Here is a 115,343-nt window from a genome sequence, read left to right as displayed (position 1 = left end):
GTCCCTACGTGATGCGGTTCGAGTCGGGTGTTTCGATTGCGGTGTTCTTTTATGACGGGCCGACGTCGCGGGCGATTGCGTTTGAAGGATTGCTGAATTCGGGGGAGACTTTTGCGGCGCGGCTCAAGGCTGGATTCAAAGACAGTGCGCAGCCGCAGCTTGAGAGCGTGGCGACGGATGGCGAGTCGTACGGGCATCATCACCGGCACGGCGAGATGGCGCTTGCATATGCGGTGAAGCTGCTGGAGCAGGACAAGTCGGTCAAGCTGACGAATTACGCGAGCTATCTTGAGCAGTTCCCGCCGGAGTGGGAGTGCGAGGTTGTTGAGGATACTTCATGGAGCTGCGCGCATGGAGTTGAACGGTGGCGGTCGGATTGCGGGTGTAATGGCGGCAAGCCGGGGTTCAACCAGAAGTGGCGTGCTCCGCTGCGGAAGGCGTTGGACGATCTGCGGGATTCGATCGCTGAGCTGACCGAGGAAGAGGGTCCGAAGCTGTTCAGGGATGTGTGGGCGGCGCGGGACGCTTACATCGAAGTGATTCTGGACCGCAGCGATGAGGCTGCGGAACGATTTCTTGCTGCGCATCAGAAACACCCGCTGAATGCGACCGAGCGCGTGCGGGCGATGCAGCTGATGGAGATGCAGCGGCATGCGCAACTGATGTACACGAGCTGCGGTTGGTTCTTCGACGATATTTCGGGAATCGAAACGGTGCAGGTGATCGCGTATGCTGCGCGGGCGCTGCAGCTGGCGCGCGAGTTGTTTGGAGAGCAAGCGGCAGATCTGGAGCCGCAGTTTCTGGCGACGCTGGCGGAAGCGAAGTCTAATGTGGCGTGCGCGGGCGATGGAGCGCGTATCTACAAGGAAAAGGTGCTGCCGCTGCAACTCGGGCTGGAGCAGGTGGCAGCGCACTACGCGATCAGCAGCATTTTCTCATCCTTTGCGGAGGAGACGGAGCTGTTCTGCTATCGCGTGCGGCGGATTTCGTACGAGGTGTTTACGTCGGGGCGCGGGAGACTGGCTTTGGGGCGGGCGCACATTTCGAGCGTGATCACCGGGAAAGCGCAGAGCTTCAGTTTTGCGGTGCTGCACTTTGGGGATCAGAACATTACGGCGGCGGTGAAGCCTTATGTCGATGAGGACGCCGCGCAGTTTGAGGCATTTGTTCAGCAGGCATCGGAGCAGGTGGTGCGGGCTGATTTTCCAGATGTGATCCGGCTGATCGATCGCTACTACGGGCACGTGGACTATTCGCTGACTTCCCTTTTCAGCGACGAGCAGCGGCGGATCGTGCAGTTGATTTTGAATTCGACGCTGTGGGATATCGAGAGCTCGCTGACCAATATCTACGAAGATCATGCGAGCCTGCTGCATTTCCTTTCGCAGGCGGGGCTGCCGAAGCCTCCGGCGCTTACACTGGCGGCGGAGTTTGCGATCAATGCCGGGCTGAGGCGCGCGCTGGAGGGCGAGCCGGTTGACCAAGCAATGCTGCGGTCGTTTTTGCAGCTGGCGAAGTCGGACAAGGTGAAGCTGGATACGACGACACTGTCGTATATCGCGGACCAGCGCATGAAACGTGCAATGGTTGAGTTGCAGATGTCGGCGGGGTCGCTGGAGATGCTGGATCGCGCGCTTGCGCTTGCGCGTACCATTACGGAACTGCCGTTCGAGTTGAATCTGTGGCAGGCGCAGAACATCTGGTACGAGATTCTGCGGACGTCGAGCTATGCGCTTACATCGCAGGCGGCGGAAGACCGGCCGCAGTGGGACAAAGAATTCAATGAGCTGGGTAAGTGCTTGTCGATTGAGACAACGGCGATGATGGCTCCGGATCAGTTGGCGGAAGTGACGGGAGATTGAAAGAGGCAGGGACTAGGGACTCGAGGGACTAGGGACAAAGGCACGGCTCGGAAGGACATTTCCAGGTTGGATCTGATCGCCGGCTGCGATCTTCTCGCATCTCCTTTGCACGACAGAAGGCACCAGAACGAACGTACCGGAAGTGACAAAAGCAGATCTTCGCTTACCGCCCCAAACTGAAAAGCGTTAGGGGGCCCCGTGCGCTCAGAATGACAGCGACGACCTGACCAGGAGCTGACAGGACACTAGCTTCGCTGCGTGATTTTGAGGTGCAGTTCGCGGAGTTGTTGATCGCTGACGGTGGTGGGGGCGTCGGCCATGAGGTCGATTGCTTTGGCGGTCTTCGGGAAGGTGATGACCTCGCGAAGGCTGGACGCGCCGGCGAGGAGCATGACGATGCGGTCGAGGCCGAGGGCGATGCCGCCGTGCGGAGGCGTGCCGTACTCGAGCGCGTCGAGGAAGAAGCCGAAGCGCTGCTTTGCTTCGTCTTCTGAAATTCCGAGAGACGCGAAGATCTGCTGCTGGACATCTTTGCGATGGATTCGGATGGAGCCGGAGCCGAGCTCGAGGCCGTTCATCGCGAGGTCGTAGCAGTCGGCGCGAACCGAGGCGGGATCGGTGGTGAGATTCGCCATGTCGGCTTCGTAGGGCGCGGTGAAGGGGTGGTGTGCGGGGACCCACTTGCCGCTGGCGAGATCGTACTCGAACATCGGAAAGTCGACGATCCAGATGGGGTGGAACGCATTCGAACCGTCGAGCTTGTTGCCGCTGCGCGGGTCCGCGGTCTGGACGAGTTCGTCGGTGAGCTGGAAGGCTTTGTGGCGGTCGGCGTACTTCTTCGCTAGTTCGCTGCGGAAGTTTCCTGCAGCCATGTAGACATTGATCTCTCGCTCGCTGAGGCGGCCTTCAAACTTGGTGTCACTGGCCTTGATGTGGTGCGCGGGATCGCCGGCAACGACGATGAGGTAGTCGCCTTCTGCGGCGCCGCTTAGCTCGCGGATCTTGGTGACGGTGTCGGGAAATGACTTGGCGAGGCGCTTGAAGTCATCGATGAACTTGGCACCCTTCTTCTGGTCGAAGAGAGGGTGATTGTCCTCGCGTTCCTTGCGGCTCAGTTCGCCGACGGCGGGAATGCGGAAGGCGACGATGGGCAGGGCGGGATCGATCTGGAGCGTATCGAGGGAGCCATCGGGGAAGGCGGAGCGCACGTCGGTGAGACCGGGCAAACGGAGATCGGGCTTGTCGGAGCCGTACTGGCGGATGGCTTCGTCGTAGGTGATGCGCGGGAAGGGCGTGGGCAGAGTGATGCCGGCGGCGGCCCATGCGGCGGCGCAGAACTTCTCAACGACGCCGAAGACGTGGTCGCGACGCGGATAGCTCATTTCGAGATCGATCTGCGTGAACTCGAGCTGGCGATCGGCGCGCTGATCTTCGTCGCGGAAGCAGCGGGCTACCTGGAAGTAGCGGTCAAAGCCGGAGATCATAAGGATCTGTTTGAATATCTGCGGGGACTGCGGAAGCGCGTAGAACTCGCCTGCATGGATGCGGCTGGGTACGAGGAAGTCGCGGGCGCCCTCGGGGGTGGACTTGCAGAGGATGGGGGTCTCGATCTCGAGGAAGCCCTGGTTACTGAGGCTTTCGCGGATGGAGCGGGTGATTTCGTGGCGCAGCCAGAAGTTGCGCTGCATCTCGGCGCGGCGCAGGTCGATGTAGCGGTACTTGAGGCGAACCTCTTCGTTGGCGATGGCGTCTTCGGCGGGCGAGAACGGAGCGAGCTTGGTGTCGTTGAGGACGCGGAGTTCGGTGGCCTCGATCTCGATTTCGCCGGTGGGCATCTTGGGATTGATGGCGTCTTTGCCGCGCAGGCGGACCTTGCCGACTGCTGCGACAACGTACTCGGGCCGGACCTGTTCGCCTTTGAGATGGCCTTCGGGGGTGAGTTCCTTGTCGAGTACGACCTGGGCGATGCCGCTGCGGTCGCGGAGATCGAGGAAGATGAGATTGCCGTGGTCGCGGCGGCGGTTGACCCAGCCCATGAGGACGACGTGTTGGCCTGCGTTGGCGGCACGGAGTTCGCCGCACATGTGGGTGCGTTCAAGATTGCCTAGAAAGTCGAGCACAACGTCAATCCTTCGTGGTCTCTGAGGACACGATGTCGATCGCGTCTCAGGACTGATCAAAATGTGTTTAGGGCACTCGAAGCTGTTCCCTAACCTTGCAGAGGCTCCGAAACCAATCCCTCAGGGGCTAAAGCGCGCCGGTTTTCAGCTGCGTCGTTGCGGCACGGCTGAAGCCGTGCCCTTTCAAGACGATGGTTGTCGGTTGCGGCACAGCTAAAGCCGTGCCCTTTCAAAACAATGGTTATGAAACAGCTTCCAGCCCCGGAGGAAAAACCAGTTGACGCCTGATCATCGACCGCTGGGTGCTTTCAGGGCCGATGACAGTTCCGCGCGCGAAACCTTGGTCTGGGTTCCGGTTGAGAAGTCCTTCACGGTTAGGATACCGGATGCGAGTTCGTCCTCTCCCATGATGACGATGCGCCGGGCGGTCTTGTCGGCAGCGTCGAAGGATTTCTTGAGGCGGAAGGAGCCGTCGCCCAGCTCGACGGTGAGGCCGGCGCGGCGGAGTTCACGGGCGAGGGCGAGGGCTGCCGGGTTGACGGACTCTCCGAGGGGGGCGATGTATGCGTCCCCTTTCTCCGGTTTGGCTGCTTCGAGGGCCTGGAGTGTCAGGACCAAACGATCTTCGCCCATGGCGAAGCCAATGCCGGGGGCTTTGGGTCCGCCGATGGCTTCGCTGAGGCCATCGTAGCGCCCTCCGCCGAGGAGTGCGTTCTGGGCGCCGAGGCCGCCATGGGTGAACTCGAAGGTGGTGCGGGTGTAGTAGTCGAGACCGCGGACGAGGCGGTGATTGCGCGTGTAGGGGACACCGGCGGTGTCGAGCGCGGCGGTGACGGCTGCGAAATGGGCTCTGGAGGCGTCGTCGAGCGAGTCGGCGATTTTGGGCAGGGTGTCGATGATGGGCTGGTCTTCAGGGACTTTGCAGTCGAGGACGCGGAGGGGATTGGTGACGGCGCGGCGCTGGCAGTCTTCGCACATCGTCGGCGCGACGGGAATGAGGGCCTGGCGGAGGGTCTCGTTGTAGCGGGCGCGGTCTGCCGCGGAGCCGACGGAGTTCAGCTCGAGGGTCCAGCCGGTGATTCCGAGCTCGTCGAGGAGGGTGGCGAGCATTTCGAGGACCTCGGCGTCGCGGAGTGGGCTTTCGCTGCCGGCGGAAGGAGGTCCGATGACTTCGGCGCCGATTTGCGAGAACTGGCGGTAGCGACCTTTTTGCGGGCGTTCGCGGCGGAACTGTGGGCCTATGTAGTAGAGCTTCTGAAGCTGGCCGGTTTCGCCGAGCTTGTGTTCGATGTAGGCGCGGACGACTCCGGCGGTGTTCTCAGGGCGGAGGGTTAGGGACTGAGATTTCTCGGACTGAGCGCGGGACCGGTCCTCCCAGGTGTACATCTCCTTGGAGACGATGTCGGTTTCTTCGCCGACGCTGCGGGAGAAGAGGGAGGTATCTTCGAAGACGGGGGTGCGGATTTCGCCGAAATTGTAGCGGGCGAAGACGGCGCGCGCGGTCGCCTCGATGCGGTTCCAGAGCGCAGTTTCGGGCGGCAGAAGGTCGCGGGTGCCGCGCACGGCTTTCAGTGTGGCCATATCTTCTTCAGTTTAAATGGGTGCGAGCGGAGAGAGTCTGCAACCAGATGCTGGTTTCGGAGTCGAATAGCAAAGCAGGGTACTCTAGCCGAAGAGGTCTTCCCCTCTCAGGAGCTCGAATTGCGTAGGTCCCTTCCCCTTTTCTATGTTGCTGCACTCGGTGTTTGCTGCGCTCTGGCGGCGTCGGGCCAGAGCAGGCTCACGGCGCAGAATGTATCGTTGCCGGATTCCCCGCTCGTCGCGGCAGATGGAATGAACGCGGATCAGGCCCAGGTTGGAAGCGCACAGGAGCAGCAGAAAGATTCGTCTCAGAAAACAGACACCCTGCAGAGACCGATTCCGCAGAACCCAGTGCCGAGCGGTCAGCCTCCCCAGACGAAGCGGATTCTGGGGCTCATTCCGAACTTCCGATCAGTCAGTACCGACGTGAAGCTTCCGCCTATGACGGTGAAGGAGAAGTTTCTGACGGCGGTGGACGATTCGTTCGACTACTCTTCGGTGTTCATCCCGTCGATGCTTGCGGGCGTGAACATGGCGGCGAATTCGACGCCGGAGTTCGGGCACGGAGCAAAGGGGTATAGCCGGTACTGGTGGCATTCGGCGCTGGACCAGACGAGCGAGAACTTCATGGTTGAATTTATAGTTCCGGCTATTACCCATGAAGACAACCGGTACTACACGCTGGAGCGCGGCGGATTGCTGAAGCGCACAGGGTACGCATTGAGCCGGACGGTAATAACGCGATCCGATGCGGGGCACGACACGTTTAATTTTGGCGAAGTGGTGGGCTCGGGGGCGTCATCCGGAATCTCAAGCTTGTACTATCCGAGCCGGGAGCGCAGCTTTGGCAATGTAGCTACGGAGTGGGCTGTTGATATCGGGATCGATGCGGCGTCGTTTGTCGCGAAAGAATTCTGGCCGGACATCAACCAGAGGCTGTTCCGCAAGAAAACTGCGGCTCAGACGATGGATCGCTGATTTTCGGGCAAGGGAGGTTTCACAGGTGTGAAGACTTCAGCTTTGCAAGAGAACAAATGCATCTCTAACCAACTCTCTCCAATCCAAGGCGCATGGGAATACAGACTTCTGGGGGGCTCAGGCCTCAAAGTTCCGGTATTGAGTTTTGGCGCTGCTACGTTTGGCGGCGGCAATGAGTTTTTCAAGGCATGGGGCAGCACGGATGTTGCCGAAGCAAAGCAGCTGATCGACCTGTGCCTTAGGGCAGGCGTCAACCTTTTCGACACTGCCGATGGGTATTCGGACGGACGATCGGAAGAGATTCTGGGCGCGGCGCTCAAAGGGCGTCGCGAGCAGGTTCTGATCTCGACGAAGACGTACTTTCGGATCGGGGACGGGCCGAACGACGCGGGGACATCGCGGTGGCGGATGCGGCGGGCGATCGAGGCAAGCCTGAAACGGCTGCAGACAGACTATATCGACATCTACCACATGCATGCGTTCGACGCCTTGACGCCGATCGAAGAGGTGCAGGACACGCTGCAGTCGTTTGTGCGCGAGGGCAAGGTGCGGTATACGGCTGCGTCGAACTTCTCGGGATGGCACCTGATGAAGTCGCTGGATGTGGCGGATCGACATGGGTGGCCGAGGTTTGTGGGGCATCAGGTTTACTACTCGCTGGTAGGGCGCGACTACGAATGGGAGCTGATGCCGCTGGCGCAGCAGGAGAAGATTGGGGCGCTGGTGTGGAGTCCGCTGGGCTGGGGGCGGCTGACCGGGAAGATCCGGCGAGGCAAGCCGCTGCCTGAGGTGAGCCGGTTGCACAAGGCTTCGGACCCGGGGCCGCAGGTGCCGGATGAGTATCTGTACAAGGTGGTCGATGCACTGGATGATGTGGCGGAGGAGACGGGCAAGACAATTCCGCAGATCGCGCTGAACTGGCTGGTGCAGAGACCGACGGTTTCGACCATCATTCTCGGGGCGCGTAATGAGGAGCAGTTGAAGCAGAACTTAGGAGCGGTGGGCTGGAGTCTGACGGCGGAGCAGGTGGCGAAGCTGGATGCCGGGAGCGCGGTGCAGCCGGCGTATCCGTACTGGCACCAGAGGAATGCGACGGAGAGGAATCCGCTGCCGATCTAGTTGCCAGTTTCCAGTCACCAGTCTCCAGTTGCGATTCGGGAACCGGAGACCGATATCCAGGACCGCTCTCAGCGGTAGTTTTCGGGTTCCCAGTGGTGATGTTTTTTGTAGACGTAGTGGCCGATCATCCAGCCGAAGGCGCTGCCTACGAGCACGTCTGATGGGAAGTGCTGCTGGCCGAGGACCCGGGTGATGCTCACTCCGGTCGCTACTCCGTAAAAGGCAAGTGTGTGGAGGGTGGAGGGGTACTCGTCGGCAAGGACGGCGGCGCTGGACCACGCCAGCATGCTGTGGTTTGAAGGGAAAGAGCCGTCGACTCCGACACTGGTCTGGAAGAACTTGCCGCGTGCACCGTCTACGGTGGGCCGCTCGCGCATGAAGGCCAGTTTCATTGCCTGTTCGACGACGAGGCTGTCGACGAGCGCTTCGCCGCTGAGGATGCCGGTCTCGCGGGCGTGCTCGCTGTGGGCCAGGTGCCCGATCCCGTACATGACAACAGGGGCGGCAATGAAGGGGCTGACGAGGGCGTTGGAGGCCTGCGTGGCTTTGTCATTGAGGCTCTTGTCGCGCGAGACCTTCTCGCTCATCACCTGATGGTCGGTGGTCATGGCAAGGGCGGTGGCGAGCCCGAGTGGAACCAGGTAGTTGAGATCGTGTTCGCCGATACGTGCGGGACTGGACCAGATGGCGCCCTGATCCTTAAGGAGATTCATGGGGATCTCGCGGACGGTCACGGTGTTCTGCGGCTCAGGGGCGTTCGGAGTGGGGGGAATGGGGGCAGGAGGCCATGTCTGGGCGTAACAGGCAAGCGAGAGAAGTGCGGTCGAAACGAAAAGTACGGCGGAACGAAGGCGAGACGATTTCGAGATGCGGAGATTCACGTTAGCTCGATGGTAAATGGAGCGATGGTTCATAGGTGTTGCTTGAACATGTTTCAGAAACCTGGGACGTCATTCAGCTTACGCAGGGGCTAAAGTCCACGTTGTTTTTGGGGCTTTTTAGCACGATTAAAAGTCGTTCCCTGATACAGATGGTGCGCGATACACATCGTGCCTGATACGAAAGCCGTGCCCTATACAGAAGCTGTGCCCTGATATGAAAGCGTCCTGATACAGATCGTTACTGATCGGTTTCCGCGAGGTAGATCTTCGTATAGTCGAGATAGTTCTGGGCGTATTGGAGGATGAGCTTGCGGTCTTCGTCGCCGAGTTCGCGACGCTGCTTGCCCGGAACTCCGGCCCAGAGGGTTCTTGGCGGCACGACGGTGTGCTCGGGCAGGACGGCTCCGGCGGCGATGATGGACCCCTCGCCAATGCGGCAATCGTTGAGGATGGTGACTCCCATGCCGATAAGGACGGCGTCTTCAACGAGGCAGCCGTGGACTGTAGCGTTGTGGCCGATGGTGACCCAGTCTCCGACGGTGACGGAGTAGAGGTGGCGCTGACCGTGGAGGACGGCGCAGTCCTGTACGTTGGAATTTGAACCGACGCGGATGGCGTTTACGTCGCCGCGCAGCACGGCATTCATCCAGACGGAGGAGTTCTCGCCGAGAGAGACGTCGCCGATGACCTGGGCGGAGAGATCGATGTAGCAACTATCGGGAATGGTGGGGAGCTGGCCCCGGTACGGGCGGATCATGGCGGTGAAACCTCAGTGGCCAGTGTAAGCGAGGAGGAGGTGGAGACTTTTGAGTCAACTTTATCGACTCTATGTTTCCTATGGGGAGATTCTCTCGCGAAGTCAATTGCGGGCACGAAATCTAAGTGTCTGAAAATCCTAGGGTTTTTCCCAAGTTGAATGATTCCTTAGAGTTCCCTAGAATGATCTCTGGGCCTTTCTGGCAAGTTTGGAGGTGGGACCCTTTGGCCGAGGTTCGCTTGCAGGAAGGCGAACCGCTTGAAAATGCACTGCGCCGGTTTAAACGCAAGGTACAGCAGGAAGACATCATCAAGGAAGTGAAGCGTCATTCCTACTACCTGAAGCCGGGCGAAAAGCGTCGCGTCAAAGCAGCACTGGCGCGCAAGCGGAATCGCAAGAAAGCTCGTAAAGAGCAGGACTAGGTTTTTCAACAGTATCGTCGTGAGATGTGCCGTCCAAGGCTTTCCCTTCCCCTAAGTGGAAGCCTGAAAGAGTACGAAAAAGGTCGGCACATTACGATTTCCTTATTTGAGGTTGCGCTAGTCTGAGCGCAACTGAGCCTCCCGGTGTGGAGATGCTGATCGCCGCTCACTGTTAGGCGGCCCGGGCCCTTGTTGTTTTTTTTCAGGACTTTCAAAGACAGGGAAACGGGACCGGCGTGCTCTCAAGTTGATGGCCGAGCTACGTCCTTTCCTTCTTTGGGGAAGCCGGCCATGGAATTTGTCGACAGGATTCTGAAGTGTAGTGACTGCGGCGCTGAATTTGTGTTCACCGCGGGCGAGCAGCTTTTCTTCCACGATAAACAGTTCAAGAATGACCCGAAGCACTGCAAGCAGTGCAAGGCGAAACGTGCGAGCGGAGGGCGCGTGCGGGCTGAGACCCGTACGACGTGCTCGGCATGCGGCACGGAGACGACTGTTCCCTTCAAACCAACACAGGGCAGGCCAGTACTTTGCCGTGCGTGTTTTCAGAAGCAGATGAAGGCGCCGGCGACCGCCGCTATGCCGGTCAAATCGACCACCGTTGCAACGAACTAGATTTTCCCCGATTCCTTAGTTCCACAGCGGCGGGCACGAAATCCACATTGATTACAAGCCATGGCTATCGCTGCGTTTTTCTCAGCGCGCGATGACCTATGTCTCTGCGGAAGTAAATGCCGTCGAAGTGGATCTGCGCCATCGACTCGTAGGCTCGATTGAGAGCCTCTTCGAGCGTGTCTCCTGTGGCAGTGACGCCGAGGACGCGGCCGCCGCTGGTGACGATCTGGTCGTTCGACAGTGCGGTTCCGGAGTGGAAGACTTCTACGTCCGGAGTGCGTGAGGCAGCGTCGAGGCCGGAGATGGGCAAGCCGGTTTTGTAGCTTCCGGGATATCCTGCGGAGCTTGCGATGACGCAGGCTGAGGCTCCGGGGGCCCAGCGGAGTTGCGTTTCCGCGAGGCGGCCGTGGACGCAAGCCTCCAGAGCATAAACGAGGTCAGATTCGAGGCGAACGAGAATGGCCTGTGTCTCGGGATCGCCGAAGCGGGCGTTGTATTCGAGGACCTGAGGTCCACGCGCGGTCATCATGAGCCCGCAGTAGAGGACGCCGGTGAAGGGCGCGTTCTCCTCGGCCATGCCGCGGATGGTGGGTTCGGCGATGTGGTGCAGGATCCACTCGGTCATGGTGGGCTCGAGCATCTGGCTGGTGGAGTAGACTCCCATGCCGCCGGTGTTGGGGCCGGTGTCGCCCTCGCCGATGCGCTTGTGGTCCTGAGCGGGTACGAGCGGCGTGACATGCGTGCCGTCGCTGAGGCAAAGGAAGCTGAGTTCTTCGCCTTCCAGGAATTCTTCGATGACGATCTGGCGTTCGGTGGAGCCGAGGAGTTCGCCGCTGAAGAGGCCTTGCGCGGTTTCGTGCGCGAAGTGGAGTGTAGGGCAGATGATGACGCCTTTGCCGGCGGCGAGTCCGTCGGCCTTGACGACGACGGGAGCGTGGAAGTGTTTCAAGGCTTCTTCGACTTCTTTGGCGTTGGTGCAGACCGCGTAATGGGCAGTGGGGATCTGGTAGCGCTTCATGAACTGCTTGGCGAAGGCTTTGCTGGATTCAAGCTGCGCGGCGGCGCGGGTGGGGCCGAAGATGCGGAAGCCACGTTCGCGGAAGGCATCGACGACGCCGAGAGAGAGCGGCAGCTCGGGGCCGACGATAGTGAGCGAGGGCTGTTCGGCTTCGGCCAGGCGGACCATGGCGTCGACGTCTTTGAGGTCGACAGGAACGCAGCGGGCGATGTGCGCGATGCCGCCGTTTCCCGGGGCGCAGATGATTTCTGTGACGAGCGAACTACGTTTTGCTGCCCAGGCTAGCGCGTGTTCGCGACCGCCGGAACCAAGGATCAGGACTTTCATGGAGAGGACACCTTCTGAGTGAGCGGCTTTGATTCGGACCGAAAGACAATCGTCGGCAATGGAGGCAGGTTAAGTCAAACGCGGCAATTCGGCATGGTCGGATTCGCTGAACCTATACTGGTCGGTAGTTCGCGGTGGGCGCGCATCGATGGTTGAACGTCGCATCAAGCCGTACCAGCAGCAGATTGCCGAACAGGAACGGCGCGAGGAGCAGCGGCGTGAGTTCAGGCGGAATCAGGTGTTCGGCATGCTGATCATTGCGGCGACGATATTGGGCTGGTGGCTGCTTCATACGAACCCGGAGTGGATTTTTCCGACGGGCTGGTGGCGACCGTGAGAACACAGGGACGTAGGGACTAGGGACATAGGGACTAGAATCGCGGAATTTGATTGAGATCTCTATTGCAATCTGAACCGCTGGTGGTCGGGCTGCTTGGGCCCACCGGCAGTGGCAAGACGGCTTTGTCGCTTGCTCTGGCTGAGAGGTTTGGCGGCGAAATTGTGAGTTGTGATTCGGTCGCGGTGTATCGCGGGATGGATGTGGGCAGCGCAAAGCCGAGCCGTGAGGAACGGGGCCGCGTTCGGCATCACCTGATCGATGTTGCCGATCCGGATGAGCCGTTTACGGCGGGCGAGTACAGCCGGCTGGCGCGCGCGGCTATGCGAGAGATCGCAGGGCGAGGCAAGTTGCCAATTGTCACGGGGGGGACGGGGCTCTATCTGCGGGCGCTAACGGAGGGGCTGTTCGCTGGGCCGGCGCGGCAGCAAGAGCTGCGCGAACGGCTGCGTGAGAGCGCCTCGAGGCGAGGAGGCGGATGGCTGCATCGGATGCTCACGCGACTCGATCCTGCGTCTGCGGCACGCATTCATGCAAACGATGAGCCGAAGCTGATTCGGGCGATTGAGGTCTGCATGACAGGGCGGAGGCCAATGTCAGAAGTTCTCGGGCGAGATCCGCTCACGGGGTTCCGGCTGCTGCGAGTCGGGCTGAACCCGCCGCGTGCCGCACTTTATGAGAGGCTGAACCAGCGTTGCATGAAAATGTTCGCGGCTGGACTGGTTGAGGAGACGCGCGGTTTACTTGCGCAGTATGGTCCGGTGAAGGCGATGGATTCTCTTGGCTATCGACAGGCGCGCAGCGTTCTGGATGGAAGCGCAACGGAGCAGGAGGCTATTGCCGCGGCTCAACAGGGGCACCGCAATTACGCCAAGCGGCAGCTGACGTGGTTTCGGCGGGAACCGGATGTGCACTGGATTGAAGGGTTCGGCGATGAGCTGAGCAGTGCGCGAGTTGCGGCCGAACTGGTGCAGGCGAATTGGTAACCTTCTGCCGTAGAAGATCGCTCCAGATAAAAGAGGAAAGACAAAAGCAGATTCTTCGCTTACCACCCCCACGCTTGAGAAAGTGCGTGGGGCCTCGTGCGCTCAGAATGACAGCCGGTTTTGATGAGGCTCTTGCGGCACAGGAGACCAGTTCCTCTTGTACATCCAATCAGCAGTAGCCATTTAGACTGAACGGTGGCGTGCGTTCGCTGAAGACAACAGGCGCGCAGGATTGGAGCACTTGTGCCAGAGACCCTTTACGACGTGGCGATTATCGGAAGCGGGCCCGCGGGATACACGGCGGCGATTCGGGCCGGACAGTTAGGCCTGAAGGTAGCGCTGATAGAAGCCGCAAAGGTGTTAGGCGGAACGTGTCTTCATGTCGGGTGCATTCCTACGAAGGCGTTGCTGTTCAATGCGGAGCTTTGGGATCATCTGAAGCATGCCGCGGAGTACGGCATCGACAACGTGGATGGGCGGACGTTGAACTGGGAGGCGGTGCAGAAGCGCAAGACCGCGATCGTGAACAAGCACACGAAGGGCCTTGAGTTTCTGATGAAGAAGAACAAGGTCACGGTGATTCCTGGATACGGGCGGCTGACTGGCGGCGCGAAGGACGGCGTGCATACTGTGGAGCTGACCGGGGCGGATGGGGCGAAGTCTGATGTTAAGGCGAAGAATGTGATTCTCGCGACGGGCTCGGATGCAAAGACAATTTTCGGGATGCAGCCGGACGATCGCATCCTGACGAATATCGAGATTCTTTCGCTGACGCAGGTGCCGAAGTCGCTGATCGTGATCGGGGCAGGCGCGGTGGGCGTCGAGTTCAGCTCAATCTTTCGCAGCTTCGGAAGCGAAGTGACGCTAGTCGAATTTCTGCCACGGATTATGCCTCTGGAAGATGAAGATGTGTCGAAAGAACTCACGCGGGTGTACAAGAAGCGCGGGATCGACATCAACACGGGCGCGAAGGTGGAAAAGATCGAGAAGACCGATTCGGGCGTGAAGGTGACGTGGACGGGCGCGAACGGCAAGCAGGTGGAGCAAGAGGCCGAGAAGGTGCTGGTGGCCGTTGGCCGCGCGCCGCGCATTGCGGATGTGGGAATTGATAAGACGAAGATCGAGCTCGATCGCGGATTCGTGAAGGTGCACGAGGCTGGAGAGACGGCAGAGCCCGGTGTTTATGCGATCGGCGATATTGTTGCGGGGTTTCCGCAGCTGGCACATGTAGGCGCGATGAGCGGGATCGTGACGGTGACGAAGATTGCTGGCCGGCCCTATCGCGGAGTCAAGCGCGAGCGCATTCCGGCATGCACGTATTCAGACCCGCAGATCGGGTCGGCGGGGTTGACGGAGGCCCAGGCGAAGGAGCGGGGGCTTGAGGTGAAGGTCGGGAAGTTTCCGTTTGCCGGGAACTCAAAGGCGACAATCGTCGGAAGCCATGACGGGTTTATCAAGATCGTGGCGGACGCGAAGTATGGAGAGATTCTGGGAGTGCATATCATCGGCCCGCAGGCAACGGAGCTAATCGCGGAGGCGGTGGCGGTGATGGAGCTGGAGGGCACGGTGGATGAGCTGATGTTTACGATTCATGCGCACCCGACGATCAGCGAGGCGATGCTGGACGCGTATGCAGCGGTGGAGGGGATGGCGATCAACGCTTGACGTCGAGAGCTCCAAAAGGGGACGTGCATTTCGCATGGATGTTCGGACTGTCATTAACGCTGTGTGAATTGATTGCGAAGATTCTGTAAATAGAAGTACTATCTTCCATTCTGGTTTTCTGCGGAGTGGAACCAAATGAAGTGCCCTATATATAGCTTTGCCCTGGCTGCCTGGTTAGCAGGCAGCATTCTGCACGGACAGAAATCCGGATCTTCGGCGGAACTCCCGGGCGAGAGCCTGTCGCTACAGAAGTCTGCGCAGACGGCGGAGATCGCCGCGTGGAAAGTGTCTGCACAGGCAGGCGAACCGCGCGCCCAGAACGAGCTTGCGATGGCGTATGCCTTCGGGCGGGGTGTCGAGCAGAATTACGCTGAGGCGGCGAAGTGGCTGGAACCGGCCGCGGCTGCGGGGTTCGCTCCGGCGGAGTTCAATCTTGCGGCTCTGTATGAGAACGGGTTCGGGGTTCCGCAAAACTATGGGAAGGCGCTGGCACTGAATCGTGCTTCGGCGCTTCAGGGGTATGCCTTGGCTCAGACGCGGCTGGGGTACTTCTACGAGAAGGGCTGGGCCGTTCGCGAGGACATGCATGAGGCGGCCAAGTGGTACCGCACGGCCGCAGTGCAAGGGGATGCTGCCGCGCAATGCAAGCTCGGAAACTTGTACCACTCGGGGCGTGGAGTGCCGCATGACGATGCGGAATCGGCGAGGTGGTATCAGAAAGCTGCCGAACTGGGCAATGCGGTGGCGCAGAACAATCTTGGTGCTTTCTATCACCATGGGATTGGGGTGAAGCCCGATTTTGAGACGGCGCTTCTCTGGTATCGCAAAGCATCGGAGCAGGGTCTAGCGGAAGCGGATAACAATGTTGGCGTGATGTATGAAGATGGCCTGGGTACCGCCAGGGACTACAACCAGGCAGCCGCTTCCTACGACAGGGCCGCGAGGCACGGGATCGCCCGCGCGCAGTACAACCTGGCGACGATGTACTACTCGGGGCGCGGAGTTCCGCTGGATTATGTGACTGCGTTTCTGTGGTACAGCCGGGCGGCAGCGAGCGGGGATGACCGCGCCCCGCGCGTTCTGAAGCAACTCTCGACAGTGATGACACCGCGCCAGAAGCAGCTGGCGCAGGCTCGATTGGCGCAAGGGCAATCGGCCAGCGCGGGAGATGTACCCGCCTCTCCATCGATTGCGCGCGACTAGCACTTGGCGATCGGACCAGGCGGCGGCGGGAGCATGCGGCAGCTGCTCGTGCCGCACCGTGTGACTCTTTGTGACCCTGAGCCGTTAAACTTGCAACGGACTTGTTCCCGAGGAGGTCTTCCGGATGAAGGCGTTGGTGAAGGCGCGCGCGGAGCGCGGATTGTGGCTGGAGGACATTCCTGAACCCACGATGGGCATCAACGACGTGCTCATTCGGGTCAAGTACGCCGGGATTTGCGGAACCGACGTGCACATCTACAACTGGGACGAGTGGGCGCAGAAGACGATTCCGGTGCCAATGGCGATCGGCCATGAGTTTGTGGGCGAGATCGTTGCAGTGGGATCGAACGTGAATGACTTCTTTCCTGGCGATATTGTGAGCGGCGAGGGCCACGTGGTGTGCGGACGATGCCGCAACTGCCTGGCAGGGCGACGACACCTTTGCAAAGCGACTCAGGGTGTGGGAGTGAACCGGCCTGGCGCGTTCGCGGAATTGATTGTGCTGCCAATGACGAACATCTGGCGCCATCATGCAGGGATCAATCTGGAGGTGGCGGCGATCTTCGACCCGTTCGGGAATGCGGTGCATACGGCGTTGTCGTTTCCGGTGCTTGGGGAGGACGTGCTGATCACGGGGGCGGGGCCGATTGGGATCATGGCGATTCCGGTTGTGCGGCATGCGGGAGCACGTCACATCGTGATTACGGATTTGAATCCGTTCCGGCTGGAGCTTGCACGCAAGATGGGAGCGACGCACGCGATCAATCCGGCAGAGACGCCGCTGGCCGAGGTGCAGAAGCAGCTTGGGATGACGGAGGGGTTCGACGTGGGGCTCGAGATGTCGGGCAATCCGCAGGCGCTGAGCGACATGATCGCGAACATGAGCCACGGGGCGAAGATTGCGGTGCTGGGGATTCCGGCGAAGAGCGGGCCGCTGGATTTGCGGACGATCATCTTCAATATGCTGACGATCAAGGGCATCTACGGCCGGGAGATGTACGAGACGTGGTACAAGATGTCGGTGATGCTGGACTCAGGCCTGGATATCTCACCTGTGATTACACATCGATTCAAGTACGACGAGTACGAAAAGGGGTTTGCGGCGATGACGACGGGCGAGGCTGGGAAGGTCATTCTGGATTGGACGAGCCTGGGCTGAGGAGTTGCGGGTGAGACTGCCGTGAGCCGTTGGTGATCGATCGGAGGCGCTGCTGGCGTATACTCGGTTTCGCGTCCCCCGCTGACCCATGTTGCTGAACCTGCGTAGAATCTTTTCTCCCGGCTCCGTTCTTCGTGCTTCATTTTTGGCGTGCCTTGTTGCGGGGGCGATGTGTGCGTTCGCGCAAACGTCCGCATGCAAGCCGATTGGGCCTCATTCGCTGAGCCCGGCGGAGAAGGCGTATAGCGATGGGTATTACGCGCAGGCGCAGGAACTGTTTGCGCAGGCTCTTCAGCAAAATCCGACGGATGCCGTGCTTGCGGCGAAGGACATCGCAGCGCTGCTGCACCTGGATAAGATCGCGGACGCGATGCAGGCGTTGAACGCTGCTGTAGCTGCGAATCCGAATTCGGCGGCAGTGCTGACGGCGCAGGCTGAGGTGCAGATCCGGCGAGGACAGCCATGGCTGGCGGAGAAGTCTCTGAATGCGGCAGCAGCGGCAGACCCATGCTACGCACGCGTTCATCTGATTCGGAGCAGGCTGTTCAGGATTGAGTCGATGTATGCGTCGGAGAGAACGGAACTCGAGAAGGCCTACGCGTTGGATGTGACAGACCCGGACATTCTGATGGCGTGGAGCCACATCATTCCACCGGCGCTGGAGGTGGAGGGAACGGTGAAGGCGCTGGAGGGTCCGGACAAGATCGATGAGGAAACCCGCGCGAAGGCGGAGGCGACGGTTCACTCGATCTTGCCAGTGCTGCGCGAGGACTCGCAGACGTGTAAGGTGCTGCCGACGGCTCCATCGGCAACGCTTCCGCTGCTGCCGACGCGAGACGATGGCAAGCACATCGATGGCTTCCGGGTGGAGGTGAAATTTCCCAAGAGCACGGCGCGATTAACGCTCGATACGGGAGCATCAGGACTTTTCATTTCGAAGGCGATTGCCGATTTGAATGGGTTTGCGCGCGGGATGGGGGCGCCGATGGATACGGTGCGGGCAGAGAGCGTGCAGATTGGGCCGCTTGAGTTTCACGATTGCATCGTGGGGGTGAGTGAGCTGCCGTTTCCGGGAGGCTCGGATGGGTTTATTGGGACTGACATTCTGGCTTCGTACCTGATCACGATCGATCCGCGAGCACAGAAGCTGCAGCTCGATCCCCTGCCGAAGCAGAGTGGAGCGCTGCCCGGGGACAGGTCTGCGTCTGGAGAGCTAGCCGGGTATCAGCCTGTGTATCACCGAAGGCAGTACCTGCTGGTGCCGGTCACGCTCGACGGCAAGGTGGAGAAGCTGTTCGCGCTGGACACGGGAATGCGCATGAGCGCGATGAGTCCTGAAACGGCGCATGCAGCGTCCGATACGAAGATGAACTTTACGAACACGCTGCAGACGAAGTCAGGCGCGCCAGTACAGGTGTATCGTGACAACTTCGACCTGCAGTTTGCAGGTATGTCGATGGAGAGGCAGAGCAGGATTCTCTCGATGGAGCCTTCCGCGATCGCTCACAACACGGGCTTCGATGTGGGCGGGTTGCTGGGCTTCGATGTCCTTGGACAGTTGACGACGCATCTGGATTATCGCGACGGGCTCGTGAAGTTCGAATCACCGGAGGCTGCGGCTTCCAGCGGAAAGAACAAAGGGACTGAGAAGGCGCGAGAGGAGGCGGAGTGTCCGTCGTATGCTTCGGCGGAGATTCCGCTGGACCAGACACTGCAGCTCAAGGTGATGGGGACGCTGGACTCAGCACATCTGAAGCCAGGCAAGGAGATCTGGGCGAAAGTTGTGAACGGGCTGATGTACCCCGGCTGCACACTCGATCGCGATGCAATTGTTTATGCGCATGTGACGGCTGCGTCTGCAAGTACAGGTCCGGCCGAGCTTGGACTTGCGTTCGATCACGCGGATTGTGCGGGCAGGTCGAAGGCGCCGATGACGTTTCATCTGATTGCCCTGCTGCCGCCGCCGGATCAGTCGAAGAGCCTGCACAGTGCGCTGCCGACGCAGGTGGCGGGAGGCGCGGTGCAGATCAGCGACACAGCAGCGGCCACCGATGGCTACGACGCTTTGCTCAGCGATGGGGGCAAGCCGAACACTGTTCATCCGGGTGTAGTGGTGAAGATGCCGGGTGTGAAGCTGGAGCCTCTGGGCGGTCCGGGTTGTAGCGCGCGCATCACTAGCGCCAGCCGAAGCGTGCAGCTCGCGCCGGGCGCGGAATTCATTCTGGCACTGTCGTCGTCGGCGCAGAATGGGAAGCCTTGAGGCGGCGCGGCTTGAGGGTTCATATGGAGTTTTGAGCCGCGAGCCAGAGTTAATTGCCTGGAGTGACTGAAGACGGTGCTAGGTAAGGGGGAGTGGTCAGTATCCCAGGTCCGAAAACACGGACACTTCGGCTTCGCTCAGTGCAGGCTCTGGGGCACCCCCGGCGCCGGACGGCACGGCTGAAGCCGTGCCCCTTCAAAGCCGCATCTTTGAAACACTCTTTAGAGTTCGGTCGACTTGCTTGCGACAAGGCCTTTGGCTTTGGCGATGAAGTCGGCGAGGGGGATTGAACCCTGGTCGCCCTTGCCGCGGGTGCGTACTGAAACCGCTCCGGCGGCTTCTTCCTTGTCGCCGAAGACGAGGATGTAAGGGATCTTCTGATTGGCGAGGTCGCGGATTTTCGCGTTCATCTTCTCGTTGCGTGCGTCGGTTTCGACGCGGAAGCCCGCGGCTTTCAGTTCGGCTTCAACTTTTGCAGCGTAGGCGGTGTGGCGTTCGCTGATGGGTACGAGGCCGACCTGGACGGGAGCGAGCCAGAACGGGAATGCGCCGGCATAGTGCTCGATGAGCACGCCGAAGAAGCGCTCGATGGAGCCGAAGAGGGCGCGGTGCACCATGACGGGCTGGTGGCGGTTACCGTCTTCGCCAACGTACTCAAGCTCGAAGCGGGCCGGCAGCGTGAAGTCGAACTGGACGGTGGAGAGCTGCCACAAGCGGCCGAGGACGTCGACGAGTTTGATGTCGATCTTTGGGCCGTAGAAGGCGGCTTCGCCGGGGATCGTTTTGTAGGGGATGCCTTTCGCATTCAGCACGCGTTCGAGAGAGCCGATGGCGAGGTTCCAGTTCTCGTCGGAACCGGTGTAGCTTTTGCGGTCCTTGGGATCCCAGGTTGAGAGCTCGACCTTGAATTCGTTGAAGCCGAAGGTGTGGAGCACGGCTTCGGCAAAATCGATGCAGGCTTCGACTTCGCTTTCGATCTGGCTGGGCATGCAGAAAATGTGCGCGTCGTCCTGCGTGAAGCCGCGGACGCGGAGCAGGCCGTGCATGGTGCCGGAGCGCTCGTAGCGGTAGACATTGCCGAGCTCGGCATAGCGCTGGGGCAGGTCGCGGTAGCTCTTGGGCGAGTTTTTGTAGACGAGGATGTGCCCGGGGCAGTTCATCGGCTTGAGCCGGTAGTCGGCGTCGTCGAGCTCCATGGGCGTGTACATGTTGCCGGAGTAGTAACCCTCGTGGCCGCTGACCTTCCACAGCTCACGGCGCATGACATGCGGTGTGTAGACCATGAGGTAGCCGCGGCGGAGGCACTCCTCGCGCATCCAGTCTTCCATCACCTTGCGGACCATGGCTCCCTTGGGATGCCAGAAGATCAGGCCGGCGCCGGCCAGTTCCTGAATGGAGAAGAGGTCGAGCTGCTTGCCGAGGACGCGATGGTCGCGCTTGGCGGCTTCTTCGAGGCGCGCGAAGTGCGCGTCCATGTCCTTTTGCGAGAAAAAGGCGGTGCCGTAGATGCGCTGGAGCTGCGGGTTCTTCTCGTCGCCGAGCCAGTAGGCTCCGGCGAGATTGGTGACCTTGACGGCCTTGACGCGGCCGGTCGAAGGCACGTGGGGGCCGCGGCAGAAGTCGACGAATTTGCCATTGCGATAGAAGCTGACGTTCGAGCCGGGCTCGGTGAACTTCGTGACGAAGTGGGTCTTCATGAAGTCGCCGTCTTTGTCGAAGTCTTCCAGGCTCTTCTCTCTTGGAGCAAATTCATGCACGAAGGGCTCATCGCGGGCGACGACTTCGGCCATCTTCTTTTCGATGGCGGCCAGGTCATCGGGAGTGAAGGGCTTCTCGCGGTAGAAGTCGTAGAAGAAGCCGGAATCGGTGGCGGGGCCGTGGCCGAGTTTGGTTTCGGGGAAGAGCTCGAGGACGGCCGTGGCGAGGACGTGGGCGGCTGAGTGGCGGACCACTTTCAGGGATTCAGGGTCGGATTCCTTGAGCAGCTCCAGCTTTGCGTCGTCAGCGAGCGGAGTGGTGAGGTCGACGAGCCGGGGGGCCGCGGCGTCTTCGGCTGCGTACATCGACGCCTCTTCGGACTGACTTCCAGCCACGGGCGTCTCCTTCTGCGTCGCATTCACCGGAGTGAGCCGGGCCACGATCGAGGCTGCCGCCAGCCGTGGGGAGATGGAGTTGGCGATCTCCAGCGGCGTGGTGCCCGCCGGGACTTCTTTGACCGAGCCGTCGGGCAAATGAATGGCGATAGAAGACTTGCTCATGATGGAAAATCTGTCCCCCGGTTATGGGAATGCTGAAATGTGCGGTACGTAACCCTACAGGATAGTTGCCGTTGGCCTTTTGCGTCGAGCAACATAAGCTGAATCGTCGCGCGGGTGGAGGCGGAATCTGTCCCGGATCGGAGCGAATATGCGCTGGCTCATTCTTGTTGTCTGGATAGTCGGGTGCCTTGCGGTGGGCGGGCTGGGCGGATGGTGGACTGCGCCGGAGATACCCGGCTGGTACCGGAGCCTGGCCAAGCCTTCGTTCAATCCGCCGAGTTGGATCTTCGGGCCGGTCTGGACGACGCTTTACATCCTGATGGCGATTGCCGCATGGCGGGTGACGGAGTCGGCGGACTCGTCCGCGCGCACGATCGGGCTGGGACTGTTCGTGGTGCAGCTCGGGTTGAATCTGGCGTGGAGCTGGATCTTCTTTCACCGGCACGCGATCGGGTCGGCGGCGATTGAGGTAGCGGTGCTGTGGGTTGCCATCGGAGCGACTACGGTCGTGTTTGGCCGCGTGTCGGCGGGGGCGGCGTGGCTGATGGCGCCCTATTGGGCATGGGTGACGTTTGCGTCGATTCTGACGGCAACGATCTGGCGGTTGAATCCGAGAGTGGGGTGAGTTAGGCGGCGGCGCTTGCCGTAACCGGAGCCGCAGGAATAACCTAAATGCATGCATCGATGTCGCTAGCGCCGTCCTGGTGTCTGCTGCGACTTGTCGTGTGCGCTTCCCGCCCCGGCCTTCCTTTCTGAATCTGCTGCAAGCGGCACCACCACCTCACTTTGAATCTCATTTGCCTGCTGGGCCATGAGCCCACAATGAAGGAGCTATCGCAATGGCGCGTATCGCCGCAGACGTTACAGAACTTATCGGACATACACCGCTCGTCAGGTTGAACAAAGTCTCTGCCGGGCTTCCAGGTACGGTGGTCGCCAAGCTGGAGAGCCAGAATCCTGTATCGAGCGTGAAGGACCGCATCGGGTTTGCCATGATTGAAGACGCCGAGAAGGCGGGCAAGATTACACCAGGGAAGACCACGCTGATTGAGCCGACAAGCGGGAATACGGGGATTGCGCTGGCATTTGTTGCCGCGGTGAAGGGCTACAAGCTGATCATCACAATGCCGGAGACGGCCAGCACGGAGCGGCGCGTACTGCTGCTGGCGTTCGGCGCGGAGATTGTGCTCACACCCGGCGCAAACGGGATGAAGGGCGCGATCGCGAAGGCGAATGAGATTCTTGCGAAGACGTCGGGCGGGTACATCCTGCAGCAGTTCGATAATCCGGCGAATCCGGCTGTTCACGTGAAGACGACCGGCCCGGAGATATGGGACGACACGGACGGGAAGGTCGATTTCTTGGTGTCTGGCGTTGGCACTGGCGGAACGATTACGGGAGTTGCGCGGTACATCAAGGAGCGCAAGCCGGAGTTCAAGGCGATCGCTGTGGAACCGTCGGACAGCGCGGTGCTTTCGGGTGGGAAACCTGGGCCGCACAAGATTCAAGGGCTGGGAGCGGGATTCGTTCCGAGCATTGTGGATACGCACCTGATCGATGAGGTGATCCAGGTGTCGAACGATGAGTCGATTGCCATGGCGCGGCGGCTTCCTCTGGAGGAGGGTCTGTTTGTGGGGATCAGTTCCGGGGCCGCGGTGGTGGCGGCGCTGAAGGTGGCAGCGCGGCCTGAGAGTGCCGGGAAGCTGATCGTGGTGGTGCTGCCGAGCTTCGGTGAGCGGTACCTGTCGAGTATTCTTTTCGACTCGCTGCGGCAGGAGGCTTTGGCGTTGCCCACGCACCCGGTGACGCTGTAACGTCAGCAGAAAGGCCCGCCGATGCTCGACCGGATTCGCGAAGACGTTCGCTCAGTGCTGGAGCGTGACCCTGCGGCGCGTTCCAAGCTTGAGGTTCTGCTTTGCTACCCGGGATTGTGGGCAGTTTGGCTGCATCGAGTGGCGCACTGGCTGTGGGGTTTGAAACTTCGGCTTGCGGCGCGGGTACTCTCGCAGGTTGCGCGCTTTGTGACGGGGGTGGACATTCACCCCGGCGCGCTACTGGGCCGCAGACTCTTCATCGATCACGCGACGGGCGTGGTGATTGGAGAGACGGCGATCGTGGGCAGCGACGTGACGCTCTATCAGGGAGTGACGCTGGGCGGCACGGGCAAGGGGCATGGGAAGCGGCACCCGACCTTGTGCGATGGCGTTTTCGTCGGGAATAACGCGAACATCCTGGGCAACATTACGGTGGGACAGAACTCGCGGGTGGGTGCGGGTTCTGTGGTTCTTACCGATGTGCCGCCGAACTCGACCGTTGTCGGCGTACCCGCGCACATTGTGTACCGCAACGGGCAGAGAGTGTTGTTGACCGATCCGCATGAGATTAAGGATCCGCTGTCGGACGCACTGATCGCGCTGGCATCGCGCGTTGAGGAACTCGAGGAGAAGCTTGGGGCACATGTGCGGCAGTTGCAGCCATTCGCAACCGAAGAAGCGGAGCGGACGGCTTACCGCCAGGAGCTGAATCAGATTACGGAATACGTGTCCATGGGCGAAGGGATCTGAAGAATGAAGCGGGATCGCTCGGCTATTGGACGAGGTCCTAAAGTGTGGCGCACAAGTTGTAAACGTTCTGCCGCTGTTGCTCGGCGTCTCTTAAGGTTTGTTTAAGGTTGTGAACTCTAAAGTGGTGGAACGATCAGGGCGCAATCGATTGCCGAAAGTTCGATCCTGGGGGAGGGCCGAACCGTCGTGCTGTTGCGCCCTTTTCGTGTTTTCAGGGAGCATGATCGCTCGAAGCCCATGCTAAGTTGTCTTTGAAACTTCGCGGGCAGATAATGTTGGATACCAAAAGGCCCGCCGCGCTGGCGGGCCTTTTCTGTTTGGCAGAGGCAAGCCTCTACCAGCGGCTCACGGTCATGTTGTCAATGAACAGATGCGAGCCGCCGCTTCCGCTGCTGGATCCATCTACCTGCACATTGACGGTCAACGAGGGACCCCAGCCCAAGGCATAGGCGCTGTAGGTGGTGGTCCAGATGTTGAAGACCTTGCCGTCCAGCGTTACGGTCTTGTAGGTGACCCAGCCGGAATCGTTGCGTGAGTAAAGGATCTGCACGTGATGCCACTGGTTGGTTCCCCAGCTATGCGGGTTACATGGGGATGATGTGTTGACCCAATGAGGACTCGGGCTGGTTGCTGACCCTCTATTCGTCGAGAAGTCCCAAGTGTTCGACCATCCGTTGCATTGCAATCCGTAAAGGATGGTCTGACCGTTGGAGAGGACCTGGTTGAGGTCGAGTTCCAGAATCTGCACGCCGGTGGACGGATATTGCAGATATACCCATGTATCCATCTGGAAATTCTGGGCAGCCTCATCGTCACCGAAACTCACGCTGTACCGCTCTCCGCCATAGTTTGTGTAGCTGGTGGCAAACTGCCGCGCTGCGCCGCTCATCGAGGGCGAACTAACGATATTCATCCAGCCGCTGGATGAACCCGGCGTTCCGCTGTCGTGCACTCCGATCCAATTCCCCAGAGTTTGAATCGAGCTCACATTTGAGGAACTGGTCGGGACGGAAGCGGAAGCGGATGTCACGTTGATTGCGACGTCGGTTACGCAAACAGCTCCGGCGTTTCCCCATGCTTTGACGTGCAAGGTGTGGCCGCCCGTTGACGCGGATACGGAAGATTTGAGTGTCTGACTGTTGATGATGGTCGTGCTGCCACTGTCGATCGAGTAGCCGGTTGAAACGACGCTCTGCGATCCGCACCAGTTTGCCCAGGCTGAGAGGGCGAAGGGCGAACTCACGCTCGCTCCGTTTGAGGGACTGTAGACGATTACACCTGCCATGGCGGGTACTGCTGAAACTGCGGGTAGAAGAAGGATGGAAAGAGCGATTTTTCTCATCACGGGGCTTGTCCTCTGAGATCGGGATTTTGTTTTTTGCAGAGTTTACGGTCTGTTGCCGTTTTGCTTGCGGGCGCCTCGCTCGACGCCAGCACTCAGTTCACGCGATTTTGTCGAATTCGAGTTTCCGCGTGAATGCGGAGACTCTCGAGTGACACAGCTTTCCTCAGTTCCTTACGCAGAAGGAATGGCCGGACACTGGAATGACAGGGCTGCTTGCGAGCCAGAGACGCGGTGCGCCTAAGAGTACAGCTCAACAACCTCTTTTATCTGCAATCGCCCTCACCGCGACAATGGGATGTCGAGTGAAGTGCGTTCCGGAGAAGCTTCAGAGTCGAAGCCGGCGTGCATGTGCGGCTAGGTGTCTTTCTTGGGGCCCGCTCAACCTGCTTTGTGCTCGAAAACTTTGACCTGCAGGCAACCAGTTCAAAGAGTTTTTCGTTACGGTCGAACTTACACCCTGGCGGCGATGTGTGGCAATCCTCTTTTGAAGAGATTGCCGGCTTCGACGAGCAGTCGTATTTTGCCGTGCGACTGGCGCGGGCGGAGGGTGGAGGAGAGTAGAGGGCCCGCGCTTTCAGTTGCGCAGCAATCAATGGGGAGACGCGGCAGATCCTGCAACCTCAGCGTTGCTGATCGGAGTTGCGTGATGCGCAGGCGCGGAGGCAGCTGGTACCAGGGCTACTCCGCGGGGGGCATTAGTGGGGGAGCTGTGTTGCATCCCAGCCGCCGCCCAAGGCGCGAACGAGGCCAACGCTCGCTGCAAATTGCCTGGTCTTGAGGTCGGTGAGGGTCCGCTGATTACTGAGCAGAGCCGTCTCGGCGATGAGGACTTCGAGGTAATTGGTGACGCCGCCCTTGTAGCGCTGGTTCGAGAGATCGAGCGAGTGCTGCGCGGCATCGACGGCGCGGCGTTCCGTTGTGGTCTCCTGGTCGAGGACGCGCAGGTCGGAGAGGCGGTCTTCGACTTCATTGAAGGCGCTAAGAACCGTGGCACGGTACGTGGCGGCTTCGGCTTCATAGAGGTGGCGGGCCTGCTCTGTGACTGCATGACGCCGGCCGGCATCGAAGAGGATTTCGGTGGCCTGGGCGCCGAGGCTCCAGAGGGCGCTGGGACCCTGAATAAGCGTGCCGACGTTGGTGCTTTCGAAGCCGCCACCGCCGCCGAGCACGACGTTGGGATAGTAGGCGCTGATTGCGATGCCGATGCGCGCGTTGGCTTCTGCGGTGCGGCGCTCGGCAGCGGAGATGTCGGGACGGCGCTCGACGAGCTGCGACGGAACTCCTACCGGGATCTGCGGCAGTTCCTGATCCAGGGGCTCGGGTTGCAGGGTCACCTGCGCGGCCTCCTTGTTGATGAGCGTCGCAATGGCGTGCTCGTACTGGTTGCGCGCCTGGTTTACGTCGACGAGCTGGGTTCGGGTGGTTTCAAGCTGTGTGAGGGCCTGCGCGACGACGACCTCGCTTGCGAGGCCGCCCTGGAGAAGGTGCTGGTTCAGTTCGACCTGGCGCTGATAATCGGCAACTGCTTTTTCGAGGAGACGTGCGTCGGAATCGAGGCCGCGGAGTTCGAAGTAGTCGGTGGCGAGCTCTGCGTGGAGGACGAGGTAGAGGTTAGCGAGATCGGCGGCGTTGGCCTGAGCGTTGGCCCGCGAGGCCTCTACGTTCCGCCGCACGCGTCCCCACAGATCAGGCTCCCAGCTGGCCTGACCGCCGAGCTGAAGGTCTCCGTAGTTGGTGTGGGTGCCGGCAGGGGCGAGGGGGCGATGGGCTGAGACTTTTGCACGTTCCGCGCCGGCGTTGCCTGTGAGGGTGGGATAGAAGTCTGCACGGGCGATGCGCACCTGGTCGCGGGCTGCCTGGTAGTTCTCGAGGGCGGCGCGGAGATTTTGATTTTGCCCGGCGATCTGGTCTTCAAGGGCGTTCAGCTGCGGGTCGTTGTAGACTTCCCACCACTTTCCGCGAAGCATCCCGTCAGAGGGAGTGGCCTGCTTCCAAGTGCCTCCGTTTGGATTGGGGGGCGGTGTGGCGGCCGTGGGCGCGGTCTCCTTGTATGCGGGAGGCGGCGGGGTGGAGAGGTCCGGACGTTTGTAGTTTGGGCCCACGGAGCATCCCGCCAAGAGGCAGAGAGCCGGCAGCAAGATGCTCAGTCTGGGCTTTGAGGTCAACTGCTTCAATCTTTGCCCCCCTGGCCATGCTGCGCGTTCTGTTGCCCACTGCTTGGATGCTGCGGGTTTACTTTTTCGCCTTCGATCAGGGAGTCTGGCGGATCCTGAATGACCAGGTCGCCGGCCTTGAGGCCGCTCACAACCTGCACTGTGCGGCCGTCGTCTTCGCCGATGGTCACGGGCACGACGTGGGCGGTGTTGTCAGCGCCGAGCACGCCGACCTGGGTTCCCTCGCGGCGGAAGATGATGGCGGAGACAGGCACCACGAAGGTTTGCACAGAGGGAGCCTTGAAGTGAACTTGCGCGAGCGACCCCGGAAGAAGCTCTCCTTTGCGATTGTCGACATCGATTTCGACGAGCAACGTGCGGCTGGTTGGGTCGATTGCATTCGCGGTGCGCACGAGCGTGCCTTGATAGGTCTGGCCCGGACGCTCGGGGAAGGAGATTTCGATCTTCGTTCCGCGCTTCAGGTTAGCCGAGTACATCTGCGGAACGTTGGCGTAGACGCGGAGTGTATTGAGCGACTGCATGTGGAACAGCTCGTGGGCTGCTCCGGTGTCGATGAGCTGGCCGATGTCGATGGAGCGGGCGGTGACTACGCCGTCGAAGGGAGCGTAGATTTTTTCAAAGGACTGCAGCTGTTTGAGCCGTTCAACGTTGGCCTGGGCCGATTTCACGGACGATGCGGTGGCGCTTGCCTGGTTGGTGAAGTTCTCGGTGTCCTGCTGAGAGACGGCGTTGGTTGAGACCAGGCCCTGGTAGCGCTGGGCCTGAGCTTTGGCGTTCTTGGCGTTGGCTTCGGCGGTGCCGAGGTCAGCTTCGGCCTGGGCGAGTTGCTGATCGAGTTCGGGGGTGGCGATTTCGGCCAGCAGTTCGCCTTTTCTCACGTGAGAGCCGATGTCGTGATACCACTTCGTCAGGTAGCCGGAGGTGCGGGCATAGATCGGAGAGTCAGTGTAGGCGGTGACGTTGCCGGGCAGGCTGAAGGTGTCTGTTGCAGCGCCTTGCTTCGGTGCAAGCGCGATGACCACGGGTGCGGCAAGTTCCTGTGTGGACTTGGCGAGGACGTTGGTGTGGTGAATCCGGCTCAGGATTCCGAACGCTGCCAAAGCCGCAAAGACGAGCAAGACGATGACGAGCGTGGTGACCGCGAGGCCTGTCGCGACCGGTTTTGCGTCAGGCGCATGCTGGGTATCGTGCCCCTCGTGCGGCATTTGCTTGTGACTTTCCCTGCCCGCGTTGGGTGTGGATTCGTTACTCATTCCCTGCTCCAGAATTCATTGCTGCTTCCTCAGTTTTGCTCATCAGTCGAACTCATCGAATGTTGCGGCCTGTTTCTCGTGGCGCCTGGTGCGGCTCTTCTTTTCGAGCCATCCGTGCACGACTGAGAAGAACGCCGGCACGAAGAAGAGGGTGGCAAAGGTGGCGAGCAGCAATCCGCCGATCACGGCGCGACCGAGCGGTGCGTTCTGCTCGCCGCCTTCGCCGAGGCCGAGCGCCATCGGCATCATGCCAAGGATCATGGCCAGTGCGGTCATGAGCACCGGACGGAGGCGGACGAAGCCGGCATTGAGCGCGGCCTGGCGTGCATCGCCCACCAGTTCTTCAAGCTGCTCGCGCGCGAAGCTGACGACCAGGATTGAATTTGCGGTGGCGACTCCCATGCACATGATGGCTCCGGTGAGAGCGGGTACGCTGAGACGCGTTCCTGTCAAAAAGAGGAACCACGTGATGCCAGCGAGGGCTGCCGGTAGTGCCGAAATGATCAGGAACGGGTCGAGCCACGATTGGAAGTTCACCACGATGAGCAGATAGACGAGCAGAACAGAAATGATGAGGCCAAGCAGCAGGCCGGTGTACGACTTCTGCATGGTCTCGCTTTGGCCGCGGAGGGCGATGTGCGAGCCACGCGGAAGCTGCTTCTCGTATTTGTCCTTGATCTTCTCGACTTCGCGCGTGACGGTGCCGAGGTCAGTGCCGACGACGTTGGTGTAAATGTCGATGACGGGTTGAACGTCGAAGTGGCTGACCGTGCCGAGTTCGGCGCCGGGCTTGAACTGAGCCAAGTTGCCGAGAATCTGCACGGGTTGCGGCGCGCCCGGTGCGGCGATGGTTTGTGGCGCGGCGCCCGATCCCGTGTTGCCCGGAGGAGTGCCACCAGCGCTCGCTCCGGCGTTGCTCGATCTCGTCACAGGCAGGCTCTGCAGTCCTGAGATCGTGTCGAGGCGGTATTGCGGGGTCTGTACGGCGACGTTGTAGCTGACGCCGTTGCGAGGGTCGAGATAGAAGCTCGGTGTCGTCTGGAAGCTTCCGCTGAGGGCGACAAGCAGGCTTTGCGCTACGTCGCGCTGGGTAAAGCCGATGGCCTGCGCGCGGGTGCGGTCCACGTTTACGGTGAAATTCGGTTGGTCGAAGGGCTGCTGAATGCGCGCGTCGGAGGCGCCGGTCACATAGCGGACTTCGTTCAGCATCTTTTCTGCAACCGCCCGGTTGCCATAGAGATTGGGCCCGACGATCTGCACATCGATTGGGGCCGACAGGCCGAAATTGAGGATCTGGGTCACGATATCGACGGGAAGAACGTAGAAGGTCACGCCGGGGTAGTCGCGTGCGAGGACGCCTCTGAGTTCTTCGACATATTCGCTGGTAGGGCGGTGTTTCTCAGAGAGCTGAACCTGGATGTCGGCATCAGCTGGGCCGATGGGGGCGGAGGTGGAGTACGAGAGATTGAGGCCGGAGTAAGGCAGGCCGATGTTGTCTACGATGGTGATGACCTGATCCGGGGGGATGTTCTCGCGGATGGTGCGATCGATATGGTCGCAAAGGGCGGCGGTCTCTTCGATGCGGGTTCCGGTACGCGCGCGGACGTGAATCTTGAACTGGCCGGCGTCGACAGAGGGAAAGAAGTCCTGACCGAGCCAGGGGGCGAGCAGTGCCACCGATGCGACGGCGAAGAGGATGAAGATGATGAGGAAGGCTCCGGCAAAGTTGACGCAGAGCGTGAGCAGGCGCAGGTAGCCATTGCGGAAAGAGGCGAAGACTTTCTCGAATCCGCTCTGGAATCTGACAAAGGGATTGCGGCTGGCCTGCTTGCGCGCTTCTTGTGCGTCGTCGTGCTCGTGGAGCAGGTATTTGGCCATGGTTGGCACGAGTGTTCGCGAGAGCAGGTAACTGGCAAGCATGGCGAAGATAACGGCTTCGGCCATGGGTACGAACAGGTATCGTGCCACGCCGCTGAGGAGGAACATGGGCACGAAGACGATGCAAATGGCCAGGGTGGAGACAAAGGCGGGAATGGCAATCTGCGCGGAGCCGTCGAGGATTGCCTGCTCCAGTTCCTTGCCTTGTTCCAGATAGCGGTTGATGTTCTCGATGGCGACGGTGGCGTCGTCTACGAGGATGCCGACGGCGAGAGCGAGACCGCCGAGAGTCATGATGTTGATGGTTTCGCCGAGAGCGGAAAGGACGATGAGGGAGCAAAGGATGGAGAGGGGGATGGAGACGGCGATGATGATGGTTGAGCGCCAGCTGCCGAGGAAAATGAGGATCATCACGGCCGTGAGGCAGGCGGCGATCAAGGCTTCGCGCACCACGCCGTTGATTGCGCCGCGGACGAATATCGACTGATCTGCAAGTGAGTCGATCTTCGTCTGAGGCGGCACCTGACCCTTCACATAGTCGAGCTTCTCGCGGACCTGCTTGATGATGTTCAGAGTCGAGGCGGAGCCCGTCTTCATGATCGACATCATGACGGAGCGTTGGCCGTTGACGCGGACGATGTTGGTCTGCGGCGGGTTGCCGTCTCGTACGTGGGCCACGTCGCGAACGTAGATCATTGCGCCGTTCACGACTCGAATTGGCAGGTTGTTGAGCTGATCGATGACGGATGGTGCAGAGTTGGTTTCGATGGAGTACTCAAACCGGTCCATCTTCATGGTCCCTGAGGGGACGATGAGGTTCTGGGCGGAGACGGCATTGACGACGTCGGCTGGGGAAAGCTGGTGGGCCTGGAGCGCCCTTGGGTCGATATCGACCTGGACCTGGCGCTGTTTGCCACCGTAGGGAAAGGGTGTCTGCGCGCCTTCCACCGTAGCGAGCTGTGTACGAATCGTGTTCTGGCCCATGTCGAACAGTTGCTGCTCGCTGAGGCCCTCTCCGGAGAGCCCAAGCATGAGGACCGGCACGCTGGAGGCGTTGTACTGGATGATGAAGGGCGGATTTGTACCGGGAGGAAGCTGGCGTAACTGGACCTGGGAGATGGAGGTGACCTGGGCGACGGCGCTGGCGACGTTAGCGTGAGGCTGGAAGAAGATTTTGATGACGGCGACTCCGGCCAGAGTCTGTGACTCGATGTGCTCGATGTCGCTGACCGTAGTTGTCATGCCGCGTTCGCTGTTGCTGACGATGCGGTTTGCCATCTCCTCAGCTGACAAGCCGGAGTAGTTCCAGACCACCGTAATGACGGGGATGTCGATGTTCGGAAAGATATCCGTCGGCATCGACATGATGCTGTAGACGCCCAGGATGAGGATCAGGAGCGCAAAGACGACAAATGTATACGGCCGCCTAAGCGCAAGCCGGACAATCCACATACGGTGGTACCCGCTCCTATGGCAGGACCAGCCGGAGCCTGGTCTGCCTGATTCTTTTCAAGGTCGATGCTCTCTGCTGGTCGCGCCGACTTTGGTGCCGTGGGCGGGGAGCTTGTCCCCGATTATGTGAGGCGATTTGCCAGTTAGCGATCGGGAGAGGAACGCCTCGCGAACCGTGGCGGACCGTTCAAGGCAAAAGCGGCTCAAAAAAGTTGAATTCCGGAGTGGCGGCAAGCAGGCGGTCACTCCGAAGAGGGTTACAGTTGAACAAACAATCTTATTCGATTACGCACGATCGAGCGAAAGTGGCGTCTGCTGATGCGCAGCGTCTTGCCACCTAACGAGCCCTGTCTAATAGGACGTCATTTTGACCGTCGAGGCTTCATTTTCCGGATGCAAGGTATCAGGATGCGAGTTGGTTGGAGTGCACCAGGTTCGAGTCAGGTGCAATTTTCTTCCCATGGAACTTTCCGCTGTTGGGGTAGGCGGCGACGCAACGAAAGGGCTTCCAGTTTCATCAGAACCAATCACTCTGCGGAGACACTCGTTTCAGTCGTATTCGTGATCGAGAATGAAAGAGTCGCCGAGGTCTTCGACTGGCGATTTGCGAGGCTTGGCGGAGGGCTTGATGCACTTTCCGCGCGAAACCTTTCAAGGTTCAAACCCGTCCCTATGAGGGGGTGCGGCGGCAGGATAGAACCTCTCTGATTGCTCCCTTTTTCAGCTGGAGAGCTGCATTTTCTTTGAAGATTTGTGAATGACTGGAAGCGATAAACATGCCGATTCAAAACGCCACTGAGCCTGATGTTGCAAAGACCGGTGAGTCGCATCCCCGCAGGAGCCCCTGGGTTCGCGTCTTTATCTATCTGGTGCTGATTGCCGCCGGAGCGTTCATCGGGTGGCGCGTGTACCAGAACAAGCAGAAGGCTAATGCCAATACCGCCCACCAAGCTGCGGCCCTGGCGAACCGCCCCGTGCCGGTCCAGGTCGTTCCGGCTGAACAGAAGCCGATGCCTATTTACCTCACGGGCCTCGGGACCGTGACGCCCAACTTCACGGTTACGGTGAAGGCGCGCGTGAGCGGCGAGTTGCTGCCGGTCAAGTTCACCGAAGGGCAGGAGGTTAAAGAGGGCGAGACGATCATGGTCATCGATCCGAAGCCCTACCAGGCGTCGCTGGACCAGGCCAAGGGTACGCTGGCTCACGATCAGGCGCTGCTCAAGAACGCTCAGGCTGAAGTGAATCGGTACAAGGCGCTATTTGCCGCGGGGGTGGTTTCAAGGGAGTCGATGGAGGCAAACGAGGCGCAGTTGGGCCAATATCAGGGCGCGATTCAGTCTGATAACGCGGCGGTTGAGAATGCGCAGCTGCAGCTGAGCTGGTGCACGATCAAGGCGCCGATCAGTGGCAAGATTGGGCTGCGACTGGTCGACCCGGGCAATGTGATTTCCGCGAACTCGACCAACCTGGTGGTGATCAATCAACTCAAGCCGATTGCGGTGTACTTCACGCTGCCGGAGAATCAGCTTCCGCAGGTGTTGAAGCGCCTGGCCGCGGACAAGCACATGCCTGTGGACGCGTACGACCGCAGCGACACGCAGCTGCTGACCAAGGGAAATCTGCTCACGGCAGACAATCAGATCGATCCCACAACGGGTACAGGGAAGCTGAAGGCCGTCTTCAACAATCAGGACTCTGTCCTTTTTCCGAATCAGTTCGTCAATATCCACCTTGTGCTGGAAAACCGGCCTAATGCGCTTGTGGTTCCCTCTGCTGCCATCCAGACCGGGCTGAACGGATCGCTCTTTGTTTGGACCGTGAACAGCGATGGCAAGGGGGGCCAGGTCTCGCAGATGCAGCCGGTAACGGTAGCTCTCGCGGAGGGCCAGACGACGATTCTGGACAGTGGACCGGCGCCCGGGACTCAGGTTGTGGTCGACGGAGCTGAGAGGCTCCGTCCTGGGCAGCCTGTGACCACGTCGGCTGGCCATCCAAGGCAGGGCGGTCGACCGGGTTCGGAACCTGGGATGACCGATAGCGCACCGGGAGGGGGACAACCCTCACCCGGGCAGCCGGCGCCTGGGGCACGGCCTGACGGCGCCCAGGGGCAGCCGGGTGCCAACCGACGGTCGGGCCAGTACCGGAGCGATCAGAGCCCGAGTTCAAACCAGAGGCAGCAGCAGTGAGTCTCAGCCCATCCCGTCCGTTTATTCTTCGCCCCATTGCCACTTCTTTGCTGATGGCGGCGATCATGCTCGCGGGCGGGGTCGCGTTTCTGCAGCTGCCGGTCTCGGCGTTGCCTGAGGTGGACTATCCGATCATCCAGGTACTGACTTTTTACCCTGGGGCTGGGCCGGACGTCATGGCGTCGTCCGTGACGGCTCCCCTGGAGCGCCAGTTCGGGCAGATGCCGGGGTTAAAGCAGATGACCTCAACGAGCTCCGGCGGCGGGTCGGTGATCACGCTGGAGTTCAACCTCGACGAAAACATCGATGTCGCCGAGCAGGAGGTGCAGGCGGCGATTAACGCGGCGAACAGCTTTTTGCCGAACGATCTGCCCAACCCGCCGGTTTACAGCAAGGTGAACCCCGCCGATGCGCCGATTCTTACCCTGGCCTTGACTTCGGACTCGCTGCCTCTGGACAAGGTAGAGGACGCAGCGGACACAAATCTGGCGCAAAAGATCTCGCAGGTGACGGGAGTTGGTCTGGTTTCGATTGCCGGCGGACAAAAGCCGGCGGTCCGGGTGCAGGCCAATCCTGCGCAGCTCGCGGCCTATAACCTGAGCCTGGAGGATCTGCGCACAGCGCTCGCGGCGGCCAATGTCGACCAAGCCAAGGGTACGCTGAACGGCAGCAGGCAGTCGTACACGATTAACGCGAACGACCAGCTGCTGTCGAGCGCGGATTATCTGCCCGTGATCGTGGCATATCGGAACGGCGCGCCAGTCCGGACATCGGATGTGGCGAGCGTGATCGACGCGCCGGAGAACACGCAGCAGGCGGCGTGGATGAATCGGCAGCCGGCGGTAATCGTGAACGTGCAGCGCCAGCCGGGAGCAAACATCATCGCGGTGGTTGACCGTATCCACAAGCTGCTTCCCACACTGCAGGCCAGCCTTCCGGCCAACGTCCAGGTTCATATCCTCACGGACCGGACCAGTACGATCCGGGCGTCGGTGAAAGACGTCGAGTTTGAGCTAATGCTCACCGTGGCGCTGGTCGTGATGGTGATCTTCCTGTTTCTGCGCAACCTGGCGGCCACAATCATTCCGTCTGTTGCGGTGCCGCTTTCGATTGTGGGCACCTTCGGCGTGATGTACCTGCTGGGGTACAGCCTCAATAACCTGACGCTGATGGCACTGACGATCTCGACTGGGTTCGTAGTCGATGACGCCATCGTGATGATCGAGAACATTTCTCGATTCATCGAAGAGGGCGAATCGCCGATGAGGGCGGCTCTCAAGGGCAGCGCTCAGATCGGCTTCACGATCATGTCGCTGACCGTTTCACTGATTGCGGTGCTGATCCCGCTGTTGTTCATGAGCGATGTAGTGGGCCGGCTATTCCGCGAATTTGCGATCACGCTTGCGGTGACGATTCTTGTTTCGGCAGTGGTTTCGCTGACGCTGACGCCGATGATGTGCTCGCGCATTCTCAAAGACAAGTCAGAAAAGCAGACCCGTTTCTACTACTGGTCTGAGTCCGTGTTCAACAACATCATCGATTCGTATGGGCGCGCACTGAAGAAGGTTCTGAATCATCGGTTCCTGACTCTGCTGGTGACTATCTCGACCTTTGTGGCCACTGTGCTGCTCTTCCTCGCCATTCCGAAGGGCTTCTTCCCTGTCCAAGACACGGGTGTGATTCTCGGGATCAGCGAAGCGCCGCAGACGGTGAGCTTCCCCGACATGGCGCGCCGCCAGCAGCAGCTTGTCGCTATCGTTCTGCAGGATCCAGCAGTCGACAACGTGTCTTCGTTTATCGGGATCGACAATGTGAACCCAACGCTGAACTCGGGTCGAATTCAGATCACGCTCAAGGCGCTTGAGGATCGCAAGATCTCGGCCAGCGATGTGATCCAGCGACTGCAGCCTAAGGTTGCGGACGTAAATGGGATTCAGCTGTTCCTTCAGCCGCTGCAGGACTTGTCTGTTGAAGATCGGGTCAGCCGTACGCAATTTCAGTATTCACTCGAAGATCCGAACTCGGCGGAACTCGCAACATACACGCGGAAGATGGTCCAGGAGCTCAGCAGGGATCCCGCTTTGACGGACGTTGCCAGCGACCTGCAGGATCAGGGACTCGGCGCTCAACTCGTGATTAACCGGGATACGGCGTCGCGGCTGGGCGTCGCAATGGCGGACATTGATAACACACTGTATGACGCGTTCGGCCAGCGCCAGATCTCGACGATCTTCACGCAGTTGAATCAGTATCACGTGGTGATGGAAGTCGGTCACAACTTCCAGACGAACCCGACGACGCTGAATAACCTGTACGTCAAATCGAGCAACGGGACGCAGGTGCCGCTAAGCATGCTGGCGCACTGGGAGCAGACGCGTGCGCAGCTATCGATCGGGCACCAGGGGCAGTTCCCTTCGACGATTGTCAGCTTCAACCTCGCACCGGGCAGAGCGCTTGGAGATGCGGTCAAGGCTGTGAACAATGTCGAGAAGAATATCGGTCTGCCGAACAGCATCAACGCGAGCTTTCAAGGCACGGCGGCGGCTTTCCAGACATCTCTGTCGAATGAACCCATCTTGATTCTGGCTGCGCTCATCACCGTCTACATTGTTCTGGGTGTGCTTTACGAGAGCTACATTCACCCCATCACGATCATCTCGACGCTGCCGTCGGCCGGAGTGGGAGCGCTGCTTGCGCTGATGCTGTTCCGCGTGGAGTTCAGTGTTATCGCGCTGATTGGAATCATTCTGCTTATCGGCATCGTGCAGAAGAACGCCATTATGATGATCGATTTCGCGCTTCAGGCGGAGCGCGAGGAGGGCAAGTCGTCAGAGGAAGCGATCTTCCAGGCGTGCCTGCTGCGTTTTCGACCGATCATCATGACGACGATGGCTGCGCTGCTCGGTGGTTTGCCGCTGGCTCTGGGCGGCGGCACCGGCGCTGAGCTTCGCATGCCGCTCGGTGTCAGCATCGTGGGAGGTTTGATCTTCTCGCAGATGCTGACGCTGTTTACCACGCCGGTGGTCTATCTCTACTTCGACAGGCTCGCGAAGCGGTTGCAGCCGAAGGATCTGACCACGCCGGAACGGCAGATGGCTACGGCGGACTGAGGCGGAGCGAACGATGCACTTATCCGCGCCATTCATTAAGCGACCTGTAGCTACTTCACTGCTGAGCATCGCGCTGCTCCTCGCAGGATCGGTGGCATACTCGGTGCTGCCAGTCGCTTCGCTGCCGGATGTCGACTTCCCCGTTATCGGAGTGGGCGCAGGGCTGCCTGGAGCGAGCCCTGAGACAGTGGCATCCGCGGTTGCTACACCACTCGAGCGGCAGTTCGGCCGGATTGCGGGCGTGAACCAGATGACGTCGACCAGTTCGCTGGGATCGGCGAATGTCACACTGCAGTTCGATCTGAATCGCGATATTGATGCCGCATCGCGCGATGTTCAGGCTGCTATCAACGGAGCCCGAAGCCAGTTGCCTGCGTACATGCCGCAGAACCCGGGCTACCGCAAGGCTAACCCAGCGGACGCGCCGATTCTTATTTTGACGCTGACCTCGGATGTCGTTCCGAAGCCGCAGATCTACGATATGGCCGACTCGATGCTTGCGCAAAAGATCGCGCAGATCACGGGTGTGGGACAGGTGTTTGTCGGTGGAAGCGCGCAGCCCGCGGTACGCGTCGAGCTCAATCCCATGCAGCTTGCGAATAACGGGATCGGGATCGAGGCCGTTCGCACGGCGCTCAGCAACGCGAACGCGAACCGGCCGAAGGGCAGCTTCAACGACGCGCAGCATCGCTGGCAGATTGACGACAACGACCAGATCTTCAAGGCGTCGGAATACAAGCCGATTATCGTAGGGTACAACAAGCAGACCGGAGCCACGGTTCGGCTGGGCGATATTGGCGATGTGGTCGATTCGGTTTCGGATATTCGCACAGCAGGATTCGCCGGCAACAACGACACCGGGAAGAGCGGCACTCTTAAAGACGCCATCCTGATCATCATCTTCAAAATCCCGGGCGCCAACGTGATTGACACCGTGGACGCTGTGCTGAAGGAGATGCCGAGGCTTCAGGCGGAGATTCCGCCAACGATTCAGATGAACGTAGCGCTGGATCGCACAACGACGATTCGCGCCAGCGTTCGCGATGTGGAGATTACGCTTCTCATCAGCGTGCTGCTCGTGGTGCTCGTTGTGTTTGTGTTTCTGCGCGAGATATGGGCCACAATCATTCCCTCGATTGCCGTGCCGTTGTCCCTTGTCGGAACGTTCGGCGTCATGTATCTGCTGGGCTACACGATCGACAATCTCTCGCTGATGGCGCTTACCATCTCGACGGGCTTCGTTGTCGATGACGCCATTGTCGTGATCGAGAACATCACCCGGTACCTCGAAGAGGGCATGAGACCCTACGAAGCCGCGATGCGAGGCTCGAAGGAGATCGGATTCACCGTTCTCTCGATGAGCACGTCGCTTGTCGCAGTATTCCTGCCCATTCTTCTGATGGGGGGGATCATCGGCAAGCTGTTCCGCGAATTTGCCGTGACGCTCAGCGTTGCGATTGCGGTGTCGATGCTTGTCTCTCTTACGACAACGCCGATGCTTTGTGCACGCTTTCTCAAGCAGCGCGATGAGAGCCGCCACGGTCGGCTGTATCGGATGTTCGAGAATGCCTTCCAGTGGCTGCACTATGAGTACAACGTCGCGCTGCGATGGGTGCTGCGTCATCAGTGGCCGACTCTGGCGATCGCCATTGGCTGCGCGTTCCTTAATGTCTATCTTTTCAAGATCGTTCCGAAGGGATTTTTCCCGCAGCAGGACACAGGAAGACTGGGCGGACAAACGATCGGCGAGCAGGACATCAGCTTCCCGGCGATGCGCGACAAACAACAGAAGCTGGCTCAATTTGTGCTGAACGATCCCGCAGTAGCGACCGTGACGGCGTTTGCCGGGGGCGGCCGCGGCAGCAATAACACTGGGTTCATGTTTGTGGCGCTGAAGGATCCCGATAAGCGTCCGGGACATGTTTCGGCCGATCAGGTGGTGAATCGACTTCGCGGCAAGCTGCTCAGCGTGCCGGGGGCGCGTACTTTCCTGCAGGCTCAGCAGGATATTCAGGTGGGCGGCCGCGGAAGCGCCGCGCAGTATCAGTACACGCTTTCGGATCCCGATGTGGACGAACTGAATACCTGGGCGCCGCGTCTCGAAGCTAAAGCGCGAACAATGCCGGAGCTTCGCGATGTATCGACGGACGAGCAGAATCACGGATTGTCAGAGACGCTCGTGATCGATCGAGATACGGCGGCCCGCCTTGGGATCACGACGTCCGCTATCGATCAGGTGCTCTACGACGCATTTGGGCAGCGCCAGGTTTCTACGATGTACACGGGGCTGAATCAGTATTTTGTGGTGATGGAGGTCGCACCGGACTTTCAGCTCAGTCCCGACTCGCTTAAGAACATCTACATCAAGACGGGGTCGACCGGCGCCTCCGCTTCTGTCCCTCTCCTTGGATCGACGGTAACCGCCGCGTCGAGTGCGGCCGCTACCAATGCTTCGAGCGGCGCCGGTGCGGGCTCTTCCCCAGCCGCGAGTTCGGGCTCATCGGGCGCCTCCGCTGTGTTTCCGACCGCGGCAGGACAACTGGTCAGCTCAAACGGAAGTGCCGGCAGCAGCAGTTCGCTTGCTGCGGCTTCGAGTGGATCAAATACGAGCCCGGGTTCCTCGATCAGTTCGAGCACTCCAGCGGCCTCGAACGGGGGCGGCGCGAGCAGCGGCACTAACTCGGTTGCAGCGAATATTGCAGCCATCGCAGCCTCGAACAATGAATCGATGACCGCCGCGGCGATCGGCTCGGGCACTCTGACCGGAATGCCCGCCGGGGTGCAATCGCTGCCGTTTGCAATTCAAAGCACGTCGTCAGCATCCGCTGGGGTGGGACCGGCTCCTGCTGCGAGTACTGCGCCTGCGATGGGGGCGATGGTGCCGCTTTCGGCGATCGCTCACTGGGAGGAGAAGCGAACCTCCTTGACGGTCAACCACCAGGGGCAGTATCCGGCAGTCACGCTTACGTTCAACCTGGCACCGAACGTGGCGTTGGGAGATGCCGTAACGGCGTTGCAGAATGCCCAGGCTCAGATCAGTATGCCCTCGACGGTTCACGCGACTTTTCAGGGAACGGCGCAAGCCTTCCAGGAATCGCTTGCGAACGAACCCTATTTGATCCTGGCCGCACTGGTGGCGGTCTACATCGTGCTTGGCATTCTGTACGAGAGTCTCATCCACCCGCTGACGATTTTGTCGACGTTGCCCCCGGCGGGGGTTGGCGCGATTCTTGCATTGTTGATTACGGGCACGGACCTGAGCATCATGGCTCTGATCGGAATTCTTCTGCTGATCGGGATCGTGAAGAAGAACGCGATCATGATGATCGACTTTGCCCTGCAAGCCGAGCGGGAAGAGGGGTTGCCGCCTGTTGAAGCGATCTATCAGGCTTGTCTGCTGCGTTTTCGTCCCATCATGATGACGACGCTTGCCGCCATGTTCGGGGGCCTGCCTCTGGCGATCGGGATGGGTGTGGGTTCGGAGCTGCGGCAGCCTCTCGGAATTACGATCGTGGGTGGTTTGCTGGTTTCGCAGATGCTGACGCTATTCACTACACCTGTCGTTTACTTGTTCTTCGACAAGTTACAGTGGCGAGTGATGAAGCTGCACCGGATCGGGTCAGAGCTGGAACAGCCAAGCGGGGATTAGACTTCCGGGGGATGCCACTTTCGAGCGGCTTCGAGGATTTCCTGATGAGTGGTAGTTACCTTCGTTCGGAGCGCACGTAATATATATTTCAGCAACTTAGATGAATGAGTTGGCCCAAAAGTCTGCGCGGATACATCCTTTGGGTAATGTCTCGCATGGTGACCTCCGGCTATTCTTCCGTGCATAGCAGTTCCGATTCTGCTAAGTCATATCCGCCAATCCCCAAGCCCTTCTCGTTGATGAGAAATTAGCGGAGCAGATGCAAGCGGATTCCCACGAAGACTGCTGTAAGGAGATCCGATGGGCAACCAGGGCTACCGGGCAAACTACCTAGCCGCCTTTGAAGGCGCTAATCATCAGCTGGAGTACATCTACTCCGAGTACCATGAGCTTCAGCGGCGCAAGGAGAAGTTGGAAAGCGTGTTGTCAGCGCTTGAGCCGTTTCTACAGTCGGCATCTGGCTACCAACAGGAGAGCCAAATCCCAGAGCCGGTTCACTACGAGCCACAGCCGGTCCGCACAGAGCCCGCTTATGTGGAGCAGTATTCCGCTCCGGAGCCGGTGGCCGAGCCAGTGCACGCTGAGATCTTCGCAGAACCTGTCCCAGTACCTGTCTATGCCGAGGCTGAGTCGACCCTGGATCCCCTGCAGCTTCGGATCAACCGTGCTCTCGGTCTCGCGGTAGCGTAGCTTTTCGTTGATTCAGAAGAAGCCGGGCTATCGCAGCCCGGCTTCTCTGCTGGTTGCAACAAGAAGGGCGGCTTCGATGGAAGCCGCCCTGCGCTTTTGAGGTTGTTGGGTAATCTTAAGCCCTCACGTATGCCGGCTCCTCGACGCCCGGCCTGGTCAATTCAAGGAGCCGAACGGGATAGTAGGCGTTGCGGGTGTACTGCTTCACCATACGGTTGGTATTGAAGTAGGACCCGTTGAAGGCGAGGGTAGTGCGCATCATCTTCGCCCACTTCTCCGGCTCATTGCGATACATGGGAACGACGGCGTTCTCAAGTTTCAAGTAGAGGTTGACCGCTTCTTCGGCGTCGTTCGCGCCGTCTTCGATAGCCCAGCCGGTTACGCCCTCGATGCATCCCTCGATCCACCAGCCGTCGAGAATCGAGAGGCTAGGCACACCGTTCAGCGCAGCCTTCATTCCGCTGGTTCCGGAAGCTTCGTAGGGACGGCGCGGCGTGTTCACCCACACGTCTACGCCGGCGGTGAGCAATGCACCGAGATCCCATGCGTAGTTCTCGAGATAGACAATGCGGAGCATGTCGTTCGACAGCTTGCCAGCGGTCTCGATGACGTTGTGGATAAGAGCCTTGCCTGGCTCGTCGGCAGGGTGCGCCTTGCCCGCATACAGAATCTGCAATCCGCCGGCCTGGGTGGCGATCTTCAGGAGGCGCTCCGGGTCCGTGAACATGAGGCTTGCGCGTTTGTAGGTGGCAGCACGGCGGGCAAAGCCCAGCGTCAGCACATTGGGGTTCAGTACGAGTCCGGTTCGCGATGCGACCTCGGTCAGGAGTGCTTCCTTGGCGCGATGGTGGGCGCTTAGAATTTCCTGCTCGGGGAGATCGATGGCGTTGCGCAGGCAGAGGTTGTCGCGACGCCAGGCGGGGATGTGGGTGTCGAGCATCTGCTGGACGGGCTCGGAGATCCACGTCGGAGCATGGACGCCGTTTGTGATCGCATCGATCTGGTATTGCGGGAACATCTCTCGCGAAACCTTGCCGTGCTGCATGGCCACGCCGTTTGCATACCGCGAGAAGCGGAGCGCCAGCATGGTCATGTTGAGAAGCCCGTCCTCGAAGACGCCGAGCTTCTCGAGCCGGGAGGTCCTGTCGCCCCCGAGGATGCGGATCGCTTGTTCAGTCGAGAACCGGTCGTGTCCTGCCGGAACCGGCGTGTGCGTGGTGAACACGCATTTGTTGCGCACCTGCTGGATGTCAGCTTCGGTCGGGGAGTTCAGTGGACCGCCGCCCATTTCGCTCTCGAGCAGAGCCAGGGTGAGCAGCGCTGCGTGCCCTTCGTTCATGTGGTAGACGTTCACCTTGAGACCCATGGCATTGGCCATACGAACGCCGCCGAGTCCAAGCACGATTTCCTGCTGCAGGCGGTAGTTAGTGTCCCCGCCGTAGAGGTGATCCGTCAGACCTCGGTCCCAGCCCGAATTGCCGTCGAGATCCGTATCCAGCAGATAGATAGGCACGATATGGCCGTAGCGCCCCACCATGTCGTAGCGCCATGCGCGCACGGTGACGTCGCGGCCTTCGACGGAGACCCGAATGCGCGCCGGCTCCTCGGTGCAGAGGTCAGCGGGATTCCAAGGCTGCACTTCTTCTGTCTGATCGCCGGACTGGTTCAGGTGCTGCTGGAAGTACCCCTTGCGGTGCGCCAGAGAGAACGCGACCAGCGGAATGCCCAAGTCGGCTGCCGAGCGGAGTGTATCGCCGGCGAGCATGCCGAGGCCTCCCGAGTAGGTGGGAATTCTGCGGTCGATCGCGATCTCCATGGAGAAATAGGCGACCAAACCAGATGCTGGGGTGATTTCGTAGGAAAAGGGCTTATTCAAGTTCTGTTGCATCCTTTATGTCTCTCTGCGAGCTCAAAAATGCCGATCGGCATGAAGTTTCAGAAACTCAGGTCCCGCTATCTATTTGCGGTTGTTGTTCCCGAGAGCTACCCCTTGGGAGATGTTTCTCTCCTCATCTTGTGTGTACCAACTCTGGGGAAACCTGTGAAAGATTCTAGCAAGGAAAAACGCTTTTGTTGTTCGTAGACAGAGTGCCGGCGGTGACTTCAGAGGACCGCGTTTTCCACCTTATGGTAATGAGATGCACTCTCCGGTGCTCTGGAAGATACAGGTCTTTCAATGCGAGAGGCTGGCAGTAACCTTGTGCGCGCCACTGGAGGCGTGGCAGATGTGGATCTGGGGCTTGATTCCCGTTGCATCCGCGTAACTTCCGGCCAGAGCCTCTGCAAACTTGGGCGCCTGTTCCTGCTCGACAAGGTTGATTGTGCAGCCGCCGAATCCACCTCCAGTCAACCGTGCACCGATGAGTCCGGGAAGCTTGTTGGCCAACATGACCATCGTGTCGGCTTCTGCACAGCTGGCTTCGAAATCTTTGCTGTAGCTCTCATGCGCCTCTGCCATGAGCCTGCCAAGTTCCTTCAGATCGTGATGGATGAGCGCATCGGCTGCAGCGACTGTGCGGGAGTTCTCAGTGATGACGTGACGAGCTCGCTTGAGGGCGTTTGGGCTCATCTCAGAGCCCCACTTTTTCAGATCGTCGACATTTGCATCACGCAGGAAACGGACCTCATGCCTGTGGCGAGCAATGACGCTTGCAGCTTCTTCAACCTCGGCACGGCGCGACGTGTATTCACCGCCGGCGACGGAGTGCTTGACCATGGTGTTGGCGATGACCAGCGCCACGTTTGCAGGAATGGGCGCAAGCCTGAAGCTCAGATCGCGGCAGTCTAAGAGCAGGGCATGGTTTGCTTCGCCGTTCACGGAGATGAACTGGTCCATGATGCCGCAGCTGGAGCGTACGAACTCGTTCTCAGAGCGCTGGCAGAGCCGGGCAAGCTGAGGGCCCGGATAATGGACGTTCAGCAATGAGGTTACGGCGAGAGCCGTGGCGACCTCGATGGCGGCAGAACTCGAGAGGCCCGAGCCGAGCGGTACGTCCCCGTAGAGACTCAGGCTGAACCCGGTCGTACGGTGACCCTCGCCGGCGAGAATCGCGATGACGCCAAGCGGGTAATCGCTCCAGTGCTGGGTCGCTTCCGTGGGAAGAGCCGCCGCTTCGACAATGTGTTCTTCCCTGAAGTTTTCGGAGTAGATGACGATCTTGCCGTCTGTCCGAGGAGAGATAGCAGCAAGCGTGGCAAAGTCGATGGCTGCGGGCATGACGAAGCCCTCGGCGTAGTCGGTGTGTTCGCCGATAAGATTCACTCGGCCTGGAGCGGCGAAGATTTCCGGCTCGGCTTTGAAGCGGCTCAAATGTAAGGAACGCAGTGCTTCAGGATCATGCATCAGTTTTTCTCTCGATTCGTTCGATCTCAACCTGCATAGGCCACGAGTAGGACTCGCCGGGCGCGAGTTGGCGGGACCACGGTCCGGAAATGGCAAGCGAGTCTACCGGAGCGGTGGAAGGCTCCATTGCTACGCAAACCTGTTTGGGGCCCGGCTTCTCGGGCCATCCTCCATAACAGAGCCAAAGTCCCAGGTACGGGGTTGCCGCTGTATCAAATTGCACGCGGACATGAATACCTGCGGATTGACGCTCCAGCACGCACCAGTTTTCGCCCGACGTGAGCGGCCCGGCAAAGAGCTTGTCGCCGACTCCTGAGTCGCTTCGATTCACGGTGCTCAAGTTGGCGGTGCTGCCGTTCGCGAGTTTCGCAACGGGCCAATCGACCGACGCGCCTGATTGTCCCAGCCGCTTGCCGCCCGATCCCTCTACCCGCAATGTGTGGACCGACTCGGGCAACAGGATGCGGTCGCCTTCGTCGCAGACAAAAAGCGGATGCGCTGCCCACGACCATGGGACCGAGTATTTGCCGCAATTGCGAACCCGGTAGCTCAGATCCAGCCGCCAACCACGCTCGATCTCATGCAGATGAATCGTCCGCTCGACCTCGAGGGGGAGGGAGAAGCACTTGCCGAAAAGGGTGATGGAGCTGCCATCGCCGGATTTGCTCTCAGGTCCGTGCTTTTGCCAATCGACTCGCCATAGGTCGCCGTGATCAGGGATGTTGGCAATTCCGGCGGCAGTTTCCACCTGGCATGCGGCGACCGACGGCAAGCATTCATCCCACCCGCTCGCGTCGCCTTCGTCGAAGGCCATTGTTTGCGTCCGTGTTTTGACGGGAGCCAGGGGAGCCTGGAGAAGCTCGCGCGAAGCGATGCGAATGGAAGAGATTTTGGCGCCGAAGTGAGGAAGTACGGTGACATGACAATCGCCCGCTCGGATGAGAACGTTTTCACTTTTGGCGATCGATGTCCTTGCTTCTGCCAAGTCAGCCATTCTCCATTTCAGAGCAGGCGCCGCACAATTCATCCCAGATCCGGTCCAGCCATACCTCATGCTCCGGCTTCATCAGTACCGATCGCAGGCAGGTGCCCAGCTCTCTGCTGCTGCCGGCAGATCCAAACCAGAATTGCGGCAATTGTACTAGCGCCAAGTGCAGGTTGCGGCGGGCGCACGCTGAAAAAACCGATTGCGCTAAAGCTGATGATCCCTGAGTGCTTTCGGCCTTCATCTTCCAGACGACGATGTCGAGCTCCGGGACGCATCCAGCGAGCGCTTCGAACCTTGAGTCGGTCCGCAACCGACGGTCGAGGTCCAGGGCAGCGCGCCGGCTTTTGGCGAGCGCGTCTGCAAACTCGCCATCCGGCTGGAGGGGCAGAAGCTTCTGGGTAGCCCACAGGGCGACTGCGGCTGCCCCGGCCCGCGAGCACTCCAGGCTGATCTCGCCCAGGTGGAGATCCTTCGAGGAGAAATAGGTGTAGGGGGAATCGTGTTTGTAGAAAAGTCCTACAGCGGGATCACGGAAAAGCACGCATCCACATCCATAGGGCTGCAAACCGTGCTTGTGTGGATCGATGACAATGGAATCGGCCTGTGCAATTGCTTTGTAGGCGGCTTGGGCCGGTTCGTCCAAAACGTCTTCGATCAGCTTGAAGTAGCCTCCGTAGGCTGCGTCTACGTGCACCCTAAAGTCGTACTTCTCCCGTAGCTTGAGGATTTCGGGCAGGGGGTCGACCGCGCCGATGGCGGTGGTGCCGAGCGTGACCACCACGGTGCCGACATCACCCTTGCGCAGCTCGTCTTCGAGTGAATCGAGCCGCATTCGGCCGCAGGCGTCGGCCTGGACGGAGCTGTATTGCAGCTTGAGGACGCTTGAGATGCGGTTATGGGTGTAGTGGGCCTGTTCGGAGCCGACGATTCGGCGATGGGTGGCGGTGCCCTGTGTCTGGCTGGCGACCCAGAGGGCTTCAAGGTTCGCCATGGTTCCGCCGGATGTGAGGTGTCCGAGGTATTCTGTCCAGCCGAACATGCCGGCGATCTCACGGACAGCCTCGATCTCCATCTCGGAACTGGCTCGGCCTCCGTCCCGGGCATGGTTATTGGGATTGATGGTCATCGCGAGGGCATAAGCCGCGCGGGCGACAGGATGCGGCGGTTTCAGCATCTGCCCGGCATAGAGCGGGTGGAAGTAGGGGTAATTGTCGCCGAGCCGGCGCGCCGTCTCGTCGAGAACTGCCTGGAGGGAGCTCGCATCTGAAGCGGTTGCACGCTCTGACTCGAAGCCAGGGAGGTGACCGAACTCGCGGTCCAGTACAGCAGCGGCGCGAGACAGCAACTCAAGTGTCCGGTCTCGAGTCATAACGATGTTTCACCCTATCACAAGCGGTATGCTTCGGTAAGTCGTGCGGTTTGAGACGCATCGCGCATTCGCGACTTTCGTCATGGGGCAGAATGGGCGATGAAATCAGGAGTACGATGCTACACTGATGCCAGCGTTAGAGTCGAACCGGGCGTGAGCAGTAACTCGCCCCATGCATTTCAGGGTTACCCTGGGGTGCCGATCCAGCAAGATTCTGCCAGTGGTCGCTCCGATTCATCCAGCGCAATTCAATACCAGGAAACACGGAAAAAATGGAACAAGGTACTGTGAAGTGGTTCAATGACGCGAAGGGCTTCGGCTTCATCTCGCGCCAGAACGGTGAAGACGTATTTGTGCACTACTCGGCGATCTCCTCCAGCGGGTTCAAGAGCCTGCAGGAAGGCCAGGCTGTGCAGTTCAACGTAGTGAAGGGACCCAAGGGCTGGCAAGCCGCGGACGTTCAGCCGCTGTAAACACAGTTCAGGCAGAATCTTCAGCAATTCAGTAGCAGACAGAAGCAAGGGCTGGGAGCGATCCCGGCCCTTGGCTTTCTGGGGCCGAAGAGAGCTGCGGCTAGCTGAGGACTCGCAGTGAGGCCAAGTCGGGCCACCAGTAGGCGACCTCCATCAGACGTGCGCCGCCGATCTCGATGACCTTGGAGGCTGAGAGACGGCCTCCGCAGTTTTCGTAAAAGCCGCGAGACCGGTTCCGCTCCAGAACCCAGAGCCCGAGGCTGCTGAAGCCCTGGCTGTCGAGGCTGGTGGAGAGCTCCGTCAGCAGCGCTCGTCCTATGCCGCGCCCCTGGGCATCGCGCAGCAGGTACAGAGAATAGATTTCGGCATCCGCAGTTTCGATCGGCTCGCGGATCTTGCCGGCGTGCACGAAGCCGACGATCTCGGATTTGCGCTCGGCAACGAGCACAACGGCTCCACTGCCGAGCCACTCCTGCCACAGCTTTACGCGAAGCGATTCGTCGAGCCCGGCCAGATACTCATCCGGAACGATGCCAGCGTAGGTGGAGCGCCAACTCTCGACGTGAACGTGCGCGATCGCGACGGCATCACCCGGCCTGGCTGCTCGAATCGAGATCATGAGGGAACACTAACCCAATCCCGGGCAGGTCTTACACTTTCGTTGCTTCGGAGCGGTTACCACTGATTGCACAGCCCGTTACAAAGTGAGGATTGTTCGGCCCATGCTGCCGATAACACAATAGCCGGACAGTTCAAAGGGTTTCTCAGGAGCTTCGAATGCACGTTATTCAGACAGCTTTAACTCTGTTTCGCAGACTGCTCATCCGCGAGTCCGGTCAGGACCTGGTTGAATACTCCCTTGTTCTTGCGATGGTCGCCTTAGGTTCGATCTCCGGAATGGGCACTCTGGCTGCCGGTCTCAACGACGTGTTCTCCAGCGTGGGCTCCACCCTCACCGCGAATGTCTGAAGCGCCCCGGTTTTAAGTTGGCCTGTTCTCCTGTTGAGCTAGCGAAGTGTTGGGAGTGCCGGAAGGTTGTGCGGAGCCGCGCTTCGGGTTCGGGACACTTCGGTCACGTTGTATCGCAAGTTGTATTTCATTTCGAAGCAGACTCGCGATAGTATCGATTCAACAACGCACCTGAAACGAGTTTATAGAGCGTCTAGCCTGTACGACCTCGTACGGAACGACTGGGGGGGTGGCTAGCGATCACGGGCCGAGGTGCGACGACTACCACCTCCGGCCCGTGACCCATACCCCGCAATCTTCCCCGCGCGGCGCGATCACAAGCTCGCTGCACTTCTCGTAAAAGTCCATTACTTTAGGGTGCTAGTCGGCGAAGACTTTCGATATTTGAGTTGTTACCGATGCTAGACTTCGCCCAGTAACAACAGCAGAAGTGAGGAGAATATGGACCCCTATCGCGTAGCCTACGAACAAGCCATGACCGAGCTGAACGAGATCACCCGGAAGTTCGATCTCCTCCGGCTGCAGAAGGCTCAGGTCGAGAACCTGATCAATGCTTTCCGTCCCCTGATCGACAGCGCCGATCAAACCGCCAACGCCATCGCAGGATAAGTTTCCACGGTTTTGAGCTATGTGCCGGCTTACGAGCCGGCATTCCTGCCTCTGCGCGAAAGTGAATGGCTTGCTACAGAGCCCGCCCTCAAATATTCATTTCAGTGGGGCGTGGAGTTCTGCCTTGTGTTCGATGTACCGTCGCGAAAGCCATACGATCACATCGGCAGGCAGTTCCAGATCTTCCGGTGGTGCAGGCATAGTGGCGCCGCATAGAGAGCATTTCGCGGCGACAGGCTGACCCTGCCGGTCATACGTGAACTCAAGATCAGGACGCAACGACATCGGAAATGTCCTCCGCGGATGCGCTGAGCGACGCAGATTCGGTCTGGCTCGGAACGCCCGCTTGCTTTGTAGTGACGCTCAGAACACGGCAAGCAGAGTCAGCACCAGCGCTCCATAGCATCGGCAAGTCGCTGCTCACGACAATTGTGTCTCCTTGCTCAAGGGTTTCCAGCGAGCCGCCAAAGCTCATGTGAAGTGTGCCCTGGATGACGAACGCAGTTACCTCACTCGGCTTGCCAAATTCTCCGATCTTCGAGGAATGCCCCGCAGGAAGCTCGATGATTTGGGACAGGAGCTGTCCCTGTGCCGTGGGGATGTGCAGCGGCATCGGGGGTGGGATCAACGCTCCTTTGCGGTCTTCATAATGCGCTTTGCGGGTTATGGAAACGGAGAGGTTCCGGGGCTTGCAGAAGAAGTGTCCGAGGTCGACGCCGTACGCGCGGGCGATCCGATCGAGGGTCTGCAGCGTTGGAACCATACGGTCAGTCTCGATTTTCGAGAGCAGGCCAGTCGACAGGCCGGTAGCCATTGCAAGACGCGCGAGCGTGAAGTTCTTCGCGGTTCTAAGAGCGCGCAGCTTGAGGCCGATGGCGTAGTCAGCCAGACGGTCGGAAGTTATGGATACTTCGCAGTCGATTGGGATCACGCCATCACCTCCGATGTTCCGGATTCGCGCATGGGGACAATGCCGGAGATTGTCTTCTCTCTCGACTCACGTTTTCGAAGCTCTCTGAGAGAACGAGAGACGCTCTCGCGGGTAGTTCCGATCATTGTGGCGATCTCCGATTGCGTAAGGAGAAACGGAATGCGAAGGCCCGCTTCTTCAGAGTCGGAATCCAATGAGCCGGCCATATCCACAAGGAGTTGGTTGAGCCTGTCGTCCACATTTGCTGAAAGAACCGCACGACAGAACTGCTGGTGGGCGAAGAAGTAATCCTGGCAGATGCTCTGCAAAGCTCTTCGCTGAATCTCTGGCCACTTGCTCATGAGGGAGAGAAACGCATCCCTGCTTAGAGATCGAAGGTGCACAGGAGTGAGCGTGTGCGCGGACAACTCGTACTCGCAATCCGACAGGGCGGCGAACAAACCGAGCGCCGCCCCGGGGCTGGCGACGCGCACAACCGCACTATGCCTCGATCCGCGCTTTACCGTCAGCTTTACAAAGCCGCGGCAAAGGATGTGGAGATGTGTGGGGAGGGTCCCCTGGGAGAAGATGTGGCTTTTAGCGTCCAAGCTCTGCGCGGACGAAATCCGTTCGAGGTCTGCAAGCGCATCACTGCCGAGCGAGCAAAACCAGCCCGAGCGCCGTTCATGACACGTTGAGCATGTGGGTGTACCAGAGTGGCAAGGTCCATCTGCTTTCAAAGAGAACGCTCCCAGCTAGCACTTCAAGCGGGTTCGCTGTCGCCGGAACAACTTGCAGGCGGCCTCGAGGGGTGCGCAACATCGGCAGAGGATCTACTGCAATGAACTGGACAGCTGCACTGGGCCGAGAACGTTTCTAAGCGGCGCCATCGATCTAACCCTGGATCGGCCCTTGCTGCACATCCGACAGCGCCCACTGGAGCGAAGTATACGGAAATGCACTACTAAGGACGTTACAAACCTAGGGTTTCCCCTTATGTAGGTGTCTCAAAGGTAATATGAATTGCGCCGGTTTTCCAGGAAGGAAAATTGGAGCGGGTATAGATGTGAACCTGCTCAAAACTTAAAGCTCGCCGGTGTCATCAATCAGCACTGCGGCGTGGCATCAGCCCGTGTTTCGCAGTCCCGCGGAGATACCGCTGATGGTGGCAGCGATTGCGCGGTTGACTTCGGGGGTGTCCTCGCCGGCACGTTTTCTGCGCAGCATGTCGACCTGGATGAGGTGCATTGGATCGACGTAGGGGTTGCGGAGCTTGATGGAATGAGCGAGTACGCGATTTGTCTGCAGAAGTTCTTTCTGGCCGGTGACTGCGAGGACTGCGTTTACGGAACGGTGGAACTCAGCCTCGAACATGTCGTAGATGCGCTCGCGGAGGTTGGCGTCGGCGACCAACTCGGAGTAGAGCCTTGCGGTGGACAGATCAACCTTACCGAGGGCCATCTCTACATTACGGATCAGATCAATGAACAGCGGAAACTCCCGCGCCATCAGCCGTAGAAGGTCGACCGAGCCAGGTGTCCTGGTGAACTGCTCGATCGCATAGCCTACGCCGAACCACGCGGGCACAAGGAGGCGCGATTGCGTCCATCCGAACACCCAGGGAATAGCGCGGAGATCAGAAAGTTTCGGTGATTTATTGCGCCGCGCGGGGCGGGAGCCGATTTTGGCGTGCTCGAGCTCTCCGACCGGGGTCGACTGCTCGAAGTAGGTGACTACCTCGGAGTTCTCAAGGACATTGTTGCGATAGAACGCGAATGCGATGGCGGAAAGCTCGTTAAGGGCGACCTCCCATTCCGGTTTCAGGACGCCGGTGAAGTGTCCCTGCGGATCGCGAGCATTGGGACGAGCCAGCGCGTCGAGCGACGCCGCAATCATCAGCTCCAGGTTCCGCTCTGCGAGGATCTCGTCGGCGTATTTGAAGTTGAGGACTTCGCCTTGTTCTGTAATGCGGAGCTGCCCCTCAAAGGAGTCCATGGGCTGAGCGAAGATGGCGCGATGGGTGGGTCCACCGCCTCGCCCCACGGTTCCGCCGCGCCCGTGGAAGAGCCGCAGCTTCACGCCGCAATCGCGGGCCACTTCGTGCAGTCCTCGATGAGCGCGGAAGATCTCCCAGGTGCTGGTCAACATTCCTCCGTCTTTGTTGGAGTCGGAGTACCCCAGCATGACCTCCTGCCAGTTTCCCCACGATGCGAGCAGCTTTTTGTAGTCAGCGCGGGTCCAAAGCTCACGGCAGACTTCCGGAGCCTGGCGCAGATCTTCGATGGATTCGAACAGGGGGACAGGCATGAGGCCGGGATCGCGCTTAGATCCTTCCACGGTGACGCCGCCGAGACGAGCGAGGCGTACTACGGCCAGAACGTCTTCAACGCTTGAAGCGCCGCTGATCACGTATTGACGAATGACCTCTGGCGAGCAGCCTTCTTTCATTTCGGCGACGACGCGAAAGGTCTCCAGAACAGAGGTTGTTTCGGCCGACATTTCGGCCGGCAGCACGGGCGCTATGGTGTCGCTAATGGCTTCCTGCAGCGCCGCGGCGTGGACGCGCGCGTGTTGTCGGATGTCGAGCGTATGAAGATGCAGTCCGAACGTTCGCACCTGCAGGATCAGCGGGTCGATGAGCGTCTCGGCGATGCGCAGCCCCGCATTCGCGGCTAGTGAGGCGCGTAAGGCCTCAAGATCATCGAGGAATTTTTCGACCGAGCAGTATTCGGGCAGGACCTGAGCCAGCTTCTCCTGGCCCTTCGTGAGCGTGTAGGGCATGACGGGCAGCATTGTTGAACCGTGCCTTCCCGTCATCTCAAGGGTGCGCTGAATCCGGGCCTTTACACAGATGATGAATCGGCGATAGTACTCGAATTCGTACTGAGCGCCGAAGACCTGGGCCTCCGGGGTGTGCACGAGCGCTACGTAAGCATCCAGCCGTTCGCGCAGCTCCTTGCTCACAGGCCGCTGGTGTGCACTGGTCGTGAGCAGATCGATGATTTCGTCGAGCCTGGACTGGTAGTAGAGCAGAAGGTGACCGCGCGCGAGCTGAATCGCATCCCGCGTCACCTCCGGGGTGACGAAGGGATTTCCGTCGCGATCGCCGCCGATCCAAGAACCGAACCTGAGGACCTGCGGCAGCTCGTGGGGTTCGACTTCGATGTCGTACGCAGCCCGCAGAGCCTCCGAGATTTCTCTGTAGAGCGCCGGGAGAGTGGCGAAGATGGACACGTCGTAGTAGTCGAGCCCCATTTTCACTTCGTCGTAAACCGTCGGGCGTCGCGATCGAACCTCGTCGGTCTGCCAGAGGCTAGTGATTTCGGCTCGGATCGCGTCTTCGAGATGCGCCATCTCCTGTTCGGGCACGGGGATGCGGTCGAGTTGCGCGAGGTAGTCGCCGATGCGCCGGCGTTTCGTCATGACGGTACGGCGCGCGACTTCGGTGGGGTGGGCGGTGAAAACCGGCACGACAAGAATGCGCCGGAGCCACTGCATGGCTTCGTCGGCGGAGATGCCGACGCGCCGCATCTCCGCGAGTGTTCCGGCGAGCGATCCGCGCTGCTTTTCGGCTTGGCCGTTCAGCTGAAGGGCGATACGCCTGCGCTTGCGGTGGTTTGTCTCAGCCAGGTTGATGAGCTCGAAGTAGAACGCAAACGCCCTTGTTAGGAGGAGGGCGCGCTCGGCAGGCAGGGAGTGCACAAGTTCCAACGCCTTGGCACCGTGGCGTTCCGCCTCTTTCTCCTCGCCGGTCGCTTCGGCATCCCGGCGACGGATGGTGCCCTGGCGCAGGGCCTCGACATGGGCGAAAAGATCTTCTCCGGCCTGCTCGCGGAGCACTTCGCCCAGCAGTGTTCCGAGGGATCGGACGTCGCGCCGTAGCGGAGCCTCCTTGAGCTCGCCCGAGCGCGCCTCGAGTTCGGCCAGTCTCTGCGACCAGCTCTCAGGACTCCACAAAAGTGCCATGTTGTCTCAATTATCCCTTACCCGCAGCGAGTGCTTTGCTGTGCGGCGCACGCTTTCGCAAACTGAACGAGTTGTCACGGCATCGCGGGCTGCATTCGGCTATCCTTTTCTTTGCGGGGAAGAGGCGCCTTGCCCCCGGAGTGCAACAGGAACTGGAGTGCGAGTGCGGTCCCCCATCTGCTCGACGGCTCTCATTATTGCGGTTGTCTCTTTTTTTTCATCGGTCAAGGTGCCGGCGCAGGTGGTCAACCAACCTGCGGGGCAGCCGAGGCCCGTGGTCGTGCCGCAGAATCCAGTGCGCATGCAGCCGACATCGAGCGTTAAGGTCCCGCTCATCGATCATCCGCTCACGCTGAACGACTTCAGCGATATGGCCCCTCGAGCCGATCTGCGCGATCGCCTCGCGCATGTCGAGCACTTCAGCCAGTACGAACCGACGGACGGTGCACCCGCGACGCAGAACACGGAGGTATGGATTGGCCGGACTACGACGGCGCTCTACTTCGCCTTTGTGTGTTTCGACCAGCACCCGGAGCTGATCCGGTCTCATCTGGCCCGTCGCGAGAACATTCTGAAAGACGATTACGTCACGGTTCTGCTGGATCCCTTTCAGGACCGGCTGCGCGGGGTTGAGTTTGAGGTGAACGCTGCGGGCGTGCAGGCTGACGCGGCGTGGACGGAGTCCGGTCAGGACGACTTCAGTTACGACCAGGTCTGGAATTCCGATGGTCGCGTTACTGATAAGGGCTGGATGGCGCTGATTGCCCTCCCGTTCAGAAGTATCCGCTTCCCTGCCGCGGGCCGGGACTGGGGCGTTGTGCTGGCCCGCAGCCTTCCTCGAAACAGCGAAGCCGATTTCTGGCCGAACATTTCTCGCAGCGTGAGCGGCGTTCTCAGCCAGGAGGGCTCACTGCAGGGCATCGAGGGCGTCACCGGCTCTCACAATGTTCAGATAAACCCCTACGTGCTCGGGCAGAACGTGCACGTGCTGGATCAGCTCGATCCAAACAATCCCTACTTCAGCACCCGGCACGCGGAGGCTACTGGTGGCGGAGAAGCCAAGGCGGTCTGGCGGGATTCGATTGTGTTTGACGCGACTTTCAACCCGGATTTCAGCGATGTGGAGAGCGATCAGCCCCAGTTCACGGTGGACCAGCGCTATCCCGTTTTCTTCCCTGAACTTCGCCCATTCTTTCTTGAAAACGCAAGCTATTTTGCTACTCCTCTGACACTGCTGTACACGCGCAATATCGTCCGGCCCGATTGGGGACTTCGCGTCACCGGCAAATCGGGAAGGACCAACATCGGTCTACTCGCAATCGACGATCGTCAGCCGGGGCACACCGTTCCGTCTGGCGATCCTTTGCGCGACAACAAAGCAGGATTTTTTGTTGGTCGAGTGTCCCGAGACCTCGGTGAGGGTTCAAATGCTGGTCTCATTTACACCGACGAGGAATTCGGAGGAGGATGGAATCGCACCGGCGGGGCCGACCTGACCTGGCGCGCCGACAAGCACTGGACGGTTCTCGCCCAGCTGGTTGAGAGCTCGACGAACCAAAGCCGGCCAGACAGCGTGGCCTCCATCTTTCCGGCGGGCTACTCCGCAGGTCCCGCTGCCGATCTTCAGGTAACGCGGAGTGGCCACGCGTTCAACATGCAGAACCAGTACCAGGACATCAGCCGTGGATTCAAAACTCTCACCGGCTTCATCCAGACCGCGAACATCCGAAGCGATCATCTCCACGGAGATTATCAATGGTTTCCGAAGAAGAGCGTAATCCAGTCGTTCGGACTTGAGTTGAGCCAGGAGATTGCGTTCGACCACCAGCAGAACCGAGTGTATCGCTACACGACGTTCGACCCGTTCTGGCTGCTGCCACGGAACATCATCCTGGCGCCAGTGATCGGAGAAAACTCCGATACCGTTGGACCTCAGAACGGTTATGCGCTGGCAGCTAACCGCAACTTCACAGAGAATCTCGGTGGATTCGTGGCTCGGGGCCAGCCATGGTCGCTCCTGAGCTTCTCGATCAACGTGCTTCGCGGCGGGAACGTCAACTACTACCCGATTGCGGGCTCAGTTCCCTTCCTTATGCACCAGCAGACTTCGCAAGCGAGAGTGGGGATCAACCCGCTTCGTCAGCTCACCATGGACAATACATGGCTTTTCGACCGGGACAAGTCGGTGAGCGACGGACAACTTGTGTACGAGACTCAGGTGTTCCGCACGAAGCTCAACTATCAGTTCACACGCGCATGGTCAGCCCGTGTCATCGCGGAGTACGACACGACGCTGGCGAATCCGCTTGAAACTTCACTGGAACGCACAAAGCGCATTCAGGCCCAGGCGCTGCTTACCTGGCTCCCGCATCCGGGCACGGTGATCTACGTTGGCTGGAATAACGATCTGCAGAACTACAAGCACACGTTTTGTACTCTGCAGCATTCGGGTACACCGCAGTGCGATCCGAACCTGCCGATTCTGCCGCGCGGTCCGGGGTATCTCAATGATGGCAGGCAGTTCTTTATCAAGGGGAGCTATCTGTTTCGGTTCTGAGCCGTTCGGGGCTAGACGATGCTTACAGCTATTCGGTTTGGGGCGCCTTCGTTGAGGCTCCGGTAGCTGCCTTCAAAGCCTTCTTTACACTGCGATACGATTTGGCGAGCGCGTTTCCTGTCTTTTGCGACGCGGTATCCAGAGCTCCCGAAGTATGAGTGTCGGCCACATCAAGCGCATTGTCGGTTGCGTGAACCCCTGTGGCCGCAGCGCCCAAAGCTGCGCCGCCGCCGAGGATTGCGGCCTGTGCAGGCCGTTTACCAGGATTGGCCCAGGCGATCTGGTCCACAGATAACGCATTCACCCTTGTGAGAAGAGCTGGATCGAAGTCGCTGCGGCTCATCTTTTGTTTCAATGGCCAGCGAGTCGACGCAGTCCAGATGGCGCCATTCATTGGAGAGGTAGACTCGCCCAGATTCACGATGCGTTGAGTGTCCAAGGCATCGTCGTCGCCGCACCGGTCTGCGCCGCAGCCGTGCGTACAGATGGTTTTGCTCAGAAAGGCGGCATGCTTACCAGCTGAAATCCAGACCTCCGGTCCGTGCGTTTCGGCATCCAGGCCTCTGGCCCGTGCAACCTGACTTGCATCGCACAGGGTATCTTCGTGCGCGGCCGCATACCAGTATCGGGCTTTCCATGTGCCTTCTTCGTCGCGTGCAACAAGAGCCGAGACGTGTTCGGCATCGAGATCATGGCCCGCTTTGCCGCAGTCGCGCCGCCAGAGGTCGTAGTAGTGGAGCTCAACTTGTCCCGTTTCACCAGGCGAAGGGAAGGCCTGTCCGTAGATCGTGCCGTTGTCGTCTGCAGCGATGGGGCGTTTGGAGAAGGCGGTGAATTCGGCCGGTTTGCTGGAGCAATCGGTACGGCTGATGAGGAAGCGCGGCTGGAACTGCTCGAGGAGCGACTGCTCCAATGAATCGGCCAAGCCGTCATGGTCGGTATCGATGTCGAGAGAGGTTTTACCGGGAGTTTGAGAGATGCAAGCTGATCCCACCGATCCGACCAGGACCAACACTGAGGCACACAAAAGCCGCATGGCTCATGGTACTCCTAAGCGCCTTCGAGCTGCAGCATCAGGTCTTCCCACTCCAACGTGAGCTGGGTGAGCTGCTCTCGCAGGCCTGCTGCGAGGTCGGTGAGGCGTTGCGTCTCCGTCGCGGAGACGAAGACACCGAGCTGTTCTTCTGTATGCGCGATGGATGCCTCAACCCTGGGTATCTCCTCTTCGAGGAAGGCGCAGCGTTCCTCCATTTGTTTTTGCTTGATTGGATTCAGCCGGCGCGATTTTGCCGGGACATCGACACCTCCCTCGATCACGATGGTAGTGCCACTAGAAGCAGGGGCAGCGGCATTCAGTGGAAGGGGTCGAGAGGAATCGGGCTTCAGTTTTGAGGGCTGAGGGTTAGGCTCTGAAGCTGAAAGGTCGCCCATCGCCGCGCGTGCGGCCAGCTCTTCCTTTTTGCGCAGGTAGTCTTCGTAGTTTCCGTCGTAGGTGGTGATGATGCCGTTTTCCACTTCGATCACGCGGGTGGCGAGGCGGTCGATAAAGTATCGGTCGTGAGAGACAAAGACGACCGTGCCGGAGAATGCGGCAATGGCATCGAGGAGGACGTCTTTCGCGCCCATATCGAGGTGGTTGGTCGGCTCGTCTAGAAGCAGGAAGTTGGAAGGCGAAACGAGGATGCGGGCCAAGGCAAAGCGGTTTCGCTCGCCGCCGGAGAGCACGCCGAGGCGCTTGAAGACGTCGTCGCCGGAGAAGAGGAAACAGCCGAGTAGCGAACGAAGTTCGGACTCAGGCACCTTGAGCGCGGCGCGGCTGATGTCGTCGAGCATACGCGCCTCGGGGTCGAGAACTTTGTACTGGTCCTGGGCGAAGTACTCGCTGACGACGTTGTGCCCGAGCTTGATAGTTCCCTGGGTGGGCAGTTCGACGCCGGTGAGGAGTTTGATAAGGGTCGACTTGCCGGCTCCGTTGACGCCGACGAGGGCGACGCGATCTCCGCGCTCGATGCTGAATCGGGCATTGCTGAAGACGCGCTTAGGTCCGTAGCTCTTGCCAAGACTCTCGGCCTCGACCACCATGCGGCCGGATGGAGCAGGCTGCGGGAACTTGAAGTGAATGACGGGCTCTTCTTCAGGGATCTCGATGCGCTCGATCTTTTCGAGCTCCTTGATGCGCGACTGCACCTGTTTGCCTTTTGTGGCCTGATAGCGGAATCGGCTGATGAATGCTTCGAGGTGCTCGATCTGGTCGCGCTGATTTTTGTAGGCGGCCAGCAGCTGGGCACGGCGCTCGTCTTTCTGTGAGAGGTACTTGGTGTAGTTGCCCTGAAAAATGGTGAGGCGCTTGTTCCAGATCTCGACGGTGCGATCGATGGTGACGTCAAGGAAGTAGCGATCGTGGGAGATGAGGATGTATCCGAAGGGGTAGCCGTGGAGGTATTCCTCGAGCCAGTTGCGTGTTTCAAGATCGAGATGGTTGGTGGGCTCGTCAAGGAGCAGCAGGTTGGGCTTGGCGAGGAGCAGCTTAGCCAGAGCGATGCGCATTTGCCATCCGCCTGAGAACTCGTCGACCTGGCGGGACCAGTCTTCCTTACCAAAGCCGAGGCCCGTCAGCACGGTGCCAACCTGGGCGTCGAGGGCGTAGCCATCAAGGGTATGGAAGCGCTCCTGCAGCATGGAGAAACGTTCGGCTGCGGATTCATATTCGGGGCTTGCGTGGTCGAGCTCGGACATTTGCGCAGCCGCGCGTTCGATTTCGCCTTCCATGGCGCGCAGTTCGTCGAAGACACTGAGGCACTCTTCAAAGACGGTGCGGCCGCTGAGGCGTAGGCCTTCCTGAGGAAGATAGCCGATGCTCATGCCGCGGGTGAGCTGCATGGTTCCGTAGTCAAGGGACTCGAGGCCGGCGAGGACCTTCATGAGCGTGGATTTGCCGGTGCCGTTTGCGCCGACGAGAGCGGTCTTTTCATTGCTGCGGATGAGCCAGTTGGCCTCAGTGAAGAGCACGCGAGGCCCAAAGCGCTTGCCAGCATTCTGCAGAGAGAGCATTGCTCTCTCATTTTCGCAGAAGCGCGGCTGCGGCTATTGGCTGCCGGATGGTGAAGTTGCCGCAGGCTGCGCAGAGGGAGCGGCGGGCGGCTGGTCCGGGCCGGGTGTGAAGGCTTTCAGTGCTTCGAGGTTTGACTGGACCTTCTGCCACTTGTCCGGATCCTTCTTGCCTTCAACGGGAGCGGAGGGATTGGCGTAGAAGGCGACGATGTTCTTTCTGAGGGCCGCGGAGGTGGCCGCGAACTTCTTGTCGGCAAGTTGGGAGAGCATCTTGGCGTAGGTATCGTCGGCAAGGATGTACTCGCCGGCAGCGGAGGGCTTGCCGCTATCGAGGTCCTCGTCCGGCAGCTCGAGAGATTTCTTCTGAACGGTGCCGAGCAGTGCGCCGTAGTGATCTACGGTTTTGTTGATGCTGGCGAAGTAGAGGTTCTCAGTCTTGGGAGTAGGCACGTTGAAGTCGAGCGCTTTGAGCGGCCCTACCTTTGGGATGAGCTTAAGGATTAATGCGAGAACGCGGGTGCCGAATCCGGCGTGCTGGTAGTTGTTGCCCCACGACTTTTCGTAATCTGCACGCGAGAGGCGGTAAAGGAACTTCTTCTTCTGGAAGTTCGGGACCTCACGCATGATCTCTTTCTTGTGTGTTTTGAGCGCCACCTGCGTCATGTGAGGTATGAGAGTGCTGACGGAGTAGCGAAAGGAACCGATGGCCAGGTCTTCGTGCGGAACGACATCCTTCAACTGCATCCCGTAGATCACTGGGAAGACACGTTCCAGCAGCTCCTTCGAAACCTGGAAGCCGATGAAGTCGTGATACTGCTGCGGGGCGTATCTCTCCTTCGCCACCTGCGCCATGTCGAAGCCGAACTCGGTGCGGATATGGGCGGTTTTGTCCTGCGCATAGAGAACGATGGGGCCGAACTTCGCGCGGAGCTTGGGATAGGTGATCGCAACCGCCTGGTTCACGGCTGGATGCCCGGTCACGTCTGCTGCGTAATGCGACAGCGCTCCGAGCGCGAAGGCATATTCATCCGCTGTCTGGCTCTCCTTGATCAGCTCCAGCACGAAATCGCCGCTGCGCACGTAGTGGACGAGGTCGCTAAACTCCTTGTTGCCGAAAGGATAGTAGCCCATGTCCTGAATGACGGCCCCGCCGTATGCATAAGCGTGTGCCTCGCGGATCTGGTCGTCGGTGAGGCCGGGGTAGCGCGCCAGGATCATGGGACGAAGATGATCGTTCCATAGCAGGTCGATGAGTTCTTCGTGGGTCAGGACGGAATAGGCGTGGGAAGTGCCGCAGCTGATGAGAAGAAGGGCGAGGACGACGAGTGTTCTAGAGATGGACCGAATGGATATAGAGTGCAGAAGCTTGCGACAGCTGAATAGTTTAGGCATCGTTCGGGTCTTTCTATATTGGCGAACCAGAGATCTCGGCTCTAGGAGATGCTATTAAATTCGATGCCTTGCGAGATTGGGGCGTTGTACTTAGGTCAGGGGCGGATGTCGACGGGGGTGCCCACCGGAACGAGGACAAAGATCTCATCGATCTCTTCATCCGTGACCGCAACGCGGCCGAGGGTCCAGTCGAACAGACGATGGCGGGCACCCAATCACCCTCTGCCGTTTGGAAGGCTGTGAATCATGATTGCTCCGCCGGGCGGTACATGAAGGCGGGCAGCACGCTTGCGGTCTTCGGCGTTGGGGTAGGAAACGTGCAGTGCCTTGTGGTATTTGCTGTGCTCGTATTTCGCGTCGACGATGTAGTGGCCCTCCGGGGTGCGGGCATCGCCTTCTCTCTGCTTGGGCGAGAGTCCGCCCTGGCCGAGTGCGACCTTGTAGGTGCGAACTACTTTGCCGTTTTCCAGGAGTTCCATAACATGATCCTTCTTCTGGATCAGGATGGCGTCTGCTTTGACTTGTTGAGAAGTCGTGTGTGGAGATGCAAATGCATATAAGGAAAGAACCAAGAGGGACGTGGCTACTGCGGATGGCAGCCTCATTTCAGGCTTGCGAGACAGGCGACCGGAAAGCATGTGGAAACTGTAATCCATATCTCTCACCTTGAAAGCCTGAACGCTGGTCACTTGGCGGTGGTGGGGCACGTCATGTAAAACAGGCGACGTGGCCGGGACAGTTTCTCCGATCGGACGAGTCTCTTGATGAACAAGGTCTATCCAAACGCGAAAGCAGCCCTGGAAGGCATTGTGCGCGATGGCATGCTGCTGGCTGTGGGCGGCTTCGGGCTGTGCGGCGTGCCGGAGGAACTGATTCTAGCGCTGCGCGACTCAGGGGTGCGCAATCTCACCATTGCGAGCAACAATGCGGGCGTAGATGGCGCAGCGCTTGGGCTGCTGCTGGCGACAAGGCAGATCAAGAAGATGATTTCCAGCTATGTGGGTGAGAACGCGGAGTTCGAACGGCAGTTTCTGGCAGGGGAGATCGAGGTGGAGTTTTGCCCACAGGGGACGCTGGCGGAGCGGCTGAGAGCGGGCGGCGCGGGGATTCCCGGGTTCTATACGCGGACGGGAATCGGGACCATCATTGCCGACGGCAAGGAGCACAAGGAGTTTGACGGGAAGACGTACATCCTTGAGCGCGGGATACAGGCGGATCTCGCACTGGTAAAGGCGTGGAAGGGCGACAGTCATGGGAACCTGATCTATCGCCGGACCGCTCGGAATTTCAATCCAAATGCGGCTACATGCGGGAGGATCACGGTTGCGGAGGTGGAGAATCTGGTTAAGCCCGGAGAGCTTGACCCGGACGAGATTCACACGCCAGGGATTTTTGTGCACAGGGTGGTGCATGTTCCGAATCCGTTGAAACGGATCGAGAAGAAGACGACGAGAGAGGGTTGAGCTGATGCCGTGGACTCGGAACCAGATGGCGGCGCGGGCCGCTAAGGAGTTGCAGGACGGCTTCTACGTCAACCTTGGTATCGGCATTCCGACGCTCGTAGCGAACTTCATTCCCGAAGGGATGACGGTGACGCTGCAGTCGGAGAACGGGCTACTGGGGATGGGGCCGTATCCGCGGGAAGCTGAGGTGGATGCGGACCTGATCAATGCCGGGAAAGAGACGGTGACATTTGTGCCCGGGGCTGCGACTTTCTCCAGTGCCGACTCGTTCGCGATGATTCGGGGCGGGCACATCGATCTGGCCATTCTTGGGGCGATGCAGGTATCGGAGCGCGGCAATCTGGCGAACTGGATGATCCCGGGCAAGCGCGTTAAGGGTATGGGTGGCGCGATGGATCTGGTTTCGGGCGTGCGCCGCGTGATTGCGCTAATGGAGCATACGACGCCTGATGGGGGCCACAAGCTCGTGCGCGAGTGCACGCTGCCTTTGACGGGCAGCGCCGTGGTGCATCGCGTGATTACGGACCTGTGTGTGATGGATGTGACGGAGAGCGGGTTCGAGGTATTCGAGCTAGCGGATGGGGTTTCGCGAGAGCAGGTGCTGGAGCGTACGGGCGCTGAGGTTCGATTCCGGTAGCGATCAGGGGTGGGTCTTACTCCAGACCGGTTTTCTCTTCTCCAGAAATGCGGCAATCCCCTCGCGGAAGTCGGACGTTTCGCGGGATGCAACGTTCGCCTCCAGGGCAGCAGCCACAGCGGCGTCCAGCCATGAGCGGCTTTGCTCCACCAGCAACCGTTTGGTTGCACTCAGCGATTCCGGGCTATTGGCAAGGAGTGTTTGGGCCAGGGATTGGGCGCGGGTCATCAATTCGGCGTGCGCAACGACCTCGTTCACAAGGCCGAGCTGGTGCGCTTCTGCGGCGTCGAAGAGGCGACCGGTGAGGAGAAGATCGCGGGCGCGCTTTTCCCCGACTTGCAACGAAAGAAATGCTGAGACGAGCGCAGGAACGAAGCCGATGCGGACCTCGGTAAAGCCAAATTTTGAGGGCGGCGTGGCGAGGGTGAAATCGCAATTCATCGCCAGGCCCGTTCCACCGGCGATGGCGGGGCCGTGGACGGCGGCGATCGTCGGGATGGGAAGCTCTCTGAGCGTGATGAACAGCCGGGCGATGCGTTCGGCGTCAGCGCGATGATCCGCGGGTGTCTTGCTGTGCATTGCCTGAAGCTCAGAGAGATCCAGGCCCGAACAGAATGCTTCGCCGACGCCGGCAAGAATGAGAACGCGCGTTGGGCCTGCGGAGATCTGCTCGAATGCTTCGATCAGCTCCGTCTGCATTTCCGCAGTCATTGCGTTCCGGCGTTCGGGGCGATTCAGAGTAATGGTACGGATCGGAGGATTGTCGTCGATCAGGATTGTCTTGTAGCTCACGGTCTCCTCCGGTTGCGCAGGTGGATCGACTATTGATGCTACTGAACGGGAGCTCCGAAACGAGTTGAAATTTCGCAGCTGGCGGCCACCAGGTCGTCAATTCCGCGGAGATCGGGCACTGCCGCGCCGCATCGCCCTAGTTCTTCGACAAGAATCTCTGTTGGGAGATTGCCGACGAGGATGTCCTGCGCGAAAGGACATCCGCCGAGACCGCCGATGGCGGAGTCAAAGCGGCGGCATCCAGCTTCATATGCCGCGCGTACGCGTTCTGCGGCTGCATCGGGGCGGGCGTGGAGATGAGCGCCGATTTCGATGCCCTGATACTCGCTGATGACCCTAGAGAGGACGTATTGGATCTGATCAGGCTTTGCGAGGCCCACGGTATCCGCGAGCGAGATCTGCGAAACGCCGCACTCGGCGATCAGGTCGCAGGCATCCAGGAGTTCGTCGATGTGCCACGGGTCGTTGTAGGGATTGCCGAAGGCCATGGAGACGTAGGCGACCACGTTGCGGCCTTGTCCTTCGGCGAGCGAGTAGATTGCCTGTAAGGTGTCGAGCGCCTGCTCGAGGGTCTGGTGCTGGTTGCGGCGGAGGAACTCGGCAGAAATCGAGTATGGGAAACCGAGAGTCGTGACCGCATCATTGACCAATGCGCGCTGGGCGCCCTTCTCATTGACGACGATACCGACGATCTCGACGTCTGAAGGAAGGGAGAGGTGCGAGAGGACCTGCTCGGAGTCCGCCATTTGCGGCACGGCTGCCGGGGAGACAAAGCTGACGGCATCGATGTGCTTGAATCCAGCTTCGATGAGCTTGCGCAGATAGTCCTCCTTGACCTCAGGAGAGATCTGATTGGGCAATCCCTGCCAGGCGTCGCGCGGGCACTCGATGATTTTGACTGCGTTCGTCATGCGATCCAATTGCCTCTACCCGCGAGACGGATGCACTTTTAGAATCTCGCGGGCGATCACCATGCGCTGGATTTCGCTGGTGCCTTCGCCGATGGTGCACAGCTTCACGTCTCGATAATACTTCTCGGCGGGATAGTCCTTGATAAAGCCGTAACCGCCGAAGAGCTGAACTGCGTCGTCGCAGATGCGGACGGCTACTTCGCTGGCGAAGAGCTTGGCCATCGACGACTCGCGCGTGACTTTGCGGCCGGAGTCTTTGAGGACGGCGGCGCGCTGGGTGAGGAGACGGGCGGCGTCGAGTTCGGTGGCCATATCGGCGAGCTTCCACTGAATGCCCTGAAACTCAGCGATGCTTTTGCCGAACTGACGGCGCTCCTTCACGTACTTCAGTGCAGCGTCCAAAGCACCACGGCCGATGCCGAGGGCGAGTGCGGCGATGGAGATGCGGCCGCCATCGAGAACGCGCATGGCGTCAACGAAGCCCTCGCCTTCTGCTCCGACGAGGTTTTCCGCGGGGATCTCGCAGTCTTCGAAGATGAGCTCGCTCGTGTCGCTAGCGCGAAGGCCGAGCTTGTTTTCCTTCTTGCCGGCGCGGAAGCCTTTGGTTCCCTTCTCGACGATGAAGGCGGAGAGGCCGTGAGTTCCCTTGCTCTTATCGGTGGATGCGATGACAACGGCGCAGTCGGCGTAGTGACCGTTGGTGATGAATGTCTTGGTGCCATTGAGGACGTAACGGTCGCCTTTCTTGACAGCGGTGGTGCGAGAGTTGCTGGCGTCGGAGCCGGCGCCGGGCTCGGTCAGACCCCACGCGCCAATCCACTCTCCGGCGGCGAGTTTGGAGACGTACTTCTTGCGCTGCGCATCGTTGCCGGCGATGAAGATATGGTTGGTGCAGAGAGAATTGTGCGCGGCGACGATGATTCCGATGGAGCCGTCGATCGCGGCGAGTTCCTCGATGGCGAGCACATAATCGACGTAGCCGAGACCGGAGCCGTTGAGGTCCGGCGGAAAGATGACGCCGAGTAGTCCCATCTGCCCGAGCTTTTTGACGACGTCCAGCGGAAACTCACTGGCTTCGTCCCACTTCATCACGTTCGGCGCGATCTCGCGCGCGGCGAAGTCGCGGATTTCCCGGCGGAGTTGCTCCTGTTCCTCGGTGAGAACGAAGGGGTACAGGCTTTCGGTTGTTTCGAGCTCAAGGCTCATATTGGCTCCTCTTCGGCGATGGGGGACTTAGGGAATCGACGCCAGCCGCGTTGCTGACTGGATAAGATGCCGTGATCTGAATCGATGGCAGATGATGGCCGGCGTACTACGTTTGCAGAACTCCGGGATTAAACCTGGGAACTTCTGGATTCATTGCGCATGCCTCCAGAGCGTTAATCAGAACCTCGCGCGTATCGGCTGGGTCAATGATTGCATCAATCCATAGACGCGCAGCACCATACCGCGGATCGGCCTGGGCGTCGTAAGTTGATTTGATCTCGTCGTAAAGCGCGGCGCGATCGGCCTCCGAGAGGACCTTGCCGCCACGCTCCACCTGCTTCGCGCGAACCTCTGCGAGAGTTCCGGCCGCGGATGCGCCGCTCATCACGGCGTAGCGCGCGGTAGGCCACGCGAAGAGGAAGCGGGGATCGTAGGCTTTGCCGCACATTGCGTAATGGCCGGCGCCGAAGCTGCCTCCGATGATGACCGCGATCTTGGGTACGACGCTGGTGCTGACGGCGGAGACCATTTTTGCGCCGGCGCGAATGATGCCGGACCACTCGGCGTCTTTGCCTACCATGAAGCCGTTGACGTCATGCAGGAAAATCAGCGGGACCAGGTTCTGATTGCAATCCATGATGAAGCGGGCAGCTTTCTGCGCGCCCTCGGTGTATATGACGCCACCCACTTCGATTCGCTTCGCGCCGGCGGAGGGTCCCATGGCGACGACCTGATTCTGATTCGTTTTCTGGTTGGCAACGATGCCGACTGCGTAGCCCCCGATGCGAGCATAACCGCAGAGGACGGTTCGGCCGAACTCTTCTTTGTATTCGTCGAATTCACTGCGGTCCACGATGCGCGCGATTACCTCGTGCATGTCGTAGACATTGCTGGAGCCCGGCGCAGGGTTCAGGAGCCCGTAGAGTTCTTCGAATCCAAACTTCGGAGCGTCGTGTTTCGAGTCGTATGTAGTGCGGCTAAATCGATCTGCCGAAGGACTTGCCGCGGTACGCGTGCCGAACTTGTCGACCAGCGAACGCATGCGCGCGATGCAGTGATGGTCGTCGGGCTCCTTGAAGTCCACGGTGCCGGAGACTTCAGCATGCATTGCAGCGCCTCCCAACTCTTCGGGATCGGTCTTCTGGCCGATGGCCGCCTGGACGAGGGATGGTCCGGCGAGAAAAAGGCCGGAGCCTTCGGTCATGAGGACGGTATCGGTCATGACGGGGAGGTAAGCGCCGCCAGCGACGCACATGCCCATGATGGCGGTGATCTGCGGGATGCCGAGCGAGCTCATGACGGCGTTGTTGCGGAAGACACGGCCAAAGTCGTCGGTGTCGGGAAAGACGTCTTCCTGCAAGGGGAGGAAGACGCCAGCCGAGTCGACAAGGTAAAGCGTGGGGATGCGGTTCTCCAGCGCAATGTTCTGGGCCCGGAGCACTTTCTTCGCGGTCATGGGGAAGAATGCACCAGCTTTCACTGTTGCATCGTTGGCGATGATCATGCACAGACGACCGGAGACGCGTGCCAGTCCGGTAACCACACCGGCTCCTGGTGCGCCGCCGTACTCGCCATACATTTCGTAAGCGGCCCACAACCCGAGTTCGAGGAAGCGACTACCTTTGTCGAGCAGCAGATCGAGTCGCTCGCGAACTGTCAGTCGTTTCTTGGCGTGCTGCGCCGCGGCAGCCTTGGGGCCGCCTCCCTGGCGTATCGTCTCCTCCTGCGCGCGAATCTGCTTCAGTAATTCGACGAGCGCTGTGCGGTTGGTCTTGGCACGGGGAGAGTTGGGATCAAAGCTCGACTCGATGCTGTTTTGAAGCTTCGGGCTTTCGGCCATTCCTGTCTCACGCAAACTCGCAGACTATAGCACCTTGGATGGTAGGTCCGTCCAGACGGTCACTCGCGTTCCTTGAATGAGGAACTATTTCTGCGCAGACTTCGAGCGGGCGCCGCGCCAGTAGAGGACCAGTCCAATGAGAACCGACACTCCGGTACCGAGAATCAGCTGAAGTTCGTAGCTCAAAGTCCCGACCGTCTCGCCCGGCGGCACAAAGGAGAGGGCGATACCGAGCAGCACCACTAAAAACCCGAGGGTCCCGCATATCCACACTCCCATTTTTCCGCCTGGTACGAGGACTGCGTGCTCATTGGTGCTTCGATCCATGCGAGAGGCGAGCTTAATGACCGCGGCAAACATATAGAGGAACGGAATGAAGTAAAGAATGATGGCAGCGCTCACCACCAGCTGATATCCCGTCATCACGCTCTTTGACTGGATCTGACTGAGGACCAGGATGATTCCGGAGAGCGTTGCCTGAACAAGAATCGAAATGTGCGGTGTCTTCCATCTGGGATGAATTTTGCCGAAGGCTGCCGGCAGGTAACGATCGATGCCAACGACGAACGGCACACGCGCGATACCGGCCACGGTGCTGCCCACGCCGCCAGCATTGCCGACGGTGACCAGAATAGCCGCGAGCATTCCGACGAAAGCGATACCGAGGGCCGAGGATCCAATCGTGATTGCGCTGAATACTCCGCTCTGGGGGTCGACACTCTGCGCGGGCATCAATCCGAGTACGGCAAAGGTCCCGGCGATGTACATCAGGGCGATCAGAGCTCCTGCGCCAAACACCGCGCGAGGCAGGGTTTTGTGGGGATCGCGGACTTCTTCGCTCATTGCTGAGACAAGCTCGAGTCCCGTAAAGGCGAACGCGATGTTCGACCAGAAACTTACGGTTCCGAAATCGAACGCGGGCATCATGTTGCGAAGCGTGAAGTGCGTGGCCGATCCGTGACGGTATACGACGATTGCAGCAACCAGAGCGAGGATGACGAGCGGCACGTAAGTGCCCACGCCGCCGGCATTCTGCAGCCATTTGCCAATGTTCAAACCGACAATGTTGAGAACGACCGCGACCACCAACAGCCCTAACGAGACGGTGAGGAGAAATGCACGATCTTGCGCCAGTGACGCTCCCCTTGCGCCTATGACGTACGCGGCCATGGAGGCGCTAGCGAGGAGGAGGCCGGGAAAGTAGAAGACGGTGTAGATCCAGTAGGTCCAGCCCGCGATGAAGCCATGGAAGTCGCCGAATGCTTCCTTTGACCATGCGTAAAGGCCGCCCTCCTGCGGGAAGCGCGAGGAGAGCTCGTTGATGACGAGAGCGCCCGGAACGAAAAAGAACAGTGCGGCGATGACCCACAGGCTGATGGAGGATGTGCCGTTATGTCCCGCTGCGGCGATCCATCTTGGGCCGAGCACGGTAGCTATGTTGAACAGCAGCACATCCCAGAAGCCCATGGTTTTGCGCAGCTGGGATTTTGAGTCCTGCGGTGAAGGCGCCATGCTCATGCCATTACCTCAGCACAGGGCCGTACTCGTTCTTGCATAAGCGATCATCATAGTTCCGCGCAGCCGGCGGGACAAACGGCTCGAGCCTGCTCAGAGCGGGGCAAGCGGAAATCTCTGCCTCACCTCGTGCTTTGCACCGCCCTGGCCAAGGCGGGATTCGTAGAGGAAGAATTCGGTTGCAATGAAGCCTGGAAGTTTGGCGGTCTTTGATGACTTGTGCTGCAGGTTGCGCAGGACGGATGCGGATCCGCTTTTCGCCCGCGCCAAGGTGACGTGCGGACGGTAGGGCCGGTCATCCGATTGAACACCGCAGCTTGCAGTCGCGACACAAACGGCTTTGTGGAGAAGGCGCAATTCTGGAGAGACCGTCACCCCGGCCCAAAAGACGCCGGCCTTCGCGAAAACGCCAGTGTTGTCTAGGCGGATGGGAACAGGAACCGCGCGAATCTGGGCAAGGCAAGCCGTCAAGCACTCGAACTTTTCAGGCGTAGTCTCACCGAGAAACTGGAGGGTGATGTGCCAGGTGTCTGGTGAGCTCCAGCGCAGGCCGTCTTTGTCCGCCCGAAGGCGTCGCACAAGAGCATCCAGCGAGTCGAGCAATTCAGCAGGCAGCGGGATTCCGACGAAGAGACGCATGTCACATGTACTTGCCGAAAGCCTCGATCTGCTTCGCCTGGTAATCTCGGCGTTCGACTGGAGAGGAGAGGACGGTCGACGTTGATGTTGCGCCAAGCGCCGAGAGTCTATCGATGAGCGTCTCCAGATGGCGTATTGAGACCACGTCGGCTTCGATGATGAACGACTCCGAACCCGTGATGCGGTGACAGCGACTGATTTCGCTGAGTTCTTTGAGAGCCGCGACGGTGCGCGTGATCTGCAACTCACCTCCGGGAATCGTAAGCCTGACGACGACGCGGATCGGAACTCCAAGTCTGGCGCTGTCGAGAGAGGCGTGGTACCCGGTGATGACGCCGGCTTCTTCAAGGCGGTGCACCCTCTCAGCAACGGCTGGGGTGGACAGGCCAATCTTTCGGCCGAGCTCTGCGAAGGAGATGCGCGCGTTCTGCTGCAGAGATTCGATGATCTTCCACGCAATGGGATCGAGATCGATTCGGCTCGGGGTGGTCTTGTGCGCCATAGGGCAGGAATCCTTAATCTGCACCCCATATTACGCCTAACAGCGTTAGGTGTGGAGTTCGAATTTTCCAAGAATCGCCATGTTCAGACATCTGAACGCGGGCCTATCTTATCCAACAGCCGGGAAGTGAAATTCCCCCGATCAGCTCTCCCCCGATTCCCGGCACCGGAGGTACTCCATGAGCGCAACTGTGCAGTCCGTCCCCGCACACCTCGATCCAGGCTCTCAGCCGACAACGCAATCAACTCCGAATGCCCAGGACTTTTTGCCGCTGAAGGGTACGGATCATGTGGAGTTCTATGTTGGGAACGCTCGTCAGGCCGCTTACTTCTACCGTGCGGCTTTCGGCATGTCTCTGGTTGCGTATGCCGGGCCGGAGACGGGTCAGCGCGACCGCGCTTCGTATGTGGTGCAGCAGGGCAAGGTTCGGTTCGTTCTGACAACCCCGCTGCGGGGCGGCGACGCGATTGCGGAACACATTGGCCGCCACGGAGACGGCGTAAAGGTTGTTGCGCTTTGGGTAGACGACGCAAGAAAAGCATGGGAAGAGACGACAAGCCGCGGCGCAACCAGCGTTGCGCGGCCCTATGCGCTGAATGATGAGCATGGGCAGGTTGTTCTTTCGAGCATTCGCACCTACGGAGACACCATCCACACTTTCGTTGAACGTACGCACTACTCGGGATCCTTTCTGCCGGGTTATCGCGCGATTGCAGAAGATCCGGTGGCGAGGCCAACCGGGCTGCTTCATATCGACCACATGGTGGGCAACGTGGGCTGGCACGAGATGGATGAGTGGGTACAGTTCTACTCGAAGGTGATGGGCTTCTCGCTTTACCAGCACTTCGATGACAAAGACATCTCGACGGAGTACTCGGCGCTGATGTCGAAGGTGATGGCAAACGGAAATGGCTACGTGAAATTTCCGATCAATGAGCCGGCCGAGGGCAAGAAGAAATCGCAGGTTGAGGAGTATCTGGAGTTCTACGGCGGCCCCGGTGTACAGCACATCGCGCTTGCGACCAATGACATTCTGCACACAGTCAGCAAGCTGAGCGAGCAGGGAATCGAGTTCCTGCAAGTGCCGCACACGTATTACACGGAGCTACAAAGCCGCGTAGGCAGCATCGACGAACCCGTTGAAGAGCTCGAAAAGCTCGGGATCCTGGTGGATCGTGACCCTGAAGGTTACATGCTGCAGATCTTTACGCGACCCGTAGAGGACCGGCCAACGCTGTTCTACGAGATCATTCAGCGCAAGGGGAGCCGAAGCTTCGGCAAGGGGAACTTCAAGGCGCTCTTTGAGGCGATTGAACGCGAACAGCAAGCGCGCGGCAACCTGTAGAGGAGGGCGCGATGATCACACAGACTCTGACTGCTGCCGTTCCTTACTTGATCGAGCAGAATTACTCTGCCTATACAGACGAACAACATGCGGTCTGGGCGGAGCTTGTGGGCCGCGTGCTTCCTGAGTTGGAGAAGCATGCGGCTCGCTCTTATCTCGATGGGTTTCAAATCATCGGATTGCAGCGGGATCGCCTGCCGCGCCTCGCGTCCATCAGTGCGCGACTGGAGCCACGAACTGGGTGGAACTCCACGCCGGTGAGCGGGTTTCTGCCTGCACCGGCGTTTTTTGAAATGCTGGCGGCGCGGAGATTTCCGACAACGACATGGCTGCGGAGCCGCGAGTCGCTCGAGTACACACCGGAGCCGGATATCTTCCACGATGTCTTCGGCCATGTTCCGATGCACGCGAACAGAGTCTTCGCTGATTTTCTGCAGCACTACGGGCGTGTCTGTGCCGCTATTGAGGATGAGGCGGTGTTGGAGCGGCTGGGTAGACTTTTCTGGTACACGGTTGAGTTTGGGCTCATTCGTGAGGGCAACGAAGTGAAGGTGTATGGCAGCGGTCTGATCAGTTCGCACGGAGAGTGCCAGAACGTGGTTGAAGGCAAATGCGCTGTTCATGATTTTTCATTGGACGAGGTGCTCGACACTCCGGTAAAAGTGGACGAGTTTCAGAAGGTCTTGTTCGCCATCGACAGTTTCGACCAGATGTACGAGGCGATGCACGAAGCAGAACAGCGTGTCCTAGAAAACAGCTTGTAAGGTGAGAAAGCATGTCCGAAGAACTCCGGTACCAAACCGGTTTTGGGAATGAATTTGCTACCGAGGCTGTTGCGGGTGGCCTGCCACAGGGACAGAACGCGCCCCAGAAGCATCCACTCGGGCTCTATGCGGAGCAATGCAGCGGCAGCCCGTTCACCGCGCCACGAGCAACGAACCGACGGACGTGGACGTATCGGATACGGCCTTCCGTAACGCATCGGCCGTACCAGGAGATCGAGGCGAAGATGATTCGCAGCGGGCCGTTCCTGGAGACGCCTACTTCGCCGAATCAGCTTCGCTGGAATCCTTTGCCGATTCCAGAAGAGAAAACAGACTTCGTTGACGGGATCGTAACGATGGGCGGCAACGGCGATCCAGCAATGCAGGTTGGAGTAGCAATCCACATTTACGCTTGCAACGCATCGATGGAGGACCGCTTCTTCTACACGGCCGATGGCGAGATGTTGATTGTTCCGCAAATGGGAGCGTTGCGTTTCCACACGGAGCTTGGCGTTCTCGACGTTGCTCCCGGAGAGATCTGCGTAGTTCCGCGTGGAATCAAGTTTCGCGTAGTGCTTGCGGAGAAGCAGGCGCGCGGATACATCTGCGAGAACTACGGGCAGCCATTTCGGCTTCCGGAGCTTGGCGCGATCGGCGCAAACGGTCTTGCGAACCCCCGAGATTTCAAAGCGCCGGTTGCTGCTTTTGAGGATCGCGAAGGCGAGTTCAGCATAACCTCAAAGTTTCTTGGCAGGCTATGGTCCGCGTTCATCGATCATTCACCGCTCGATGTAGTCGCGTGGCACGGCAACTACACGCCCTACAAGTATGATCTGGCGCTCTTCAACTGCATCAACACGGTATCGTTCGACCATCCGGACCCGTCGATCTACACCGTGCTCAGCGCACCCTCCATCACGCCGGGCACCGCGAACTGCGACTTCGCCATCTTTCCACCTCGGTGGATGGTGGCGGAGCATACATTCCGTCCTCCGTGGTTCCATCGCAACCTGATGAACGAGTTTATGGGCCTGGTCTTCGGAGCCTATGATGCAAAGGCTGAGGGATTTGTTCCGGGCGGAGCAAGCCTGCATAACTGCATGGCTGGCCACGGCCCCGACGCCGAGACGTTCGAACGCGCCTCCACCGCAGAACTTAAACCGCAGTACCTGGCGAACACTCTGGCGTTTATGTTCGAAACGCAGCTTGTGGTTCGGCCCACGAAGTTTGCGATGGAGACACGGATCCTGCAGCACGAATATTTCGAATGCTGGCAGGGGTTGAAGAAGAACTTCAAGCGAGCCTCCGAAGCCTGATCTGCGATGAATGCGATGGAAACGCTGCTCGTGGGTTTGTTCGACTATGCGGGCCTGTATCCGCCTGCTAGCCTGAGCCTGCGCACAGCCACAGACAAGTATGTGGAGTACGCCTGTGACAGGCATGCTTCTGCTCTTGGCCGGTTCATCATCAATTTCGATCGCCTGGATGAGCTACGAGCGATGGTTGGAGATCGTCTGCGGGAGTTTAGGCTGAGCGTGATCGTACCCGATCCCGACAGTCTTGCCGTCATCTCCCGCGAGATCAAGAGTGGCATGCCGATCGAAGCTGTTGAGATGAAGTTCTCCGATCCTGGAACGATCGAGAGTGTCTCGAAGATGATTCCGGAATCGGTCAACGCGTACATCGAAGTTCCCCTGGACATCAGCGGCATCGCTGCCCTTCAATCGATTTCCAGTGCAGGGATGTGCGCCAAGATCCGGATGGGCGGAGTTATCGCCGAGGCGTTCCCGTCTGACGGAGCGGTCATCGAGATGTTGAGTGCGCTTGCAAGACTTCGTCTGGCTTTCAAGGCCACCGCAGGTCTGCATCATCCGATCCGATCGGTTCAACCACTGACCTACGAACCTCAGAGCGCCAATTCGAAGATGCATGGATTTGCGAATCTTCTTTGTGCTGCGGCCGTGCTTTACTTTGGCGGCGTGGAACGGGAGGCGGAACGGGTGTTGCAGGAAGTAGACGGCTCGGCCTGGCGGGTTGATGGGAACTATCTTCAGTGGCGGCACTTGAAGTGGGATCGAAAGCAGCTCGCGACCGTACGTCGCGAATTTCTCATTGGCATCGGAACCTGTTCGTTCGACGAGCCAATACATGATATGGAGGCGCTCGGATGGCTTTGAAGAGTTGGGTAGAGAGCGCCAACCTGCCGGGGTGCGACTTCCCGCTGGAGAATCTGCCGTACGGCGCTTTCAGTCATGGGGGTGAGAGGCGAATCGGGATAGCGATCGGCGATCAGGCCCTGGATATAAGGGCCTGTATCGAGGAAGAACTTCTCGGCCCTCTTTCGTCCGAGATAGCAGAAGCATGCTCAGCGAGCGCTCTCAACGCGCTAATGGCGCTCGGGACGGCTGCATGGTCCGCGCTGCGGCGTCAGCTTACGAGCCTTCTCGGTTCCCATGCTGCACCGGAGACCCAGGAGAAGGCCAGGCGCCACCTTCTGCCAATGCAATCCGTTCAGATGGAAGTGCCGGCACAGGTCGGCGACTACACAGATTTTTACGCTTCCATTCACCACGCCACGCGTGTGGGTAAACTGTTCCGGCCCGATAACCCCCTGCTACCCAACTACAAGTACATCCCGATCGGTTACCACGGCAGGGCCTCGTCCATTGTTGCGAGTGGGACCGAAATTCGGCGTCCGAGCGGACAGGTCAAGCCGGCGAGCAGTGCGGAACCTGCCTTCGGGCCTTCGCGATCGTTGGACTATGAATTAGAAGTAGGCATCTTCGTCGGACTTGGCAATCAGATTGGCGCGCCGATTCCGATTGCAGAAGCCGAGCAGCACATCTTTGGACTGTGTCTCGTCAACGACTGGTCAGCGCGCGATATTCAATCGTGGGAGTATCAGCCGCTCGGGCCGTTCCTGGCCAAGAGCTTCGCGACAACCATTTCTCCATGGGTCGTAACCCTGGAAGCTTTGGCTCCTTATCGCGTCGAGACGCCAGTGCGAACCCAAGGAGATCCCGAGCCTCTTCCGTACCTGAAGGAGAGAGATCCATCGCGGGCGGGGATCGACGTCACGGTCGAGGTGCTTCTGCAGTCGGAGAAGATGCGCGAACAGAAGGTGCCGGCATCGCTACTGAGTCGGGCCAGCCTGCGGGATCTTTACTGGAGTGTGGCTCAGCTTGTGACGCATCACGCGAGCAACGGTTGCAACCTGCGCCCAGGAGACCTGCTCGCGACGGGCACAATCTCTGGTTCTGATGAGGGGTCGGAGGGATGTCTGCTGGAGATGAAGCACCGTGCACATGCGTTGACGCTGCCTACAGGAGAGACGCGCACTTTCCTCGAAGACGGCGATGAAGTGACTTTGCGCGGATACTGCCAGGGCCCCGGCCTGCCGCGGATCGGTTTCGGGCAGTGTGTCGGGCGTATCGGGGCAGCGATTCCGAGTTAGGAAATGAGAGCTTGACAATGCCGTGGGGCGAGAGTGGAAGCAGGCATCGTATGTCACACTTGTGAGAGGTGGGAGCTCTGTTTTCGCAGTTGCGTGCGTGTGCGAAGTTGAGAGCCTGCGAGAAGGGCCTGTAGCTCAACGGTTAGAGCAGGGGACTCATAATCCCTTGGTTGGGGGTTCGAATCCCTCCGGGCCCACCATCTGGATCAATAAGACATCCTGCCGGGGTTTAAGCCAATTCTCCGACGCGGTAATCACGACCTTGCGCGCCGCGCATTTTCCACGAAGGAACGCACCTTCTCGGGATCTTTGCGGCCAGGAGCGGCTTCCACTCCTGATGCTACGTCGACGCCCCATGGCTGGAGCTTCTCGATGGCTTCGGCCACATTCGCGGGGTTCAGGCCACCCGCGGCAATCATCTTCACTCCCGCGTTGTTGAACAGCGATGCAGCGTCATCCCAGTCGAATCGAATGCCGGTGCCCCCGATCGCGGCAGGTGTTCGGGAGTCAACGAGGATCGCGTCGATCTGCTTGTTTGCCGCCAGAAATGCCGCTTTCTCTGAAGCGTCGGGCGCATAGTGCAGTACATTCAGAATCCGGAGCGTTGTCCCGAAGCGGTCGCGCAATGCGGCTACGAGATCTTGACCGCCTTCGAAGTGAAGCTGTGCGCCGGTAAGACCGCAGCGCTCCACGGCTCGCGCGATCTCTTGGGGTGTCGAGCCGGCGAAGACACCGATCTTCTCAATCGAGGATGGGAGGTTGGGAGTGATGGCTGCGACTTGCTCTACGGAGACCTGGCGGGGACTGGGAGCGAAGACAAAGCCGACGGCATCGGCACCTGCATTGACTGCGAGCATTGCGTCTTCCATCGAGGTGTTCGCGCACACTTTGACCCAGAGGCTCATGGCGCGACTCGGGTTCCGGCAAGCAACGCAGCGAGCGCCTCGCCTGGATCAGATTGCCGCATGAGGCTTTCGCCGATGAGGAAGGCGTGGAAGCCTGCCTCGCGCAGGCGAGCGACGTCCTCGGAAGTGGATATACCGCTCTCGGCGACTCGGACCGCCGACACGGGGATCTTGTCAACCAGTTCGAGTGAGGTTTCCATTCGAACTTCGAACGTCTTAAGGTCGCGGTTGTTGACCCCGATGGCATCGGCGCCGTTTTCTGCTAATGCGTCGAGCACGTGGTCCAACTCGGAGGCGGTGTGCACCTCAACGAGCACGTCCAGTTGAAGATCGTGCGCTGCATGAGAGAAGCGCTTGAGTTCGGTCGGAGAAAGTGCAGCCGCGATCAGGAGGATGGCGTCGGCGTTGTGGGCGCGGGCCTCCAGGATCTGATACTCGTCGACGGTGAAGTCTTTGCGCAAGCATGGGATATGGACGGCCGCAGAGGCGAGTTCGAGGTTGTGGAGGTTTCCTTGAAACCAAGGCTCGTCGGTAAGAACGGAGAGTGCCGCTGCCCCACCCTGTTGGTATCGCTCTGCGATCCAATGAACGTTGAAGTCAGCGCGGATTAAGCCTTTTGAGGGAGAAGCTTTCTTGATCTCCGCGATGACCGCGGGTCCCGATCGGGATTGGTTGTGCAGCGCGGCAGCCCAACCGCGGGGCTGGTGGGAAGCAGCCATGCGCTCCAGGTCTGATACAGAGACGCGAGCCTTCGACGCGGATACGGTGACCCGGGTAGCAGCAATGATTGTGTCGAGTCGCGTTGCCATGCGCTGAGATGAGTATACGAAGGCACTCCGATGAATGCGGAGGACACCTGCGCCGGCTTATTCCGGGCGCTCGCCGGGTGGGCGGGCGCCCTTCTGGACACGGAAGTAACGATCAACACTCGCCTCAACCCGTGCACCTAATGTACTTAGATGCAGGAGCCTGTTCGGCGCTGGAAAGCCAGGACACCTGTGCCATCGAACCGATAAATTGCGTGCAAGAAATTACGCATATGCAATAATTGAAAGCCCACATGCCGCTGGACCCGTATCGCAATCTTGCTGAGATCTTAGAGGGAACCCTTTCGCTGATGAACTATTATGCGCGGCGGATGGGGGATGCCCCTTCCAGCCTGGAGAACGCAAAAGAAGCGCTGCAGCGAACGATTGCCGATCTCCTTGCGCAGGCCACTGGACAATCCGGCGAGTGACAGGAGCTGCAATGGTGTCGTGGGGCTTTCCAATCCCAAGCATCTGAGGGTTGCGGCATCGACGGATGCGAGGTTGCGGGGTGACGCAGGTTAATCTCCCGAAACCGTTAGCTTCATCTTTTCTTCGACTCCGTGAGCGAGTCGCTCAATCGCTTCCGCTTTGTGTATGAGCTGCGAGGCAAGAGCGGGCTCGGAAGGGGCAGGACCGTTCCCTCGTTCTATGGCGACATTGAGTTCTCGCGCCAATCGGACGAGCTCTTCAGTGTCGTGCTCGATCTGGCGCTTGCGCTCAGCATTGGCGGCATCGAAGTGCTTTCGGTTGGCGTGTTTCTGGTGCATCTGCATTTGAGCATTGCTATCGGGCGGCTGATTGACAGGTGTGACCGGGTAGGACTTCTCGATGTACTGGGGCGGTTGATTCGCTTGCTGCGGATCCATAGACAAAGGTGCGCAGAGGCCCGTGGCGGCGAGGAATGCGGCCCTATGGAGAGGACGAGAGATCAAGCATGGACCTTTCTGGGGGAGCCCAGGCTGCGCACCATAGTACGACGGACGGAAATGAGAGGACCAGGGCTAATCGCGAGGCGTTCTCGCCCAAGAGAGGGCGGCGCTCTGTAAGCGTGGGTACAGGTTCCTTTGGCTTATGTTCTGTAAACTGAGGGTGGAGCGGACTCTCCGCTTCGGTTGGAGGTTGGTCGGCATGGCATCGGTGATTCTTCCATCGGCTCCGTCGGAGTCGCGTCCGGGGCGGTTTGGGATTTACGGGGGGCGGTATGTCCCCGAAACACTGATGGCCGCGCTGCTGGAGCTGGAGCACGAGTACGAGTTGGCAAAGCCCGATGCGGTGTTTCAGCAGGAGCTCGACGGGCTTCTGCGGGAGTTCGCCGGTCGTCCGACACCGCTGTACTTCGCGAAGCGCCTGACTGAGGAACTGGGCGGAGCGAAGATTTACCTGAAACGCGAGGATCTTCTCCACACCGGTGCGCACAAGATCAACAACGCGCTGGGCCAGGGATTGCTGGCGAAACGCATGGGCAAGAAGCGGATCATTGCTGAAACCGGCGCGGGGCAGCATGGAGTGGCAACGGCCACGGTGTGCGCGCTGCTGGGGCTTGAATGCGTGATCTACATGGGCGATGTAGACATGGAGCGGCAGGAGCTCAATGTACTGCGCATGCGGCTTCTGGGCGCGGAGGTTCGCGGCGTGTCGGCGGGGTCGAAGACGCTGAAGGATGCGATCAGCGAAGCGATGCGGGACTGGACCACAAATGTGCGGACTACGCACTACCTGCTGGGGAGCGCGCTTGGCGCGCATCCGTATCCGACGATGGTGCGGGATTTCCATCGCTGTATCAGTCGCGAGATGAAGCAGCAGATCCTGGAGAAGGAAGGCCGGCTGCCCGATGCGGTAATTGCATGCGTTGGCGGCGGGTCGAACGCGATTGGCGCGTTTTACGAGTTCCTGCAGGACAGGGATGTGCGACTGATTGGCGTGGAGGCTGGCGGACGCGGGACGGAGCTGGGGCAACATGCGGCGCGTTTCCAGGGCGGAGTGCCGGGAGTGCTGCAGGGAACGTTGTCGTACATTCTGCAGGACGAGGACGGGCAGATTGCGCAGACGCATTCGGTTTCGGCGGGGCTGGATTATGCGTCGATTGGGCCGGAGCACGCGGCGCTGCACGACTCGGGGCGTGCGGAGTATGTGTCGCAGGATGATGCGGCAACGATGGATGCCGTGGTGAAGCTTGCGCGGACAGAGGGAATTCTGCCGGCGCTGGAGAGCGCGCACGCGGTGGCGGAGTGCATGCGGATCGCGGGGACGTTCAAACCGCATGACATACTGGTAGTAAATCTTTCAGGACGCGGCGATAAGGACATGGGGATCATTGCGCGGGAACTGAAATTGTAGAGACCCAGGGACTAGGGACATAGGGATTAGGGACTGAAATGTCACTGGATTTTCGTCACAAGCCGGGGTTGGTGGTGTATCTCACGACGGGTGATCCCGACGTTGAGAGCACGCGGGAGATCGCGATTGCGGCGATCGATGCCGGCGCGGATGTCATTGAGCTTGGGGTGCCGTTCAGCGATCCTCTTGCGGACGGTCCTGTTATTCAGCGGGCGAGCGAGCGCGCGGTAGCAAGGCACACGCGAATGCCGGATGTGCTTCGCGTTGCGAAGGAGATTCGGGCGGCGCGTGTGCAGGCAGGGCTCGTGATCTTCACGTATCTCAATCCGATTCTGAGGTACGGCCTTTCGAAGTTTGTGGACGATGCGAAGGCGGCGGGTGCGGACGGGGTGCTGGTGACAGATCTCATTGTGGAAGAGGGCGGCGAGTACCTTGCTGAGATGGAGCGTGCGGGACTTGCGCCGGTGTTTCTAGCTGCACCGACGAGTCCGGATGAGCGGCTCGAGGCGATTGCGACGCATTCCAAGGGATTCGTCTACGCGATTTCGCGCGTGGGGATTACGGGCAAGCAGCAGAGCCTGACGGCTGACGCTGAGTCGCTGGTCGGCCGTATTCGGCGATGGAGCAAGCTGCCGGTGGCCGTGGGATTCGGCATCTCCAACGCGGAGCACGTTGCGCGAGTTGGGGAGTTTGCGGATGCGGCGGTGGTCGGCAGCGCGATTGTGGAGTTGATTGAGCGGTCGACTCCCGAAGCAGCGCCTGCAGCTGTTGCCCGATTTATCAAGTGTCTGCGCCAGCCCCAAGCGGCGTTGACCCTTTAGAAGCAGTTATCAGTTGCCAGCTTTCAGTTCTCAGTTCTGGATGATCGAGAGTAAGGCCTCGTTTGTTCCGCATTGGAGTGCAGAGCTGCAAGTTGATGACAAACAGCTAACGGCAGTGATTCGCATGACGAGGATGAGATGACGCTGGAAGAATTGCGCGCACAGATCGATGCTCTGGATCGGCAGCTTGTGGAATTGCTGAGTGAGCGGGCCCGCGCTGCACTGATGATCGGTCACCTGAAGGTGAAGACTTCCCTGCCGGTATATGAGCCGGCACGGGAGAAGGTGATCTATCAGAATGTGCGGGCGGCGAACAAAGGGCCTCTGCCGGACATCGAATTGACGCACATCTACGAGCGAATCATCGACGTGATGCGGGCGCTGCAGCGGAATGAGTTGGCATCAGAGAGAGCTGCCCTGAAGGGCCAAGGCACTGGCGCACCGGAAGGCGAGCTTCCGGGATCGGCGCCCGAGACTGGGAAAGAAAAATGATTGTCGCAATGCAGGAGAAGGCCACCGAAGAGCAGATCGATTATGTAATCGAAGCCATGGTGGAAGAAGGTGTGGAGGTTCACCGCACAACGGGTGAGACGCAAACGATTCTGGCGGCAGTGGGGCCGACCGCCAGGCTGGATCTTACGAAGTTTGAGAATCTGCCGGGTGTACTGAAAGTTCACCGGATTAGTTCGCCGTACAAGCTGGCGGGCAAAGGGTTCAGGCCGGAAGGCACGATTGTCGAGTTCGCCAACGGAGTAAAAATCGGCGGCGAGCAGGTTGTGGTGATGGCGGGGCCCTGCTCGATCGAGAACGACGACCAGATCGTCGATATCGCCGCGAAGGTGAAGAGGGCTGGGGCGAGCTTCCTGCGCGGTGGGGCTTTCAAGCCGCGCAGCTCGCCGTACGCGTTTCAGGGGCTGGGGATTCCGGGGCTGAAGCTGATGTACGAAGCGGCTCGCGCAAACGGGTTGCTGGTGATCAGCGAGGTCATGGAGATTTCGCAGATCGAGCCGATGCTGCCGTACGTGGATTGTTTCCAGGTGGGCGCGCGCAATATGCAGAATTTCAATCTGCTGCGCGAGCTGGGGATTGCGCGGAAACCGGTACTGTTGAAGCGCGGGATGGCGGCGACGATTGAGGAGCTGCTTCTCTCGAGCGAGTACATCATGAGCGGCGGAAACTACGATGTGATCTTGTGCGAGCGCGGGATCAGAACGTACGAGACCGCGACACGGAACACGATGGATATCTCTGCCATCCCGGTGGTGAAGAAGCTGTCGCATCTGCCCATCGTCGGCGATCCGTCGCATGGGACGGGGCATCGGGACATGGTGGCTCCCATGGCGCGCGCAGCGGTGGCGGCGGGGGCTGACGGGATCATCGTGGAAGTGCATCCGAATGCGGATAAGGCGGCTTCGGATGCAGCGCAGACGCTCTATCCGGATCAGTTTGAGAAGCTGATGGCAGAGCTGCGGGTGATTGGGAAGGCGGTTGGCAGGACGATTTAAGGCCGAGTGAGTATCTTGTTTCCCAGGTCTCAAAAGCGAGACCTGGGGCACCCGGCCGCTCGGGTCTGATCGGGAAGGAAAACCGCATGGAGAGAATTGCGATTCTGGGAACAGGCCTGCTGGGAACTTCGGTGGGCCTCGCGCTCCGTGCGGCGGGATTCTGCGGCGAGATTGTCGGGTGGAACCGGCATCTGGCCCATGCCGAGACAGCGAGGCGAATGGGTGCGCTCGACCGCATCGTCGGCGATCCGTTGACCGCGGCACGCGAAGCGCAGGTTGTGCTGATCTCGGTTCCGATTTACGCGACGCTTGATTTGATGGAGCAGCTTTCGACTGTTCTGGAGCCAGAACATCTGGTCACTGACGTCGGAAGCACGAAGGGGCAGATCACCGAAGCTGCGGACCGGCTGTTCAATACGCCGGAACGTGCTGGATTCCTGCCTGGGCATCCCATGGCGGGCAAGGAACGCGGCGGGGCCGACCTGGCGGACGCGGACCTGTTCCGCGGAGCTGTGTGGCTCTTCACGGATTTCCCGGCCTGGCACCGGTCTGAACAGGCCGCAGCACTGGCACGGAGTTGGCGTGAGTGGGTCATCAAAATGGGATCGCGCAGCATCGATCTCGAGCCGAAGCGGCATGATGAACTCGTCGCCTGGGTCAGTCACCTGCCACAGTTAACCGCAACGGCGTTGAGCGCGGTGCTGCAGGACCAGGTTGACGACGCTCCGGAGTTGAAGGATGTGGGCGGGCGGGCGCTGCGGGAGATGACTCGCCTTGGTGCCAGTCCATTCTCAATGTGGCGCGATATCGCGCTGACGAATACAGAGTCGATCGATGCAGCGCTGCAGGCGCTTGAGCAGCATATCGCTCACATTCGCGACAATCTGCGCACGCCCGAGTTGCGGGAAGAGTTTGAAAGGGCGAATAGGTTCAGGGCACAGGGGACAAGGGAACAAGGTGACGAGGGAACGACCGACAGGAACTAGGGGCCGGCGACGGTCGCGGATTGCTTGGCCGGTTCGAGGGCATCGAGTTCGGGGTTGAGGGAATGAAATCCTTCGGCGCGAGCGGCTTCGAGAAGCATCGGAGACGCGGAGATGAAAATGATTTCGGTTCCGCGGAACATTTCGCGGGCCACCATCGCAGCGCCTAACTGGAGAGCATCGGTCCAGCGGAGGCGGGAGCGGTCGAGAAGCTGACGCGCGGCTTCGAGCACGGCGGGGTTCAGTGGCTCCTGCACCATCCGGGCGGCTTCGATACGGAGAATTTCAAAAGCTGCAGCAGCGCTTGATGCGCTAATATCGCCGGCACGCTCGCGCCGGCGGATGGCGGCGTAGACCTCGAGGGGCGCGGAGGCGGCGATGAGCTTGCGATTGTCCTCGACGGATTCCATCAAGCGAATGAGAGCTTCGGTGCCGGGTTCGAGCACGAAGAGCTTGGCGAAAGCCGTGGACTCGAGGAAGTAGCAGTTCACAGTTTGCCTCGCTCCTCGTGAATGTCGTCGGTGATTGGCTCACCTTGAACGATGACAGGATGGAAGCGCTGCGCTTCTTCCGGGACACCGGCTTCGGCGCGATTGAGGCGGATGGTCGTCGTCGGATACGCCGGTGTTTTAGGATTGGCAATTTTGCTGGTGAGCACAACCCCACGCTGGATGGCTTCAGCGAGGACTGCCTGACGCGACTCGGGGTGCTGATTCCAGCGGAATGTCTTGCGTGGCAAAAAGGAGTCGCGAAACCACTTGAGGGCGATGAACGCGTGACCACCACGCTCCGCTTCGGCCAGAGCCGCGCAAAGCTCCTTGACGCGCGCATCGAGGTCGGCTGGAACGGGAGCGACTTCTTCGGCTTCATCTTCGAAGTCTCGCTCGATAGGTCCCCGAGTGCGGCTCTGTCTAGCAGGAGCAGCGTTGTCGTCGAGGCGTTCGAAATAGATGCGAACTTCATCCTCTTCCGGCGACCAGCTTTCGGCCAAGGCATTTCGACGTTTGCTACGGCCGTTCTCACTGCAGAGTTCGACGATAGCCTGATAGCCCGGAGGAGCGAGGAAGCGGAGAGCGCGGGCGAGGCCGGGGTCCTGCGAGAAGGCAAGCTCGCTGAGGGCCTCTTCGATAATCTCTTCGGCGTCTGGAATGCTGAGATTGCTAATGTCTACGCTGCTTTGCGCAGCCCGATTCGACTTCATAAAGGTTCTCCGTATAAAGCATCTCTAGTCTGTCTATTCCCGCTGCGCTCTCATGAAGCCGACCCTCTGGAGGGAGGCGCTATTTAGGGGGTCACAGGTTCCTATTCTGGCTGTAACGGACCGATTTTCGTTTCCCGAGCATTTGTAAGGTAATCATCAATGTCGATTAAGTCTGCCCAAGCAGCCGAGCCCCAATCCTCTGCTGTTAAGTGACAAACCCCCACAGGGTCGAGAACGCTTTAACTAAAAAGCACTTTCGTGCGAACCGCACCAGTGTAAACGATTGTGCTACTTAACCCTTGGCTGGTGCAAGGCCAGTGGGCGCAAGCATATATACCAATAGAGCCCAAAACAGGCATGAGGTTGTTCTCCGTGTAACGCTCTGTTGCCTCCCATCTCCGTACAATAGAGAAATGCGGCGAATTTCCCTGGTGTTGTTCCTCGTTTTTCTTTGTTTGGGGAGCAAGCCTGCACAAGGTCAGGCCGGTCCACCGGCATTTGATCTAGTAGGGCCCAAGGTCGATGTTCATGTGAAACGCGGTGAGGTGACGCTCCCGATCGGACAGGTGCCGAACCTGCTGCCGGGCGACCGGCTTTGGATACACCCGGACTTTCCCGAAAGCCAGTCGGCCCATTATGTGCTCATCGTCGGCTTCCTGCGCGGAGCCACCAACCCCCCGCCTTCTGAATGGTTTACGCACGTGGAGACGTGGTCGAAGAAGGTGCGGCAGGAGGGAGTGTTTATCACCGTTCCTCCGGAGGCGCAGCAGGCGGTGTTGTTCCTGGCGCCATCGACCGGGGGGGATTTCAGCACGCTTCGGAACGCTGTCCGGGGGAGACCGGGTCTGTTTGTGCGCTCGGCGCAGGACCTGAATTTTGCCAATGCGGACCGCATGCGGCTGGATACTTACCTCGCTGAAGTCAAAGTTACGTCGCAGACGGACCCTAAGTCCTTGAAAGAGCGGGCACAGAAGGCCGCAAACGTGCTCGGGATCAAGCTGGAGCAGCAGTGCTTCGACAAACCCTCAGACCAGCAGGCGCCGTGCCTGACGCAGCATACCGAAGGCATGGTTCTGGATGACGCGAACGTCTCGAACAGGGTGGCGCAGCTGACCAGCGGAAGCAGCGTGGATCTGATGAATCAGTTGGCGTATTCGCCAATCGGGGGAGCAGGGGTCTTCAGTCCCTATATCGGAGCGATTCTGGACACAGCGCGGATACTGGCGTCGCTGCACACGGCGCACTTTCAATATATTCCGGCGCTCTCGTTGCCCACCGACGACACACTGAATCTGCGATTGAGTGTCCCGCCTTCATTCAAGGATCCGAAGTCCGTGGTCGTGATTGCGCTTCCGCCGGTGGGTCCGGCGAAGCTGCCGCCGCTTCACCCGTCAAATCCGTCGGATCAATTTTGTGCGCAGAAACCAGGGCTGGTGCTTTCGGCGGAAGGGGCGCCGATGGTTTACGCGGGCCCCGAGGCGCACGACTTGAAACTTCGAATTCAAACCAAATCAGGTTCGATTGAGATCCCGGTCAAGGCAGATGCGGGACAAGGCGGGCTGGTTCTGACGAAGGCGTCGCCTGATTTGCCACCGGGGGATCTGACCGGAATCGTGGTGGGCAAGTGGGGATTCGACGACTGGGAAGGTCCGCGATTCCGGCTGGTTGCGTCCGCACCCGGCAAGTGGAGGCTCGCCCCAAGCGATGAACTAGCGCTGGTGGTGGGGCGTGAGGATACGCTGCACGTTCAAGGTGAAAACACGCTGTGCGTCGCGAAGGTGGAATCTCAGCCCGCAGGCGGGATTCCGATGGAGATACAGTGGAAATCTCCCAAGCCGGAGACGCTGGAGTTTGGAGTTCCCCTGAAGGATGCGAAACCGGGAGAGGTAACGATCAGCATCCATCAATATGGGCTGGAAAAACCGGACACGTTGAAGTTGATGGCGTACTCAGAGGCGGCCTCACTCGATCGGTTAAAGCTGAGTGCAGGCGATCCCGAGGCCGTGCTTTCCGGTACACGTCTCGATGAGGTGGCAAAGGTTTCATTCAGCAACATCGACTTCACGCCGGTTGACCTCAAGCGCGTACAGGATGTGGATCAACTGAGTCTCAAAGCCGGAAGTGCAACGGACACTCTGGAGCCGGGAAAGCGGTACACGGCAAAGGTCGCGTTGCGTGACGGCCGCGAGCTCAAAGTGCCGGTCACTGTGGAGCGGCCCCGGCCGCAGGTTGCGCTTCTGAGCAAGGGCACGCAGGAGGAACAGTCGGCTGACGCTTCGCCTGTGCATCTGGGAAGCCCGAATGATCTGCCGGTTGAGCGGCGACTGGTGTTCTTTTTAAAGTCGAAATCGCCGCAAAGTTTCCCGCGCGATCAGAAGGTGGAAGTGGCCGCCACAGACAACAGTTTTCACACGACGCTTTCGCTCAGCGACGGGACCTTGATGCTAGAGGACTCGAGCACGGCCCTTGGCGTGGTAGAGCCTCTGGCGAAGTTTGGGTCGTCGGCATTTGGACCGGTGCAAGCACGGGCGATTTCGGGGGATGGCGTGCCGGGAGACTGGCTGTCGCTGGGGACGCTGGTACGTTTGCCTGGTTTCAAGGAACTGCGTTGCCCGCATGCGATTTCGAAGCCTTGCACGCTATCGGGTACGAATCTTTTTCTGGCGACGTCGATATCAGCATCACCCGATTTCGACAACGCACTCGACGTACCGGCAGACTTCACAGGGGTGCAATTGACGGTCCCTCATCCGGCGAATGGCGTGTTGTACCTGAAGCTGCGGGATGACCCGGAGACGGTGCAGACGCTCGCATTGCAGGTATTGCCAGCGGCGGCGAATTCATCTTCCACGGCGGCGAAGCCGAGTGAAACGAAGCAATCGGAGCAGAGCGCGCAAGCGCCGCCGCAGTCAAAGACGGAGCGTTAGGGGCGTAAGAGGGCCTGGACTTCATGCATTGCTACGCTGAAACCAAGGCTCGGTCCGGAACCTAATTGAAGTAGGCGCGGTTCTTCTCGATGAAGTGGGCCTGGTCGGCTGGAATGTCCGCTTCAGGAAAAATGGCATTCTGAGCGCAGACGCTAGCGCAGTTCCCGCAATCGATGCATTCGTCGGGGTTGATATATACCTGTGAGACGCCTGCGGCGGCGGGGTCCGAAGCCTGGGGTGCGATGGCAGAAGTGGCGCATTCGGTAACACAGACAAAGTCCTTCGTACATGCATCGATGACGACGTAAGCCATGGATCATTGCTCCTGGTAGTTGAGAAAGCGCGGATCATTCGCGCACTCTCGAGCTTATCGGCGAACGTGAGCAGGGCTCGGTGACTCGAGTCACAGGGCGATATACGGAAGCGTGCGGGCACGGAGTACCGGGAGCGTTTCAGCGGGTGAATTCTACGCCGGCATCGTCATGGTCCGACTGCCCGGTACGCCGTTGATGCTTTGCTACGTACATAGCGGCATCGGCTGAGTTGAGAAGGCTGTCCTGAGTGTTGCCATCAACCGGGAACAAAGCCACGCCGAAGCTGGCTGCGCCCATGATGAGATTGCCCTCGATCTGAAAAGGGTTGGAGAAGCAGCCTTCGAGACGGTCGACGACCGAGCGGATGTCCTGGTGGGAAGCTGCGTCTCCAATGAGGACGGCGAATTCGTCTCCGCCGAGGCGCGCCATAACATCGCTGGGGCGAAGCTGATGCTTCATGCGCCGAGTGGCCTGCTGCAGGTAACGGTCGCCGATGTGATGGCCGTAGTGATCATTGATCAACTTAAAGCCATCGAGATCGATGTAGATCAGGCCGAATTTAGACTTTGCGGATTTAGAAGTCTCGATCATTGCGGAGAGGCGCTCTTCGAGAGAAAACCGATTGTGAAGTTCAGTGAGCAAATCGAACTGAGAACGATGCTGGAGATCGGAGTAGAGCCTGCGATTCTCAATAGCAAGGGCGATAAGGCCAGCAGCCGCTGATAGCGCATCGTTCTCAGCTTTGCGCGGTTTCGTTCTGGCGTGAAGCGCAGCGCTGATGGTGCCGAGATGCAGGCCTGACCGCGACAAAATCTGGTGCTGAACCAGTCTCAGGTTTGCGGAATGCGCGGGACGGGTTCCGCATTGGCGATCATCGGCGAGCTCGCACCAGCAGGCTGCGCCGTTGAGGCGGAAAGAAACGATCTCTGTTGCCTCTTCAACCATGTCAAGCAGGCTTGTGGAGCCGTTGAGATGTTCTAGGATGCGGCTCCGCATCTGCTCGACGTGTGCCTGACGCGCGATCTGGGACCGTCCACGCCTTTCGGCGCGCCATGCAAAGCTTCCAATGACAAGAAGGCCGGCAAGCAGAGCGCCGACCGCATAGGTGAGATTTCTCACGTTCAGAGGAGAGGGCCCTGCGGTTACGGTGAGATCCTCCGCGGATCGAATCAAGATGTCGAACGCGATGGGCTCCTGGCTCTGTTCAGCTTTGGAGACTCTGCAGACACCAACGATGCGCACAGCCGATCCCGGGGGGATTTCAAACATCGGTTTTGGTGCGACGAGATGCTGCGGATGCTGGAGGATCGCCTTGAAGAGGTGCCCGCCGGCCACGAACAAATACTCGTCCTGAGCGGGTTCGCGAACCGCAGTAAGCAGCTTGGCGTCGATGGACACGAGGTCAAGAGCGTGGTCGCCGCGAGCCAGGACGTCCGCATTGGAGGGAACGGGGGCAACTAGGGACGGCGAGTTGGTATCGTCGATCGCGCCTCCGGTCAGGACCAGAGATCCGTTCTGCACGTCGGGGAAGCCGGTGACTGTGGCCAAGTCTCCGATTCTGGCGCGCTGTTCGAATTGAGTCGTGACGAGAAGGCTTTTATCGCCGCTCTGGAGAACGAGTGTGGAACCGGGCTGGTAGTAGGTTATGGTTCCCGAAACCTTGACTCGACGCGTGTTGTTCTGCACGTCGAATCCGCTGAGGATCTGATTCATGGGCGTGATGGGCAGATCCTTGGGAGCGAGAGGTGCGCGACGGATGACTTTCAAGTCCAGGGCGGATGGAACTTCGATGAGAACGCCGGTCATCTGCATCTTCCGATCGAAGCGGCCGGCGACGGCGCCAGTGATCTGGACCTCAGCATCGAGCAGGGATTTGAGGTCTATCGGTCCGGTTTCGGGCATCTGAGCGTCTACGGTTCCGCCCAGCATCTGCAGTTGCAAATAAATGGTGGAGATGCCGACGTCGCTGACGACATTTGCGCTGCGAACATATCCTCGAACTGTTGCGCGCTGGCAATCGAGTTCGGCACGGATGAGTTGCCGGAAGTCGGCGTTGACAGAGGCAGGAGGTGCGCCGTGCCCCTTGAGGAGAATCCTGTCCGCTTTGATCTCGGGACGAAAGCTGGCGCGCGTTGTGCCGATGACCTGGATACGGTCTCCAGGAACGAGTGTCTGATCGGGAGTAGTCTCGACGTAAATGGCTGAGCTGCCATCCTGGACGAAGAGGTCCACGTTGCCGCGCACGTAATAAGTGACTACAGCGGGAAACGAAACGGGAAGGAATTGGGCAGCCCGTTCATTGCCTAGCGAGTGGATAGCGCTCAGGGTTGTGAGCGGGGCGTTCTCGGCTCTTGCCGCAAGTGTTGCAACGAGCAGCACTGCTGAGAGAATCCGGCCGAAGATGCAGTGAAGCTTCATCATTGTTGCCGATCGCCGCTCATGCACTGCCGGGAAGCCTTGGGAAGCATTCACGACTACGATGGGATCGGAAAGTCGTGTTCCGGCCCTGCACCAATCGCTGAGACGCCAGGTGGATATTTGAGCAAGTTTAATGCTGAAGTGAACGTTTTTCGCTCCCACAAAGGAGGCAAGCACAGCACTTTGGATTTCAGAAAAGTACCGGTTCGTGCCCGATTCCCTTTTTGGATCGTACCGGCGAGCCAGGTCTGTGATTCTGGTGTGTTTCGAAGCGAGATGTGCAACAAAAAACCCACCTGCAAGGGTGGGCTTTTTGCTTGCGGGTCGAATCGTTTCAACACTCGCCTCAACCCACGCTGTATCCAACATAGGCCTGCGCTTTGAGCAATACATCCCTCATCGGTAACCGAAAACGGGCCTGGGGCAAAACCAAAGTACATTTCATGGCAAAACAAGCTGGATATATAGCTGCTGCTTATGGCTCGTTGATTGCAGGCTAGACGGCCAACCCTCTGTCATCAGCGATGCGAAGCGTGATAGCGTAAGAGGACCGAAATGAGTAGTTTCCCCGCATGCAGGACGCTATCTTTGTTGTGCCTTGGGCCGCTCTCAGGCGACAGTCTTCGACAGAAGATCGCGGCAATTCTGTTTTGGTCGACCTCAGTGACTGTGTTCGGAGTTGCACAGAAGGCGCATCAGGAACCCGCGGTCGTGCAACCCGGAGCTCCTGGAGCGGCGACGAAGAACCTTCCGGCGCACACGCATGCGAAACTTCCGCCGATCTCGAAGGCTGACGTTGAATTCATGCAGGGCATGATCATGCATCACTCCCAGGCGGTGGAGATGACCGCACTAATTGCAACGCATTCTGAGAACAGTCATGTGCGTGCGATTGGAGCGAAGATCAGCAGCTCACAGGCGGACGAGATTCGGATGATGGAGAGATGGCTGGCAGCGCGCGGGCAGTCGACATTGATGGAGATGCCCGGAATGCCCGGCATGGACATGCAAGGAAACTCGATGGGGCTGATGCCCGGAATGCTGTCACCTGAGCAGATGGAGGCGCTCCGAAAAGCTCGAGGCGCCGAGTTCGATCGACTTTTCTTGTCGGGGATGATTCAGCATCACGGCGGAGCGCTGGTGATGGTGAAAGTCCTGTTTAGCAGTGCCGGTGCGGGACAGGACGCGGAGATATTCGACTTCGCGACGGACGTGGATAACTCGCAGCGGGCAGAGATCAGAATCATGCAAAAAATGCTGGAGGAGCTTCCTTGAATCGGATGAAAAGCGCAGTACTTCCCTTTGCAGTGATGGTCACGGCTTCCTGTTTCGCCACTCTAATTCATTCTCAGCAACAACCGACACAGCCGAATGGGCAGGCGCCAGCCACGGAGGGAGCTGCGGCGGCACAACCCTCGAAGGCGGCCCAAACAGACCCGTTTGCACCGCACCCGGCTCCGCCATTGCCGGCGGGTATGACGGGCTCGGATACGAACGACGCTCGTGCGAAGCTGAAGCCAGGGCTGTATGACGCAGGTGAAGTTGCGAAAGGAATGAGGCATCTTGCCTTTCTAAAGAAGCCCGATGCATTTCAAATGCAGGTGACTTCGCCAGACGATCCGAGCGTTGCAAAGTCGCTTTCGCAGCTTGGGATCAGCCCCATGCAGCTGAAGATGATGCCGAAGTCTCTGCAACCAGTCATCGCGCAGCTCGCGTTCGCGAACTCAGATTTTGCGTTCCAGGGGGACCACCTTTTCCAGGGCAACTTCTATGGCGTAAACATCTACGACATCAGCAATCCAGCGAAGACTTCTTTGCTGACATCGATGGTGTGTCCCGGAGGACAGGGCGACGTGTCGGTGCATGGGAACTTAATGTTCATGTCGGTGGAGATGCCGAACGGGCGAATCGATTGTGGCACTCAGGGATTTCCGCCGGCAGCAGCACCCACTGAGGGGTCTCCCAAGCCGATGGGGATGGCGCCTCCCCCGCAAAAGGAGCGCTTCAGAGGGGTGAGGATTTTTGACATATCCGACATCAAGAGCCCGAAGCAGGTTGCCGCAGTGCAGACGTGCCGCGGATCGCACACGCACACACTGGTCGTCGACCCCAACGACAAGGAGAACGTGTACGTATACGTTTCGGGAACGTCGTTTGTGCGGCAATCAGAGGAACTGGAAGGATGTTCTGGAGAAGCACCCGAGAAGAATCCAGATACGGCGTTGTTCCGCATCGATGTGATCAAGGTGCCGGTTGCGCACCCGGAGCAGGCGTCGATTGTTTCCCACCCGCGGGTGTTTATCGATCCGCGCTCGGGCGTGATCAATGGCCTGAATAACGGCGGCAGTCACGATAAGGGCGAGGAGAAGGCTAAAGACACGGATCAATGCCACGACATTACGGTGTATTCTGCGATCGGTTTGGCGGCCGGCGCGTGCTCCGGAAATGGCCTGTTGCTCGACATCAAGGACCCAGTGAACCCGAAGCGCGTGGATGCCGTAAACGATCCGAATTACTCTTACTGGCACTCGGCAACGTTTTCGAATGACGGGTCGAAGGTGGTGTTCACTGACGAGTGGGGCGGCGGCCTGGGAGCGCGGTGCAGAGCGAACGATCCCAACAAATGGGGTGCTGATGCGATCTTCAATCTCAAGGACAACAAGCTGAGCTTCGCGAACTATTACAAGCTTCCGGCGGCGCAAGGCGATACGGAAAACTGTGTTGCGCACAATGGGTCGCTGATTCCGGTACCTGGTCGGGACATCGAAGTGCAGGCGTGGTATCAAGGCGGTGTGTCGGTGATGGACTTCACCGACGCGGCGCATCCAACTGAGATTGCCTACTTCGATCGCGGACCGATAGATCCAAAGATGCTAGTTCTCGGAGGAGACTGGTCGGCCTACTGGTACAACGGCGCGATCTATGGATCCGAGATTGCGCGCGGGTTGGATGTGTTTGAGCTAACACCGACGGAGTCGCTGACGCAAAATGAGATCGACGCGGCGAAGACCGTGCAGGTGAAAGAACTTAATGTGCAGAATCAGCAGAAGCTTGAGTGGCCGGCGAAATTGGTCGTTGCGAAGGCGTATACCGACCAACTGGAGAGATCGCGGGCTCTGCCGGGAAAGCAGATTGCCTCGTTGCGAAAGGGGATTCGCGATGCGGAGAAATCGCACTTGAAGGACAAACAGGTGGCCAAGCTACAGGCAATGACGGGCGGACTGGAGACGGCCGCATCTTCAGCCAAGACGCAAGCAGACGCGAAACGGCTTCAGGCATTGGCAGAGATTCTCAGGCATCCGGTCTCCTAGGAACTCACTAGGCAGGCTGGTGGATCTTGGCGGCTGTTTCACCCAACCGTCACATTGCGGCAACGGAACTACTTGATGTTGAGCGGGTCAGATAACTCCTGACCCGCTTTTTGCGTCTTTACTGGATGTGGCTGAAGTGTAGCTTTCAGCGCGTTCAGGCCTTGCCCGCGAGTGACGAGATCGGCGTTCAAGCTCTGTCCGAGTCTACTCACACCAGGCGCAAACTCCGTGCTAGTCGCCGAGTGTAGGTACATCCGGTTCCATCCGTGAAGGGCTTCTTGCGTAACTGAATAGGCTCGAAGCGAGACAACTCGCGACTTCCGCGACAACGTGCAGGTGCGTACAACAGGAGTCTAGACGGGGAAGGACAGTGCCGGATGACCGACGGTTGTGATTGCAGATGAACTCCCTAGTCGAACCCGCTCATCGCGCCGCTTCGAAGCTGTGGAGTTATCGCCAGACCTGCCGCGAGTCACGGAAGCTACTAACTCGCGTTTTGCTCATCGATAAGCTCACGCCAGCGTGCGATGACTCGTTTGCGCCGGCGGAGAGATATGGAAACAAATTTGAAAAAAGAACGAGGACAGTGTAGTCCTTACACCCCTTCAAACAGCCTGTCTTGAAGAAGGATGGGCTGAAGCCTGGGCGACCGTGAACGGTACCTATATGACATTTCGTAGTAAAAATGCCGGAAACAAAGAAGATAGACGCCCCGGCGGGTCCGCAGCCAGCGAGCCATTCGCTCCGGTCCGAGGTCGAACGGATGCACGGCGGCTGCAGGGCATGAATGGCCATCCAGATGCTTATGACAAGGGTGAGATATACGGCTCATAGAAAGTAGCCGAAGAACTTACATCGCAAGCCCATGCGCAAGCCGTCGAGACTCTTCCACAAGGACTCCTGAGGGGCATGGAAATAGAAAAGCGAGGGTATCGCGAATGCAAGGGAATAATGTACAAGGCAATAATGCTCTAAATATATTGGAAAGCGACATTCCGGCTGCAACTTTGACTGCGAATGTTGAGACTATCTCGAACGTCAGTGTGCTGCGGGAGACGTTTCCGGCTTCTACGTGGAGACGGCCCTCGCCCCTTCTTTCTTCCGCAGTCAAGCGTTCCTTTTCTCTGCGGTATGCGGTGCTGAAACGGACAATCGATATTGTGCTCTCCAGCTTGCTTATCATTCTGCTCTTTCCGGTCATGCTGGCTGTAGCTCTAGCGGTCGCACTGACTTCGAAAGGCCCCGTCTTCTTCACGCAAGAGAGGCTTGGGCGGTTTGGAGTTCCCTTCCGCATCATTAAATTCCGGTCGATGTATTCGCGGCAGCACAAGAACAACGTGCAGGCCATCAATGAGACTCATCGCGAGATGCACCAGCGTAACGAGCAAGCCTATCCGCTGAACAAGGACGTGCCAGATCCCCGTATCACTCCGGTGGGCCGGATTATTCGGAAGCTGAGCTTGGACGAACTTCCTCAGCTTTTCAATGTCCTGCGCGGAGAGATGTCATTGGTTGGCCCGCGGCCGATCGTGGAGGCCGAGGTGGCACTCTATGGACAGGAGTTTGCGTATTACGATCTGTTCAAGCCCGGTATCACCGGTCTGTGGCAGGTGTCGGGTCGTAGCGATATCGGGTATGAGCGCCGCATCGGATTCGATCGGGACTATGCAACGAACTGGAGCTGCGGGCTCGATTTCGAGATCCTGACTCGCACGATCCCCGCGGTCATCACGATGAGGGGCGCTTACTAACTAGGGCAACGCGCGAAATTACAAGGAAGATGCGGCCGTGCCGGGGCGAGAAGATCTGAACCCCTGTGCGGCCGTTTCTTCAATTTACGAACAAGGTGAGACGGTCTGAAAACTCAAAACGGCTCTCGTACATCTAACCCGGGAGACACACAGGGGGAGAGCTGCACCACCGAAAGACACGAAAAGATGAGCAAGGTTACGAGTAAGTGTTTGTGGACGAGCGAGGCCCACTCGGTTGCCGAGATTCGACAAAAACCCCAGAGACGCACCCAGAATCGTTCGCGCCGGGATCTTGCCCGGGTGATTTCGCTGGCTCTGGCGCTGGCAATGATCCTGACTCATTCGTGTGCCCGAGTTGCTGCACAGACGGAGCAATCACCCTTGTCTCCCAGCATCTCGCAGCAGAACACTAGCTCGTCGAACTGCGCAAATGGCGACCTCGCGGCATGCGAGTTGAGTGTCCCAACAATGCCAGGACAGGGGTCCGATTCAGGTGGAGCGGGCTTCAGCAGTGGTGGGTACCCAAGTATCACTCCTGGAACTCCGACATCCCCGATGAGCGTGTACCGGGATGATGCTGAGGGCCTCAACCGCGCTTCACAGCAGCGGCAAAGCGCGCCTTCGCCGATCAAGCAGCAGCCACTCACGGAGTTTCAGATGCTCGTCGCTGCTTCTGTGGGCCGGATCGTTCCCATGTACGGGCAAGACCTTTTCACGAATGTGCCGGACACCTTTGCGCCAGTCCAGCGATTGCCTGTGACTCCGGACTATGTCATCGGACCGGGTGACGAGCTGTTGATTCGAACCTGGGGCCAGGTTACGCAAAACCTGCACCTTACTGTAGATCGGTCGGGTTCGGTTTACGTTCCTCAGGTCGGGGAGATTCGAGTAGCGGGCCTGCCATTTCGGCAGCTGCAAGGATTCCTCAAAGCGCGTTTCGATCGTGTGTACCGGAACTATGACTTGAACGTGAATCTTGGGCAGCTCAGGTCTATTCAAGTCTTTGTCACCGGGCAAGCGAGGCGCCCAGGCAGCTACACCATCAGTTCGCTGAGCACGCTTGTGAATGCTGTTTTCGCGTGCGGAGGACCGGGCCCGCACGGCTCGTTGAGGCACATCCAGTTGAAACGAAATGGAGAACTGGTCGCAGATTTTGATCTCTACGATCTGCTGCTGAGGGGCGACAAGTCCAAGGATGTTCCGCTCGGTACGGGGGACGTGTTGTACTTTCAGCCAATTGGGGCGCAAGTAGCAGTGCTGGGCAGTGTCCACGTTCCTGCAATTTATGAATTGCGTGGGCATGAAACAGTCGCCGAGGCTCTAGCTCTCGCGGGCGGCGCGTCATCCGTGGCAAGCACCTCGTCGTTGGAGATCGAGCGAACGAATCGTGGAGTAGATGGAAGCAGTGCCCGCGTTGCAGTCGACGTGGCCATGAATGAGCAGTCGCTCGCGGCTCCTTTGCGGGATGCAGACATCGTCAGGGTGCGTGCCGCTTCTCCGCGGTTCGACAAGACCGTGACGCTAAGAGGCAATGTGGCAACGCCGGGGCGCTTCGGCTGGCGAGAGGGAATGCACGTCAGCGATCTGATTCCTAATAAGGAGTCGTTACTGACGCCAGACTATTGGCTGCGGCGGGCGCAGCTCGGACTGCCGGTAGCGGATTTCCAGCCAATGTTGCCGCCGGTGCGTTCAGGAGATAAGGAGAGCGCCTCCAACCCAGGTCAGTCCACCAGCAAACCTGCCATGCCGGCCGACGCGCAGACAGTCAACAGTGGGCTCTTTCCGGGGTTGAGTCTCGGAGTGCCGGCGGACAATGGGCAGGCGCAACCGAACGCAACGCAATTTCAATCGATAGCGGCGTCAGGCGAAGACGAGGCGCAACTGAACAAAGAGTCTCAGGCCGGGAGGCAGTCTGCTGCAGGAGGCCCGCAGCAGGAGGTGCTGGGATCTGGGCCACGTCTGGTGACAACGCCGCATTTTCCGATTCAAACGCAGGTGGTGAGGACGTCTCCTGATATTGACTGGAGCTATGCGGTGGTTGAGCGTCTGGACAAACAGACGATGACCACAAAGTTGCTGCCGTTCGATCTGGGTGCGCTGGTCGTCAAACATGACAGTGGCGCTGATGTCGAACTCGAGCCGGGCGACGTGATTACGATTTTCTCGGATGCGGATATCCGGGTGCCGCGGGCTCAACAGACAAAGTACGTCCGGTTGGAAGGAGAATTTGTTCATTCAGGCGTGTATAGCGTAAAACCGGGTGAGACGCTGAAAGAACTGGTGATACGGGCGGGCGGATTCACGGATCAGGCCTACTTGTATGGCTCGCAATTCAGCAGGGAAAGTACCAGGAGAGAGCAGCAGCAAAGGCTGGACGAGTATGTATCTTCGCTGTCTTACCAAATCGAGATTGCAGCATCAAACAAAGCAACCTCGGTGGTCAGTCCAACCGAGGCAGCGACGGTCGGAGCTTCGGTCGCGAGCCAGAGGGAACTTGTTAACCGATTAAAGCAGGTCCGGGCTACGGGGCGGATTGTGCTGCGCATCGAGCCATTTAGCTCGAATGTAAGTTCGCTTCCGGATCTGCCGTTGGAGGATGGAGACCGTTTCATCGTGCCGCCGGTTCCATCAACTGTAGGCATTGTGGGTGCCGTTTATGATCCGAATTCGTTTCTGTACATTCCGCACCGGAGAGCAGGCGACTACCTGCAAACGGCGGGAGGGCCGAACAGGAACGCCGATCGGCGACAGATATTTATCATTCGCGCGGATGGCTCAGTGGTGAGCCGGCAATACACGAACCGCTCTCTGTGGTCCGACGATCGATTCAGCAGAGAAGTTATCTACCCGGGGGACACAATCGTCATTCCAGAACAACTGAACAAGACGACGGTTTTACGCGGGCTGACCGACTGGTCGGCTGTATTTTCACAGTTTGCCCTTGGGGCTGCTGCGGTGAATGTCATTCGCTAGTCAAAGAGAGTGACTGAACCCAACGGAGTACATGAATCATGGTGAGCATGCGAAGCGAGGGAACGATCAAGGATTTGCCTGAGGACATTCTGGTGCCGCCTATCTCTGGCGTCCAGCAGGAGGACCTTACGTTTCTGGATTTCCTGCTCATTATTACGAGGCGCAAGAAGTTAGTCGGGCTGGTTACGGCGATTTGCGCCGGAATTGCACTAATCCTTGCGTTCGCTCTTCCGCAGGAGTACACCGCCACCGTGATCATCTTGCCGCCACAGGGGAATTCATCGATGAGCTCCATGTTGGCCAGCCAACTCTCTGGCATGAATGGAGCGGTAAGTGGAATGGCGAGCAGCATGCTGGGCATGAAGAACATCAACGATATGTATGTCTCGATGCTGAAGAGTCAGTCAGTTGAAGACGCGGTAGTTCGTCGGTACAGCTTGCAATCGGAGTTCCGCAAGAAGTACCTGGTAGACGCACGCAAAGCTTTGGAGAACCATACCAAGATTGACGGATCGACGAAGGACGGATTGATCCGTCTGAGCTTCACGGATAAGGATCCGAATCGGTCCGCAGAAATTGCCAACGGGTACGTCGAGCAATTCAAGAGCCTGTCCCAGCATCTTGCGATTACAGAGGCATCGCAGCGGCGGGTTGTGTTTGAAAACCAGTTGGAGAAGACGAAGATCGATCTGGAGAACGCAGACGAGGCGTTGAAGAAGACACAGCTCCAGACGGGCATGGTCCAAGTGGATGGGCAGGCGCGCGCCATGATTGACTCTGCAGCGCGTCTGCGAGCGCAGATCGTAGCCAAGGAAGTTCAGATCCAGGCGATGCGCTCGTATGCTGGAGATGAGAATCCCGCGCTAACCCAAGCGCAAACAGAGCTGGACGGATTGCGCGCTCAATTCAACCGATTAGTGGGATCCAAGGGCGGGTCATCGGACGACGTTTTCCTACCGAAGGGTGCGGTCCCGGAGGCAGGGCTTGAATATGTGCGCAGACTCCGGGACGTGAAGTATTACGAAGCGATCTTCGAGATTCTGGCCAAGCAGCTGGAACTTGCGAAGCTCGACGAAGCACGCGAAGGAGCATTCATTCAGGTTGTGGATCCGGCAGTGACTCCGGAAAAGAAGTCATTCCCCAAGCGGGGACTCTTGATCGCTGGGGGCCTTGCCATGGGCTTCACGCTCGGACTCATGCTGGCATTACTGCAGGGCGGGTTAGTTCGGATGCGCCAGAACCCAGCAACGAAGGACAAGCTGGACTTGCTTAAGATGTCCCTCTGGAGCGGCAGCACGGGACGGACCAGGGCGAAAGTCAGACCGCAAAAGGTCGGAGAGGTACAAGAAGGAGAAGTACATCCGCTTCGCCATGTGCGTCCGGAAGCAACTGGATCTCGTTTTTAGCATTCGCAAACTTTGATGTTGCTGTTTTCAGGCAGTCCTACACTTTTATAGATTTGGCCGAGACCGATGCTGATCGACACAACTACGTCTCCACAGCCTTCGACAGGTGTGTGGATGACGGTTAAGAACTTCCTCCGTTACAAGCTCCCGCACGCGATCGGGCTGGACCGAGCTATTGCGTTTACGGTGCTCGGCCGAGTCATACAAGGGCTTGGGAGTGTAGGAAGCGTGCTGTTGATCGTGCATTTCCTGACGGCAGCCGAACAGGGATACTACTATGCGTTGTGGAGCCTTGTAGCTCTGCAAAGTGTCTTCGAACTGGGGTTCTCATTTGTGATTCTGCAGGTGGCGGCGCACGAGAGGGCGCACCTGGAATTTCACGAAGGTGGAAGCATCACGGGCAGCGAAGCGGCGCATACGCGGCTCGCATCTCTTTTGCAACGGGCAGTCAAATGGTACACAAGCGCAGCTGTCGTTATGGGTGTCGTGCTGCTTGTCGGCGGCATGCGGTTCTTCTCGCTGCATCAGCAGCCACAGGCGCCGAACATCTGGATTGTTCCGTTGAGGGTCACGGTGCTGGCGTGCGCCATCACGTTCTCCATCGGACCGGTGTTGTCGTTTCTTGAGGGCTGCGGGCAGGTGACGCACGTTGCGCGGATGCGCTTTTTTCAATCCTTGGTGAGTGTAGCGGCCTCTTGGACTGCCATGCTGAGCCACCACGGGCTCTTCTCGCCGGCGATGGTCCTACTGGGCCAGGGTTTCGTGGCGAGCATTCTTCTCTATTCGCGAAGGCATCTTCTGCTTCCTCTGTTGCGCATGCATGTCTCTGGCGAAGGGATCAGCTGGAAGCGAGAGGTATGGCCGTTTCAGTGGAAGATTGCGGTGAGCTGGCTTTGCGATTACTTCATTTTTCAGCTGTTTACACCGGTGCTCTTCGCATTTCGCGGACCTGAGGAGGCCGGCCGCATGGGGCTCTCGATGAGCATTGTTACGCAGATGAGCGCGATGATGCTGGCCTGGATGACAACCAAGGCCGCGCCATTCGGAAGTTTGATCGCGAAGAAAGAGAGACCGGAACTAGACCGGATGTTTTTCAGGTCCTTACGCCAGTCGCTGCTGCTGTTCGCTGGTGCTGCAGCGATGGTGCTGGTCGGCGTGCTTGCGTCGCCTTACATCCTGCCAAAGATAAGCAGGCGCATTGAGAGCTGGCCCATATTCCTGCTACTGTTGCTCACAGCTCTCGGGAGCCATGTTGTGCAGAGCGAGGCTATTTACCTCCGCGCGCACAAGATGGAGCCGTTCCTTGTTCAATCGATTGTGATCGCGACATGCACGGCAGCAAGCGTCGTAGTGCTGGCAAAGACATCAGGCGCGATGGGAGTTTCGCTAGCGTACTTTCTAGTGCTGGGTGTAGCCGGCGTCATCTCGGCGACTACGATCTTCAGAACAAAGCGCAACCAGTGGTCGCAGGCGGAGGCTTGAGCATGCATTCGAACGGAACCTGCGAGCCCGCAATCTCTATAGCGATGTGCACTTTCAACGGCGGTCGTTACTTGACCGAGCAACTGGAGAGCATAGCATCACAGTCACGGCTTCCCTCTGAACTGATTGTCTGCGATGACGGATCTACCGATGACACAATCGCACTGCTGAACAGGTTCAAGGCAAATGCGCCATTCTCGGTGACCATCGTCAAGAACGCGGCGCGCATGGGATCAACGCGCAACTTCGATCAGGCGATCGGAATGGCACAGGGCGAGTTCATCGCCCTTTGTGATCAGGATGATCGGTGGCTGCCACATAAGCTCGATCGACTCTCGAGGTGCCTTGTCGATAATGCGTTTCTCGGAGGCGTGTTTTCAGATGCGGAACTGATCGACGGAGACGGGAGAAGAGTAGGCAAAACAGTTTTCGGACAGCACAGGTTCACGCCGGCGAAGCAGCGCAGTTTTGTTAGCTGTCCCACCGCCACGCTCCTGAAGCATGATGTGATCACAGGTGCAACGCTCATGTTTCGCTCCAACATACGGCGCTATTGTTCGCCAATTCCCGCAACCTGGGTCCACGACGGTTGGCTTGCGTGGATGCTTGCTTTGCACTCGAGAGTCACCCTGATTGCGGAACCGCTGATTGAGTATCGGATTCACGCGGGACAGCAACTGGGCGTTGAAAGCTCACAGGCATCGCAACGCGGAAGCAGGGAGACGCGGCGGCAGTTCTACGCGAGGGTTGCGCGACAGTTTGAGGATCTACTCAGCCGGGTAACAGCGGAAGGATGGAGCCAGAACGATGCTCTAGTCGAAAACATCAGGCAAAAGATCGCCTTTCTAAAAAGCCAGGCGGCGTTGTCGACGCAGCCTGGAGCGAGAGCGATGCAGATGCTGGGCTTGCTGCCGAAGTATCTTCACTATGCACGCGGGCTCGCGTCCGTGCGGAAAGATCTGTTGCTGGGTCGTGAGATGCTATGAGCGACCCCCTGTTCAGCAGCAGCCACCCTGCGGAGGCAGCTATGGCTTCACCAGCACTATGGCCAGCGCTTACTGAGAGATTTGCGAAGCACAAAGTAGTGCATGGCGAACTCAAGCCGCTCAGGGAGATACCGCTCTTTTGTAATCCTCTTATCATCTTCCTTGGGAATTGGGTGCTGATGATGGCATCGCTCAGCGTCCAGGTCACGTATGTGACATATCCAAACATGGGCATGCCGCTTCTGCTGTTCGGCATTTCCCTTGGTTCGTTTCTATTTGGCTATATCGTGTCACGCATGTTGCTGCACAAATGGCCAACTCCGAGTCATGTGGCATCGTACTCGCTTGACACGACGCAACTGTGGCAGCTGAACCTGCTGCTCTGCGGCGCGGCGATGACGATCATTGTTTTCAACTGGATTCTTACGGGGCCCCCGCCGGCAGTAGGTGATCCGAGTTCCTATCTAACGTACGGGCGATTCAAGCAGGTGCTCTTTCCGGTGCTGGTGACAGTAACGGTGAACGCGACACTCGATCCGTCACGCTGGCGGAAAGCGCTTTTCATTCTGTTCGGCATCGCGGGGATGACCTTGTACATCACTCGTGGATTGCTGATGGTAGCCCTGCTGCAGATGTTCTTTGTCTTCGCCCTGAAGACAAGAATGAGCAAGCGAAAGCTCTATACGATCCTGATCTGCTTTGTGGCATTCACGGTTGTGGTGATCACGGTGATTGGCAATGCCCGTACCGCGCAAGGCGTATTCCTCGAATATCTGCAAATCAGGCATAAGTATTCTGATTGGCCGATGGCGTACCTCTGGTTGACGTCTTACGTGTCAATTCCCTTTTCGAATCTGTGCTGGTTGTTTGCGAAGAGCAATTTCCACGGCCCGACCTTGGCATTTCTTTATCCACTATTGCCTTCGTTTTTGACGCCTTCTGATCCCCACGCCTATATCCACGAGGATCTGAGCATTATCGATGGTGCAAGTACCTATCTCGCTGCGTACGCGCTGGATTTCTCCTACCTGGGAATTTATCTGGCGAATTTGCTGCTGGGTATTGGGTGCGGCTGGATGCGAGAAAGAGCGCTGCCGCGCGGGTTCCTGGTGGCGAGCATATTTCTCACGTGCCTTTCCTTCATTTTCTTCAGCGACATGTTTACTCCACTTTCGACAATCCTGCAGATCGCAATTCAGACCGCGGTGCAACGACGGTGCTTTCTCTGGGGGGCTGAACCTGTGACCGCGATGGTGCCCGAATGAGCGAGATAAGACCGGTATTTACGCCGGAGGCGAAACCGCTGAAGGTAATGGTGGTGATCGTACTGTACAAGATCAGGGCGGAGGACTCTCCGGCATTCCGTAGCGTCATTGCGGCTCGAGAGAGCTTTGGACGGAATGCTGGCGAAGTCCGGGTATTGCTTTGGGATAACAGCCCGGTATCCGGCGCAAGTGAGAATCTGCCTGAGGGCGTCGCGTATTTCGGAGATGAAAGTAACTCGGGGTTAGCCACGGCATATAACCGTGCGATGGAGTGGGCGGAACTTCATGGGGCCGAATGGCTATTAACTCTGGATCAGGACACTGCAGTTCCGCCGGACTTCTTTCACAAGATGGGGAACTCAGCGACAGCGGCGACACAGTACGCGGGCGTAGGCGCAATCGTACCCCAGATCGCCGCGTCCGGGCGGCGACTTTCGCCGAACTGGTTCCAGTTTGGTGCAGTTCCGCGCTGGTACCGGACGGGGTACGTTGGCGTTCCCGCGGAACCCGTGTTCGCTTTCAATTCAGGCGCAATGCTGCGGCTGGATGCTTTGAAGCAGGCCGGTGGCTACGATCCACGTTTCTGGCTCGACAACAGCGATGCAATGATCTTCAGCAAACTGCACGAGCATGGAAAGCGTGTCTATGTAGCCGGCGATATCCAGGTTGAGCACGAGTTCTCAATGAAGGACATGCAGCGCAGGATGAGTGCCGTTCGCTATGAGAACGCACTCTTCGCCGAAACTGCATTCTGGGATTTGCGAATGAACCGGATAGCAGGATGGGAGCGCACGCTTCGCCTCGTGCTTCGATTGTTCAAACACTGGGCGCGTGGTGATGCGGCAGAACTGCGAAGGATCACGTGGCACGAACTTATGCGGCGGCTATTCACACCGCGACGCACACGTGTCAAAGAGTGGGTCGAGGCGACTGAAGAACGCGCGAAGAGGGCGCAGCGGCCGATGTGGGATCCGCGCATCTCGGTGTGCATGGCGTCTTACAACGGCGGCCCGTATGTGGATGCGCAGCTGCAATCGATCTTGTCACAGCTCGGACCGAACGACGAGGTCGTTATTGTGGATGATGGATCGACAGACGATACAGTCCTGCGCATCGAGGAGATCGCAGACGCGCGGGTCAAGCTACTTCGGCATAGAGCAAATGCGGGAGTTCTGGCGACGTTTGAGGATGCGCTACGATGCGGGACGGGGGAAATTCTCTTCCTCGCTGACGACGATGATGTCTGGGCACCCACGAAGGTGCAGAGATTTATGGAGGTCTTCTCAGAGGCTGCCGGGGTAGGTATCGTATCGAGCCGTGTACGCATGATCGATGAGCATGACCGGCCTCTGGCCGACTCGCGTATCAATCGCAGCGGAAAGTTCAGATCCGGATTCTGGTGGAATCTCTTTATCAACCACTACCAGGGATCGGCCATGGCAGTTCGAGCATCCTTGCTGGGGCAAGTGCTGCCGTTCCCTGCGCAGCAATCTTTCTTGCACGATGCGTGGATTGGAACGCGCAACGACCTGCTCGGCGGAAAAGCCGTGTTCATCGAGCAGGATCTGCTTTTCTATCGGAGACATTCAAAGAACGCCAGTCGGACGAAGCCGCTGACGGAACAGATCAGGACGCGAGTGGAACTGCTGCTCGCGCACCTCAGCTACTGGTTCCTGTACCCGGCATCGGGTAGACGGGCGATGCAGTGGTAGAGATGATGTCCAAGGAGAGAGTTGAGGTCATCATTCCCACGTACAACGCGGCGCGTTATTGGAACGCGTTGTCGACGGGGATCAGAGCTCAGAGCCTGAAGCCGGAGCGCGTGATCGTAATCGACTCGTCCTCCAAAGACGGTACGGCTGAACTTGCGCGAGGAGATGGATTCGAAGTCCTGCAAATCGCAACAGAGGAATTTAATCACGGTGGAACCCGGCAGATGGGGGCAGAGTATGCTGCTGACGCGAACATCGTGATTTATCTAACACAGGATGTGGCGCCCTTTGGAGTGAATGCATTCGCGAACTTGGTCAGACCGTTTTCTGATCCTGAGATCGGAGCTGCATACGGGCGTCAACTGCCAAGAGAAAATGCGAGCCCAATCGAAGCGCATGGCAGGCATTTCAGCTACGGGGAAGAGCCGGTAGTGCGGTCGTGGGAGAGCCGGCGGGAGATGGGGTTTAAGTCGATCTTCTTTTCGGATGCGTTCGGCGCATACAGGCGTGGAGCGTTGATGAGTGTCGGCGGGTTTTCTACTGACGTGATCTTTGGCGAAGACACAGTCGTAGTTGCACGAATGCATCGCGCCGGATGGAAGACGGCATACGTCCCGGATGCGATGGTGAGACACTCGCACGATTACACCATCGCCGAGGAGTTCCGACGGTACTTCGATATTGGGGTTCTGCATTCCCGGGAGAGCTGGCTGAACGACCAGTTTGGCAGTGCTTCCGGTGAAGGACGGCGTTTCGTGTTGTCGGAGTTGAAGTATCTGCTTGGACACGGTCCCTTGCATATCCCTTCAGCCGCAGCGCGGACGATCGCGAAGTATCTCGGGTACAAGGTCGGGCGTCGGGAAAGTCGAATCGCCCCGCAACTGAAGCATCGACTGGGCATGAATCGGCAGTATTGGTTGCGCTGAATACAATTTTCGGATTGGATGTCCGGAGTTTAACTACTTCTCCGAGTACGGGACCGTGAAATAGAAAGTGGCACCTTTGTCTACGTCGCCTCGAGCCCAGATCTTACCTGCGTGACGTGTAATGATGCGGTATGCGGTGGCGAGGCCCACGCCAGTGCCGACAAACTCGCTCTGCGAGTGGAGCCGCTGGAACGGCCGGAAGAGACGGTCGGCGTAGCGGGGGTTGAAGCCTGCGCCGTTATCTCGCACAAAGAAGATCGTCTCGCCAGCTTCGTCACTGAATCCGAATTGGATCAGCGCTGAATCTGCTTTTGACGTGTATTTCCATGCATTCCCTATGAGGTTCTCCAAGACCACTTGCATGAGCCCTTCGTCAGCGAAGACGTGTGCGCCGCGAGCGACTTCGAATCGAACATCCCGGCCGTCCTTCTCTGCCTCGAGGCGAGAGGCGATCGTTTCTACGATATGACTGAGGTCTATAGGTCGACGGTGAAGCGGATGGCTGCTTGCCCGGGAGAGATTGAGGAGGTCGTCGATCAAGCCGGACATGCGTTTTGAGCCTTCAAGGAGGCGGTCGACGAGCATGCGACCCTCGTCATTGAGGCCCTGAGACACGGAATGCTGAAGCAGAAAGCCGATGTTGTTGATGTGCTGGAGGGGCCCGCGGAGATCGTGAGCGACGGAGTAGGAGAAGGCTTCGAGTTCTTTGTTGGTGGCCGAGAGCTCCGCAGTGCGTTCTTCGACCCTCTGCTCGAGTTCGGCTCGCGATGCTTCCAGGGCGCGGTCACGGGTCTGAATTTCACCGAGCATCTCGTTGAATGATTCGACCAAGAACGAGAGCTCATCACTGGAAGGCGGGATTTTAGCGCGAACAGAATAGTCGCGCTCGCGGGTCACGATCTGCGCAGTTCGAGCGAGATCCGTCAGGGGGTCGCTGACTAGATGCCGGATCGTAGCAGTGGAAAGAAGAGCAATCGCGAAGCAGACGAGCAGGATGCCGGCGGATATGAGGCCGAAGCGCTCGATGCTGCGTGCGACACCGCTGGTTTCCGCAAGGATGTAAACAGAACCCACCCATCCGCCCTGGAAGCGAATTCGTGATCCGAGCAGGATATCGCGGCCCTTTGTCCAGAAGTGCTCGGTTTCGCTGAGAGTGAGATGTTCATTCAGCTGAAGATGCGAGGCGGGGTCGCGCATGTAACGTGCAAATTCGGTGCCGTCGGGACGGACGATGACGGCGGCCCGTATCTGAGGAGAGTTCCGCAGTGCCGACAAGGTATTCTCAGCAGCCTGCCTGTCATCGAACTCAAGGGCACTCACAGAATTGGCGCCGACGATATTCGCCTCGGCAGACATTGACATCATCAGCTGCTGGCGGAGGTTATAGAGGTCGTAGATCAAAAACGAAATGTAGGCGAGCAACAGGGAGACTCCGCCGACCAGCAGAGTCATGCGCATCAACTTCCCCGAGATCGACTGGCTCGTCCACATTCTGTTCATTGCGATGCTCCGAAGGACGGTTTGCCTATTACGGAGGCCGCAACGCGCAGCAATTCTGAACTTAGAACCAGGTGAGTGCGATTGACGGAATCCAGATTCACCCCGAATCGAACGTGGTTCGAGATGGAAACGAACTGAATCATGCCGCCGTGCTGGAGGAAGTCAGGTGCGTCGCTGACGGTGAGAATGTCTGCATTATCGAGGATTGCGAGGTCCTCGCGAATGTGGCTGCCTTCAGTGGCACTCATGAATACGATTGCGCAGTTCTTTGCGGCGGATATGTCGTCAAGGTGGGCTATATGAACTGGCAGACCGTTGATTTTCGTGTTATCGGCTAGAGATTTGAGAGAAGGCCCCATGAAATCGTGCCCGAGAGTACAAATGTCGAATGAAGAGCGAACGGCTGCGGGCTTTGACATTCGAACGAATTTGCCGAAATTAAACAGGTAAGCGGCCTTCACATCGTATTCACTGTGCTTTTGCGGGGCCGCGAGAGCAGGGGCCGGGAGCGAGAGAAGGAGGAGAGCGGCCACCAGGAGGCGGGCGCCGGGGTTGCGTCGACTGTGGTTAAGTCGCATTCGATCGACGGGCGATTCCGGACGCATGCTGACGGTTTCCAAGAGCTAATAGCTCCAGACCAGCTTTGCATACACGCCGCGTCTGATGGAAACCGTGGGGGGCGGATCGATTCCGAACTCGGCGTGGTGGGGCTGGAGGAGATTCTGGCCGGTGATCGACAGCGAGAAGCTCCTGGATGGATTCCAACCGAGTCTCGCGTCTGCCGTGGTGTAGGCTCGGACCTTTTGTGCAGGCAAAGAGTCGACATATCGGAAGGACTGATCGAACTCGAAGTGATGGGGCAGATCGATCTGCGACTGGATGAACGCCTGGTATGTGGGGCTGGAGCCGCGAAGGCTGGTGAGGGTCAGGGTACCGGTTGAGCCCGGCTCATTGTGAAGATCCACCTTGAGGTAGGACAATCCGGGTCTTATACGCCAGAAAGAGGCAGCCTGAAAGTCAGGTGCGATCTCAGCACCGTCAGTCGCTCCATGAATACCGTTGATGTACTGAACAGTGAAGAGGCGCGTGCCGGGCGGAAAAGGCGGAACATTAGGGGAGCCGACCTTCAAAGGGCCAAATGCGATGATGTTGCGGTAGGCGTTGTAGAAGCCGCTTGCGCTCAGGTAAAGGCGGGGATGAACGAGCGTGCGGAATCCACCTTCGTAGGCGATCAGGCGCTCGGAGACCAGGTTGTGATTGCCGGCGAGGCTCAGAAAGACCGGTCCGGCTGAGCGCACAAAGATGTCGTTGTGAATGTCTTCATTGACGCGATCAGGGATACGAACCGCGCGCGCGATGGATGCCCACGCAGAGAACTTGTCAGAGGGCGTGAAGAGGAGACGGGCGTTGGGCTGGTACTCGAAGCCGGTGTAGTTGTTATGTTCGAGCTTGGAGCCGGCAATCAGGGAGAATCTACCTGGAACCAGCTGGAGTTCCTCCTGAAGAAATCCGCTGTAGATGCTCTCTGTTCTGTCGGCCGGGTCGAATCCGTCGGTTGGGACAGTGTGTTTGGTGGTGCTGGGACTGATGCGGATGCCGGCACCCCAGGTGAACTGCTGATGCGGAGTGGCGGGGAGGCGGTGGAGGAAGTCCACATCGTAGGTGTCACGCTCTTCGCCAAAGTTGGAGCCGATGCGGTGATCGTGTGACCAGTAAGCCTGCAGGTAGATGTCGGACTTGTTGTCGAAGCGGCGGCGCCAACGTGTGCGGAGGTTTCCACCTGAGACGTTCGTGGACTGGTAGGAGATGAAAGTGGATGGGGGCTGGTAGGTTGAGAGGCTCTGGGCGTCTCCGAATTTGCCCCAGTACGCATCGCCCTGAAAGGTGAACTCGCTGGGGCCAGAGTTGTGGTCGAGGCGGAAGCCGGCCTGTCCGTCGCGGGACCAATCGTACTCGGGCTGGTTCTGGATGTGGTGTTCGGGGCCGCGGACGAAGCCAAATGCACCGGCGCGCCAAGTCCAGCCATCGCGTTCGGAGCCGTAGCGGAAGTCTTCTGTGTTTCGATCGACGTTGCCGCCTCCGGCGGAGATCAGAGAGCCTTTGGTGTCCTGCGAATGCTTCGTGATGATGTTGATGACGCCGTTGACGGCGTCGGCTCCCCAAATCGTGCCTCCGGGGCCGCGGATGACCTCGATGCGGTCGATGTCTTCGAGCATCACGTTGTTGATGGTCCAAAGGACGCCGCCGAAGAGGGGGGTGTAGACGCTGCGGCCATCGATGAGGACCAGAACGTAGCGGGAGAACTGGTCAGCGAGACCGCGAATGCCGACTGCCCAGTTGCGGGAGCCGTTGACGCGGAAGACGTTAACGCCGGGGACGAGGCGCAGGGCATCCGGGACGCTGGTGACGCCGGAACGGCGAATGTCGTCGGCAGTGAGGACGTAGATCGCTGCGGGCGTGTTCCAGACCTCGGTGGGTTCTTTGGACTGCGTGGTGACTTCGAGGTTGCCGAGCTGTTCGAGGGTGAGCGACTTGAGCTGCTGAGCCTGGTCAGAGGGCTGTGTCGCTGCCGAGAGAAGGCAGGGAGCCAAGACGAGAATCAGCACGGCTGTGCGAAACGTGGGCATCGACGGATGTGCAGGGTTGTCCTGGTTGTCAGGCAGGAGGGGATGAGTGGTTGGATGGCAAGTCGAGGTAAGTAGTTGCTCGATGAGAAAGCTATAAGTTGTCCGAAGGCGCGTGTGCTGATCTTGAAGCGGGCGGCGCGGCGGAGTGAAGATATTCGGCTATGGTTTCGAGCAGCCTGGCGGGCTCGCCTTTACGGATGAAGCCGGTGACGAAGGGCGCAATGTCGGTGGGAAGCGCCCAGAGATCGGAGAGGACGAGGATGGGAATGTGCGGGTAGATGGAGCGGATCTCCTGAGCGTACTCGGGAGATGTGCGGGTGGAGTTGAGCCGGTAGTCGAGGAGCGCAAGGCCGATGGGTTGATTCCTCGGGATTTCAGTACCAGTGAAGCGGACCAATAAAGGAAGGGCTTCGAATCCGGCTTGCTTCATCAGGAGTCCGTAGATCTCAAGATGCATGGGGTCATCGTCAACGATCAGAACTTTAGGATGACGCGAGAACATGTTTGTTTCTCCACTGAGGTGAGGCTACAGAACAAGCGAGGGTTTGAGATCGGCTAAAAGGAGCATCGGGGAAGATTCTCGACAGGAGGAGCGCGGAGAGTTGCGCATGTTCCTCTATCTAAAAGACGAATTTACACGGCGAAGGCTTCCCCATCGAGAATATCGATTCCGATAAAATGACAAAGATGAGTTTCCCGATCAAAACGTGCGTAGTTTGCGGAGAGGAATTCGAGTTGAAACCGGACAAGCCGGGGTTTGCGAACCGGTGTCCGGAGTGCAGCGCATCCGACGAAGAGCCTAAGAAAGAGAAGAAGAATCTGAGCGCCGAGGAGCGCAAGGCCGAGGCTGAGGCGAACGCGGAGAGAAGGAAGGCGATTCGCGACCTGCTTTACAAGAAAGATCGCTAGCCGCACGCGTCACGGTCAATAAATTGACCTCGATTCTCTGTTGGCACATTCGATCTAATTCGCGAACGAATCTGGGTCGAAGAGGAGCGGGAAGAATCGGCCTTCCATCTTGCGGCCTTTGGAAATTGCGGGAACGCCTTTGAGGAGCGGCTCGTCACTCGCCGAGCGAACGCCTTCGCGGAACGCATTGATGAGCTTGGCGCGTCGCGGTCGATCGGAGCGGTTCTCATAAGAGCCGTGGACGGTGAGCGGGTGGTGGAATGAGCACTGGCCTCGCTTAATTTCGATGGGCACGGGGCGGAATGCTTCTTTCTGCTCGTCATTCAGTACAGTCATGATCTCGTTCATGTCGCCGGCGAGGCCGGTGATGGGGAGCAGCTGCCAGGTGTGGCTGCCGGGGACGTAGTAGAGGCAGCCATTGTCGACGGTGCTGTCGTCAAGTGCGATCCAGCAGGTGAGGTGCTGCATGGGCTGGGTACGGGTCCAGTAGGAATAGTCCTGGTGCCAGGCGACCACGCCTCCGTGGTGCGCGGGCTTGCAGAAGAGCTGGTCGTGCCAGAAGCGAACGGCGCCGTCGAGGAGCTGCGAGGCGGCGACGAGGGAGGCCGGGGTCCAGAGGACATCGTGAAAAGCGGGGCCGGTACGCCAGGCGCCGAGAGCGTGAAAGAGAATCGTCTCGGGGTTGCTGGATTCGTTCGAGTGGTATTCGTGGAAGAGCTGGTGGGAGGGGTGGCCGGGGTCCATGAGTCCGGCGAGCTCTGCACGAAGCTTTTCGACCTGGTCGTCGTTGAGGATGGGAACTCCGGCGAGATAGCCGTCGCGGTGGAAAGACTGGATCTGCTCGTCGGTGAGGCGGTATTGGTGCCAGTCGGCTTTGGTGGCGGGAGGCTCGCCGAGTGCGCCGGTGGGCGTGTGGAGTTCGGAGTAGTCGCGAATGGCGGTAGTGGTCATGGCTGTCTTCCGAGAGGTGGGATGCGGTCTCGCGCGTACGGCGGATTTATACATGAGCGGCTGGTGGTTTGACAACCGAGTAGCTGCCGCACTCGCGGCGGGTTGGCGAGGCTTCGAGATGTGAGCTGGCCCACATCGCGAAGAGGTGTACCGCCCCCGCCCCCTCCCCCTATACCTTGCGAGGAAGTGCCTTGAATTCAATCACTTGCAGAACTGCGGCCGCTCTAAGTGTATCTAGTCACTGGAGTTACTCACAACCTGTTTCAAAACAAAGGACTTAGCGGCAGATCGCAGGGCGAAGGCTGGAGCGAAGGACGGTCGCCCCTGTTGACCTGGAGCGGCGAGTGTGTGGATAGGCTGCATAGATCAAGTATGACGAAATCAGCGTAATTGACTGCAAATCTGAGCAGGTCTTTTTGCGTTCTGGAATGAGGAAGTTGCGGAGGGTGAGAAGTGGAGAGGGATTGACCGGTGTGAGCGGAAACCTCGGTGGGAGTGGTGGGGTGTTGGTCAACACCCGGCTTTCACTCATGGGGGCGAGAATTCCGCTGCCAACACGGGCACTCTTCAACTCCAGTCAAATCGCTGCCAGCCGAAGAGATCGACAAAAAATTGGCTTCAGTGTCCATATGGGCGACGATACGCCCATTGGTCATCTTTATAGTGCTTACCGGGTGCAGTAACGTCAACTTCGTCGCTCGGTGTGATGATCCATTGCGAGTACATGCCGTGTCGAAGCTTGCGAGGAGTGATAGATGCGCGTGCAGTGTTTCTTGCGGTTGCTCTTCGGAATCCTGCTCGCGATTGTTGCGTCACCTGTTGCCGCTCAATTCGAGCTTAGTCCCACGTTGTCGAAGGAGACCTTCCTGGCCGGAGAGCCGGTCTTCCTGAATCTGACAGTGAAGAACGTCAGCAATCAGCAGCTACGGCTAGATACCGCCAACCCTTTTACGATGTGCAGTGGATACAGCTTTGCGCTTCAGGGAGCAAGAGACAGGTACGCAATGGGCTGTGCAGGCGGCGCCGGTAGTTGCCTCAGCGGCTTCTTAGATATTCTTCCTGGGAAGAGCTTCACAGACCGAGTTCTACTGAATGCGCGCTATGACGTCAGGCAGCCAGGGCACTACTTGCTCATGGTGAGCTATCGGGCGTCGTATGCACCTGGGAGTGGCAAGCTCCCAGTTGCCGCACTGTTAGGCCACCAAGTTTTTCAAAAGCAGATCGAGATCGTCCTTGCGCCTTCGACGCCCGAGCAATTGAAGCCGATTTTTGCTCCGTACCTGCAAGATCTGAATTCACCCAACTTGCGAAAGCAGATGGAAGCAGCTGACGTCATCTCATACCTTGCTCCGGCTTTCATGGAATCCACCTTTTTGCGCATGCTGCGTACGCCGGGCAAAGAGGCTATTGGCGTAGAAGCAGCTCGCAATCTGGGCACGCCCTCTGCTCACCGTGCCTTAGCGGAGTTTGTGAAGGAACCTCCCGTGACCAATTTCCCCGGACTCCATCAGAAGGCAATCCGATACCTTGGTGAAATTGGAGATACCGGCGATGTACCGGTGCTGCTCGACGCCACACACAGAGCACGCGACACCGAGACCCGGAGAGTGGCCATGGAAGCCTTGGCCACGGCTGGCCGTGCCGTCGCTATTCCCGTGCTAGAGAACGAACTGCGCGACCCCTCGAAGGACACGCGCGACCTTGCAGAAGACGCTCTACCATTCACAGGCTCGCGATCTGCTGTACCTGTTCTGATCCAATTGATGCAGTCACCTGACGAGCGCCTTCGCACATTCGCCGAATTTGGACTGGAAGAACTCACGCATTTACGTGGAGCGAAGCTGGATGGCGTCCACTCGCTTCCCACTGATGCATACAGTAAATGGAGCCGATGGTGGGTGAAGGACGGCCAGACCGCAACCATTTTCAAAGAGGACCAATGCGGTGAGATTAAGCTGATCCCGTCTTCCTGATGTTCCGCTCATCAGAGTCGTCCTCGCGGGCTTGCGAAAGCCAAAACTGCTCACTCGGGTCGAATAACCGGCGATGAAGTTGAGAGCAAATAGTTGCCAGTTGCTCCATCGCCGACCACTCGCTCAGGAGGCAGCGGTTAGAGCGGCGGTATAGGCGCTCAATAACGGCTACACTAGTGCAGCGATGGTGGAAGAGTTCTGGAAGAAGTTACGGGGGGTTGACCGCTGGCCACAGACAGAGGCTGAAGTGACTGCCGTATCCAGGTTCGAAGGCCGTCGCAATCGGAAGATCGCCGTAGTGCGATTCCGCTACAAAGATCAGGCTGGGTCCACCTATGGCGGACACGTGAGGGTCAATGACAGCAGCTCGCTCTATCACATATCCACCGGAGACAAGACGACCGTAAGGTACAGGCCAAATCATCCTGACCGATACTGGTCTGAAGAGCGCGGAGTTCCTGTTGAGACATCTCTTCTACTGATCTGGGCAGTGGCTTTCGCAGCTATGCTTGCGTACGTTCTCACTGCGTTTCGCAGATGAGCTTGAGCCAATTCACCGAACTCTAGACCTAACGAAAGTTGGATCAGGCTCCGGGGTTGGCGACTATTTGCTCACAACCATCAATTTGTGCTGGTACAGCCGCAGAAGTCTCACATCTGACGAACAATGATCCGGGAACTCCCAAATAACCGGCCATGCGGAACTCGAGAGCAAGAACTTGCTCGTTTCGCGTTGGCCAGCAAAAAACAACTGCGGATCCTTCGACTCACCACCCCCTCGCTGATGAAAACGCGTGGGGCCCCGTG

The 115,343-nt window shown here is 58.9% G+C and carries 91 protein-coding genes and 1 tRNA gene (1 of these 92 running past the window's edge); 50 read left to right on the top strand and 42 right to left on the bottom strand.

The genetic code is table 11. From position 1 onward, the window contains the following. Positions 1-1,862 carry the 3' portion of a DUF3536 domain-containing protein gene (locus DHV10_RS26220; RefSeq protein WP_239462061.1) on the top strand. The gene continues 691 nt to the left of window position 1, outside the view, so only the last 1,862 of its 2,553 coding nucleotides appear in the window; the start codon falls outside the window, past its left edge; its stop codon occupies positions 1,860-1,862. A 245-nt stretch (positions 1,863-2,107) separates the two neighbouring features. Here DHV10_RS26220 and aspS read toward each other — a convergent pair whose 3' ends face one another. Both aspS and hisS read right to left on the bottom strand, forming a co-directional pair. Next, positions 2,108-3,982 carry an aspartate--tRNA ligase gene (aspS, locus tag DHV10_RS26215; protein WP_275425942.1) on the bottom strand — a complete coding sequence of 625 codons (1,875 nt, stop codon included), beginning with the start codon at positions 3,980-3,982 and terminating at the stop codon, positions 2,108-2,110. Positions 3,983-4,270: 288 nt separating this feature from the next. After that, the gene (hisS, locus tag DHV10_RS26210) at positions 4,271-5,563 is read right to left on the bottom strand and encodes a histidine--tRNA ligase (RefSeq protein ID WP_109489387.1); all 1,293 of its coding nucleotides are present in this window, start codon (positions 5,561-5,563) and stop codon (positions 4,271-4,273) included. Positions 5,564-5,683: 120 nt separating this feature from the next. Here hisS and DHV10_RS26205 point away from each other — a divergent pair, with 120 nt between their 5' ends. Then, positions 5,684-6,541: a hypothetical protein gene (locus DHV10_RS26205; protein ID WP_239462060.1), complete on the top strand. Its 858-nt coding sequence runs from the start codon at positions 5,684-5,686 to the stop codon at positions 6,539-6,541. A gap of 81 nt (positions 6,542-6,622) precedes the next feature. Beyond that, positions 6,623-7,660, top strand: coding sequence for an aldo/keto reductase (locus tag DHV10_RS26200; RefSeq protein ID WP_109489422.1), 1,038 nt, complete (start codon positions 6,623-6,625; stop codon positions 7,658-7,660). A 68-nt stretch (positions 7,661-7,728) separates the two neighbouring features. Here DHV10_RS26200 and DHV10_RS26195 read toward each other — a convergent pair whose 3' ends face one another. Both DHV10_RS26195 and DHV10_RS26190 read right to left on the bottom strand, forming a co-directional pair. Next, a complete protein-coding gene (locus DHV10_RS26195) occupies positions 7,729-8,541 on the bottom strand; it encodes a phosphatase PAP2 family protein (RefSeq protein ID WP_162601921.1) in 813 nt (270 codons plus the stop codon). Positions 8,542-8,779: 238 nt separating this feature from the next. Beyond that, a complete protein-coding gene (locus DHV10_RS26190) occupies positions 8,780-9,298 on the bottom strand; it encodes a gamma carbonic anhydrase family protein (RefSeq protein ID WP_109489385.1) in 519 nt (172 codons plus the stop codon). Positions 9,299-9,522: 224 nt separating this feature from the next. On the opposite strand from DHV10_RS26190, the gene rpsU reads away from it, so the two are divergent. Continuing rightward, positions 9,523-9,720, top strand: coding sequence for a 30S ribosomal protein S21 (gene rpsU, locus DHV10_RS26185; protein ID WP_109489384.1), 198 nt, complete (start codon positions 9,523-9,525; stop codon positions 9,718-9,720). 291 nt (positions 9,721-10,011) lie between these two features. After that, complete coding sequence (locus DHV10_RS26180) at positions 10,012-10,335, top strand: zinc-ribbon domain containing protein (RefSeq protein ID WP_109489383.1); 324 nt, start codon at positions 10,012-10,014, stop codon at positions 10,333-10,335. A 64-nt stretch (positions 10,336-10,399) separates the two neighbouring features. Here the strand turns inward: DHV10_RS26180 and purD are convergent, their stop codons facing one another. Continuing rightward, complete coding sequence (gene purD / locus DHV10_RS26175; RefSeq protein WP_109489382.1) at positions 10,400-11,680, bottom strand: phosphoribosylamine--glycine ligase; 1,281 nt, start codon at positions 11,678-11,680, stop codon at positions 10,400-10,402. 148 nt (positions 11,681-11,828) lie between these two features. Between purD and DHV10_RS26170 the strand changes: the two genes are divergently transcribed. The 6 genes from DHV10_RS26170 (at position 11,829) to DHV10_RS26145 (ending at position 19,290) form a co-directional block, all read left to right on the top strand. Next, positions 11,829-12,017, top strand: coding sequence for a hypothetical protein (locus tag DHV10_RS26170; RefSeq protein ID WP_109489381.1), 189 nt, complete (start codon positions 11,829-11,831; stop codon positions 12,015-12,017). A gap of 65 nt (positions 12,018-12,082) precedes the next feature. After that, entirely contained in the window at positions 12,083-13,003 is a 921-nt protein-coding gene (miaA, locus tag DHV10_RS26165; RefSeq protein WP_239462059.1) for a tRNA (adenosine(37)-N6)-dimethylallyltransferase MiaA, read from the top strand. A gap of 243 nt (positions 13,004-13,246) precedes the next feature. Beyond that, positions 13,247-14,668 carry a dihydrolipoyl dehydrogenase gene (gene lpdA, locus DHV10_RS26160; protein WP_109489380.1) on the top strand — a complete coding sequence of 474 codons (1,422 nt, stop codon included), beginning with the start codon at positions 13,247-13,249 and terminating at the stop codon, positions 14,666-14,668. 135 nt (positions 14,669-14,803) lie between these two features. After that, entirely contained in the window at positions 14,804-15,871 is a 1,068-nt protein-coding gene (locus tag DHV10_RS26155) for a tetratricopeptide repeat protein (RefSeq protein WP_109489379.1), read from the top strand. 124 nt (positions 15,872-15,995) lie between these two features. After that, positions 15,996-17,030: an L-threonine 3-dehydrogenase gene (gene tdh / locus DHV10_RS26150; protein ID WP_109489378.1), complete on the top strand. Its 1,035-nt coding sequence runs from the start codon at positions 15,996-15,998 to the stop codon at positions 17,028-17,030. 169 nt (positions 17,031-17,199) lie between these two features. Then, positions 17,200-19,290 (top strand): tetratricopeptide repeat protein, encoded by a 2,091-nt coding sequence (locus tag DHV10_RS26145; protein ID WP_109489377.1) that lies wholly within the window; start codon positions 17,200-17,202, stop codon positions 19,288-19,290. A 221-nt stretch (positions 19,291-19,511) separates the two neighbouring features. Here the strand turns inward: DHV10_RS26145 and thrS are convergent, their stop codons facing one another. Next, a complete protein-coding gene (gene thrS / locus DHV10_RS26140) occupies positions 19,512-21,548 on the bottom strand; it encodes a threonine--tRNA ligase (protein ID WP_109489376.1) in 2,037 nt (678 codons plus the stop codon). 148 nt (positions 21,549-21,696) lie between these two features. Between thrS and DHV10_RS26135 the strand changes: the two genes are divergently transcribed. From DHV10_RS26135 to cysE, 3 genes are all read left to right on the top strand, one after another. Then, on the top strand, positions 21,697-22,173 hold the full coding sequence (locus DHV10_RS26135; protein ID WP_109489375.1) for a TspO/MBR family protein: 477 nt from the start codon (positions 21,697-21,699) through the stop codon (positions 22,171-22,173). A 214-nt stretch (positions 22,174-22,387) separates the two neighbouring features. After that, a complete protein-coding gene (cysK, locus tag DHV10_RS26130; protein WP_109489374.1) occupies positions 22,388-23,362 on the top strand; it encodes a cysteine synthase A in 975 nt (324 codons plus the stop codon). A 21-nt stretch (positions 23,363-23,383) separates the two neighbouring features. After that, complete coding sequence (gene cysE, locus DHV10_RS26125) at positions 23,384-24,112, top strand: serine O-acetyltransferase (RefSeq protein WP_109489373.1); 729 nt, start codon at positions 23,384-23,386, stop codon at positions 24,110-24,112. A gap of 334 nt (positions 24,113-24,446) precedes the next feature. Here cysE and DHV10_RS26120 read toward each other — a convergent pair whose 3' ends face one another. From DHV10_RS26120 to DHV10_RS26105, 4 genes are all read right to left on the bottom strand, one after another. Then, positions 24,447-25,454 (bottom strand): hypothetical protein, encoded by a 1,008-nt coding sequence (locus DHV10_RS26120; protein WP_162601920.1) that lies wholly within the window; start codon positions 25,452-25,454, stop codon positions 24,447-24,449. 698 nt (positions 25,455-26,152) lie between these two features. Then, positions 26,153-27,574 (bottom strand): efflux transporter outer membrane subunit, encoded by a 1,422-nt coding sequence (locus DHV10_RS26115; RefSeq protein ID WP_275425944.1) that lies wholly within the window; start codon positions 27,572-27,574, stop codon positions 26,153-26,155. A 53-nt stretch (positions 27,575-27,627) separates the two neighbouring features. After that, positions 27,628-28,884, bottom strand: coding sequence for an efflux RND transporter periplasmic adaptor subunit (locus DHV10_RS26110; protein WP_109489371.1), 1,257 nt, complete (start codon positions 28,882-28,884; stop codon positions 27,628-27,630). A 42-nt stretch (positions 28,885-28,926) separates the two neighbouring features. Next, on the bottom strand, positions 28,927-32,214 hold the full coding sequence (locus DHV10_RS26105) for an efflux RND transporter permease subunit (protein WP_109489370.1): 3,288 nt from the start codon (positions 32,212-32,214) through the stop codon (positions 28,927-28,929). Positions 32,215-32,990: 776 nt separating this feature from the next. On the opposite strand from DHV10_RS26105, the gene DHV10_RS26100 reads away from it, so the two are divergent. From DHV10_RS26100 to DHV10_RS26085, 4 genes are all read left to right on the top strand, one after another. Beyond that, positions 32,991-34,400 (top strand): efflux RND transporter periplasmic adaptor subunit, encoded by a 1,410-nt coding sequence (locus DHV10_RS26100; protein ID WP_109489369.1) that lies wholly within the window; start codon positions 32,991-32,993, stop codon positions 34,398-34,400. Further along, a complete protein-coding gene (locus tag DHV10_RS26095) occupies positions 34,397-37,510 on the top strand; it encodes a multidrug efflux RND transporter permease subunit (RefSeq protein ID WP_275425941.1) in 3,114 nt (1,037 codons plus the stop codon). Before DHV10_RS26100 ends, DHV10_RS26095 begins: the two co-directional genes overlap by 4 nt. Before the next feature lie 13 nt (positions 37,511-37,523). Continuing rightward, positions 37,524-41,159 (top strand): efflux RND transporter permease subunit, encoded by a 3,636-nt coding sequence (locus DHV10_RS26090; RefSeq protein ID WP_109489367.1) that lies wholly within the window; start codon positions 37,524-37,526, stop codon positions 41,157-41,159. A gap of 300 nt (positions 41,160-41,459) precedes the next feature. After that, a complete protein-coding gene (locus DHV10_RS26085) occupies positions 41,460-41,849 on the top strand; it encodes a hypothetical protein (protein ID WP_109489366.1) in 390 nt (129 codons plus the stop codon). 115 nt (positions 41,850-41,964) lie between these two features. Here DHV10_RS26085 and glgP read toward each other — a convergent pair whose 3' ends face one another. From glgP to DHV10_RS26065, 4 genes are all read right to left on the bottom strand, one after another. Then, entirely contained in the window at positions 41,965-43,725 is a 1,761-nt protein-coding gene (glgP, locus tag DHV10_RS26080; RefSeq protein WP_239462057.1) for an alpha-glucan family phosphorylase, read from the bottom strand. A 297-nt stretch (positions 43,726-44,022) separates the two neighbouring features. Further along, positions 44,023-45,192, bottom strand: a complete 1,170-nt coding sequence (gene galK / locus DHV10_RS26075; RefSeq protein ID WP_109489364.1) for a galactokinase — start codon at positions 45,190-45,192, stop codon at positions 44,023-44,025. Then, positions 45,185-46,186, bottom strand: a complete 1,002-nt coding sequence (locus tag DHV10_RS26070; RefSeq protein WP_162601919.1) for an aldose epimerase family protein — start codon at positions 46,184-46,186, stop codon at positions 45,185-45,187. Before DHV10_RS26070 ends, galK begins: the two co-directional genes overlap by 8 nt. Further along, positions 46,179-47,549, bottom strand: a complete 1,371-nt coding sequence (locus DHV10_RS26065; protein WP_109489362.1) for a pyridoxal phosphate-dependent decarboxylase family protein — start codon at positions 47,547-47,549, stop codon at positions 46,179-46,181. The genes DHV10_RS26070 and DHV10_RS26065 overlap by 8 nt, the downstream gene beginning before the upstream one ends. 272 nt (positions 47,550-47,821) lie before the next feature. On the opposite strand from DHV10_RS26065, the gene DHV10_RS26060 reads away from it, so the two are divergent. Continuing rightward, complete coding sequence (locus tag DHV10_RS26060; RefSeq protein ID WP_109489361.1) at positions 47,822-48,022, top strand: cold-shock protein; 201 nt, start codon at positions 47,822-47,824, stop codon at positions 48,020-48,022. Between the two features lie 100 nt (positions 48,023-48,122). Here DHV10_RS26060 and DHV10_RS26055 read toward each other — a convergent pair whose 3' ends face one another. Continuing rightward, positions 48,123-48,641, bottom strand: a complete 519-nt coding sequence (locus DHV10_RS26055; RefSeq protein WP_109489360.1) for a GNAT family N-acetyltransferase — start codon at positions 48,639-48,641, stop codon at positions 48,123-48,125. A gap of 158 nt (positions 48,642-48,799) precedes the next feature. Between DHV10_RS26055 and DHV10_RS26050 the strand changes: the two genes are divergently transcribed. Then, entirely contained in the window at positions 48,800-48,991 is a 192-nt protein-coding gene (locus tag DHV10_RS26050) for a Flp family type IVb pilin (protein ID WP_109489359.1), read from the top strand. Positions 48,992-49,432: 441 nt separating this feature from the next. Further along, positions 49,433-49,600 carry a hypothetical protein gene (locus tag DHV10_RS27445; protein WP_162601918.1) on the top strand — a complete coding sequence of 56 codons (168 nt, stop codon included), beginning with the start codon at positions 49,433-49,435 and terminating at the stop codon, positions 49,598-49,600. A gap of 96 nt (positions 49,601-49,696) precedes the next feature. Here DHV10_RS27445 and DHV10_RS27440 read toward each other — a convergent pair whose 3' ends face one another. From DHV10_RS27440 to DHV10_RS26035, 4 genes are all read right to left on the bottom strand, one after another. After that, positions 49,697-49,885 (bottom strand): hypothetical protein, encoded by a 189-nt coding sequence (locus DHV10_RS27440; RefSeq protein WP_162601917.1) that lies wholly within the window; start codon positions 49,883-49,885, stop codon positions 49,697-49,699. Continuing rightward, complete coding sequence (locus DHV10_RS26045) at positions 49,869-50,531, bottom strand: helix-turn-helix domain-containing protein (RefSeq protein ID WP_162601916.1); 663 nt, start codon at positions 50,529-50,531, stop codon at positions 49,869-49,871. The genes DHV10_RS27440 and DHV10_RS26045 overlap by 17 nt, the downstream gene beginning before the upstream one ends. Further along, positions 50,528-51,118, bottom strand: coding sequence for a Crp/Fnr family transcriptional regulator (locus DHV10_RS26040; protein ID WP_162601915.1), 591 nt, complete (start codon positions 51,116-51,118; stop codon positions 50,528-50,530). The genes DHV10_RS26045 and DHV10_RS26040 overlap by 4 nt, the downstream gene beginning before the upstream one ends. A 517-nt stretch (positions 51,119-51,635) precedes the next feature. Beyond that, positions 51,636-54,476 carry a phosphoenolpyruvate carboxylase gene (locus tag DHV10_RS26035; protein WP_109489356.1) on the bottom strand — a complete coding sequence of 947 codons (2,841 nt, stop codon included), beginning with the start codon at positions 54,474-54,476 and terminating at the stop codon, positions 51,636-51,638. A gap of 163 nt (positions 54,477-54,639) precedes the next feature. Between DHV10_RS26035 and DHV10_RS26030 the strand changes: the two genes are divergently transcribed. Further along, positions 54,640-57,033 carry a carbohydrate binding family 9 domain-containing protein gene (locus DHV10_RS26030; RefSeq protein WP_162601914.1) on the top strand — a complete coding sequence of 798 codons (2,394 nt, stop codon included), beginning with the start codon at positions 54,640-54,642 and terminating at the stop codon, positions 57,031-57,033. 28 nt (positions 57,034-57,061) lie between these two features. On the opposite strand, the gene DHV10_RS26025 is transcribed toward DHV10_RS26030, so the two are convergent. The 4 genes from DHV10_RS26025 to DHV10_RS27435 form a co-directional block, all read right to left on the bottom strand. Next, complete coding sequence (locus DHV10_RS26025; protein WP_162601913.1) at positions 57,062-58,069, bottom strand: hypothetical protein; 1,008 nt, start codon at positions 58,067-58,069, stop codon at positions 57,062-57,064. A 14-nt stretch (positions 58,070-58,083) separates the two neighbouring features. Further along, on the bottom strand, positions 58,084-60,084 hold the full coding sequence (gene abc-f, locus DHV10_RS26020) for a ribosomal protection-like ABC-F family protein (RefSeq protein WP_109489353.1): 2,001 nt from the start codon (positions 60,082-60,084) through the stop codon (positions 58,084-58,086). Between the two features lie 33 nt (positions 60,085-60,117). Beyond that, positions 60,118-61,476, bottom strand: coding sequence for a zinc dependent phospholipase C family protein (locus tag DHV10_RS26015; RefSeq protein ID WP_109489352.1), 1,359 nt, complete (start codon positions 61,474-61,476; stop codon positions 60,118-60,120). A 215-nt stretch (positions 61,477-61,691) separates the two neighbouring features. Next, on the bottom strand, positions 61,692-62,081 hold the full coding sequence (locus tag DHV10_RS27435) for a L,D-transpeptidase family protein (protein ID WP_275425943.1): 390 nt from the start codon (positions 62,079-62,081) through the stop codon (positions 61,692-61,694). 159 nt (positions 62,082-62,240) lie between these two features. Between DHV10_RS27435 and DHV10_RS26005 the strand changes: the two genes are divergently transcribed. Together DHV10_RS26005 and DHV10_RS26000 are read left to right on the top strand one after the other, a co-directional pair. Then, on the top strand, positions 62,241-62,939 hold the full coding sequence (locus tag DHV10_RS26005) for a CoA transferase subunit A (RefSeq protein ID WP_109489350.1): 699 nt from the start codon (positions 62,241-62,243) through the stop codon (positions 62,937-62,939). Positions 62,940-62,943: 4 nt separating this feature from the next. Further along, positions 62,944-63,576 carry a CoA transferase subunit B gene (locus tag DHV10_RS26000; RefSeq protein ID WP_109489349.1) on the top strand — a complete coding sequence of 211 codons (633 nt, stop codon included), beginning with the start codon at positions 62,944-62,946 and terminating at the stop codon, positions 63,574-63,576. Positions 63,577-63,579: 3 nt separating this feature from the next. Here the strand turns inward: DHV10_RS26000 and DHV10_RS25995 are convergent, their stop codons facing one another. From DHV10_RS25995 to DHV10_RS25965, 7 genes are all read right to left on the bottom strand, one after another. Beyond that, positions 63,580-64,368, bottom strand: a complete 789-nt coding sequence (locus tag DHV10_RS25995; protein WP_109489348.1) for an enoyl-CoA hydratase/isomerase family protein — start codon at positions 64,366-64,368, stop codon at positions 63,580-63,582. A gap of 38 nt (positions 64,369-64,406) precedes the next feature. After that, complete coding sequence (locus DHV10_RS25990) at positions 64,407-65,279, bottom strand: beta/alpha barrel domain-containing protein (protein ID WP_109489419.1); 873 nt, start codon at positions 65,277-65,279, stop codon at positions 64,407-64,409. Positions 65,280-65,294: 15 nt separating this feature from the next. Then, positions 65,295-66,485, bottom strand: coding sequence for an acyl-CoA dehydrogenase (locus DHV10_RS25985; protein ID WP_109489347.1), 1,191 nt, complete (start codon positions 66,483-66,485; stop codon positions 65,295-65,297). 106 nt (positions 66,486-66,591) lie between these two features. After that, entirely contained in the window at positions 66,592-68,325 is a 1,734-nt protein-coding gene (locus tag DHV10_RS25980; RefSeq protein WP_109489346.1) for an acyl-CoA carboxylase subunit beta, read from the bottom strand. 84 nt (positions 68,326-68,409) lie between these two features. Continuing rightward, positions 68,410-69,843 (bottom strand): APC family permease, encoded by a 1,434-nt coding sequence (locus tag DHV10_RS25975; RefSeq protein ID WP_109489345.1) that lies wholly within the window; start codon positions 69,841-69,843, stop codon positions 68,410-68,412. Between the two features lie 90 nt (positions 69,844-69,933). Further along, the gene (thpR, locus tag DHV10_RS25970) at positions 69,934-70,479 is read right to left on the bottom strand and encodes an RNA 2',3'-cyclic phosphodiesterase (protein ID WP_109489344.1); all 546 of its coding nucleotides are present in this window, start codon (positions 70,477-70,479) and stop codon (positions 69,934-69,936) included. Position 70,480: 1 nt separating this feature from the next. After that, complete coding sequence (locus DHV10_RS25965) at positions 70,481-70,981, bottom strand: Lrp/AsnC family transcriptional regulator (protein WP_109489343.1); 501 nt, start codon at positions 70,979-70,981, stop codon at positions 70,481-70,483. A gap of 178 nt (positions 70,982-71,159) precedes the next feature. Between DHV10_RS25965 and hppD the strand changes: the two genes are divergently transcribed. The 6 genes from hppD (at position 71,160) to DHV10_RS25935 (ending at position 76,744) form a co-directional block, all read left to right on the top strand. Further along, a complete protein-coding gene (gene hppD, locus DHV10_RS25960; protein ID WP_109489342.1) occupies positions 71,160-72,326 on the top strand; it encodes a 4-hydroxyphenylpyruvate dioxygenase in 1,167 nt (388 codons plus the stop codon). 11 nt (positions 72,327-72,337) lie between these two features. Continuing rightward, the gene (locus DHV10_RS25955; RefSeq protein ID WP_109489341.1) at positions 72,338-73,090 is read left to right on the top strand and encodes a phenylalanine 4-monooxygenase; all 753 of its coding nucleotides are present in this window, start codon (positions 72,338-72,340) and stop codon (positions 73,088-73,090) included. Positions 73,091-73,101: 11 nt separating this feature from the next. Further along, entirely contained in the window at positions 73,102-74,406 is a 1,305-nt protein-coding gene (hmgA, locus tag DHV10_RS25950) for a homogentisate 1,2-dioxygenase (RefSeq protein WP_109489340.1), read from the top strand. A 6-nt stretch (positions 74,407-74,412) separates the two neighbouring features. Continuing rightward, positions 74,413-75,267: a hypothetical protein gene (locus DHV10_RS25945; protein WP_109489339.1), complete on the top strand. Its 855-nt coding sequence runs from the start codon at positions 74,413-74,415 to the stop codon at positions 75,265-75,267. After that, the gene (fahA, locus tag DHV10_RS25940) at positions 75,258-76,544 is read left to right on the top strand and encodes a fumarylacetoacetase (RefSeq protein WP_109489338.1); all 1,287 of its coding nucleotides are present in this window, start codon (positions 75,258-75,260) and stop codon (positions 76,542-76,544) included. The genes DHV10_RS25945 and fahA overlap by 10 nt, the downstream gene beginning before the upstream one ends. Before the next feature lie 124 nt (positions 76,545-76,668). After that, positions 76,669-76,744: transfer RNA gene (locus DHV10_RS25935), tRNA-Ile, on the top strand. Between the two features lie 54 nt (positions 76,745-76,798). Here DHV10_RS25935 and DHV10_RS25930 read toward each other — a convergent pair. Both DHV10_RS25930 and trpC read right to left on the bottom strand, forming a co-directional pair. Further along, positions 76,799-77,449: a phosphoribosylanthranilate isomerase gene (locus tag DHV10_RS25930; RefSeq protein WP_109489337.1), complete on the bottom strand. Its 651-nt coding sequence runs from the start codon at positions 77,447-77,449 to the stop codon at positions 76,799-76,801. After that, a complete protein-coding gene (gene trpC, locus DHV10_RS25925) occupies positions 77,446-78,258 on the bottom strand; it encodes an indole-3-glycerol phosphate synthase TrpC (protein WP_109489336.1) in 813 nt (270 codons plus the stop codon). Before trpC ends, DHV10_RS25930 begins: the two co-directional genes overlap by 4 nt. Before the next feature lie 251 nt (positions 78,259-78,509). Here trpC and DHV10_RS27430 point away from each other — a divergent pair, with 251 nt between their 5' ends. Next, a complete protein-coding gene (locus DHV10_RS27430) occupies positions 78,510-78,686 on the top strand; it encodes a hypothetical protein (protein WP_162601911.1) in 177 nt (58 codons plus the stop codon). 90 nt (positions 78,687-78,776) lie between these two features. Here DHV10_RS27430 and DHV10_RS25920 read toward each other — a convergent pair whose 3' ends face one another. Beyond that, positions 78,777-79,124 carry a hypothetical protein gene (locus tag DHV10_RS25920; protein ID WP_109489335.1) on the bottom strand — a complete coding sequence of 116 codons (348 nt, stop codon included), beginning with the start codon at positions 79,122-79,124 and terminating at the stop codon, positions 78,777-78,779. A gap of 262 nt (positions 79,125-79,386) precedes the next feature. Here DHV10_RS25920 and trpB point away from each other — a divergent pair, with 262 nt between their 5' ends. The 5 genes from trpB (at position 79,387) to DHV10_RS25895 (ending at position 83,907) form a co-directional block, all read left to right on the top strand. Then, on the top strand, positions 79,387-80,595 hold the full coding sequence (trpB, locus tag DHV10_RS25915; RefSeq protein ID WP_109489334.1) for a tryptophan synthase subunit beta: 1,209 nt from the start codon (positions 79,387-79,389) through the stop codon (positions 80,593-80,595). Between the two features lie 38 nt (positions 80,596-80,633). After that, entirely contained in the window at positions 80,634-81,416 is a 783-nt protein-coding gene (trpA, locus tag DHV10_RS25910; protein WP_109489333.1) for a tryptophan synthase subunit alpha, read from the top strand. A gap of 138 nt (positions 81,417-81,554) precedes the next feature. After that, a complete protein-coding gene (locus DHV10_RS25905; protein WP_109489332.1) occupies positions 81,555-81,908 on the top strand; it encodes a chorismate mutase in 354 nt (117 codons plus the stop codon). Further along, a complete protein-coding gene (aroF, locus tag DHV10_RS25900; RefSeq protein WP_109489331.1) occupies positions 81,905-82,921 on the top strand; it encodes a 3-deoxy-7-phosphoheptulonate synthase in 1,017 nt (338 codons plus the stop codon). Before DHV10_RS25905 ends, aroF begins: the two co-directional genes overlap by 4 nt. 86 nt (positions 82,922-83,007) lie before the next feature. Beyond that, positions 83,008-83,907, top strand: a complete 900-nt coding sequence (locus DHV10_RS25895; protein ID WP_109489330.1) for a prephenate dehydrogenase — start codon at positions 83,008-83,010, stop codon at positions 83,905-83,907. On the opposite strand, the gene DHV10_RS25890 is transcribed toward DHV10_RS25895, so the two are convergent. Beyond that, complete coding sequence (locus DHV10_RS25890; RefSeq protein WP_109489329.1) at positions 83,904-84,395, bottom strand: type II toxin-antitoxin system VapC family toxin; 492 nt, start codon at positions 84,393-84,395, stop codon at positions 83,904-83,906. The two genes, DHV10_RS25895 and DHV10_RS25890, sit on opposite strands and share 4 nt — an antisense overlap. Further along, positions 84,392-85,105, bottom strand: coding sequence for a hypothetical protein (locus DHV10_RS25885; RefSeq protein ID WP_109489328.1), 714 nt, complete (start codon positions 85,103-85,105; stop codon positions 84,392-84,394). Before DHV10_RS25885 ends, DHV10_RS25890 begins: the two co-directional genes overlap by 4 nt. 413 nt (positions 85,106-85,518) lie before the next feature. Here DHV10_RS25885 and DHV10_RS25880 point away from each other — a divergent pair, with 413 nt between their 5' ends. After that, complete coding sequence (locus tag DHV10_RS25880) at positions 85,519-88,032, top strand: hypothetical protein (RefSeq protein ID WP_162601910.1); 2,514 nt, start codon at positions 85,519-85,521, stop codon at positions 88,030-88,032. Positions 88,033-88,093: 61 nt separating this feature from the next. On the opposite strand, the gene DHV10_RS25875 is transcribed toward DHV10_RS25880, so the two are convergent. Further along, positions 88,094-88,345, bottom strand: coding sequence for a 4Fe-4S dicluster domain-containing protein (locus tag DHV10_RS25875; protein WP_109489326.1), 252 nt, complete (start codon positions 88,343-88,345; stop codon positions 88,094-88,096). A gap of 139 nt (positions 88,346-88,484) precedes the next feature. Continuing rightward, positions 88,485-90,767: a GGDEF domain-containing protein gene (locus DHV10_RS25870; protein ID WP_162601909.1), complete on the bottom strand. Its 2,283-nt coding sequence runs from the start codon at positions 90,765-90,767 to the stop codon at positions 88,485-88,487. A gap of 552 nt (positions 90,768-91,319) precedes the next feature. Here DHV10_RS25870 and DHV10_RS25865 point away from each other — a divergent pair. The 10 genes from DHV10_RS25865 (at position 91,320) to DHV10_RS25825 (ending at position 106,576) form a co-directional block, all read left to right on the top strand. Further along, positions 91,320-92,039 carry a DUF305 domain-containing protein gene (locus DHV10_RS25865; RefSeq protein WP_109489324.1) on the top strand — a complete coding sequence of 240 codons (720 nt, stop codon included), beginning with the start codon at positions 91,320-91,322 and terminating at the stop codon, positions 92,037-92,039. Positions 92,040-92,044: 5 nt separating this feature from the next. Continuing rightward, the gene (locus DHV10_RS25860; protein ID WP_204101538.1) at positions 92,045-94,075 is read left to right on the top strand and encodes an LVIVD repeat-containing protein; all 2,031 of its coding nucleotides are present in this window, start codon (positions 92,045-92,047) and stop codon (positions 94,073-94,075) included. A 1,007-nt stretch (positions 94,076-95,082) separates the two neighbouring features. Then, complete coding sequence (locus DHV10_RS25855; RefSeq protein ID WP_204101537.1) at positions 95,083-95,826, top strand: sugar transferase; 744 nt, start codon at positions 95,083-95,085, stop codon at positions 95,824-95,826. A gap of 555 nt (positions 95,827-96,381) precedes the next feature. After that, complete coding sequence (locus DHV10_RS25850) at positions 96,382-98,799, top strand: SLBB domain-containing protein (protein ID WP_162601908.1); 2,418 nt, start codon at positions 96,382-96,384, stop codon at positions 98,797-98,799. Positions 98,800-98,837: 38 nt separating this feature from the next. Further along, the gene (locus DHV10_RS25845; RefSeq protein WP_239462056.1) at positions 98,838-100,205 is read left to right on the top strand and encodes a GumC family protein; all 1,368 of its coding nucleotides are present in this window, start codon (positions 98,838-98,840) and stop codon (positions 100,203-100,205) included. A gap of 66 nt (positions 100,206-100,271) precedes the next feature. Beyond that, complete coding sequence (locus tag DHV10_RS27425) at positions 100,272-101,687, top strand: polysaccharide biosynthesis protein (protein WP_162601907.1); 1,416 nt, start codon at positions 100,272-100,274, stop codon at positions 101,685-101,687. A gap of 2 nt (positions 101,688-101,689) precedes the next feature. Beyond that, positions 101,690-102,673: a glycosyltransferase family 2 protein gene (locus tag DHV10_RS25840; RefSeq protein WP_162601906.1), complete on the top strand. Its 984-nt coding sequence runs from the start codon at positions 101,690-101,692 to the stop codon at positions 102,671-102,673. Beyond that, a complete protein-coding gene (locus DHV10_RS25835) occupies positions 102,670-103,938 on the top strand; it encodes an O-antigen polymerase (RefSeq protein ID WP_109489321.1) in 1,269 nt (422 codons plus the stop codon). The genes DHV10_RS25840 and DHV10_RS25835 overlap by 4 nt, the downstream gene beginning before the upstream one ends. Beyond that, positions 103,935-105,650, top strand: coding sequence for a glycosyltransferase (locus DHV10_RS25830; protein ID WP_109489320.1), 1,716 nt, complete (start codon positions 103,935-103,937; stop codon positions 105,648-105,650). Before DHV10_RS25835 ends, DHV10_RS25830 begins: the two co-directional genes overlap by 4 nt. Before the next feature lie 5 nt (positions 105,651-105,655). Next, on the top strand, positions 105,656-106,576 hold the full coding sequence (locus tag DHV10_RS25825; RefSeq protein WP_109489416.1) for a glycosyltransferase family 2 protein: 921 nt from the start codon (positions 105,656-105,658) through the stop codon (positions 106,574-106,576). Between the two features lie 33 nt (positions 106,577-106,609). Here DHV10_RS25825 and DHV10_RS25820 read toward each other — a convergent pair whose 3' ends face one another. The 4 genes from DHV10_RS25820 to DHV10_RS25805 form a co-directional block, all read right to left on the bottom strand. After that, the gene (locus DHV10_RS25820) at positions 106,610-108,076 is read right to left on the bottom strand and encodes a sensor histidine kinase (RefSeq protein WP_109489319.1); all 1,467 of its coding nucleotides are present in this window, start codon (positions 108,074-108,076) and stop codon (positions 106,610-106,612) included. Next, positions 108,073-108,681 carry a YfiR family protein gene (locus DHV10_RS25815; RefSeq protein ID WP_204101536.1) on the bottom strand — a complete coding sequence of 203 codons (609 nt, stop codon included), beginning with the start codon at positions 108,679-108,681 and terminating at the stop codon, positions 108,073-108,075. Before DHV10_RS25815 ends, DHV10_RS25820 begins: the two co-directional genes overlap by 4 nt. Positions 108,682-108,699: 18 nt before the next feature. Then, positions 108,700-110,703 carry a TonB-dependent receptor plug domain-containing protein gene (locus tag DHV10_RS25810; RefSeq protein ID WP_109489317.1) on the bottom strand — a complete coding sequence of 668 codons (2,004 nt, stop codon included), beginning with the start codon at positions 110,701-110,703 and terminating at the stop codon, positions 108,700-108,702. Positions 110,704-110,794: 91 nt separating this feature from the next. Next, positions 110,795-111,205 (bottom strand): DNA-binding transcriptional response regulator, encoded by a 411-nt coding sequence (locus tag DHV10_RS25805; RefSeq protein WP_109489316.1) that lies wholly within the window; start codon positions 111,203-111,205, stop codon positions 110,795-110,797. Between the two features lie 233 nt (positions 111,206-111,438). Between DHV10_RS25805 and DHV10_RS25800 the strand changes: the two genes are divergently transcribed. Further along, entirely contained in the window at positions 111,439-111,612 is a 174-nt protein-coding gene (locus DHV10_RS25800) for a hypothetical protein (RefSeq protein ID WP_239462055.1), read from the top strand. Positions 111,613-111,666: 54 nt separating this feature from the next. Here DHV10_RS25800 and DHV10_RS25795 read toward each other — a convergent pair whose 3' ends face one another. Beyond that, a complete protein-coding gene (locus tag DHV10_RS25795) occupies positions 111,667-112,563 on the bottom strand; it encodes a phytanoyl-CoA dioxygenase family protein (protein WP_109489315.1) in 897 nt (298 codons plus the stop codon). Positions 112,564-113,318: 755 nt separating this feature from the next. Between DHV10_RS25795 and DHV10_RS25790 the strand changes: the two genes are divergently transcribed. Together DHV10_RS25790 and DHV10_RS25785 are read left to right on the top strand one after the other, a co-directional pair. Next, positions 113,319-114,536, top strand: coding sequence for a HEAT repeat domain-containing protein (locus tag DHV10_RS25790; protein WP_109489314.1), 1,218 nt, complete (start codon positions 113,319-113,321; stop codon positions 114,534-114,536). Positions 114,537-114,783: 247 nt separating this feature from the next. Then, positions 114,784-115,077: a DUF3592 domain-containing protein gene (locus DHV10_RS25785; protein WP_239462054.1), complete on the top strand. Its 294-nt coding sequence runs from the start codon at positions 114,784-114,786 to the stop codon at positions 115,075-115,077. Positions 115,078-115,343: the final 266 nt, after the last annotated feature.

This window comes from Occallatibacter savannae, assembly GCF_003131205.1.
GTDB lineage: Bacteria > Acidobacteriota > Terriglobia > Terriglobales > Acidobacteriaceae > Telmatobacter > Telmatobacter savannae.
The sequence above is the reverse complement of the archived record's forward strand: the minus strand, read 5'-3'. Positions and strand labels throughout refer to the sequence as shown.

Bases quoted from the DNA above. Each gene is read 5' to 3' on its own strand.
- hisS (WP_109489387.1), bottom strand. From the start codon at position 5,563: ATGGCCACACTGAAAGCCGTGCGCGGCACCCGCGACCTTCTGCCGCCC.
- DHV10_RS26190 (WP_109489385.1), bottom strand. From the start codon at position 9,298: ATGATCCGCCCGTACCGGGGCCAGCTCCCCACCATTCCCGATAGTTGC.
- DHV10_RS26180 (WP_109489383.1), top strand. From the start codon at position 10,012: ATGGAATTTGTCGACAGGATTCTGAAGTGTAGTGACTGCGGCGCTGAA.
- purD (WP_109489382.1), bottom strand. From the start codon at position 11,680: ATGAAAGTCCTGATCCTTGGTTCCGGCGGTCGCGAACACGCGCTAGCC.
- DHV10_RS26170 (WP_109489381.1), top strand. From the start codon at position 11,829: ATGGTTGAACGTCGCATCAAGCCGTACCAGCAGCAGATTGCCGAACAG.
- DHV10_RS26155 (WP_109489379.1), top strand. From the start codon at position 14,804: ATGAAGTGCCCTATATATAGCTTTGCCCTGGCTGCCTGGTTAGCAGGC.
- tdh (WP_109489378.1), top strand. From the start codon at position 15,996: ATGAAGGCGTTGGTGAAGGCGCGCGCGGAGCGCGGATTGTGGCTGGAG.
- DHV10_RS26145 (WP_109489377.1), top strand. From the start codon at position 17,200: ATGTGTGCGTTCGCGCAAACGTCCGCATGCAAGCCGATTGGGCCTCAT.
- thrS (WP_109489376.1), bottom strand. From the start codon at position 21,548: ATGAGCAAGTCTTCTATCGCCATTCATTTGCCCGACGGCTCGGTCAAA.
- DHV10_RS26135 (WP_109489375.1), top strand. From the start codon at position 21,697: ATGCGCTGGCTCATTCTTGTTGTCTGGATAGTCGGGTGCCTTGCGGTG.
- cysK (WP_109489374.1), top strand. From the start codon at position 22,388: ATGGCGCGTATCGCCGCAGACGTTACAGAACTTATCGGACATACACCG.
- cysE (WP_109489373.1), top strand. From the start codon at position 23,384: ATGCTCGACCGGATTCGCGAAGACGTTCGCTCAGTGCTGGAGCGTGAC.
- DHV10_RS26120 (WP_162601920.1), bottom strand. From the start codon at position 25,454: ATGAGAAAAATCGCTCTTTCCATCCTTCTTCTACCCGCAGTTTCAGCA.
- DHV10_RS26110 (WP_109489371.1), bottom strand. From the start codon at position 28,884: ATGAGTAACGAATCCACACCCAACGCGGGCAGGGAAAGTCACAAGCAA.
- DHV10_RS26105 (WP_109489370.1), bottom strand. From the start codon at position 32,214: ATGTGGATTGTCCGGCTTGCGCTTAGGCGGCCGTATACATTTGTCGTC.
- DHV10_RS26100 (WP_109489369.1), top strand. From the start codon at position 32,991: ATGCCGATTCAAAACGCCACTGAGCCTGATGTTGCAAAGACCGGTGAG.
- DHV10_RS26090 (WP_109489367.1), top strand. From the start codon at position 37,524: ATGCACTTATCCGCGCCATTCATTAAGCGACCTGTAGCTACTTCACTG.
- DHV10_RS26085 (WP_109489366.1), top strand. From the start codon at position 41,460: ATGGGCAACCAGGGCTACCGGGCAAACTACCTAGCCGCCTTTGAAGGC.
- galK (WP_109489364.1), bottom strand. From the start codon at position 45,192: ATGCATGATCCTGAAGCACTGCGTTCCTTACATTTGAGCCGCTTCAAA.
- DHV10_RS26070 (WP_162601919.1), bottom strand. From the start codon at position 46,186: ATGGCTGACTTGGCAGAAGCAAGGACATCGATCGCCAAAAGTGAAAAC.
- DHV10_RS26065 (WP_109489362.1), bottom strand. From the start codon at position 47,549: ATGACTCGAGACCGGACACTTGAGTTGCTGTCTCGCGCCGCTGCTGTA.
- DHV10_RS26060 (WP_109489361.1), top strand. From the start codon at position 47,822: ATGGAACAAGGTACTGTGAAGTGGTTCAATGACGCGAAGGGCTTCGGC.
- DHV10_RS26055 (WP_109489360.1), bottom strand. From the start codon at position 48,641: ATGATCTCGATTCGAGCAGCCAGGCCGGGTGATGCCGTCGCGATCGCG.
- DHV10_RS26050 (WP_109489359.1), top strand. From the start codon at position 48,800: ATGCACGTTATTCAGACAGCTTTAACTCTGTTTCGCAGACTGCTCATC.
- DHV10_RS27445 (WP_162601918.1), top strand. From the start codon at position 49,433: ATGGACCCCTATCGCGTAGCCTACGAACAAGCCATGACCGAGCTGAAC.
- DHV10_RS27440 (WP_162601917.1), bottom strand. From the start codon at position 49,885: ATGTCGTTGCGTCCTGATCTTGAGTTCACGTATGACCGGCAGGGTCAG.
- DHV10_RS26035 (WP_109489356.1), bottom strand. From the start codon at position 54,476: ATGGCACTTTTGTGGAGTCCTGAGAGCTGGTCGCAGAGACTGGCCGAA.
- DHV10_RS26025 (WP_162601913.1), bottom strand. From the start codon at position 58,069: ATGCGGCTTTTGTGTGCCTCAGTGTTGGTCCTGGTCGGATCGGTGGGA.
- abc-f (WP_109489353.1), bottom strand. From the start codon at position 60,084: ATGCTCTCTCTGCAGAATGCTGGCAAGCGCTTTGGGCCTCGCGTGCTC.
- DHV10_RS26015 (WP_109489352.1), bottom strand. From the start codon at position 61,476: ATGCCTAAACTATTCAGCTGTCGCAAGCTTCTGCACTCTATATCCATT.
- DHV10_RS27435 (WP_275425943.1), bottom strand. From the start codon at position 62,081: ATGAGGCTGCCATCCGCAGTAGCCACGTCCCTCTTGGTTCTTTCCTTA.
- DHV10_RS26005 (WP_109489350.1), top strand. From the start codon at position 62,241: ATGAACAAGGTCTATCCAAACGCGAAAGCAGCCCTGGAAGGCATTGTG.
- DHV10_RS26000 (WP_109489349.1), top strand. From the start codon at position 62,944: ATGCCGTGGACTCGGAACCAGATGGCGGCGCGGGCCGCTAAGGAGTTG.
- DHV10_RS25990 (WP_109489419.1), bottom strand. From the start codon at position 65,279: ATGACGAACGCAGTCAAAATCATCGAGTGCCCGCGCGACGCCTGGCAG.
- DHV10_RS25985 (WP_109489347.1), bottom strand. From the start codon at position 66,485: ATGAGCCTTGAGCTCGAAACAACCGAAAGCCTGTACCCCTTCGTTCTC.
- DHV10_RS25980 (WP_109489346.1), bottom strand. From the start codon at position 68,325: ATGGCCGAAAGCCCGAAGCTTCAAAACAGCATCGAGTCGAGCTTTGAT.
- DHV10_RS25975 (WP_109489345.1), bottom strand. From the start codon at position 69,843: ATGAGCATGGCGCCTTCACCGCAGGACTCAAAATCCCAGCTGCGCAAA.
- thpR (WP_109489344.1), bottom strand. From the start codon at position 70,479: ATGCGTCTCTTCGTCGGAATCCCGCTGCCTGCTGAATTGCTCGACTCG.
- DHV10_RS25965 (WP_109489343.1), bottom strand. From the start codon at position 70,981: ATGGCGCACAAGACCACCCCGAGCCGAATCGATCTCGATCCCATTGCG.
- hppD (WP_109489342.1), top strand. From the start codon at position 71,160: ATGAGCGCAACTGTGCAGTCCGTCCCCGCACACCTCGATCCAGGCTCT.
- DHV10_RS25955 (WP_109489341.1), top strand. From the start codon at position 72,338: ATGATCACACAGACTCTGACTGCTGCCGTTCCTTACTTGATCGAGCAG.
- hmgA (WP_109489340.1), top strand. From the start codon at position 73,102: ATGTCCGAAGAACTCCGGTACCAAACCGGTTTTGGGAATGAATTTGCT.
- DHV10_RS25945 (WP_109489339.1), top strand. From the start codon at position 74,413: ATGAATGCGATGGAAACGCTGCTCGTGGGTTTGTTCGACTATGCGGGC.
- fahA (WP_109489338.1), top strand. From the start codon at position 75,258: ATGGCTTTGAAGAGTTGGGTAGAGAGCGCCAACCTGCCGGGGTGCGAC.
- DHV10_RS25930 (WP_109489337.1), bottom strand. From the start codon at position 77,449: ATGAGCCTCTGGGTCAAAGTGTGCGCGAACACCTCGATGGAAGACGCA.
- trpC (WP_109489336.1), bottom strand. From the start codon at position 78,258: ATGGCAACGCGACTCGACACAATCATTGCTGCTACCCGGGTCACCGTA.
- DHV10_RS27430 (WP_162601911.1), top strand. From the start codon at position 78,510: ATGCCGCTGGACCCGTATCGCAATCTTGCTGAGATCTTAGAGGGAACC.
- DHV10_RS25920 (WP_109489335.1), bottom strand. From the start codon at position 79,124: ATGGATCCGCAGCAAGCGAATCAACCGCCCCAGTACATCGAGAAGTCC.
- trpB (WP_109489334.1), top strand. From the start codon at position 79,387: ATGGCATCGGTGATTCTTCCATCGGCTCCGTCGGAGTCGCGTCCGGGG.
- trpA (WP_109489333.1), top strand. From the start codon at position 80,634: ATGTCACTGGATTTTCGTCACAAGCCGGGGTTGGTGGTGTATCTCACG.
- DHV10_RS25905 (WP_109489332.1), top strand. From the start codon at position 81,555: ATGACGCTGGAAGAATTGCGCGCACAGATCGATGCTCTGGATCGGCAG.
- aroF (WP_109489331.1), top strand. From the start codon at position 81,905: ATGATTGTCGCAATGCAGGAGAAGGCCACCGAAGAGCAGATCGATTAT.
- DHV10_RS25895 (WP_109489330.1), top strand. From the start codon at position 83,008: ATGGAGAGAATTGCGATTCTGGGAACAGGCCTGCTGGGAACTTCGGTG.
- DHV10_RS25885 (WP_109489328.1), bottom strand. From the start codon at position 85,105: ATGAAGTCGAATCGGGCTGCGCAAAGCAGCGTAGACATTAGCAATCTC.
- DHV10_RS25880 (WP_162601910.1), top strand. From the start codon at position 85,519: ATGCGGCGAATTTCCCTGGTGTTGTTCCTCGTTTTTCTTTGTTTGGGG.
- DHV10_RS25875 (WP_109489326.1), bottom strand. From the start codon at position 88,345: ATGGCTTACGTCGTCATCGATGCATGTACGAAGGACTTTGTCTGTGTT.
- DHV10_RS25870 (WP_162601909.1), bottom strand. From the start codon at position 90,767: ATGATGAAGCTTCACTGCATCTTCGGCCGGATTCTCTCAGCAGTGCTG.
- DHV10_RS25865 (WP_109489324.1), top strand. From the start codon at position 91,320: ATGAGTAGTTTCCCCGCATGCAGGACGCTATCTTTGTTGTGCCTTGGG.
- DHV10_RS25860 (WP_204101538.1), top strand. From the start codon at position 92,045: ATGAAAAGCGCAGTACTTCCCTTTGCAGTGATGGTCACGGCTTCCTGT.
- DHV10_RS25850 (WP_162601908.1), top strand. From the start codon at position 96,382: ATGAGCGTGTACCGGGATGATGCTGAGGGCCTCAACCGCGCTTCACAG.
- DHV10_RS25845 (WP_239462056.1), top strand. From the start codon at position 98,838: ATGGTGAGCATGCGAAGCGAGGGAACGATCAAGGATTTGCCTGAGGAC.
- DHV10_RS27425 (WP_162601907.1), top strand. From the start codon at position 100,272: ATGCTGATCGACACAACTACGTCTCCACAGCCTTCGACAGGTGTGTGG.
- DHV10_RS25840 (WP_162601906.1), top strand. From the start codon at position 101,690: ATGCATTCGAACGGAACCTGCGAGCCCGCAATCTCTATAGCGATGTGC.
- DHV10_RS25835 (WP_109489321.1), top strand. From the start codon at position 102,670: ATGAGCGACCCCCTGTTCAGCAGCAGCCACCCTGCGGAGGCAGCTATG.
- DHV10_RS25830 (WP_109489320.1), top strand. From the start codon at position 103,935: ATGAGCGAGATAAGACCGGTATTTACGCCGGAGGCGAAACCGCTGAAG.
- DHV10_RS25825 (WP_109489416.1), top strand. From the start codon at position 105,656: ATGTCCAAGGAGAGAGTTGAGGTCATCATTCCCACGTACAACGCGGCG.
- DHV10_RS25820 (WP_109489319.1), bottom strand. From the start codon at position 108,076: ATGAACAGAATGTGGACGAGCCAGTCGATCTCGGGGAAGTTGATGCGC.
- DHV10_RS25815 (WP_204101536.1), bottom strand. From the start codon at position 108,681: ATGCGTCCGGAATCGCCCGTCGATCGAATGCGACTTAACCACAGTCGA.
- DHV10_RS25810 (WP_109489317.1), bottom strand. From the start codon at position 110,703: ATGCCCACGTTTCGCACAGCCGTGCTGATTCTCGTCTTGGCTCCCTGC.
- DHV10_RS25805 (WP_109489316.1), bottom strand. From the start codon at position 111,205: ATGTTCTCGCGTCATCCTAAAGTTCTGATCGTTGACGATGACCCCATG.
- DHV10_RS25795 (WP_109489315.1), bottom strand. From the start codon at position 112,563: ATGACCACTACCGCCATTCGCGACTACTCCGAACTCCACACGCCCACC.
- DHV10_RS25790 (WP_109489314.1), top strand. From the start codon at position 113,319: ATGCGCGTGCAGTGTTTCTTGCGGTTGCTCTTCGGAATCCTGCTCGCG.